This is a genomic window from Fulvivirga marina, from assembly GCF_016775155.1.
Classification (GTDB): domain Bacteria; phylum Bacteroidota; class Bacteroidia; order Cytophagales; family Cyclobacteriaceae; genus Fulvivirga; species Fulvivirga marina.
On the sequence record NZ_JAEUGD010000066.1, the window covers coordinates 1,038,086 to 1,137,201 of the forward strand.

73 protein-coding genes and 1 other RNA gene (1 of these 74 cut by a window edge) are annotated in these 99,116 nt (G+C 39.2%); 37 read left to right on the top strand and 37 right to left on the bottom strand.

Features of this window, described 5'->3' with window-relative positions; genetic code table 11:
* Window positions 1-1,294, bottom strand: the 5' portion of a protein-coding gene (locus tag JMN32_RS24395; RefSeq protein ID WP_202858999.1) for a M13 family metallopeptidase. Its footprint begins 791 nt before the window's first position; the window shows 1,294 of its 2,085 coding nt (coding positions 1-1,294); its start codon is at window positions 1,292-1,294; its stop codon lies off the left edge, out of view.
* A gap of 162 nt (window positions 1,295-1,456) precedes the next feature.
* Between JMN32_RS24395 and JMN32_RS24400 the strand changes: the two genes are divergently transcribed.
* Entirely contained in the window at window positions 1,457-1,915 is a 459-nt protein-coding gene (locus tag JMN32_RS24400; RefSeq protein WP_202859000.1) for a hypothetical protein, read from the top strand.
* Here the strand turns inward: JMN32_RS24400 and JMN32_RS24405 are convergent.
* Window positions 1,905-2,444 (bottom strand): GNAT family N-acetyltransferase, encoded by a 540-nt coding sequence (locus JMN32_RS24405; protein ID WP_202859001.1) that lies wholly within the window; start codon window positions 2,442-2,444, stop codon window positions 1,905-1,907. The genes JMN32_RS24400 and JMN32_RS24405 overlap by 11 nt on opposite strands.
* Before the next feature lie 25 nt (window positions 2,445-2,469).
* On the opposite strand from JMN32_RS24405, the gene JMN32_RS24410 reads away from it, so the two are divergent.
* The 4 genes from JMN32_RS24410 to JMN32_RS24425 all read left to right on the top strand — a co-directional run bounded on the left by JMN32_RS24410 (window position 2,470) and on the right by JMN32_RS24425 (window position 4,627).
* A complete protein-coding gene (locus tag JMN32_RS24410; RefSeq protein ID WP_202859002.1) occupies window positions 2,470-2,703 on the top strand; it encodes a hypothetical protein in 234 nt (77 codons plus the stop codon).
* A gap of 381 nt (window positions 2,704-3,084) precedes the next feature.
* Window positions 3,085-3,183, top strand: an RNA gene (gene ffs, locus JMN32_RS24415) — signal recognition particle sRNA small type.
* A gap of 60 nt (window positions 3,184-3,243) precedes the next feature.
* Entirely contained in the window at window positions 3,244-3,900 is a 657-nt protein-coding gene (gene fsa, locus JMN32_RS24420) for a fructose-6-phosphate aldolase (RefSeq protein ID WP_202859003.1), read from the top strand.
* Window positions 3,901-3,913: 13 nt separating this feature from the next.
* Entirely contained in the window at window positions 3,914-4,627 is a 714-nt protein-coding gene (locus tag JMN32_RS24425; RefSeq protein WP_202859004.1) for a cell division ATP-binding protein FtsE, read from the top strand.
* A 6-nt stretch (window positions 4,628-4,633) separates the two neighbouring features.
* On the opposite strand, the gene JMN32_RS24430 is transcribed toward JMN32_RS24425, so the two are convergent.
* The 8 genes from JMN32_RS24430 to JMN32_RS24465 form a co-directional block, all read right to left on the bottom strand.
* Complete coding sequence (locus JMN32_RS24430) at window positions 4,634-5,179, bottom strand: hypothetical protein (protein WP_202859005.1); 546 nt, start codon at window positions 5,177-5,179, stop codon at window positions 4,634-4,636.
* Window positions 5,172-5,753: an RNA polymerase sigma factor gene (locus JMN32_RS24435; protein ID WP_394369192.1), complete on the bottom strand. Its 582-nt coding sequence runs from the start codon at window positions 5,751-5,753 to the stop codon at window positions 5,172-5,174. Before JMN32_RS24435 ends, JMN32_RS24430 begins: the two co-directional genes overlap by 8 nt.
* Window positions 5,754-5,792: 39 nt before the next feature.
* On the bottom strand, window positions 5,793-6,515 hold the full coding sequence (locus tag JMN32_RS24440; protein ID WP_202859006.1) for a tetratricopeptide repeat protein: 723 nt from the start codon (window positions 6,513-6,515) through the stop codon (window positions 5,793-5,795).
* Window positions 6,516-6,555: 40 nt separating this feature from the next.
* The gene (locus tag JMN32_RS24445) at window positions 6,556-7,968 is read right to left on the bottom strand and encodes a CCA tRNA nucleotidyltransferase (protein ID WP_202859007.1); all 1,413 of its coding nucleotides are present in this window, start codon (window positions 7,966-7,968) and stop codon (window positions 6,556-6,558) included.
* A gap of 84 nt (window positions 7,969-8,052) precedes the next feature.
* A complete protein-coding gene (locus tag JMN32_RS24450) occupies window positions 8,053-9,069 on the bottom strand; it encodes a PorP/SprF family type IX secretion system membrane protein (protein ID WP_202859008.1) in 1,017 nt (338 codons plus the stop codon).
* A gap of 2 nt (window positions 9,070-9,071) precedes the next feature.
* On the bottom strand, window positions 9,072-12,794 hold the full coding sequence (locus tag JMN32_RS24455) for a PKD domain-containing protein (protein ID WP_202859009.1): 3,723 nt from the start codon (window positions 12,792-12,794) through the stop codon (window positions 9,072-9,074).
* A 163-nt stretch (window positions 12,795-12,957) separates the two neighbouring features.
* Window positions 12,958-14,010 (bottom strand): PorP/SprF family type IX secretion system membrane protein, encoded by a 1,053-nt coding sequence (locus JMN32_RS24460; protein WP_202859010.1) that lies wholly within the window; start codon window positions 14,008-14,010, stop codon window positions 12,958-12,960.
* Window positions 14,011-14,030: 20 nt separating this feature from the next.
* On the bottom strand, window positions 14,031-29,678 hold the full coding sequence (locus tag JMN32_RS24465; protein WP_202859011.1) for a PKD-like domain-containing protein: 15,648 nt from the start codon (window positions 29,676-29,678) through the stop codon (window positions 14,031-14,033).
* A 302-nt stretch (window positions 29,679-29,980) separates the two neighbouring features.
* Here JMN32_RS24465 and JMN32_RS24470 point away from each other — a divergent pair, with 302 nt between their 5' ends.
* From JMN32_RS24470 to lepB, 8 genes are all read left to right on the top strand, one after another.
* Complete coding sequence (locus JMN32_RS24470) at window positions 29,981-31,609, top strand: CTP synthase (RefSeq protein ID WP_202859012.1); 1,629 nt, start codon at window positions 29,981-29,983, stop codon at window positions 31,607-31,609.
* 18 nt (window positions 31,610-31,627) lie between these two features.
* Window positions 31,628-33,445: a membrane protein insertase YidC gene (yidC, locus tag JMN32_RS24475; protein ID WP_202859013.1), complete on the top strand. Its 1,818-nt coding sequence runs from the start codon at window positions 31,628-31,630 to the stop codon at window positions 33,443-33,445.
* Between the two features lie 208 nt (window positions 33,446-33,653).
* The gene (locus JMN32_RS24480) at window positions 33,654-34,334 is read left to right on the top strand and encodes a metal-dependent hydrolase (protein WP_202859014.1); all 681 of its coding nucleotides are present in this window, start codon (window positions 33,654-33,656) and stop codon (window positions 34,332-34,334) included.
* Between the two features lie 7 nt (window positions 34,335-34,341).
* Window positions 34,342-35,112, top strand: a complete 771-nt coding sequence (locus JMN32_RS24485) for a ParA family protein (protein WP_202859015.1) — start codon at window positions 34,342-34,344, stop codon at window positions 35,110-35,112.
* Window positions 35,113-35,131: 19 nt separating this feature from the next.
* Window positions 35,132-36,031, top strand: a complete 900-nt coding sequence (locus JMN32_RS24490) for a ParB/RepB/Spo0J family partition protein (RefSeq protein ID WP_202859016.1) — start codon at window positions 35,132-35,134, stop codon at window positions 36,029-36,031.
* On the top strand, window positions 36,032-36,640 hold the full coding sequence (locus JMN32_RS24495) for a DUF5683 domain-containing protein (RefSeq protein ID WP_202859017.1): 609 nt from the start codon (window positions 36,032-36,034) through the stop codon (window positions 36,638-36,640).
* A 1-nt stretch (window position 36,641) separates the two neighbouring features.
* Window positions 36,642-37,358, top strand: coding sequence for a 4-hydroxy-tetrahydrodipicolinate reductase (dapB, locus tag JMN32_RS24500; RefSeq protein ID WP_202859018.1), 717 nt, complete (start codon window positions 36,642-36,644; stop codon window positions 37,356-37,358).
* Window positions 37,359-37,432: 74 nt separating this feature from the next.
* Window positions 37,433-38,581, top strand: coding sequence for a signal peptidase I (lepB, locus tag JMN32_RS24505; RefSeq protein ID WP_202859019.1), 1,149 nt, complete (start codon window positions 37,433-37,435; stop codon window positions 38,579-38,581).
* A gap of 60 nt (window positions 38,582-38,641) precedes the next feature.
* Here lepB and ung read toward each other — a convergent pair whose 3' ends face one another.
* Complete coding sequence (ung, locus tag JMN32_RS24510) at window positions 38,642-39,304, bottom strand: uracil-DNA glycosylase (RefSeq protein ID WP_202859020.1); 663 nt, start codon at window positions 39,302-39,304, stop codon at window positions 38,642-38,644.
* Between the two features lie 188 nt (window positions 39,305-39,492).
* Between ung and apaG the strand changes: the two genes are divergently transcribed.
* The 3 genes from apaG to JMN32_RS24525 all read left to right on the top strand — a co-directional run bounded on the left by apaG (window position 39,493) and on the right by JMN32_RS24525 (window position 42,311).
* Window positions 39,493-39,879: a Co2+/Mg2+ efflux protein ApaG gene (apaG, locus tag JMN32_RS24515; RefSeq protein WP_202859021.1), complete on the top strand. Its 387-nt coding sequence runs from the start codon at window positions 39,493-39,495 to the stop codon at window positions 39,877-39,879.
* A gap of 1 nt (window position 39,880) precedes the next feature.
* Window positions 39,881-40,666 carry an O-methyltransferase gene (locus JMN32_RS24520; protein WP_202859022.1) on the top strand — a complete coding sequence of 262 codons (786 nt, stop codon included), beginning with the start codon at window positions 39,881-39,883 and terminating at the stop codon, window positions 40,664-40,666.
* An 853-nt stretch (window positions 40,667-41,519) separates the two neighbouring features.
* Window positions 41,520-42,311, top strand: coding sequence for an XRE family transcriptional regulator (locus JMN32_RS24525; protein WP_202859023.1), 792 nt, complete (start codon window positions 41,520-41,522; stop codon window positions 42,309-42,311).
* Between the two features lie 52 nt (window positions 42,312-42,363).
* Here JMN32_RS24525 and JMN32_RS24530 read toward each other — a convergent pair whose 3' ends face one another.
* From JMN32_RS24530 to JMN32_RS24560, 7 genes are all read right to left on the bottom strand, one after another.
* Window positions 42,364-42,822: an MgtC/SapB family protein gene (locus tag JMN32_RS24530; protein WP_202859024.1), complete on the bottom strand. Its 459-nt coding sequence runs from the start codon at window positions 42,820-42,822 to the stop codon at window positions 42,364-42,366.
* An 87-nt stretch (window positions 42,823-42,909) separates the two neighbouring features.
* Window positions 42,910-44,277, bottom strand: a complete 1,368-nt coding sequence (locus JMN32_RS24535; RefSeq protein ID WP_202859025.1) for an NAD-dependent succinate-semialdehyde dehydrogenase — start codon at window positions 44,275-44,277, stop codon at window positions 42,910-42,912.
* 38 nt (window positions 44,278-44,315) lie between these two features.
* Window positions 44,316-45,764: a hybrid sensor histidine kinase/response regulator gene (locus tag JMN32_RS24540; RefSeq protein WP_202859026.1), complete on the bottom strand. Its 1,449-nt coding sequence runs from the start codon at window positions 45,762-45,764 to the stop codon at window positions 44,316-44,318.
* A gap of 8 nt (window positions 45,765-45,772) precedes the next feature.
* Entirely contained in the window at window positions 45,773-46,252 is a 480-nt protein-coding gene (locus JMN32_RS24545) for a response regulator (RefSeq protein ID WP_238354606.1), read from the bottom strand.
* The gene (locus JMN32_RS24550; protein ID WP_202859027.1) at window positions 46,245-49,367 is read right to left on the bottom strand and encodes an ATP-binding protein; all 3,123 of its coding nucleotides are present in this window, start codon (window positions 49,365-49,367) and stop codon (window positions 46,245-46,247) included. Before JMN32_RS24550 ends, JMN32_RS24545 begins: the two co-directional genes overlap by 8 nt.
* Window positions 49,368-49,542: 175 nt before the next feature.
* Window positions 49,543-50,931 (bottom strand): sigma-54-dependent transcriptional regulator, encoded by a 1,389-nt coding sequence (locus tag JMN32_RS24555; RefSeq protein WP_202859028.1) that lies wholly within the window; start codon window positions 50,929-50,931, stop codon window positions 49,543-49,545.
* 36 nt (window positions 50,932-50,967) lie between these two features.
* Window positions 50,968-51,339 carry a response regulator gene (locus tag JMN32_RS24560; protein ID WP_202859029.1) on the bottom strand — a complete coding sequence of 124 codons (372 nt, stop codon included), beginning with the start codon at window positions 51,337-51,339 and terminating at the stop codon, window positions 50,968-50,970.
* Between the two features lie 589 nt (window positions 51,340-51,928).
* Between JMN32_RS24560 and JMN32_RS24565 the strand changes: the two genes are divergently transcribed.
* On the top strand, window positions 51,929-52,432 hold the full coding sequence (locus JMN32_RS24565; protein ID WP_202859030.1) for a GIY-YIG nuclease family protein: 504 nt from the start codon (window positions 51,929-51,931) through the stop codon (window positions 52,430-52,432).
* Between the two features lie 318 nt (window positions 52,433-52,750).
* Here the strand turns inward: JMN32_RS24565 and JMN32_RS24570 are convergent, their stop codons facing one another.
* A complete protein-coding gene (locus JMN32_RS24570; protein WP_202859031.1) occupies window positions 52,751-53,614 on the bottom strand; it encodes a universal stress protein in 864 nt (287 codons plus the stop codon).
* A 193-nt stretch (window positions 53,615-53,807) separates the two neighbouring features.
* Window positions 53,808-54,200 carry a response regulator gene (locus JMN32_RS24575; protein WP_202859032.1) on the bottom strand — a complete coding sequence of 131 codons (393 nt, stop codon included), beginning with the start codon at window positions 54,198-54,200 and terminating at the stop codon, window positions 53,808-53,810.
* Window positions 54,201-54,774: 574 nt separating this feature from the next.
* Between JMN32_RS24575 and JMN32_RS24580 the strand changes: the two genes are divergently transcribed.
* On the top strand, window positions 54,775-55,995 hold the full coding sequence (locus tag JMN32_RS24580) for an MFS transporter (protein WP_202859033.1): 1,221 nt from the start codon (window positions 54,775-54,777) through the stop codon (window positions 55,993-55,995).
* Here the strand turns inward: JMN32_RS24580 and JMN32_RS24585 are convergent, their stop codons facing one another.
* Window positions 55,996-56,238 (bottom strand): hypothetical protein, encoded by a 243-nt coding sequence (locus JMN32_RS24585; RefSeq protein ID WP_202859034.1) that lies wholly within the window; start codon window positions 56,236-56,238, stop codon window positions 55,996-55,998.
* A 233-nt stretch (window positions 56,239-56,471) separates the two neighbouring features.
* On the bottom strand, window positions 56,472-57,038 hold the full coding sequence (locus tag JMN32_RS24590; RefSeq protein WP_202859035.1) for a hypothetical protein: 567 nt from the start codon (window positions 57,036-57,038) through the stop codon (window positions 56,472-56,474).
* A gap of 216 nt (window positions 57,039-57,254) precedes the next feature.
* Here JMN32_RS24590 and JMN32_RS24595 point away from each other — a divergent pair, with 216 nt between their 5' ends.
* Both JMN32_RS24595 and JMN32_RS24600 read left to right on the top strand, forming a co-directional pair.
* The gene (locus JMN32_RS24595) at window positions 57,255-57,734 is read left to right on the top strand and encodes an RNA polymerase sigma factor (protein ID WP_202859036.1); all 480 of its coding nucleotides are present in this window, start codon (window positions 57,255-57,257) and stop codon (window positions 57,732-57,734) included.
* Window positions 57,734-58,333 (top strand): SLC5/6 family protein, encoded by a 600-nt coding sequence (locus JMN32_RS24600; RefSeq protein WP_202859037.1) that lies wholly within the window; start codon window positions 57,734-57,736, stop codon window positions 58,331-58,333. The genes JMN32_RS24595 and JMN32_RS24600 overlap by 1 nt, the downstream gene beginning before the upstream one ends.
* On the opposite strand, the gene JMN32_RS24605 is transcribed toward JMN32_RS24600, so the two are convergent.
* From JMN32_RS24605 to JMN32_RS24625, 5 genes are all read right to left on the bottom strand, one after another.
* Window positions 58,327-59,112, bottom strand: a complete 786-nt coding sequence (locus JMN32_RS24605) for a DUF3667 domain-containing protein (protein ID WP_202859038.1) — start codon at window positions 59,110-59,112, stop codon at window positions 58,327-58,329. The genes JMN32_RS24600 and JMN32_RS24605 overlap by 7 nt on opposite strands.
* A gap of 86 nt (window positions 59,113-59,198) precedes the next feature.
* Window positions 59,199-59,957, bottom strand: a complete 759-nt coding sequence (locus tag JMN32_RS24610; RefSeq protein WP_202859039.1) for a LytR/AlgR family response regulator transcription factor — start codon at window positions 59,955-59,957, stop codon at window positions 59,199-59,201.
* 3 nt (window positions 59,958-59,960) lie between these two features.
* Window positions 59,961-60,983, bottom strand: coding sequence for a sensor histidine kinase (locus JMN32_RS24615; protein ID WP_202859040.1), 1,023 nt, complete (start codon window positions 60,981-60,983; stop codon window positions 59,961-59,963).
* Window positions 60,984-61,014: 31 nt separating this feature from the next.
* Entirely contained in the window at window positions 61,015-61,704 is a 690-nt protein-coding gene (locus JMN32_RS24620; RefSeq protein ID WP_202859041.1) for a DUF2306 domain-containing protein, read from the bottom strand.
* Window positions 61,705-61,706: 2 nt separating this feature from the next.
* Complete coding sequence (locus JMN32_RS24625; RefSeq protein WP_238354607.1) at window positions 61,707-62,135, bottom strand: DUF2141 domain-containing protein; 429 nt, start codon at window positions 62,133-62,135, stop codon at window positions 61,707-61,709.
* Between the two features lie 117 nt (window positions 62,136-62,252).
* On the opposite strand from JMN32_RS24625, the gene JMN32_RS24630 reads away from it, so the two are divergent.
* Entirely contained in the window at window positions 62,253-62,771 is a 519-nt protein-coding gene (locus JMN32_RS24630) for a DinB family protein (RefSeq protein ID WP_202859042.1), read from the top strand.
* Window positions 62,772-62,842: 71 nt separating this feature from the next.
* Here the strand turns inward: JMN32_RS24630 and JMN32_RS24635 are convergent, their stop codons facing one another.
* Together JMN32_RS24635 and JMN32_RS24640 are read right to left on the bottom strand one after the other, a co-directional pair.
* The gene (locus JMN32_RS24635) at window positions 62,843-63,481 is read right to left on the bottom strand and encodes a tetratricopeptide repeat protein (RefSeq protein WP_202859043.1); all 639 of its coding nucleotides are present in this window, start codon (window positions 63,479-63,481) and stop codon (window positions 62,843-62,845) included.
* Between the two features lie 50 nt (window positions 63,482-63,531).
* On the bottom strand, window positions 63,532-65,685 hold the full coding sequence (locus tag JMN32_RS24640; RefSeq protein ID WP_202859044.1) for a TonB-dependent receptor: 2,154 nt from the start codon (window positions 65,683-65,685) through the stop codon (window positions 63,532-63,534).
* A 123-nt stretch (window positions 65,686-65,808) separates the two neighbouring features.
* Here JMN32_RS24640 and JMN32_RS24645 point away from each other — a divergent pair, with 123 nt between their 5' ends.
* From JMN32_RS24645 to JMN32_RS24665, 5 genes are all read left to right on the top strand, one after another.
* Window positions 65,809-66,546, top strand: coding sequence for a class I SAM-dependent methyltransferase (locus tag JMN32_RS24645; RefSeq protein ID WP_202859045.1), 738 nt, complete (start codon window positions 65,809-65,811; stop codon window positions 66,544-66,546).
* Between the two features lie 33 nt (window positions 66,547-66,579).
* Window positions 66,580-67,317, top strand: coding sequence for a TerC family protein (locus JMN32_RS24650; protein WP_202859046.1), 738 nt, complete (start codon window positions 66,580-66,582; stop codon window positions 67,315-67,317).
* A 111-nt stretch (window positions 67,318-67,428) separates the two neighbouring features.
* Entirely contained in the window at window positions 67,429-68,718 is a 1,290-nt protein-coding gene (locus JMN32_RS24655) for a sensor histidine kinase (protein WP_202859047.1), read from the top strand.
* Window positions 68,719-69,018: 300 nt separating this feature from the next.
* Window positions 69,019-69,933, top strand: coding sequence for a TraB/GumN family protein (locus JMN32_RS24660; RefSeq protein WP_202859048.1), 915 nt, complete (start codon window positions 69,019-69,021; stop codon window positions 69,931-69,933).
* A gap of 131 nt (window positions 69,934-70,064) precedes the next feature.
* Window positions 70,065-70,565 (top strand): DUF4494 domain-containing protein, encoded by a 501-nt coding sequence (locus tag JMN32_RS24665; RefSeq protein ID WP_202859049.1) that lies wholly within the window; start codon window positions 70,065-70,067, stop codon window positions 70,563-70,565.
* Between the two features lie 77 nt (window positions 70,566-70,642).
* Here the strand turns inward: JMN32_RS24665 and JMN32_RS24670 are convergent, their stop codons facing one another.
* Complete coding sequence (locus JMN32_RS24670) at window positions 70,643-71,518, bottom strand: bestrophin family protein (RefSeq protein WP_202859050.1); 876 nt, start codon at window positions 71,516-71,518, stop codon at window positions 70,643-70,645.
* Between the two features lie 133 nt (window positions 71,519-71,651).
* Here JMN32_RS24670 and JMN32_RS24675 point away from each other — a divergent pair, with 133 nt between their 5' ends.
* From JMN32_RS24675 to JMN32_RS24705, 7 genes are all read left to right on the top strand, one after another.
* The gene (locus JMN32_RS24675) at window positions 71,652-72,506 is read left to right on the top strand and encodes an SPFH domain-containing protein (protein ID WP_202859051.1); all 855 of its coding nucleotides are present in this window, start codon (window positions 71,652-71,654) and stop codon (window positions 72,504-72,506) included.
* A gap of 4 nt (window positions 72,507-72,510) precedes the next feature.
* Entirely contained in the window at window positions 72,511-72,840 is a 330-nt protein-coding gene (locus JMN32_RS24680; protein ID WP_202859052.1) for a hypothetical protein, read from the top strand.
* A gap of 190 nt (window positions 72,841-73,030) precedes the next feature.
* Window positions 73,031-73,201, top strand: coding sequence for an Arc family DNA-binding protein (locus JMN32_RS24685; RefSeq protein WP_202859053.1), 171 nt, complete (start codon window positions 73,031-73,033; stop codon window positions 73,199-73,201).
* A gap of 28 nt (window positions 73,202-73,229) precedes the next feature.
* Window positions 73,230-74,027 carry a hypothetical protein gene (locus JMN32_RS24690; RefSeq protein WP_202859054.1) on the top strand — a complete coding sequence of 266 codons (798 nt, stop codon included), beginning with the start codon at window positions 73,230-73,232 and terminating at the stop codon, window positions 74,025-74,027.
* A gap of 2 nt (window positions 74,028-74,029) precedes the next feature.
* Complete coding sequence (locus JMN32_RS24695; protein ID WP_202859055.1) at window positions 74,030-74,719, top strand: alpha/beta fold hydrolase; 690 nt, start codon at window positions 74,030-74,032, stop codon at window positions 74,717-74,719.
* 122 nt (window positions 74,720-74,841) lie between these two features.
* Window positions 74,842-77,772: a leucine--tRNA ligase gene (locus JMN32_RS24700; protein WP_202859056.1), complete on the top strand. Its 2,931-nt coding sequence runs from the start codon at window positions 74,842-74,844 to the stop codon at window positions 77,770-77,772.
* Between the two features lie 2 nt (window positions 77,773-77,774).
* A complete protein-coding gene (locus JMN32_RS24705; RefSeq protein WP_202859057.1) occupies window positions 77,775-78,527 on the top strand; it encodes an outer membrane beta-barrel protein in 753 nt (250 codons plus the stop codon).
* A 2-nt stretch (window positions 78,528-78,529) separates the two neighbouring features.
* Here JMN32_RS24705 and JMN32_RS24710 read toward each other — a convergent pair whose 3' ends face one another.
* The gene (locus tag JMN32_RS24710) at window positions 78,530-79,423 is read right to left on the bottom strand and encodes a DMT family transporter (protein ID WP_202859058.1); all 894 of its coding nucleotides are present in this window, start codon (window positions 79,421-79,423) and stop codon (window positions 78,530-78,532) included.
* 225 nt (window positions 79,424-79,648) lie between these two features.
* Between JMN32_RS24710 and JMN32_RS24715 the strand changes: the two genes are divergently transcribed.
* Window positions 79,649-82,807 carry a T9SS type A sorting domain-containing protein gene (locus tag JMN32_RS24715; RefSeq protein WP_202859059.1) on the top strand — a complete coding sequence of 1,053 codons (3,159 nt, stop codon included), beginning with the start codon at window positions 79,649-79,651 and terminating at the stop codon, window positions 82,805-82,807.
* A 60-nt stretch (window positions 82,808-82,867) separates the two neighbouring features.
* On the opposite strand, the gene JMN32_RS24720 is transcribed toward JMN32_RS24715, so the two are convergent.
* The 6 genes from JMN32_RS24720 to JMN32_RS24745 form a co-directional block, all read right to left on the bottom strand.
* A complete protein-coding gene (locus tag JMN32_RS24720) occupies window positions 82,868-85,273 on the bottom strand; it encodes an ABC transporter permease (protein ID WP_202859060.1) in 2,406 nt (801 codons plus the stop codon).
* A gap of 71 nt (window positions 85,274-85,344) precedes the next feature.
* Window positions 85,345-87,720, bottom strand: a complete 2,376-nt coding sequence (locus JMN32_RS24725) for an ABC transporter permease (RefSeq protein ID WP_202859061.1) — start codon at window positions 87,718-87,720, stop codon at window positions 85,345-85,347.
* Between the two features lie 391 nt (window positions 87,721-88,111).
* Window positions 88,112-90,058, bottom strand: coding sequence for a lanthionine synthetase LanC family protein (locus JMN32_RS24730; RefSeq protein ID WP_202859062.1), 1,947 nt, complete (start codon window positions 90,056-90,058; stop codon window positions 88,112-88,114).
* Window positions 90,051-91,085 carry a thiopeptide-type bacteriocin biosynthesis protein gene (locus tag JMN32_RS24735; RefSeq protein ID WP_202859063.1) on the bottom strand — a complete coding sequence of 345 codons (1,035 nt, stop codon included), beginning with the start codon at window positions 91,083-91,085 and terminating at the stop codon, window positions 90,051-90,053. Before JMN32_RS24735 ends, JMN32_RS24730 begins: the two co-directional genes overlap by 8 nt.
* A 10-nt stretch (window positions 91,086-91,095) precedes the next feature.
* A complete protein-coding gene (locus JMN32_RS24740) occupies window positions 91,096-94,071 on the bottom strand; it encodes a lantibiotic dehydratase (protein ID WP_202859064.1) in 2,976 nt (991 codons plus the stop codon).
* Between the two features lie 225 nt (window positions 94,072-94,296).
* Window positions 94,297-95,595: an HlyD family efflux transporter periplasmic adaptor subunit gene (locus JMN32_RS24745; RefSeq protein WP_202859065.1), complete on the bottom strand. Its 1,299-nt coding sequence runs from the start codon at window positions 95,593-95,595 to the stop codon at window positions 94,297-94,299.
* A 298-nt stretch (window positions 95,596-95,893) separates the two neighbouring features.
* On the opposite strand from JMN32_RS24745, the gene JMN32_RS24750 reads away from it, so the two are divergent.
* The 3 genes from JMN32_RS24750 to JMN32_RS24760 all read left to right on the top strand — a co-directional run bounded on the left by JMN32_RS24750 (window position 95,894) and on the right by JMN32_RS24760 (window position 99,026).
* The gene (locus tag JMN32_RS24750) at window positions 95,894-96,556 is read left to right on the top strand and encodes a response regulator (protein ID WP_202859066.1); all 663 of its coding nucleotides are present in this window, start codon (window positions 95,894-95,896) and stop codon (window positions 96,554-96,556) included.
* Window positions 96,553-98,547 carry an ATP-binding protein gene (locus JMN32_RS24755; RefSeq protein ID WP_202859067.1) on the top strand — a complete coding sequence of 665 codons (1,995 nt, stop codon included), beginning with the start codon at window positions 96,553-96,555 and terminating at the stop codon, window positions 98,545-98,547. Before JMN32_RS24750 ends, JMN32_RS24755 begins: the two co-directional genes overlap by 4 nt.
* 320 nt (window positions 98,548-98,867) lie before the next feature.
* Window positions 98,868-99,026, top strand: coding sequence for a pinensin family lanthipeptide (locus JMN32_RS24760; RefSeq protein WP_202859068.1), 159 nt, complete (start codon window positions 98,868-98,870; stop codon window positions 99,024-99,026).
* Window positions 99,027-99,116: the final 90 nt, after the last annotated feature.

The window sequence follows — 99,116 nt, forward strand, 5'->3', positions numbered from 1 at the left end:
ATCCTATTTTGACAGTCATTGTCCTCAATTTTTCCAAAGCTTTTTCCTTTGTAGAATCTGACATCCAATCCAGGTTTTTAATTCTATCGGCAAATGCCAGTTTGATATTTTCCACCATCTCCTGAGCCTTTTGCTTGGCTTCAGGTGGGAATACGTCATCTACATACAATTTACCAATAGCTTCTCCCAATGAAGCATTGGTAGATGCCAGTACTCTCTTCCAGCGAGGCTGCATTTCTTCAACACCTCTTAATTCTTTGCTGAAGAACTCAAAATTAGCCTGTACGAATTCATTGCTTAAATAACTTGCATTGGAATCAAGCACTCTCCACCTCAAGTACTCTTTCCACGTAGCTACCGGCACCTCTTGTGTGATCTTTTGAAATTCCTCAACGAATTTGGGTTGCATAACAATCAGGGTATCTATACCCTTAACTCCCATATCGGCAAGATATTCTGTCCAATCTATTGAAGGTGCAAGTTTGGAAAGATCTTCCAATGACATCTTGTTATAAAGTGCAGGTATGTTTCTTCTCTCTACATTAGTCATAGAAGCCTCCGCCATTCTTGTTTCAAGTTCCATAATTCTTTGAGCCTGACCTTCGGCACTTTTCTGATCATCTCCCAAAAGTTTCAGCATCCTAACCAGATGTTGCTCATACTTCTCTCTGATCTCTTTGGATTTAGAATCGGTTTTGGTGTAATAGTCTCTATCAGGAAGTCCCAATCCTCCTTGCCCAACATAAGCAGCCATTACCTTACTATTTTTGAGATCGGGAAATACTGCAAACCCAAAAAAGGCTCCACCCCCGTAAGTCTCTTGCTCAGAAAGATACTTCTGAAGATCTTTTACATTTTCAATTTTCGAAATCTTCTCAAAATAGAACTCAAGTGGCTTAGCTCCTGCTTTCTCTGCCAATAGAGAGTCCATGCCTATGGCATAAAAATCCGTGGCCTTCTTTTGATCTGTACCTTCCCCATATTTATTGCTTTTACCCGCGTTTTCAAGTACGTTCAGCACAGTCTCATTCGTCATTTCACGAAGCTCGTTAAAGCTCCCCCACCTACCCTGGTCACCAGGGATTTCCGTTTGGTCTACCCACTTACCATTTACAAAACGAAAGAAATCATCCGCAGGTCTTACTGTCGAATCAATATAGGTAGTATTGATCCCTATAACTTTATCTGTTTCTTCAACCTTCGACTTATCTTCGGATGTACCACAGGCAACAACCATGGCAGCCATCCCTAAAGCCAAAAGTGTATTTGATAGGTTTAAACTTTTTAAATACATTATTGATAAGGTTTAATGATCCTTTAAATTTCATTTTTTTTGGTAGAGTTCAGAATGATCTTATATCAACGGCCAAAAGCTATGATGAAAAACACCCTAGGGCGATAAAATTTACAAGAACTAAAAAAAGTCACTTTTGTTTTTATTAAAAAGTACAATTCAATGGCAAAGGCAAGTACACATCTTATAGAAGCATTAAGGCAAACTTCTAAAAACCTGGAGAAAAGTCAACAGTACCAATGGGGACATATGGGTAGCTGTAATTGTGGACGTCTGGCTCAGGAAATTACCCAGCTTAGCAAATCAGAGATTCATTCAAGAGCTATGAATAAACATGGAGACTGGAACGAACAACTTAACGATTACTGCCCTACCAGCGGTTTGCTAATGGATGATCTCATCACCCAAATGCTTAACTTCGGCCTGGACACTGATGATCTTAAGCACCTTGAAAAACTATCCGATATAAAAATTCTAAAAAGACTTCCTCTCCATAACCGCCACCTGAAACATAACAGAAAGCAGGATGTGATCATCTATATCGATGAATGGGCAGACATGCTGGAAGAAGAGCTTGCTGAGAAAATAGAACTACCTAAAATAGAACAAATTATGGCTTAAGGTATAGGTAGAAGATGCAATCTTTAATAGCATTATTTTGATTAACAAACCGGAACCAACGCTGTAGCACGCCTTCCTTTTTAAAGCCATTTTTTTCTAGCACTCTATGTGAACCAATATTATCTACATCGCATAATGCCCATATGCGCCATACATTGGTCATTTCATTAAGCAACTTAACGAGTTTCGCAACTGCTTCAGTAGTATACCCTTCACCCTCAAAGTTCTTATTTAAAATATAACCTATTGCCACCTTTCCCTGCTCATTGATTGCACCTAAACCACCAATAAGTTTACCAGTGGTCTTCAGCGTTATACCATAGGCATAGTCTTTACCATGTTTCCAATCATCCTCTTTTATGGATAGAAAACTATAAGTATCCTCAATAGATTGATGTGTGGGCCATGAAACAAACCTGGTACTTTCATGTATACTGGCATATCCATCATAAATGGCAGGAGCATCCTCCCACCTAAGCCTTCGTATAACTAATCTTTCAGTCTCAAAATTTTCCGGTAAATTCAGCATCTTTGCTAAAAATTTTATTCTTGCTATGCAAAATGTTGTTCATCAGTATTTCAAACGTCAGTTTGATGATTTCACTATCATTGTACAAGTAAACCCTGTAAACTTCAATGGTATTGAACTTACAATCCACAAAAATGGAGAAATTGAAAAAAGGAAAATGACGTTTGACCAGGACATTTACGAAGATCTGAATGTAGATGGTTTTATAGAATCCAGTTCTCTTGAATTCAACCTATATTTGAAGGGGCTGGCCAAATAGTTAACTCCATTTCCAAATCAAAGACATTCTTGCCCCATTGCAACATAACAAAACCAACCTCTAAAATCCATCCCCCAGTCTGCATTTTAAACAATGCTATGCATATCACTTAACAAGTAACACTCATTATTTTCAACCAAAAAATATCTACAGTTCCTCTTTTCACCTCATACTGCAATGCAACTCCTGTCTACCTCATGAGTTCGTGGCAATAGTTTAGAACACTTTTTTCCTCTTGCAAAATAGCTATGTAACTAAATAATTTCATGGCGTACTTGAGCTATAGGGCACAGTCTGAAGTATTTTCAATTAAAAAAATAAAAAACTTTAATTTAATACTCGTATACGTTTTACAATTCACCTAAACTTCCTACTTTTGCAGTGGCAAATCAGTACGACCAGCTCCTGCTGAACTCCCCCAGGACCGGAAGGTAGCAAGGGTAGGCGGTTGTAGCGGTGCGATACTTGATTTGCCTTTTTTTATATCAATTTCTGGATATATCTTAGTGTTCGAAACTATATTCCAACAACCACATATTTATGAAATTTTTTATTGATACTGCCAACCTGAGTGAAATACAGGAGGCTTACGACCTTGGGGTACTAGATGGTGTGACTACAAACCCATCACTAATGGCCAAAGAAGGCATTAAAGGTGATGAGAATGTAACTGCACATTACAAAGCTATCTGCGATATCGTTGATAACAACGTAAGTGCAGAGGTTATCGCCACTGAGTTTGATAAAATGATCAAAGAAGGCGAAGAACTGGCCAAGATCGACGACAAAATCGTGGTAAAGATACCTATGATCAAAGATGGCGTTAAGGCTATTAAGTATCTGAGTGAGCAGGGTATCAGAACCAACTGTACACTTGTGTTTTCTGCAGGACAGGCTTTATTGGCAGCAAAAGCTGGTGCTACTTATGTTTCTCCTTTTATCGGAAGGTTAGATGATATAGCATATGATGGCCTGGACCTGATAGAACAAATCGTACAGATTTACGATAATTATGGATACCCTACTGAGGTATTGGCAGCAAGTATCAGACACACCATGCACTTGATACAATGTGCTGAAATTGGAGCTGATGTTGCAACTTGTCCTTTAAATGTTATCACCAGCTTGCTTAAGCATCCATTAACTGATGCAGGTCTTGAGAAATTTCTTGCCGACCACAAAAAAGTAAATAGCTAAAAATATTAAAAAGATGTCTTTCTCCTCTGATCCGGTAGTGCGCGTTAAGGATGCCTCTATTTTTCAAGATGACCGAACTATTCTCAGCGATGTTAATTTCGAAATCGAGAAAGGTGAATTCGTATTTTTGATCGGAAGAACCGGAGGCGGAAAGACATCTCTTTTAAAAACACTTTATGCTGATCTTGATCTCAGGCTAGGCGAAATCATTGTAGCAGGCTACAATATCAAAACAATGAAAAAGAAAGATGTACCAATGCTTCGAAGAAAGCTGGGTATTATTTTTCAGGATTTCCAACTCTTTCCCGATCGCACAGTAGCTGAAAATCTGACATTTGTAATGCAAGCTACAGGTTGGAGAGAAAAATCCAAAATGAAAGCACGACTCACCGAGGTACTTATGAGAGTAGGACTGGGATCAGTCGGATCAAAAATGCCACACCAGCTTTCAGGCGGTGAACAGCAGCGCGTAGTTATTGCCAGAGCACTACTCAATGAGCCAGCCATATTGCTGGCTGACGAACCAACGGGTAACCTTGATCCCGAAGTGTCGCAGGGCATATTTAAACTCTTTCAGGAGATCAATAACAGCGGTACAGCTATACTTATGGCAACTCATGATCATACACTGGTAAAAACTCACCCCGGACGTGTACTTAAATGTGAGAAAGGAAGAGTTCTTGACTCTAAAATTGAAGAGGTTGACCTATCAACAGATCAATATTAGAAAGACCTAAACATTCACCTCTTTTTCAGGCTCTTCTTTTTTGTTTTTGCTAGCATAATCCTCCAGTTCCTGTAGTTCTTTATTCAATATATCTACACGCACCAGTAGGTTGAGAATCAATGCGTCCACCACTTTCTTACTCGGATTACTCTTCAATTCATCCTTCAAAACTTCATACATAGCATCAAGCTTTTGCAGGTCTTGTTCAAAGGCCTCATCAACCATGACATTACTTTCTTCAAAATCGTATATAAGTTCCTTCTTTTCAGAAATCTTCTGTACATAGAAGCTCTCTACAGATAAAAACTCATCATTGACACTCTCCTTATTGAAGGCTGCCGATTTAGGCTCTCCTCCATAATTTAATTGGTAGAACAACACCGATGATGTAATAAAAAACAATATTGAAGCGGCCTTCCAAACCCAATTATACTGACGACTTACGCTTGAGTTAAGCCCCTTATAGACTCCGCTCCATACTTTATCTGTTGGCTCCATATCATCAAACTCATGACGATTTTGACGGATAAACTCATTAAACTGATCACTCATAGATCACCTCCTTCTGTAATATTTCCTTAAGCTTCTTTTTAGACCGGTTGAACTGCGACTTGGACGTAGACTCTGTTATCCCTAATATCTGCGCGATTTCACTATGATCATAACCTTCTATTAAATATAATGAAAAAACCAGTCTATACCCATCGGGAAGTAAGGTCAATGCACGTTTGACTCGATTAACGTCCATCATTCCATTAGTATACTCAACAGGTGGATACTCTTCATCCGCAATGTTATCTTGCACCTCAGCAAACTCTACCTGTTTCTTTTTAATGAAGTTTATGGCTTTGTTTATAACTATACGTTTCAACCAGGCACCAAATGCCGCATCTCCTTTGTACGATTGTAAGTTTCGAAAAGCACTGATAAAGGCCTCCTGCAATACGTCCTCAGCATCATCAAAGTTATTGGTCATCCGGTAACATACGTTAAACATGGCTTTTGAGTACAGCTTATACAGCTGGCTCTGAGCATACCGGTCACCTTGCAGGCATCGTGCTATTACTTCAGCATGAATATTTTGAAATTTCTCTCCCAAGTAAGTACTTCCTTTCCTTATGCATATAGACAAGAAAGGAAGTACGGGGGTTGCATCAACAGAAAATTATTTATCAATATTCTGCAGATTTTCTTTAGCAAACGGGAAGTCGGGAGAAATTGCCAGAGCTTCATTGAAGTACTTTTTGGCCGAGGATTTGTCACCCTCATCCTGAGCAATAAGTCCTTTCAGATTAAGTAAAGCTACTTTTATAGGATACTCTTTTTGTTGTTGATTACCAATATCAAAGACTACATCCATATCTTCTGCTTCTTTTTTACCTAATAAGATATCGATGTTGGTTTTACTCTCATTTAATCGCCCCATTTCATACTGAAGAAAGGCAATCTTATATAGGGTTTGATAATCATCAGTTTGAAGGTACAATGACTCATAGCCATCCAAAGCCTTATCTTTTAAACCTAACCGTTCATACGCAACAGCCATGATTTCCATAGCAGCTGTATGCTTAGGACGCATAGAAAGAACATCCTGAGCTGAGATGGCTGCTGAGGCAAATTGTCCTGATTGCAAGTATAATGCTGATAAAGAATATAGTATTGAGTCATTTTGAGGATTCTCGACATAGAGGTTATATAACGCATTCTTTGCCACACCATAATCATTATAACGAATGGCCATTTGATAAACTCCTGCATAATGTGCTGACAACACCTGCTGTGCTGACATTGGCTTTTGCCCCTCTGTCTTTTGAGTTTCCTGAGCATTCAGGCCAGATACCATTCCTACCAATATCAGTATGAGAGATACACTTCTTAGATTTATCATTTTTATTTTGTTAAATTCCAAATGCCCAAATGTAATTAATTTAGTTGAGTTCAACACCTTTCTTTTGGGCCACCTCAAGCATATAGTTCCAGGCTTCCTGCTTATCATTCCTGATTTTGCCCTCAAGTATAGCTTCTTTAATTTCCTCTTTGATCTCACCAATGACCCTTCCAGGCCGAAGATTAAAGGCTTCAATTATCTCATCCCCGGTAATTGGTGGTTGAAAGTTCCTGACTCGATCTTTCTCCTCAACTTCTCGCATCTTCTTTTCCACTTTTTTAAAATTACTGAGGTATTTTTTTACCTTAACATCATTTTTGGAAGTAACATCTGCTTTACAAAGTTTCATTAAATCCTCAATATCATCACCTGCCTCAAACAATAATCTTCTTATAGCTGTATCAGTAATATTCTCCTTCACAAGGGCAATTGGTCTTAAATGTAAGCGAACAAGCTTTTGAACATAGTCCATCTTGTCATTTAATGGCAACTTAAGTTTCCTGAATATTTTTGGCACCATCCTAGCTCCTTTATCTTCATGCCCATGAAAAGTCCAACCAGCTTTTTTATCAAACCTTTTAGTTGCTGGCTTGGCAATATCGTGCAATATTGCTGCCCACCTCAACCAAAGATATTTAGATCTGTCGGCCGTATTATCAAGTACTTGTAATGTATGGTAAAAATTATCTTTATGACCTTTTCCATCAATAATATCCACACCATGAAGGTCAACCATTTCAGGAAAGATCAGTTTCAACAAGCCCGAATGAAAAAGAAGTTTAAAGCCATAAGAGGGTTTATCTGCCAGAATAATCTTGTTTAGCTCATCAGCTATCCGTTCTTTTGAAACAATTTTAATCCGGTCAGCATTTTTCACAATCCCGTCAAATGTATCCGGTTCAATATCAAAATGGAGCTGAGTAGCAAAGCGAATTGCTCTCATCATCCTCAATGGGTCGTCTGAAAATGTTACGTCCGGATCCAGTGGAGTTCTCAATGTTTTTCTCTTGAGATCTTTGAGTCCATCAAATGAATCTATCAGCTTACCAAAATTATGCTTTGAAAGCCCTATAGCCAGTGCATTAATGGTAAAGTCTCTTCTATTCTGATCATCTTCAAGAGTACCATCTTCTACAATAGGCTTCCTGCTTTCTTTTCTATAAGATTCCCTTCTTGCTCCTACAAATTCCAGCTCCCAGTCTTTGTAACTGATCATGGCCGTACCAAAATTCTTAAATACGTTTACCCGGGCATTACCCAAACGGGAAGCTACTGTTTTTGCTAATGCAATACCGCTTCCCACACAAACAAAGTCAATATCCTTGGAAGGTCGTTTCAACAAAATATCCCGTACAAAACCACCAATAACATAAGTTTCAACTTGCATCTCATCAGCAGCTTCTCCAACAATTTTGAATATAGGATTTTTAAGAATTTGGGCAGTATAGTCCATAGAGCTCCGACTTAAAGTTAAGTCTGCGTAAAGTTTCGATTATAAAAGCACAAATTTAGCATTTATAACCTACCCTGAAAAGGACTATTTAACAAACGTAGGACACGGAATAAACTTATCCTTACGTTTCGTCTTCGACCGTATGGAAAGGCTCATGCTGTACTTCAAGGAAACCTCATGTGCGCCACCTGATATTGCACCTAACTCAGAAATGGTAAAATCATAGCTATATGCAATTTCAAATTGATCAAACTGTAGGCCGAGTATCAGTACTGCAGCATCCTGACTTACATTATCTTTAGTATTTTGCTGTATAGGGATACCTCGGTACCATAGACCTATCATAACAGGCTCATAGAGAAAATGTAACCCTACATCTAGCTGATCAAAACTACCCTGATTTTGATATACAAATGATGGTGCTATACTTGAAATCTTGTCACGTTTAAACACACCATTATAGAGAGGTATCTTCACCCCAGCATGAATAGAGGTCTTGATAGGAATTTCGCTCTCCTCCCCCAGCAAAGACCTGTTTGGTTTATTTAAATGCTGCGCAGAGACCCCGGCCCAAAAGGTCTTGTTATAAACTAGAAAACCTGTACCAAAGTCAAAGTAACCGGTACTGCCTAAGTTACCAAAGGTCGGATCAGTTGTCGGTACCTGACCGTCGTTGCTAAACTCTAATTGATCACCAAACACAAGCTTATTAAAATCGATATTACGCCTCCCATAGCCAAAGTAAAGGCCTGGGGTCATAATCCACTTATTTGAAAGCTGTACCTTGTATGAATATATAAATCCAATAGATGTTGACCTAAGGTTTGCCGAACCTGCCTTATCTACAGTAGCAAGCATACCAACCCCACTGCGTAAGTCATTCAGGTTATAATCGTATGAAAAAGAATAGGTAACAAAACCGTTGGACAGGTTGGGCCACTGGTTTCTGTAATTAGCTATAAACCTATGGTCCGAACCGGTGCCCGCAAAGGCTGGATTCAGGTACATAGGTGCAGCATAATATTGCGAAAAATGCGGGTCCTGACCTACAACCTTAATAGCCAAAAACATCAAAAGGATTACAAGTATTCTTTTCTTCATAATTACCTTATCAAATTCACATCGCCTACTTTGGTTGTTCGCGTACCGTCCTCAAAAGTGAGTTTCAACTTATATACATATACATCCTGCGGGCAGAGCTTTCCTTTGTAATACCCATCCCATCCAATATTCTTATCCTTACTTTGAAACAGTAATTCACCCCATCGGTTAAAAATCAACATCTCAAATTCCACAATTCCCTCAGTAAGAGGTAAAAAGACATCATTAGTCCCTGCTATCCCACCGGTTTCACCCCCAATAGGACCCGTCAAATTAGGTGAGAATGCATTAGGTAAGAGGATTCTACCTCCTATAATTGCCTTCACTATACTTTCCCTCCGAGTAGTATCGATACAGCCGAATTCATTGCTGGCTGTCAAAACAATATCATATGTACCTTCCTCCTCATAGTAATGTACCGGCTCATCTTCTTCTGATGTAGCTCCATCACCAAAGTCCCAATAGAAGCTTGATGCTCCATAGCTATTATTTTTTGTATAAAGAGGACTATCCGGAATGTATACGATATTTGGCCTCACTTCAAACTGTGCATTTGGAGACTCATATACCTCAATAATCAGAGGCTTGGTTTCTGTAATAGTATCCCCAAGTACATTTGTAGCAGACAAGCTCACGGTATAAATCCCCGGCTCATAGTATGTGTATGATGGATTTACAGCACGGGAAGAGCCCTGATTCTCACCAAACTGCCAGTAGTAACTACCAGGCTCGGCATATTGTGTCAGGTTTGTAAAATTGACTGTCAATGGAGCACACCCCGATGCAGGGTCGTACTCAAAATCCACAACAGGAGGAATTGGATCTATAGTTACTGTCACTACCTGCGACTCAGAGCAATCACCATATGAAGCTGTCAAAGTAATGGTATAAGTTCCATAAGTATCGTATTGATATTGACCGATGGTAGGATCCGTAGAAGTATCTCCATTACCAAAGTCCCACAAATAGGTCCAGGGCCCTACGTTAGTTGTATTATTTAAGAACACAGTGGAAGAGGGTAATGTCTGATTTAATGGGGTAGCAGAAAAAGCCACGAATATATCTTCTCGTTTGGGGACAACAAAGTTTTGTACAATTACCTGACTCTCGCAATTTGCAAAGTTAGTGGTTTGCAATCTCACTTCTACATTCAGATCAACTGCTGTTTTATTAAAAACATGTTCGAACCTATCCCCTAATGTATTGGAGGAAAGAATAACCGTTCCATTTTCCAGTATCTCCCAGTCGTAATTAGTCAACCCCTTCTGAGTAGCTTCAAATTCCATACGCATCAGGTCACAATTGACCTCAATTGTATCTATATCAAAATCTGCGACAGGAACCGGATTTACCCTTATGATCCTGGTAGAATCTCCGCTACAGCCACTAGGAAGGGTGGCATTCAATGTAACATAGAAATTTTTAACAGATTCTGTATCGTTAACAAATTCATAATTAAATGCAGGTGTGCCGCCAGTATTTTCCTGATACACCAAGCCATTGTTATCACTTATTTGCCACTGATAGCCTGAAGGATTAAGTGACTGAGTCTCACTATCCACCTCAAAATTGACATCCACAGGAGAACAGTTATCATCAAATGGAGAGTAATTAAGGGATGTAAAACCTGATCTGGGTCCTGGAAGTACTGTTATGACTACTGGGGCGCTCACTGTTTCACACCCATTTACACTGATACTTCTTAACCTAATGTTAAATACTTTGTTTGCGGTAGTAACATTAATAAAACTCTTTGTATAGACATTTGAGAACGACGGATTGACCGGATTCTGAATAGAATCTACCACATACCCAGAACCTGTATCAATTTCCCATATATATTCACTTATTACATCTGGCTGGGAGCCAACTGCGTTATTAGTAAAATTAACTACCAACTCGCTACACCCAGAAACCTGGTCTGGAGTGATATCTGCCAATGGCAATGGATCAACGGTTACACTCTGGACAAAGATATCTGAACAGCTGTTTTGGTCAGTAGTAATCCTAAGTGCTACCTGATACACCCCTGATGTAGCATATGCTCTGGTAAAACTGATCTGATTATCATATGTAGCATCTTTACTAAAAGTGACACCATCATAATCAAAGTCCCACTCCCAGCTCACTATACTTTCCCCATTTATTGGGCTTAATGTTGAAAGATCTTCAAATGAAGTTGCGTTTCCCTGACAAACTCTATCTGCGGAAAAATTGGCCTCAGGACTCTCATATACAATCACCTCAACTTCATCTTCACTGATACATGAAGTCCCTACATCTCTGATAAGTAATTTTACACGATAGGTACCTACATTACTAAATACTTCGTCAAATGGACCTAGTACCGTTGATGAGAAGGCTCCTCCACTCGGCTCTTCTCTCACCAACACATCATTTTCATCATAAAACTCCCACCTCCATTGGGTTGTTGGATTCGGTACACCGATAGAGTTGTCTGTAAAATGAACATCAAAGTTGACAGGTGATACAACTGATTGACAAAACATAGGAGCTATGGGATTCCCTGATAAGTCGGTAACACCAATATTGGCTACTAATGTAGGTGAAATAAATACCAGATCATCATATACCGCCTCGCAATTCCCAGCAGCATTTCCATCCTGTATTATCAGACGAATTAACTTCTGTCCTCCGGTAGTATATGCGTAAATAGGATTTACAGCATTACTTATAAATACCGGTGTACCAGTGCCCGTACTGTTATCATAAAACTCCCAGGTATAATTAAACCCTGCGCCTGCTATGGGTGGTGTAAGATCCTCGAAATATATGTCTTCCTCCACGCAAAAGGTACTTTGCACTGGTCCGGCTGCATTACCCAGATGTGTTTGATAATCAGGTTGTGGAGCATCCACAACAACAATTCTTGCATTGAGCGTTTGCGGAGCATTATCTCCATTTACCAAATCTCCACTTACGGGGTTAAATGCATTGCCATCAGTAATGTCATTATCATATGGGTTACACTGATTCCAGTTTTTCAGGGTTATCTGAAACTCTTTACCAATGTCTGCCGAGGTTGTCACCGGTACATTCACTGGCAAACTCAGATCTCCAGGTGCGTATATAGGATATTTAGGGTTTGTTAATGGTGCGGGATCAAGGTATGGATAGGCAGCAGGAGTTACGCTATTAACATTTATACCGGGAATTCTGTTAGCAGCAGTTCCTGTGCCGTATATCCATTGTATCCATCTGGGTTCCCCATTTTCTCTGGTTAGACGGGGAAAACAATTCCAATCGCTATTATCTATAAACTGAACATCAGCTGCATATCCCTGACAAACTCTAAAAACACCGGGATCTATGGAGAGCACATCATTTGTCCAGACAACTACCTGTGTTTCAATAGGTACAACACTTCCTCTGGGGTTACATCCATTCTCTGCATCTATGATAACATCATAACCACACACTACAGGTGAATTAGGGTAAACATGAGTCAATGAAACTCCTGTAGTATTAGTCTGTACATAGGTTTCTTCCGGTGTACCATCGCCCCAGTCTACATAATACACCGTACCCGGTGTAGCAGATAAATAAAGTGTTTGGATCCCAACATTGAAAGGAGCACACCCTCTACTGCTTGTTAAAAAAGCAAAGCCCGGCTCCATAATCTGCCCACCACATTGGGCAATAGACTTCTGAAATACCAGAATCAATAAAAAAGTAGTAAGAAGAATTAATTTCTTAAAGTTCATCAGCTTCAAACATTTCCCGGTTATTGTTCAAAACCAAGTACAGACATTAGTGTATACGAGCCTGTCGACCAAGGGAACCGGCCAAAACAGAGTAATGTCGACCAATTGCTGAATCGGCCTATAAGATGTAAATACCTAAGATGTAATTATAGTTCCCAAAGCATTAATTCCAGAAACCTTCTTTACTATTAAATGAAGGGCAAGGAATTAATTTACTCTTCTTCTTCACTCCTGGTCTAATTGGCTTAGACACAAATTCATAAATTAAAGACACCTCATGAGACCCTCCAGTAGAAGTACTAAGTTTTGAGATGGTGAAATCATAACTATACCCCACTTGAAAGTTACCAAACATCAGACTCATAATAAACACCAACGCATCCTGCTGTACTACCTGAATGGTTTCGTTTCCTGACCTAAATGATCCCTTGATAGGTATACCTCTATACCAAACGCCCACAGCAATCGGATCTATGTGGTACTGCAACCCTATATCAAATTGCTGAAATGAAGCGCCCTGAATCCGATACACAAAAGACGGAGTAATATACGATACCTTTGAAATTGTCCTAGGGCCATTATACAGTGGGACTTTCATTCCCCCATGTATATTAACTCTGACTGGCAACCGACTCTCCTCATTAAGTATAGATAAATTTGGTCTATTTAAGTGATACGCTGATACACCAAACCAAAGGCTCCTGTTATATAAAACAGCTCCGGAAGAAAAATCAAAATAGTTCTGATTTCCTAATTTGTTAACATCGGGATCTATGGATTGTCCGTCAAACTCCAGCCCATCTCTTAATTGCAACTTGGCCCTGTCAATACCATTATTGCCATAAGAAAAATATAACCCCGGTGAAAACACCCAATTTTTATTGATACGTACCTTATAGGAATATAAAAGACCTGCATATGTAGTTCTCCACCCGGCAGACCCCATTTTATCTGTTGTTGCAAGCAGACCAAAACCACTTTTTAATTCATCTACAAATATTTCATATGAAAATGAATAAGTGGAAAAGGCCTGTGGAAGGTTGGGCCATTGCACCCTATGATTGGCTACAAGTCTTTGCTGGGGTGTAATACCTGTAAACCCTGGATTAAGATATAATGGCGCAGCGTAATATTGCGAAAACTGTGGATCCTGACCATAACTTTGAGTTAGAGCTATAATGGCAAGAAACAGAACAAGTAGTATATTTTTAAACATAATTACCTCAATAATTCAAATTACCTAATCAACGTTAAATCTCCAATTCTCGTAGTTCTATCTCCATTAGATAGCCTCAGTGTTATCTTATAAACATACACTCCTGCTGGTAGTAGATTATCATTTTTATCATAACCATCCCAACCGACGGTCTGATCATTACTTTCAAAGATCAGGTTACCCCAACGGTCGAATATCAGCATCTGAAATTCTTCCACTCCTTGCGTTATCGGAAGGAAAATATCATTATCTACTTCATTGACAATTCTTCCATCTCCTGATGGTCCATCCGGATTAGGTGTAAATGCATTAGGAATACGCGTTGCCCCTCCTTCCTGCACAACAATCTCCTTGGTACCAGTAGTGGCACAAACTACTCCATTACCATGATCCATAGATGCCTCCAAGGTGACCGTAAACACTCCTTCATAAGTATACAAGTGTTCAGGTTCAAAACCATCAGCCGTTGTTCCATCTCCAAAATCCCATAAATACCGATTCGCACCATCGCTATAGTTAAATGTTCTCAAAGGCTGATCTGGCAAATATACTAGGTCAGGCCTTAGATCAAATGAAGCTACAGGCATCTGGTAAACCTCTATACCCGATTGAGTGGCTATTGCCGTCTGTCCCGTTATAGAGTTAGACGTCGTAAGAACAATGTCATAAAGACCTGGTGTAACCAAAACAAAAGTAGGATTAGCCTCCTGAGAAGTTAGGATAGTGTTACCTAACTGATTGATAACCTCCCAGGAATAAGCATCTCCTGTTGAGTTATTTTCTATTACCGCCACCTCTAATGGCATACAACCCGAAACAGGCTCGACTTCAAAGTCTGCTATGATAGGTGGTAATATGATATTAATAATCTCAGTATAACTTAAGTCACAATTCAGGCCTGCCGCTGTAGCATCTGGGTTAGTAATCGTTAAAGTTACTGTTTTAGGACCTGGTGAAGTATATGTCACTGTTGGCGGTGTTAGGCCTGTAAATGTGGCAGGAGATGCATCTGTACCAAATGACCAGTTATAACTGAAATCAGCATCATCCAGCGGGTTAGATGCATTGCTTAGGTCTAGTGTTGCACTACCCCCAACAAATTCCGTTACATTGTTTACGGTAAATAAAGGAGTTACCTCTCTGTAAACTGTCACCGGAATGACTTCTTCAATACTGCAGTTGCCATTCCCTCCCTGATAAACCACCTCATAAACTAAAGGATTTTGTGAAGAAGTGTTAAACAGATCATAGTTAACACCAGCTGAAGTAGCTCTCACATCAATCTCTTCATTGACGCCTTGTCTTCTATAGAACCATTTATGTGTGCTTGCTCCTAAGGTAAAATTACTAAAGGAAACATTCCCTCCACTACAAATTGTAGTAGGTCCATTGGCTATGACATTAGGTCGTATAGTTGAGAAAACAGTTATTGATTCACTATGTATATCAATACAGCTGCCTTGGGCTGGTGGAAGTTGCGCCGTTAGCCTAACGTCCACATTAAAATTAGTTCCTGTAGATTGATTTTCAAATACATGTTCCACTGTTTGTCCTGTAACAGTACCTGTTGCAGTATAGGTACTGTCGGGACTTCCGTCGAACCATGACCAAGTATAGGTTACATCAAGAACCTGATCGTAGGAGAAAGTAACTTTTAACGGAGAGCACCCCGTATCATCCCCTACCACCTGGAATGTTGCATCTACTTCTGAAACCGTTACGGTCACCGACTGAGTACCTGTTTGATTGGCAGGAAGCGCTGAACAACCATTTGCATCTGTAACTGATACAATGGAATAAGTTGTAGTTACCGTCGGGTTAACCTGAAGTACATGAAAATTAGGAATACCTGTCAGCAAAGTATTAGAAGTCCCATCGCTATACTCAACTTCAAAAGGTGGTATACCTGTAAACTGCATAGTAAGGAAAGTCGGATTAGTGTCATTGCACTTTACAATATCCGATGACAGGAATTGCCCTGTAATTCTCGGCCCCACACTTGCAATCACGGTTTGGGGAGTTCCTTCACAACCTGTAGAACCTACAGGTCTTATGGTGTATGTAACTGTACCAGGTGCTATACCATTGTTGTAAATTACTTGATCAATGAAATCTCCATTGGTACCTGAACCTGCAGAATACCCTGAAAGGTCTGCATTAGACGATGTTGCTGTCCAGAAGAAGGTCGTTCCCGCTACATCTCCATCAAGTTCAATAGATAAAGGATTTCCCGGATCTCCTTCGCATACGAATATAAAATTGGAAGCCAGGTTGATATTTGGTGTTGGCGCAATATTGACAGTAACAGTGGAAGATGGTCCTTCACAACCATTAGACTCCGGAGTTACCGTATAAATGAGTGTTTGCGTAGTATTACTGTTATTGAAAAGTACCTGGAATAATAAGTTTCCAAAACCATCACTCTCTCCAGTCACCTGAGGGTTATCAGCTACAGTCCATTTAAACAACGTATTGGATACGCCCTGTGGCTCTGAGAATGATACATTTAATATATCCCCACTACAAAGGTCTACCGTAGCCTGACTTGCCACTACATTAGGCTCCGGATTTACCGTAATAGTTACATCAACTGAAGCTCCCTCGCATGCACCACCGTTACCCAAACTAGCGGATGTTACAGGGGTAAAGGTATATATTACTTGCTGTGGTGAATTACTCGGATTACTTAGGACATCAGTCAAGAAGTCTCCCGAATTAAATGTGTCACCTATAACTGAGGTGCCGGTAACACCTCCATTTGCCACCACGTTATCTAGCCTGAAAAACACACTCCCTGAAGAAGGTGTTGTTGGTGTAGTCAGCTCAATAGAAGTAGCATCTCCTTCACATACAGTTTGAACCGTTGATGAAACATTCATAACTGGACGAGGTTCAACCGTAACTACTACCGTTTCCGAAGCTCCTTTACACCCGGCCCCTTCGTTGGCAGCGGAAGCTACTGGTGTAATTGTATAAGTAACCGTCTGCGGAGTGTTGTCATTGTTTACAAGCGTATGAGCAATGACAAAATTCTCAGGGAGATTATTTAATGCAGGAATAAATCCTGTCACTGCGCCTGACGCTACTGCAGAGTAGTTGAAAGTTACATCTCCTGATGAAGGATTTGTCGGAGAAGTAAGTGTGATAGCTGTTGTTTCTCCACTACAAAGATTTTCATCAGCAGGATCATCTGCTATAATATTGGGTTCCACAGTGAGCACAATGGTTGCTGGTGGAGTTTCTGCTCCTCTACAAGTTGCAGCTGATATCGGCACAACATCATACTCAACAGTCAATGGACCATTTGTATTGTTAGTGAAAATATCGCCAGCAATTTCATTTACGTCTGCTGTCACACCTACAGAGGCATTTGCTGCATTTGCTGTTAAACCTGCCGCAACTCTGACATCCATGATATCATATGTTGCTGCACCAACACTAACTGCCGTTGTCGCCAATACTATTCCAGATGCTTCATCGCTACATACCATAGCATCAAGGTCAACCATTTCAGGTGCCGGATTAACGGTAAAGGTTATATCTTCAGGATCTCCCTCACAATTATCACCAGAAACAGGAATAACACGGTAAACCACCGTTAATGGCGAGCTGGTAACATTTGTGAACATATCCCCAGCCAGTGCATTTGCAGACAGACCATTACCCGTGGTAACCACTACTGGTGTAAGGTTAGGGTTGGCAGTTACACTAATAATATGGTAACTGGTTGCTGATACTGAGCTTACTACTGTGTTCAATGTATAGCCAAAAGCAACATCACTACAAACTGGCGCAGGAGATAAAGAAAGATCCAATACAGGTTCAGGAAGCACTTCGTAATCAATTGTCTCAATTGCGCCTTCACAAGCCAAAGAACCAACACTTATAGGTCTGATCTGGTATGTTACAGTTACTGCAGTTGAAGAGGTATTTGTATATGTATCGTTTCTAATCAAATTCAGATTTCCGCTGGAACCTACAACAGCATTTCCCACACCTGCAGAGAAGCCTGCAACCACCGGAATATTTACTCCCTCCAAACGATAGGTATTAGCTGCAACAGAAAGCCCATTAGTACTCAATGTAATATTAGTAATATCATCACTACACCCCGAGTTATCCAGCCCTGCATTAAGCACTGGTTCTGGGTCAACAGTTACAGCTATATCAAATGGGTCACCTATGCAATCTCCATCAGCAGCCCCGCTTCGAGGTGTAATTCTATAGACTACAGTTAGGGGTGTACTGGTTACGTTGGTAAATACATCATTTTCAATTGCATTGGCTGCAAGCCCTGAACCTACCGTAGGGGTTCCACTCAAAGCTGCATTCTGAGTAATTATTGATACATCGTACGATGCCGCTCCTACCGAAACTCCGTTAGTGTTAAAAACAACACCTGTAATTTCTGAGCTACACACATTTGCCGTTGCCAATGTAGGGTCCATTACCGGTTCAGGATGAACAGTAACAGTGATATCAAAAGGATCACCGATACAATCACCATCAACCGCCGCACTTTTAGGAGTAATTCTGTAAACTACTAAGCCGTCCGACCCACTAACATTTTCATAGGTATCATTAGCAAGGGCATTAGCTGCCAAGTCACTTCCAGTTGTAGGCCCTCCTGTCAAGTTGCCACTTTGACTAACAAGAGCAACATCATACCTATCTGCCGAAATTGATGTACCATTTGTAATCAATGTCATGTTCAAAGGTTCGTCACTGCAGACATCTAAAGTGGCTAATGCCGGATCTACAACAGGTTCAGGACTAATTGTCACTGCTATTGTAAATGGATTACCGATACAATCACCATTTGCCACCGCACTTTTGGGAGTTACGCTATATACTACATCACCGGATGTATTACTTAAATTCTCAAAACTATCATTAAATAGTGCAGCTGCGTTCAAATCCAGCCCAACAGTTGGAGTACCTGTTACATTAACATCCTGGCTAACAAGAACAACGTCATACCTATTTGCCGCTATGCTTGTTGCACTTGTACCCAGATTAAAGCTAAGTAACTCATCACTACATACTGTAATGTTGGCCAGAGCTGGGTCCATAACCGGTTCAGGGTTTACAGTGATTGTTATCGTAAAAGGATCTCCAATACAGTCTCCGTCCGCAACAGAACTTTTTGGAGTTATTTGATAAACAATTGTTCCTGAACTATTTGTAAGATTTTCAAAACTGTCACCTACCAAGGCATTGGCTGCCAGATCAACCCCTACAGTAGCAGTACCGGTAATGTACGCATCCTGACTGATTAAACTTATATCATAGCGATCAGCCGCAATGCTTGTTCCGTTGGTAGCTAAAATAATATTGAGAGTTTCATCACTACAAACTGTGGTAGTTGCCAAAGCGGGATCAATAACAGGCTCAGGATGTACAGTTACCGTAACCACAAAAGGGTCACCTATACAATCTCCGTCGGCTGCTGCACTTATTGGAGTTACCTCATACACAACATCTCCAGTGGTTGAACTTACATTTTCAAAGTTGTCATTGATCAATGCTGAAGATGCCAAGTCCGTTCCTGTTGTTGCGATTCCTGATATATTAGCACCCTGACTAACAAGTACAACGTTATAACGATCGGCTCCAATTGAAGCGCCATTGGTAGTCAATATCATGTTCAAAGGTTCATCACTGCAAACATCTAAAGTGGCTAATGCAGGGTCTACAACAGGCTCTGGGTTCACGGTAACCGTTATATTAAAAGGATCACCCGTACAATCACCATTTACAGCAGAACCCTTTGGTATAATTTCATATACTACGGCTCCAGGTACTGCACTAATGTTTTCGAAACTGTCATTGATTAAGGCATTAGCCGCCAAGTCGACACCTGTAGTCGGTGTACCAGAAACATTAGGGTCCTGACTGATCAAAGCAATGTCGTAACGGTCAGCTCCTAAACCAGTGGCAGTAGTAAATAATGTTAAGCTTAGTATTTCATCACTACAAACCGTCAATGTTGATAGTGAAGGATCTATTACTGGCTCTGGTTGAACAGTCACAGTAATATTGAATGGGTCTCCTGTACAATCTCCATCAGCCGCTGCACTTTTAGGTGTAACCTCATAAACCACATCAAGAGGTGTATTCGTAAGGTTCTCAAAGCTATCAGCAACCAATGCACTAGCTGCCAAATCAACACCAACCGTTGCCGTTCCGGTGAGGTCAGCATCCTGACTTACTAATGTTATATTAAAGCGATCAGCCCCTACTGATGTACCATTAGTAGTTAAGGTAAGGTTCAATGATTCATCACTACATAAAGTCAGCGATGCCAGTGCAGGATCCATTACCGGCTCAGGGTCAACTGTTACAGTAATGATAAAATCATCGCCTGTACAATCACCATTTGCTATAGAACTTTTTGGGGTAACACTGTAAACCACATTACCTGAAGTACTACTCACATTTTCAAAACTGTCATTTATTAATGCATTAGCAAGCAGATCAGAACCAGTAGTTGGCGTACCCGTGAGGTTAGCATCCTGGCTTATCAGCACAACATCATAACGGTCAGCTCCTATGCTTATACCATTAGTGTTCAACGTTAAATTCAATGATTCATCACTACAAACTGTAGTTGTGGACAAAGCAGGATTCATAACCGGTTCGGGGTTAACCGTAACTGTTATATTGAAAGAGTTTCCAACACAATCACCATCAGCAACTGCACTTTTAGGTGTTACACGATAGATAATGTTGCCGGGAAGGTTGCTAACATTTTGATAACTATCATTGATTATTGCATTATCAGAAAGATCAACCCCTGATGTAGGAGTCCCAGTGAGGTTGGCATCTTGACTAATAACAGCTATATCATAACGATCGGCTCCAATACTTGTTCCATTAGTGACCAGTGTTAAGTTAAGGACTTCATCGCTACAGACAGTTAAAGAAGCTAAGGCAGGATCAACAACCGGCTCAGGATTAATAGTTATTGTAATGTCAAATGGATCGCCCGTACAATTGCCATCTGCCGCCGAACTTTTAGGTGTTACCCTGTAAACCACATCCCCACTAATATTGCTGATATTCTCATAACTATCACCAGCCAGGGTATTGGCAGGAAGGTCTGAACCTGTAGTAGCAGTACCTGTTAGGTTTGCATCCTGGCTTACCAAAGATACATCATAACGATCCGCTCCTATTGAAGCTGCCGCTGTTGTCAGCACAACTCCCAGTGGTTCATCACTACAAATTATGGTATTTGCTAAGGCTGGATCCAGCGATGGTTCAGGCTGGATGGTCACCGTTATATCAAATGAATTTCCTATGCAATCACCGTCTACTGCTGAACTCTTAGGTGTTATTCTATAAATAACGGTACCTGCTGCATTGGTTAGATTTTCAAAACTATCATTTACCAAAGCATTAGCAAGCCGATCAGAACCCGTTGACGGCGTTCCGGTAATAAAGGCATCCTGGCTTACAAGGCCAATATCAAAACGATCAGCAGCAACTGAGGTTCCGTTTGAGGCCAATGTCAGGTTCAAAATCTCATCACTACAAACTGTCAAAGAGGCCAATGAAGGATCCATTACTGGTTCAGGGTCAACTGTTACAGTAATTACAAATGGATCGCCGATACAATCTCCATCTGCCACCGAACTTTTTGGAGTAATTCGGTAGGCAACTTCACCACTGGTATTGCTGACATTTTCGAATAGGTCATTCGAAATAGCATTAGCAGCAAGGTCTACCCCTGTAGTGGGTACACCAGTAAGGTTAGCATCCTGACTGATTAAATCAATATCAAAGCGATCTGCTCCTATCGAGGTTCCATTGGTAGTCAGATTAATTCCTAGTAAATCTTCACTGCAAATTGTTAATGTCGCTAGTGAGGGATCCATAACAGGCTCAGGGTTAACGATAACAGTAACATCGAAAGGATCTCCCGCACAATTTCCATCAGCGACAGTACTTTTCGGTGTTATTCGATAGACTACATTACCGCTACTTCCGCTTATATTTTCAAAAGTATCATTTATGAGGGCACTAGCATTTTGATTGACTCCTGATGTAGGTGTACCTGAAACATTGGCATCCTGACTGATCAAGACAATATCATAACGATCAGCTCCAATAGAGGTACCATTGGTGGCTAGTGTAACTCCCAATACATCTCCACTACAGATGGTTTGTATTGCTAAAGCAGGGTCTATTACCGGTTCAGGGTCGACCGTTACTGCTATAGTAAAGGCATCACCAAAACAATCTCCATCTGCTGCCGCACTTTTTGGTATTACCTGGTAAATAACATTCCCACTGCTACCGCTAACATTTTCATAACGATCATTAACCAAAGCATTATCAGCCAGATCTACCCCTACCGTTGGGGTGCCTGTCAGATTAGGGTCCTGGCTGATCAAAGAGATATCATAACGATCAGCTGATACTGAACTCCCATTAGTAGTCAATGTGATATTCAGTAAGTCGTCACTACATACTGTAAAATTAGACAAAGCCGGATCAATAACAGGTTCAGGATGGATCGTTACAGTAATATCAAAGGTTTCTCCTATACAATTGCCATCTGCGACTGCACTCTTCGGTGTAACTCTATAGACAACATCTCCACCGGTAGCACTTACATTTATGAAGTTATCATTTACCAATGCCGTTGGGGTGAGGTCAACACCCGTCGTTGGAGTTCCTGTAACATTAGGCGATTGACTGACTAATATAATATCATAGCGGTCTGCCGCCACGGAACTTCCATTAGTTGCCAAAGTCAAGTTCAGTATCTCATCACTACATACTTCCCAGTTAGCCAACGCCGGGTCAATAACCGGTTCAGGGTCAACTGTAACAGTAATATCAAAAGCATCGCCAGAACAATCTCCACTAGCTACAGCACTCTTAGGTACTATCCTATAAATTACATCTCCACTGGTGTTGCTGGTATTTTCAAAGCTATCATTAACAAGTGAGTTCGCCGCCAAGTCAGTTCCTGACGTAGGTGTACCTATCAGGTTAGCATCCTGGCTTATCAATGTTATATCAAACCTGTCTGCTGCAACTGATGAACCGTTGGTTGCCAGGGTCAAATTCAATGACTCACCACTACATATAACGCTAGAGGCTAAAGCAGGGTCCATAACAGACTCAGGGTCAACCGTTACAGTAATATCAAAAGCATCGCCAGAACAGTCACCATTAACCACCGCACTTTTAGGAACCACACGATAAACAATATTGCCACTGGTATTACTTACATTTTCATAACTATCTCCTGACAATGCATTTGCCGTCAAATCTGTACCAACCGTAGGTGTACCAGTCAGGTTTGCACTTTGGCTTATCAATGTAATGTCGTACCGATCGGCGGTTATAGATGTACCGTTTGTTGCTAACGTAATATTCAAAGTTTCATCACTACACAACCTCAAGGTTGACAGGGTCGGGTCCATTACTGGTTCAGGAGCTACAGTAACAGTGATGTCAAAAGCATCTCCTGAACAGTCACCATTAGCAACAGGGCTTTTAGGTACTACTCTATATATTATAGTTCCATTTGTATTACTTGTATTTTCAAAATTATCATTCAACAGTGCTGTTGCAGATAAATTTGTTCCTGTAGTGGGTAAACCTATTAAGTTGACATCCTGGCTTACTAAGGAAATGTCATACCGGTCAGCCACAATTGAAGTACCATTTGTAGCCAGAGTAAGGTTCAAAATTTCATCACTGCATACAGTAAGCGTAGATAATGCAGGGTCAATTACAGGTTCAGGACGTATTCTGAATACTACATCAAAACCAGATCCGGTACAATTACTTCCTGACATTATTTCAAATGGAGTAATGGAATAAGTAATATCCACATTTGCTGCTCCTGTATTGGTATATGTATCATTTATGGGGTTCCCAGAAGCCACTGTACGGTTTGGACCGGTAGGAACATTACCTGGATCACTGCTTGCTACGGTATAGGTAAATGTACTAGTCAGGGAATTCCCCAGAGCATTAATGTTATCAACCTGAATATCATAATTGAGAGGCACATCACTACAGTACAGTTCAAGATCATTCTGTCCAACAGGCTCAGGGTTAACAGTAATCACAACCACTTGTGTATTACCATCACAATTATCCGGGCTGGTTGGAGTGACCTCATATGTAACAGAGCCTACTGCTCCAGAAGTATTTGTTAATACTTGAGCGATATTACCTGTTCCTGTTTGTCCTACCGAAGCTCCTCCTATGGGGCCAGTTTTAGAAATCACTTCCCATGCAAATGTACTTCCAGGGATATCTGATGTGAAGGTTAAAACACTATTCACACTTCCTCCACTGCATATTTCCTCTGCATTTGAGGAAGTCATTACAGGTCTCGGATTTACAGTGACACCAAATGGATCTGCTGCAGGACTCGTACACCCGGCAGAGCTGGTCTCGGTGACTGTTATATTACCTGAAGCCGTTCCTATATTAACCACAATCTCATCTGTTCCCTGTCCGCTTACAATAGAACCTAAAGTACCAGGCACATTCCATGTATAAGTTGAACCACCTGTTGGCAATGTAATGGAATAGGTAACATTCTGCTGTCCCGTGCACACTTCTGAATCACCCGCTATTATTGGTTTAGCAGGAGCATCATCAACGATTACCATAATAGTATTTGTGTTACCGACACAGCCATCTGCGGTAGTTTCCGTAACTGTAACGGGAAGCCCCGGTGCCAATACTTCGTTAGGGAACCTGAGAAGCACGAAAAAGTCATTGCTACCCCCAACCTGCACAAATTCACCGGCTCCTGTTGGAACACTCCAACTATAGGTTGAACCTGCATTTAAAGCATCATCTACCTGAAATATTTGAATGTTCGAACTTTTACAAATTGTATAAGAAGCAGGTGTTGTATTATCTGGAGTAATTATTGAATTATCAACAGGCCTAGGGTTAATAGTAAATTCAACTGTTGCAATGTCTTGACACAATGTATTATTATCAGTTACTACTGCATAGAAAATATCTCCATTCTGTACATTATCTACATCTTCATCTGCTGGTGAAATAATTTCGAATCCAGTCAGGTCAGATGGAATAGCCACTGCTACTCCCGGATCGGCAAACCACTCAACAGTTCTGTCAGACGCACCATTTGTCACATTGTCATTTAATGTGGTAAGATCTATATCATCTTTGTCACCACTACCTACAGTTTCCTCACAGAAAACCGTCTCAAGGTTTGCTGCACCCTGATCAACTGCATCTGGCAAACTATGCACCGTAAATGTAATGGTACCATCCTGAGTACAGGATGTATTTGCAGAGGTGTTATCATCAGTAACTCTGGTGTAAATTATTGTACCTTGACTTACGTCAACATCAGTAGGGTCTATAATCAAATTAACCGGAGGCGGGTCAGTAAAAAACTGCACGGTCCTACCTGTGGAACCTACAATCCCGGTAATTTGATCGTTATATACTGTTAAATCTACCCCGGTAACTATATTGCTACTCTGCGGTAATTCTTCACATAGTTCCGGTAGTGGGTCATTTGCAACTGGTAAAGGATTACGAATAACGTCTACAATTTGTGATGTGGGGTTACAAATTCCCAAGTCACTGGAAACATTCCATGTAAGTGTTGTTGTACCTACCGACAACCCTGAAACTACAGCATTCTCATCACTAATATCTGAGAAACTTAGGGCATCTGCAGATTGATCTCTGACAACAATGTTGTCAAACCTCAAAAACTCATCATTTGCACTGTTTTGTACCCGAACTATAATTTTCAACATACTACCTCCACCTGAAACAAAACTTCCTGACAAATTAACAAAGGTCCCATCAGGCGCTGAAAAGTTATTGTTAACGCTGGCTATTAGCTGAACTGGATTCGCATCTATTTGGTAATAAACTTCAATATGATCTGTGCCTTCATGAACCCCTGATTCGGCTACATCTATAGAAATATCAATATTGGTTACGGCAGAAATATCAATGTCGTTTGAAACCCAATCTACATCAATTCCATCAAGGTCTCTAGCCTCAAAATAATTATTACGAACCTCAAAATGTGTATCGGCATCAAGAGAAAGTAAATTCGTGTTTCTTGACCAGCCAAACAGATCATTATCCTCTGTTGTTCCGTTGGCAGCAGACTCAAAATCTTCATAAAACAACAAACCGGAATAAGTCCATATGCCACTACCTCCATTATCAGCAGCCACTGCCCCCAGAGTAATCTGATCTGTACAGGTTTCCAATAAAGTTAGATCATCATCTGCATCCGCATCGGCTGATGAAGGAGCCAGATCCTGAGTATGAATGACGGCTACGGAATTTACACTTTGGCAATTGGTAGGAGTTGTATTACTCTCAACAACTGCATAAAATGTCGCCGTTGCAGTAGATGATGGAGTAAACAGCTCACCTTGCCCTCCTGAAACCACCCCAAAAGCCGGATCAGCATCAACTGTTAACGAAGCGTCTTGATACCAGTGAATGACATTTCCTGCTGGTGGGGCATCAACTGAAAGTGTAGCTCCTGTTAAATCGGTAGAACAAGCAATGGCACCAAGCGGATTAGTAGGGGCAGCAGGACGTGGGTTGATGATAACATCATGAGGCCCTGAAGGCAAACCAGTAGCTGTACAAGAAGATGTAACATTGACTATTGAAGTAATCTCGTAAGAATAAGTACCAGGCGTACCTCCCAAATCAACAGTATAATCAGGCTGAATTCTAAATACACCTGAAGCATCAACCGGTTGGTTGGTTAAAACAATTGACGTTCCCCCGTTAATAGTATAAGTGATATCATATTGTTGTGTATTATCATCAGGAGACAAGTCTATAATAATATCAGGTGCATCGGTACCTGCTCCATCATCACAAACTGCGGTTTCTACTGTTACTGATTCAATTGCCGGTGGGGCAATAGCACTAACGGCTATCACTGCAGAACCTGTTATATTAGCTGAAGGTGTGTTAACTGTACAATTAATTGACGTGCCAAGGTCCGTAACTGATGTAACTTCATAGGTATCATCTACTCCATCCACAACTGATGTAGAACCGGGAATAGTATAAGGTGAAGTAATTCCATTAGCAGTAGTAGGCACGCCATCCCTGGTATAAGTTATGTTGTATGGCCCGGTTCCAGTAAGGGTTACAACCGCTGGAGGAGCGGGATTACCGGCACAAACAGACCCCCCTCCTGTCACTGTAGCTGTTGGAAGTGGGTTTATAACCACAGAAATAGGGTCTGACAGTTGACTTTCACAATTGGATGGATCTATTCCAATGGTTTGCACATAATAATCTCCAGATTCATTAACAGCATCCAAAACCAATTGATTGCTACTTCCCTGCTGAACGGGATTAACAAGATCAGGATCTCTAAACCATGCATACTCATCAGCATCACCATCCACATTATCAGATTGTAGAATAACTTGGCTACCGTCAGCACAAATATCGGTACCCGCTCCTACCTCTGTAATTGTTGGTTTTGCTGGAACAGGGTTTACAATGATTGTCGCATCTGCACTGGCTTCGGTAGAACAAACGCCATTTTCGACTATCGCTCTGTAGTCATATGTTCCCTCTGCACCTAAAGTTTCTTGGAAAGTTGTACTTCCAGGGTTTCCAATATCTACAAAACCACCACCGTTTACTTGCCTTTCCCATCTAATAATATCACCCCTATGCCCCGTCAATGTCAATATTCCAGTTGATTCTCCTTCGCAGATTATATCGTCAGAGTTAACCATACCTCCTAATGTGTTATTATAGATTGTTACTGTGAAATTTCGGTAACTGGAATAGCAATCCGGCGCAGCAGAATATTTTCTTCTAACTCTTACCGTTCGAGTTGTAGACGGGGTAAAAGAACCTCCTATATTAAAATCAGCAGTTATGGTTTGTCCAGTTGTAGCATCAAGGTTTACTCCCCCTCCTCCGGTAGTAGACCATTCATATTCAGCAGCCCCACCAAAAGTTGTTGATCCAGCTGGTGAAGGTAAAGAAAAGGTAACATCATTTGTACCATTACATACCACCGAGCTACCGGTAATTGCATCGGGTTGGTTTAAATCTTCTCGAACTGTGATAACTGATTCAACGGGATCGCTCTCACATGAATTTGTAGCTCCAATGACATACGTTGCCCACATGGAATACTCCCCGGGAACATTTGTATTCAGTCCGCCCGGAAAACTTGAAGCCGGGAAAAATGTTGAATTGGTACCATTTGGGTTGGTTACCGGGTTCCCTCCTGTATTAGGGTCATCATCAAACCAATTAACCGCCGTAACAGTGCCAACGGCTCCATTAATACCAAAATTAACACCTCCAAGTCCATCACCTTGACAAATTTCACCATCAACTGGGTTTGGGAGCGGAGGTATATCAATGATCTCAATAAAATCGAATGTAGAAACGGAATTGTTATTTACCTGATCACCAAACAAATCATATTCATTGCATATATTCCAATATTCAATTATGACATGAAACTGTTGGCCAACATTCCTATTCAATTGCCCTGCCACGGTTGTGATTGATGTAATTTGTTCTAACACTCCAGCTGGAAGTTGAACAACTGGTGTAGGAAATGCAACCACTCCATATGAATCTGATGTACCTAGTGCATTAGTTCCAACAGGAATATACCCCTCAACATTGACATTTCCCAAGTTTCCGCCATTCACACCTACTAAAGTTCCATTATCATCAGTAACCTGAACTCCTCCAACATAAATATTGGGAATACGATCCGCATCGGGACGTGAAGGGTCTCCATACCTGACACGAACATGTCTCTGAACAACATTGGGTTGATCAGGATCAGCAATACAATTCAATGTCGAAACATCAGAAAAAGACATATTTACTTCATCATTTAGACAAACCAAATCAGAGTTTGCAACAGTAGGTTCAAGGTCTAAATTTCCACCACCTTCAGAATCTTCGTTATGAGAAGAATAAGTCACAAGCTGCCCCGGATTTGTTACAGGACATACAGATAATCCTATTTGAACTCTCCATACAGATTCATACGAACATACAGGATCATTATCCGGATAAGTAAATGTATTTGTAGAGGCATCTCCAGTAATAAAGAAGTCGGTAGCCGCGCTACCACTTGAGTTCGATTCAAATGGTACTATAAAAGTGTCAGCACCTGCCGCCCCAGCTCCCCAGAAAGCTCTTATACGTAAATTTGAAACATTCCAATTACTAGAGTTTCTTGCTCCTGGAGATACACTAAAAACCATTTTCGTTATAGGGTCTACCGGTGCACACGCAGGCGTTGGTGTAAATACACCGTCCCAAACAAAATCATCACATGAAATAACTTTATTATTCTGCGAAACAATAGTTACCCCATTATACTCAACAGTAATAGTACTTGTTCCCGCTGGAATTACGGAAGCTAACAATAAAGTAGCAACATTTCCAGACACTACAACATTACTCACTGCGATCGCACCCCCATCTACAATATAATCTGCTGGATCATTTGAAAAACCTACGCCACTAAATGTCACTGCTATTTGTGTTTGAGCTGGAGTTTCATGAAGAGCCGAAACTGGAGTTTGCCCAACCCCCTCAAATACCACAAAAAAAAGAAAAATAAATAGGAATAAATTACTGGTAAGTTTATAGGCAACTTTCATTAAATGTGGTTGGTTAGATTCTCCGTAATTACAGCTTAAAATAAGCACATATCCACTAATATTTATATATCGAGGGGGGATATTATGAATACAGCTTATTTAAATAATGAATACAATATTAGTTTTTCTTGTAACCACCTCAAATTAGATTTTTCTAATTTTTGCGAAAAACAAAATCCAGGCATATACTCTCCTTATTTTATTACAATATAAAATTTTATATTTCTGCTACCGGTTTCAGGTTATTCGTGTACCTTTGCACCCCATAAGTTCTAAAGCAAATTATTCTACTAAATCAACTTATGGCTACGGCAAAGTATATTTTTGTTACCGGCGGGGTAACCTCTTCTCTTGGTAAAGGAATCATCTCAGCTTCTTTGGGCAAACTGCTTCAGGCTAGAGGGTTCAAAGTTACCATACAAAAATTTGATCCTTATATAAACATTGATCCGGGTACACTTAACCCATATGAGCATGGCGAATGTTATGTAACTGACGATGGGGCTGAAACGGATCTGGATCTAGGTCACTATGAAAGGTTTCTTAACACTCCAACTTCACAGGCTAATAATGTTACGACAGGGCGGATATATAATAATGTAATCACTAAGGAACGAAAGGGTGAATACCTGGGAAAAACTGTCCAGGTTGTGCCTCACATAACTGACGAAATAAAAAGGAATATTTTCCAGCTTGGTGAAAGTGGGGAATACGATTTTGTAATTACAGAAATTGGTGGTTGTGTTGGTGATATTGAATCCCTTCCTTTTATTGAAGCAGTCAGACAGGTAAAGTGGGATGTAGGTGTAAATAATTTTCTTGTTATTCACCTTACACTTATCCCTTACTTAAGTGCTGCAAAAGAATTAAAAACAAAACCTACACAGCACTCTGTTAAACAACTTTTGGAAGCAGGTATCCAGCCAGATATTCTGGTCTGCAGGTCAGAAAGACACCTTCCCCCGGAAATAAGAAAGAAACTGGCCTTGTTTTGCAACGTGCACATCAACTCCGTTATTGAAGCCCTGGATGCTGATACTATTTATGATGTTCCTATCCTTATGCGTAAGGAAAAACTGGCTGAACGCGTACTGGCCAAACTAAAAATACCAAACAAAAATGAGCCGAACCTTGATCAGTGGAAAGTCTTTTTGGGTAAGTTAAAAAACCCAACTGATGAAGTAAGTATAGGACTGGTAGGTAAATATGTCGAGTTGCCAGATGCATATAAATCAATTGTGGAAGCTTTTACTCATGCCGGTGCAGTTAATGAGTGTAAAGTAAATATAGAGTGGATTTCTTCTGAGACCATTACCAACGAGAATAGTGCATCTGTCTTGGGCAAGTATGATGGTGTACTTGTTGCGCCTGGCTTTGGCGAGCGAGGTGTTGAAGGAAAAATCGAAGCCGTCAAGTTTCTAAGGGAGAGCAAAATTCCTTTTTTTGGTATTTGTCTGGGTATGCAGTGCGCGGTTATTGAATTCGCAAGAAACGTATTGAAGCTCAAAGACGCATCATCTACCGAACTTAACGAAAAAGCCAAACATCCCGTTATAGACCTAATGGAGGAGCAAAAGAAAGTTACTAACAAAGGTGGAACGATGAGACTAGGTGCTTACCCTTGTGATTTAAAAAAAGGAAGTAAAACCAACTCTATCTACGGAAAAACAAAAATAAGCGAACGCCATAGACACAGGTATGAGTTTAACAACAAGTATCTTGAACAAATGGAAAAAGCGGGACTAATGGCCACAGGTATCAACCCTGACACAGGACTGGTTGAAGTAGTTGAACTCAAGGACCACCCATGGTTCATTGGTACGCAATACCACCCTGAGCTTAAAAGTACAGTTTTAAATCCTCATCCTCTATTTGTTAAATTTGTAGAGGCTGCTCAGAATCACAAAAAAGAGAATAACTCAAAGCGTTAATTATTAGTAATCAAGACAATGGATAGAAACCAAGCAACAGGTTTAATTTTAATAGCGGTTATGATATTGCTATATTTTTATTTCTTCTCACCAGAACCTATGCCGGTAGAAGAAAAAACTCCGACAACAGAGTTTGTCGAAGAAGGTAAAAATATAGAATCATCCGACAGTTTAGTAGTAGAAACAGAAACAGCTACAGTAAATGATTCCATCCAGAATTTGCTTAACCAGCAGAAGTATGGTGTTTTTGCCAATGGTGCAACAGGAACTGCAGCGGAAAATGTTCTTGAAAACGATCTGCTCAAAGTCACCCTAACCAATCAGGGTGGTAAGATCAATAATGTTGAGCTTAAAAAATTCACAACCTATACCAATGAGCCGGTTGTATTAATCAATGAAGAAAGGAATAAATTTGCCCTCCTTCTCAATTCATTAGGTAAACAAATAGATCTTAATAAGCTTTATTATTCTGCTACCTCTCAATCTGTTGGAGATACTTCAGTACTCACTTACACGCTGAATATTGGACCGGGACAAAATGTAAAACACATTTATAAATTATCTCAGGGAAGCTACCAGCTGAACTATAAGCTTGAGCTTAATGGACTTGAGCAGTATATATCTCAGGAGAGCGTAAGCTACCAATGGTATGACCATATCAAAACCCAGGAAAAGGATGTGGAAATGAGTCGCAGAAACTCCACCATTAATTACTACACTCTTGGAGAGGATTTTGATGGATTAACAGAAGGTAGTAATAGTACAGAAGAAGAAGTAGTTGAGGAGAGTCTGAAATGGATAGCAATTAAACAACGTTTTTTTGTAGCAGGTATAATTGCTAAACAAAGTTTCGAAAAAGGCAAATTTATAACTTCTATTGATGCGGAAGATCCTTCTACTGTAAAATATGCAAAAGTTAACCTAAGCCTACCTGCTGAGGATATCAAGTCAGGAAAAGCGGCTTATACTTACTACTTCGGACCAAATGACTATCATATCCTGGGAGATGTAGCTGAAGAATTTGAAAGCAACCTACACCTTGGCTGGCCGCCAATGAAATGGATCAACAGGTTTGTAATTATTCCACTGTTTGACCTCCTTGGAGGCTTTATCAGCAATTACGGTTTAATTATCATTATCATGGTACTGATGATCAAGTTGGTGCTTTCCCCTCTTTCGTATAAGTCATACCTGTCTATGGCTAAAATGAAAGTATTGAAGCCAGAGCTTGATGAAATAAAAGAAAAACATGGCGATGATATGACAAAAGCTCAGCAGGAGCAGATGAAACTTTATCAAAAAGTGGGCGTAAGCCCCGTAAGCGGCTGTATACCTATGGTCCTCCAAATGCCAATCCTTTTTGCCATGTTCTACTTCTTCCCTCAGTCTATTGAGTTAAGAGGCAAGAGTTTTTTATGGGCAGAAGATCTATCCACATATGATTCGATTTTGCATTTACCATTCAACATTCCGTTTTATGGAGACCATGTCAGTCTGTTTGTATTGCTAATGACAATGTCAACCATTCTTTATACATGGTCTAACCAACAGGTGAGCACGGTACAGGGTCCCATGAAAACATTCTCTTATCTTATGCCGGTAATATTTATGTTTGTTCTAAATTCTTACCCGGCTGCACTTAGTTTCTACTACTTTGTTTCTAACATTGTAACCTTTGGGCAACAAGCTTTGATTAGAAAATTTGTTGATGAAGAAAAAATCAAAGTTATTCTTGAAGAGAATAGAAAAAAGAATGTGAATAAGAAAAAATCAAAATTTCAGCAAAGACTTGAAGAGGCTATGAAAGCCAGTAATCAGGGAAAAACAAAAAAATAATTTAGCTTAAAAAATAATTCTGAGGCTGTCCTCGAAGTCCAATTGACCTTTAAAACCGCTATGATTAGGGTGTTAAAGGTTATTATAAGACTCAGGAGACAGCCTCTTTCCATTTTCATCAAATAGTGTCTTCACATTAACTTACATAATTCAATTAAACTTATATCTTTGTATCCCTGATTTCTTAATCCAAACCTCACAATTAAATATGGAAGTTACTTACTTTGGACATTCATGTTTTCTAGTTACAACAGCAGGAAAGCAGCTTCTTTTCGATCCTTTTATAACACCCAATGAATTGGCCAAGGATATAAACATCGGTGAGATTAAAGCAGATTACATTATCCTTTCTCACGGACATCAGGATCACATTGCTGACGTAGAAAATATTTATAAAAACAACCAACCGCAGATCATTTCAACTTTTGAAGTTGTATCATGGTTTGCCAATAAAGGCCTGAAAAATGGACACTCAATGAATCATGGAGGTAGCTGGGATTTTGATTTTGGCACCTTGAAAATGGTTAATGCCGTTCATTCCAGCAGTATGCCAGATGGCAGCTACGGAGGAAACCCAGCTGGTTTCGTCATTAAAAGCCAGAATAAAGCATTTTATTATGCCGGTGATACTGCACTTCATTATGATATGAAACTTATTGAGGATGAGTTCAATATAGACTTTGCTTTTTTGCCAATTGGAAGTAATTTTACAATGGGTATAGAAGACGCAAATAAAGCTGCCGACTTTGTAGGAACAAAAAAAGTAATCGGTATGCACTATGATACTTTTCCCCTCATAAAAATAAACCACGGAGAAGCGGTGTCGGCTTTTCAAGATCATGGTAAGGAGTTGGTATTGATGGGTATAGGAGAAACTATTAATTTATAATCAATCGATGAGTAAAGTAATTGCCATTGCAAACCAAAAAGGTGGTGTAGGAAAAACTACATCTGCTATTAATCTTGCCGCCAGTATGGCTGCCTTAGAATATAAAACCCTGGTTATTGATGCTGACCCTCAGGCGAATTCAACATCAGGCTTGGGTTTAAACCCAAAAGAAGTAGAAGTAAGTATATATGAGTGTATGGTAGATGGCATTGATGTTACAGAAGCCATAACAGAAACTGAAATAGAGTACCTCGATATTTTACCCTCACATATCGACCTTGTTGGCGCTGAAGTAGAGATGGTAAATATCGAGCGTAGGGAAGAAAGGATGAATGACGCCCTAAAACAGGTGAAGAAAGTTTATGATTTTATTATCATTGACTGTTCTCCTTCATTGGGTTTAATCACCATTAATGCCCTCACAGCTGCTGATTCTGTTATAATACCTGTTCAATGCGAGTACTTTGCACTTGAGGGACTTGGGAAATTGCTGAATACGATCAAGATTATTCAGACAAGGTTGAACCCCGAATTGGAGATAGAGGGTATTCTTCTAACTATGTATGATGTAAGGCTAAGGTTATCAAATCAGGTTGTGGAAGAAGTAAAAACCCACTTCCAAAAGATAGTTTTTGATACAATAATACCTCGAAATATTAAGTTAAGTGAGTCACCAAGCTTTGGTGTACCCGCTATAGCACACGATGCAGAGAGTAAAGGAGCCCTGAGTTACCTGAACCTTGCAAAAGAAATAATGGAAAAAAACGGAATTTCATGATCAATAATTAGGAGGAAGCATGGCGAAAAAAGATTTGAAGAGAAGAAACGCATTGGGCAGAGGACTTGGCGCTTTATTAGAAGATTCCCCTGCAAAAGGTCAATCTGAGGAGCAAAAAGAATACCCTTCAGCGGGTTCAATGAACTCAATTCCTCTTGATGAAATTGAGGTAAACCCGTTTCAGCCAAGAACACACTTTGACCAAGAGGCCCTGCAAGAGCTATCAGAATCCATTAAGATTCAAGGAATTATCCAGCCCATTACTGTAAGGAAACTATCCAAAAACAAGTATCAGCTTATATCAGGAGAACGAAGGTTTCAGGCCTCAAAGCTAGCAGGACTGGAAATGATACCCGCCTATGTAAGAACTGCTGATGACCAGCAAATGCTGGAAATGGCGTTGATAGAAAATATTCAGAGGGAAAACTTAAACTCCATTGAAATCGCTTTGAGTTACCAAAGGTTACTCACCGAATGTGATCTAAAACAAGAAGAATTAGGCGACAGGGTTGGAAAGAACAGGACTACAGTTAATAACTACCTTCGATTACTAAAACTTCCACCAGACATTCAGGCTGCTCTTAGAGACAAAAAACTGTCTATGGGACATGCTCGGGCTCTAGTCAACATTGAAAATATAGATACTCAACTAGATATTTTCAAAAAAGTAATAGAACATGATCTTTCTGTTCGAAAGGTAGAGGAATTGGTACGCCTGGCCATGGCTCCTCGTAAAGAAGGAAAAGAAGAAAAAGCTGCCCCTGAAGGTGGCAAGGAAATTGCTAACCTACAGACAAAATTGGCTTCCCATTTTGGCACGAGGGTACAGGTAAAGTCAAATGGCAAAAAAGGAGAAATTAAAATACCTTTTATTTCTGTTGAAGATCTCAACAGGATTCTTGAGATCCTGAATGTTTAAATGAAGAGTATTTACCTCATATTTGTAGCTGTTGCATTCAGCTACTCTCTGGCTATAGGGCAGATCACACCTCCGTCGGTAAATCCAGACACGGTAAAAAATACAGAGACAGAGGAAATCATTATAGAAAATAGTGCAAGTGTTGATGTAAAGGAGATTGAAACATATGCAGACCGATTTGTGCCCCGTAAGGCATCACTTTATGCAGCTATCCTTCCTGGTGCAGGTCAGGTCTATAACAAAAAGTACTGGAAGCTGCCTATCGTATATGGAGGGTTTGTAGCACTCGGTTTTACTGTAGACTTCTATAACGATCGATATAAACTACTAAGAAAAGAACTCTTTAAAACACTTAACGAATCTGGTTACTCATCTCCCTATGGAAATGAAAGCCAGTTACGCAACAACCTTGACAGTGAACGGAGAGACCGTGATTTCTACGTGATCATGATAGGTGTATTATATCTGCTTCAAATTGCTGATGCACATATTGATGCTCACTTGAAAGAATTTGACTTGAACCCTAATTTACAAGTATCCCTTGAACCTGCGTTTAGCAACGAATCGTTTGGCTATAATGCTGGTCTTTCCTTAAAACTAAAATTCTAGTATGAATATACTACTACTCGGTTATGGCAAAATGGGCAGAGCCATAGAAGCTATTGCCACAGAACGCGGGCACAACATTGCTGGAAAAATCAATGAGAATAATCTAGATGATATTAAAAAATTCAGTAGTACAAATGCAGATGTTGCCATTGAATTTAGTCAGCCCGATGCCGCCTTTGATAATATCAAATATTGCCTTGAAAACGGAATACCTGTTTTAAGTGGTACCACCGGATGGTTGGATAAACTCCAGGATATTGAAAGCCTTTGTCAACAAGCTAATGGTACATTCTTTTATGCTTCCAATTACAGCATAGGTGTAAACCTATTTTTTAAGCTCAATGAACAGCTTGCCGAGCTAATGAAAAATTTTGGTGAGTATAATGTGGACATTGAAGAAATACACCATACTGAGAAAAAAGATTCTCCAAGTGGTACTGCCATCACTCTGGCCGAAGGCATTCTTAAACATGCCTCTTCTAAAAAACAGTGGATTAACAAGCCTTATGGTAGTAAAGAGGACCTTGTTATCAACTCAATAAGAGAAGATAAAGTCCCTGGTACGCATACTATCAAATATGGTTCGGCCGTAGACGACATAGAAATAAAACATACTGCTCACTCCAGAGAAGGTTTTGCTAAAGGTGCTGTAATGGTAGCAGAGTGGCTAAAAGACAAAAAAGGAGTTCTAAGTATGAACGACTTTCTTAAACTTTAAATAAAAAATACTTTTCGTTGTAAGCTTTGACTTCGAAGTAATACTAATCAACTAGTGTTTCAAACATAAAAAAAATGAACTGGAAATTCTGGAAAAAGAAAAAAGACGAAAAACCTAAGTCGAAAACCAGAGAATGGGTAGATGCCATTGTTTTCGCAGTCATTGCGGCCACCATCATCAGGTGGTTATTAATGGAAGCATTTACTATTCCTACCCCTTCAATGGAAAAATCACTTTTAGTTGGTGATTTCCTATTTGTAAGTAAATTCCATTATGGTACCCGGACACCGGCCACACCTTTACAGGTACCATTGACTCACCAGAAAATATGGGGTACAAATATTCCATCATATGTGGATTGGGTTCAGTTACCACAATACAGGCTTCCAGGCATTTCTGAAGTTAAAAGAAATGACGTAGTGGTATTTAATGTGCCAGGTATAGAAGAAAACAACTTTGAAGAGCCCAACAGGAATAAGTGGATTGATTACCCGGTTGACTTAAAGACCAATTACATTAAAAGGTGTGTAGGTATGCCAGGTGATATCCTGAAAATAGTTGATCGGCAGATTGAAATCAACGGGAAACCTCTGGATAACCCTGAAAAAATGCAATTTTCATATGTTGTTCTGTCTGAAACAAAATTAAGTGAAAGAGTGCTTGAAAATCTAAGCATATCAAAACCGGAGGCTATTGATATTAGAGAAAGTGGGGTTTATCAACTCTTTTATTTAACGGATGAAGAAGTTGCTCGCCTTAAAGAACAATCATTTATTAAGGAGATCAAACCATACAAAACCTATGAAGAAGGAGAATGGGAACCTAGAATTTTCCCTAACGACAAAGAACTCTTCCCTTGGAATGCCGACTGGTATGGACCTCTGGAAATACCCAAAGAAGGACAAACGATAACTATCGATAAAAAGTCTTTGCTCACTTATGGTAAAATCATTACCCTTTACGACCATAATGATGACGCAAAAATTGTAGACAATAAGCTTCTGATAAATGGTAAAGAAGTGAATGAATACACTTTCAATCAGAACTATTACTTCATGATGGGTGACAATCGCCACAACTCTTTGGATTCAAGGTACTGGGGCTTTGTCCCAGAAGATCACATTGTCGGTAAGGGATTCTTTATCTGGCTATCTCTTGACCCTCAAGAAGGTCTGTTTGGTGGAAAAATACGCTGGAGAAGATTTTTCAACCTTATAGAGTAAGAACATTATTAAATATGATTTGGGACAGTGTTGTTCCAAATCATATTTAACTCCCCCCTATCACCAATTTATTTCCGATTTACCAATCTTCTTCAAGTACTCGTTGGTCTTACTAAAGTGCTTATTGCCAAAGAATCCCCGATCCGCAGCAAAGGGGGACGGGTGTGCGGACTTGAGTACATAATGTTTCTTTTCATCGATAACAGCTCCTTTCTTTTGTGCATATGCACCCCACAAAAGAAAAACCAGACCTTCCTTTTCGTTAGAAAGTTTTTGAATAACTGCATCAGTAAATGCCTCCCACCCTTTATTCTGGTGAGAACCAGCCGTATTCGCCCTAACAGTCAATGTAGCATTAAGAAGTAAAACCCCCTGATCAGCCCACTTTTCTAAGTTTCCTGATTCAGGTATTTCTTTGCCAAGGTCACTCTTAATTTCTTTAAAAATATTGAGTAATGACGGAGGCTTTCTAACACCATCTCTCACCGAAAAACAAAGGCCATTGGCCTGCCCAGGCCCATGATATGGGTCTTGCCCTATTATAACCACCTTTACATCGTCAAAATCACAATGCTCAAATGCATTAAATATTTCCTTCCCAGGAGGATAAACCGTATGGCTTTTATATTCACTTTTTACAAAATCTACCAAATTGTGGAAATAAGGCTTAGTAAACTCATTTTCAAGGTATTGTTTCCAGGAAGAAGCTATTTTTACATCCATATTTTTTCAGTAACTTTTATTTGAGATTTAAATTTAAAACTTCTTATATTTCATATCCGTTTTTATAAAGGGAAATGAGGATAAACTTTTAAATAAGTTATAGATATGCACAGTACGGAAGAAAATTCACTTAAAATTTCATACAGCAATAGGCAATCTATTTTTCTCACTACAATAATTAAATGACTATGGTAACTGAAATAACTAAAGGCATCAAGGTAACTGTGGAAACAGAATATCAGCCGGCCTATTCAAGCCCGAGTCAGTATCATTATGTATTTACCTATAAGGTTACCATTGAAAATCAAAGTGAAAACACCATACAATTACTAAGACGACATTGGCACATACATGATGCAGGCTTTATTTCAAGAGAAGTGGAAGGTGAAGGTGTTGTAGGTCAACAGCCAATATTAGAACCGAGCCAATACCATCAATATGTCTCCGGATGCAACCTAAAATCAGGACTCGGCAAAATGCATGGCACCTATCTTATGGAAAGAATCGTTGATGGTCATAGGTTTGAAGTGACTATCCCTGAATTTAACATGGTAGCCCCATTCAAATTAAACTAAATTGTCAAAACTACACCAGCTTGCCAGCTACTTTAGGTATTGGTTAAATGCAGTAGATAAACACTCTTTGCAAGCTCCTTTCATTTATGAGTTGTATACCTCAGTTATCAAACCTAATATTCATAATGATCATTTCAAGGAGATTGAAAGCATACGAGATCAGTATAAAACAAGTGATCAGCGTATTCCTATAATTGACTTTGGTGCAGGCTCCAAAGTCTCCAATAATCATATAAGACAGGTCAAAGATATTGCATCTACAGGCCTTACAAAAAAAAAATACTCTGAAGTATTATACCGGTTATGCAACTTTTCAGAGGCTAAAAATATCCTGGAACTTGGCACTTCATTGGGCGTAAATACTTTGTATTTAGCCATGAGTTCGACTGAAAGCAGGGTTACAACTTTTGAAGGCTCTCCTGCCCTATGCGATGTAGCCAGGGATACATTCAGACAGTTTGGAGCAAACAATATAAATATTATAGAGGGTAATATAGATGACAACCTACAACCGTTTGTAGATAGCTCCTCGCCCATAGATATCGCCTTCATAGATGCCAATCACCGCTACAAGCCAACATTATCCTACTTCAACACCATTCGTCAAAAAGCCCATGACCAGTCATGTTTCATCTTTGATGATATTCACTGGTCTAAAGAAATGGAAAAAGCTTGGCGTGAGATCCGTACACACTACAGTGTAAGTCTAAGCATAGACCTTTATCAAATGGGATTGGTTTTTTTTACTCCTGATTTAAGAAAACAACATTACATGCTGCAGTTTTAAGTTCTTCTCTGGCAGATCAGCCATGGACGAGGATATAGTATTTTTTAAGTTTGATAATGGTTTGCTCAACCAGATTACTAATAATAATTTTCAGTCTTTCACCCCAATATGATGACATTCAATGGTTAATGAAAAACTCCACCGATCTCAGCAAACACACACTCAAAGACTTATCATTAGATCATTTCATTAGCAAAATAAGGCATGTATAAAACACACTGACTGATTCTATCATTAATTAATAAAGCCTTTAAGAAATATCCTACTTCTGTATATCTGTTTGAAGAGAAAGGTATAAGTATATAAAAAGTGGAATAGTAGAGACATGGATAGTGCAATTGTGCCGCTATTATATTTCACAAACTAATCAACCAGTGATATTGTCAAATGTTTTGTGAAATAAGTATTCTTATAAGGGGTTCCCATATCACTCTTCAGAATTATGAGTAGAAAAAATAACTACTTTTAAGTTTTTACTCAGCATTATCTCCATAGGGTCTGAAGACTATCTGTTTTTTAGGCGTATTTAATCCAAAAGTACTATTGATAACAGGTCAGCATTATCTCTTAGCCTGGTAATCAGCTCCTCCCAGTCAGATACGAATCGAAGGATATGTTATCCTAACTTAAAGTGCCCCTCTCAAAAGTCTATCACAAGAATAATCCTCCGCAATAATTATTGAAGTTATTTTTAGCATATGTTTTTATTCAATTAGTATTTGTCTAACTTTTGAAAGCTTAGCGATGATTTACCCACTTTTTAGGCTAAGATACAAGTCCACGTGAATGTATCCAGTACGCTACAATATCACAAGACTAATATCAGGATGTTTTATAAGTTTAATTATAAATAATGAAGAAAGGAACAAAATTTGAACCCAAAAGGATAACTATGTTAAGAGAATTACTACAGTTGTCTCAGGTAAAATTTGCAGAAAAAATAAGAATTTCTCAAGGAGCCCTTTCTCAGATAGAAAGTGGTAAATCTCAAATATCATTGGATACTTTGCGTAATTTAAGTAATGAACTTAATGTAAACTGTAACTGGGTAGTTAATGGTGTTGGTGAAATCTTTTATGACGACACAAAACAACCCGACACGACTGATAAACAAAAAGTTTTCATTGATGTAAAAAAGGCCAATGACCTTTCACTCATCCCTTTGGTGCAAGAGGAAGCCCACGCTGGATATATTGATGGGTTTGAAAGCCCCGAATACATCAAAACGCTAAAAGTTTACCAAATACCAGGGTTTGAAAATGGAAGTTACCGACTATTCGAAATTGATGGGGAGAGTATGATACCCACAATTTACCCGCGAGAGATAGTTATTTGTGAATTTATTGAGGATAAGGAATTGGTAGAAAATGGCACTTTATGTGTAGTAATTACAAAGGATGGGATAGTCGCGAAAAGAATTCACTACTATGAAAACGACAAAAAACTTCTAATCCTTAAAAGTGACAATAGCCATTTTAAAACATATAGTCTAGAGAGTAATAAAATACTAGAGCTATGGAAAATCAAAGGAAAAATTACGTCAGTTTTTATTGAATCGGGATTGGTTGATGCCAAAAGAATGGAAAAGCTTGAAAATGATCTTGAAATGCTAAAAAAAGAAGTAAGAATGCTTTCTGACAGGTAAGCACAAATACAGTGTTTGGCTAAAATGCCTCCAATGAGACCGAATAAAAAAACTACTTATTCGAAAAATACTGAGCAACTTGCCTCACTACGTAATTAATTATAATAACCAAAAAGGTAACCCCTACAGCAAGTACATACTGCTTTAACGCTGTACCAGCACCAATCCCACAACTGAATAATAGAGTAGCCGCAGTTGTAAGTCCTATAACACGCTCTTTATGCTCTGCTTTGATAATAGTGCCTGCACCAATGAAACTCACTCCTACTACTATAGCTTGCAATACCCTAATAGGATCGGCTCTGATAATTTCGGATGGAATATGCTCATTAATAAATTTGATTAATGGCACTACAATAGATACGATCAAGCAAGTGGCCCCTCCAACAATCATGTTAGTTCGCATGCCAGCCGGTTTATGAGCACTCTCCCTTTCAAATCCGACAACAGCGGTTAATACAGTAGCGATTAAAACATCTAATAAAATATACAGATCGTCCCTGAACTCCATAAATTATACATTATAAGTATGAATGGGCCATACATTAACCCTCAATAGCACTCAGTCTTAATAAGAACAAGTTAAGCACCTTATTTATCATTTAATATAGACTGTTTTAATATTGACAAATTCTCTGATACCAAAAATGCCAAGTTCACGACCATAGCCACTCTCCTTAATGCCTCCAAAGGGCAAACGTGGATCAGACTTAACGAAGGAATTAACAAAACAACTACCCGCTTCCAGCTCTTTTGCTGCAATTTGCTCTCCTTTATGCTTATCACGGGTGAAAATTGCAGCTCCTAATCCAAAACTTGTGTCATTAGCTATCCTTATAGCATCTTGCTCGTCTTGTGCTTCAATGATGGCTGCAACCGGGCCAAACAATTCTTCATCGTATGCAGGAGTACCTGACCTTACATCCGTTAATACTGTAGCAGAGTAATAAGCTCCCTGCATATCAGGTACCTCTCCGCCCAAAAGGCACTTTGCACCTAAGTTAATACTTTGCTGAACCTGTTTGTGTAACTCATCTCTAAGGTCCTCTCTTGCCATCGGCCCCAAATCTGTCATATCGTTTGCTGGATCTCCTAACACTTTAGATCTCATCTGCTCAACCATCATTCTTTCGAACTGTGCCTTCAGCTCTTTTACTACAATAAATCGCTTGGCAGCAATACAGCTTTGGCCTGCATTTATTAATCTGCTGGTAACACAAGTTTCTACAGTTGCCTCCAGATCAGCATCTTTTAAAATCACATAAGGATCACTGCCTCCAAGCTCCAGTACAGTCTTCTTTAGCATTTCTCCTGCCCTGGAGGCTACTGCCTTGCCTGCCGGAGTACTTCCCGTTAGCGTAACTGCCCTTATTTTTTCATGTCCGATAATATCATTGACCTTATCTGATCCTATCAACAGGGTAGTAAACAGGTTTTCAGGGAAACCAGCCCTTCTAAATATTTCTTCGATTGCATTGGCACACCCTGGTACATTAGAGGCATGCTTGAGCACTCCGGCATTACCAGCCATCAATGTTGGAGCAGCGAAACGTAGTACCTGCCAGAACGGAAAATTCCAAGGCATTACTGCAAGTACAACTCCAATAGGCTGATATGAAACATAACTTTTAGAAGCATCCGTTTCAACGACCTTAGCTTCAAGAAACTTCTCAGCGTTATTGGCATAATATTCACATACCCAAGCGCACTTTTCTGCTTCTGCTATGCCCGACTTAGTCACCTTACCCATTTCCTCAGTCATAAGCTTTGCCCACTTGTTCTTTTCATCCTTTAATATTCGAGCCGCATTGTGCATGCATTCCGCACGTTCTTTAAAGGTGGTGCTTCTCCATCGCTTCCATGCCTCATTCGTTTTATCTACGGCTTTTAACGCTTCATCGGTTGACATTTCGTTGTAGTTTCTGATCTTCTTGCCTGTTGCCGGATTAATTACTTCACTACTCATTTTTCTTTTATTATTTCTTTAACAAATAGTCTTAAAATCTAAGAAAAGTGCTTTAGAAAACTAATTTTGAAAGCGGTGCCTTCGCCCACCTTACTTTCAACATTAATTCGTGCATGGTGACTGTTAATTATATTTTGAGTTGATGTAAGCCCTAGTCCCATTCCTCCCTTTTTGCCTGTAAAAAATGGATCAAACAGCTTCTTTATTTCCTCTTTCGGAATGCCCTTGCCATTATCTGCGATGCAAACCAGTACAGATTCACTATTAGAGGTTGTCTCCACTCGCAACACCCCCTCCTGCTCTTTCATGGCTTCTATTGCATTAATTATAACATTAAGAAAAGCTGTTTTTAACTGCTCTTTATCTAAAGATACCAAAGGAATATTCTCCTCAAAGTTCTTCATAAGCTTTATACCTCTGAGTTTTCTCCTGTCTTCAGTCATTTCCAGAGCCTCATCCAGCACTTCATTAATGCTTCTTACCTCAGGGTTAAGCTGCTTTGGTTTAGATGATTTAAGCATTTCCGTGATCAACTGCTCAATACGATCAGCATTTCTTCTAATAATATCAAAATACAAGGCTGTATCATCTCCGTCTACCACCTCTTCCCGCAGTTGCTCCAAAGCCAGATTAAGGTTAGTAAGAGGGTTACGAACCTCATGAGCCATACTTCTGGCTATCTGGCCGGTCATAGTTAGTTTCTCCGCCATCAACAGCTCCTCCTCAGCTCGTTTTCTCATAGTCAGATCATGGATTATACCCTGATACCCATAAGTATTCCCCAGGTTATCATTAAGGGCAATACCATTAATCAGACAAATAATATCAGTCCCATCCTTTTTTACCATGTGCACCTCCAAATCTTTGAGATGCCCCTCTTTTGTAAGCCTGTCATGATAATACCTGTACTGCTCGTCACTCTGAAATATATCTTTCATATTCATTTCGAGGAATTCACTTTTGGAGTATCCTAGCAGCCTCATCATGCTATCGTTAACATCAAGAAACAAGCATTTTTTATTGATCATATAGATAGCATCAACAGACCTCTCAAAGAGTGATCTGTACTTTTCTTCTTTTGTATTTAATTCCTTTATAGAATTGCTATGATTAATTGCATACCTAATACTTCGCCCCAGCATCCCGGCATCAATTTCGGTCTTTATCAGGTAATCTGAGGCTCCTAACCTCATCGCCTGATAGTCAATTTCTTTGTCTCCCTTACCTGTTAGCAGTATCAAAGGGGTGTCGCAGCCTCTAAACCGAACACTTCTGATAAAATCAAGGCCATTCTTTTCTCCCAGTCGGTAATCGACAAGACATATGTTATATTGTTGTGTGCAAACAGTATCAAGAGCCCTATTAAAATCAGGCTCCCAGTCCAGGCTAAAGGTGGCACTACCATTTAACTCAGAAAGATAGTCTTTGACAATAACGAAATCATCTTCATCATCATCAATCAAAAACACCTTGATACTTTTTTGCATTACCATAACTAGTTGTTTTTATCTCCTTTAGGCAACTCTACTATTCCAAACCAGTAATCGCCAATGCGTCGGGTTACATCCACAAGCTCCTCAAAGGTTACCGGCTTCGAAATAAAAGAGTTGACCCCCAGATCATAACTCTTGACAATATCTTGTTGGGCTTTAGAGGTGGTAAGTACAACAACCGGTATTCGCTTTAGTTCTGCATCACTTTTAATACGCCTAAGAGCCTCCCTTCCATCCATTTTAGGCATATTCAGATCAAGAAGTATTAATCCAGGTTTTGGTGCATTATCAACATTATATTTGCCTCTTTTATATAAATAGTCTAGAAGCTCTTCCCCATCTTCAACGAAATGTAAATCATTGGCCAACCGGTTTTCAGAAAGAGCCTCCTGCGCCAGCATCCTATCATCAGGGTCATCATCAGCCATAAGAATCGTGATTGTTTTTGCCATATTTTGATTACCTATGATTTGATTATTCATGATTATTGTTATTTATTGGTAATATAATTGTAAAGGTGGCTCCGTCCCCTTTCTTACTACTAGCTTTTATTATGCCTCCATGGTTTTGCACCACTTTCTGGCTTATGGCAAGACCAATACCCGTACCTTTAAATTGATTCCTACCATGTAACCGTTCAAATATATTGAATATACGTTCTGCATATTTAGAGTCAAACCCAATCCCATTATCTTTTATTTTTATTTCAACAAAATACTCCATCGGGTTTGAATTAACATCAAACTGCTCTTTAATTTCAGCTCCTTTTATGCACTTGCCCTTTATTATGATGAGCGGACTCCTGTCATCGGGCGTGAATTTTATAGCGTTGCTAATCAGATTTTGAAACAACTGCCTCAACTGCATATTATCCCCATCAATTACCGGTAGTTGATCAACCATAATTTCGGCATGGTGCTCACGGATTCTAACCTCCAAGTCCCCCAATACTTCGTCTACGACCTCATTGAGTTCAACTTTGGCAAATGACTTGATATTTCGAGCCACCCGTGAATATTTCAGCAAGTCATCAATCAAAGACTGCATCCTTTCAGCTGCTCCCTGCATTCTGGAAACATAGTCCAGACCTCGCTCATCAAGAGTTTCAGCGTATTTTGTCACCAACCGATCACCAAAAGCTCTTATCTTTCTTAAGGGCTCCTGAAGATCATGCGAAGCTACATAGGCAAACTGTTCAAGATTTTCATTAGACTTCTTTAACTCTTGATTCTTGAGCAACAATTCATGCTCAAACTTCTTTTGTCGAGTTATATCCTGAACGGTACCATAAAAACTTTCCACCTTACCTCCTGAATCAATTTTTGGCGTAGCTAAAGCACTATGGGTTCTTACTTCATTATTATTGAGCTGTACCCTGAATTCAACTTGATATCCTGTTCCATGCTTCACAGCTTCACTCAACTCTTTTTCAAAATGCTCCCTGTCCTCATCGTAGAGATATTTAAAAAAGGTATCATAGGTCGGCGTTAAATCCTCAGGGCTTGTGTTATACAGTTCATACATGCCTTTAGACCATTTCATTTTATTCTGGTGAAGGCTCCACTCCCAACTTCCCATCTTGGCCATAGATTCGGCCGCAGCAAGAATGATGTTATTCTTTTCGATTTCATCTTGTGTTCTTTTTCGTATCAATAAGGCCCCCAGCGAGGAAGAAATCTGAGTGATAGCATTTATAATATCCTCAATCTCCTTCATTGGCTTTTTCGAAAAAAAAACTGAAACCAATACTAACTCACTATTAAATATTATTGGAATACCAAAAGCAGAAACGAAACTTAGCTCTGTAGCCTGTCGTTTTCTAATCAGATGCTTATCAGAAACCTGACTGATATCAGCGATATATTCCAATTTGTGGGTTTTCATGACATTAGCAGGAAAGCCTTGCTCTCCAGTTATCACCATTGAACTAGAGTATTCATGGAACTTCTCAAGCTCTGGGTCCCGGGCATAAAAAATGTCTGACATATACAATTTATTTTCTTCCGGTAGCCACACTTCATTGTAGTCGAGGTCGAAGCGTTCTGCAATCTGCTGAAAAACCCGGTTTACAGCCTCTTCAAAAGAGTTAGAATTAGCAATGATCAGACTCAACTTCAGGGTAAAAGATCGCTCAGCTTCAGCCTTTTTTAACTCCGACAAATCTCTCCCTTCCAGTATGATCATTTCTACTTCCCCCATATCATTTTTTATCGGCTTTAATGAAAAGTCTATAGTGAGTAATTCACGCATCCCCCCTGATATTTCCATCTCATACCTTACAAAATCGCCATCAGATGCTCTTTTTACAGCATTTTTCAATAATTGCGTTGAACCTTGAGACTGCTTCCATAGAGGGGCGTTCCAAAGGTATTCATCAATAATAGACTCCTTAGGAGTATCTCCCAGAGCCAATGATGTGTGGTTGGCATCGAGCCAGCGACCAGCATGGTCCAACAAGCCTATAAACTGGAAAGTCTGGTTAAAAATAGCTTCAAATTTTCGCTGGTTTTCTTTAATAAGCTCCGCATCTCTTTTCCTTTCCGTAATATCCGTACTGGTTGTAACACATCCATCTTCCAGTTTAACGGCTGACATATCAAACCAGGTATTATAACCAGCCTTATCATAAAACACCTCCTTTTTTTGAGTCCTTCCGGTATTGACAACCTCTTTATACATCTCAAAAAGTCCGGTATCTTTTACGCCAGGATAAGATTCTAATAAGCTATGGTTATTTCCATTTTGTTTTTTTGCTTCCCCCTTTCTGTTTGAGAGCACAATCTCAAAGTCAAAAATCTCATTTCGTTCATCCCTTAGGGCTTTAAGGAAGGTTATCTCACTGCCGGAGTTATCAAGCACCTTTTGCAGCGATTCCTGAACTAACTCCTTTGTATTGACTTCCTCACTGAGCTGCATCAAATTTCTTTCGAGTTCAATTTCAGTGACCATCCTTTTTTTTAGCGACTTATAGACTTGAGAAAACAGATAAGCCACGGCAATAATTGCAAACACAAGACTCAAAAAAATGAGCAATGGAACAATACCACTGGAATAGTCTTGTTGAGAGGTTCTCTCTCTTAACAGTTTCCACTCATGGTCTTCCATCCTATTGACCAGACTACGCAAAGCAGCCATATTATCACGCCCAGCGTAGAGCAAGCTATCACCAAATTCACTGAAGTCCTCTTGCTTGTCTCTTTTAATAATCTCCTCTATGATAGCATACTGCTTCTCCACCAGCCTACTTAACGAATCAACTTTCGGCCTCTGAACGTCTTCAATAATCAAACTATCTATCATTGCTACTTTAGATAGCGCCATCCACTTACTATTGTAGTACGGTGTCAGGTAAGTAGAATCTTGTGTAAGAAGGTAGCCACGCTGAGCATTCTCACCGTCTTTCACATATGAAATCACCTTCTCTAGTTCCCTTAAACTTATATTAGTATTATTAACCCATCTTGCATTTTCCATAAATACATTCAGGCTTCTGTATGCTACAGAAGACAAAATCAGAAGGATACCGATAATTACCCCAAAAATTATTCTTAAAGACTTTATTGATGCCATTTGTAGTGTCGCGTAAACTTTACCCATGTGTAGAAAAAACTCCACAAAAATAACTATATGTTAAAGTTGTAAAGTTCAGGTTGGCTGTTAAGCATAAACTTAAGTGGAATAAATATGAAGGCGTTATAAAGAAGTTTAATACTGTCATTCTAACTTTATCTATAGCAGTAACACTTAAAACAGCTATTCATACTGATAAATATTACACATTAATATCATAGGCCTTCAATTTATTGTAAAGCGTTTTGCGATCAATATTCAATACTTCTGCAGCTTTAGTTTTATTATACCCAGTCTTTTCGAGCACACTGATGATCGCACTCCGTTCGGCATTTTCAGAAACTGATTTCAAGTTGGTGACATCCGCAACCTGCCCGTCATAGGATGTAAGGGCCGATGACAGGTAATCTGGAGAGATAATCTCGGAAGGAAGGCACTCTAAGCTTACACTTTCTCCCTGACATAACAAGACTGAACGTTTCACAACATTTTGAAGTTCTCGCAGATTGCCATGCCAATAATAGTTTCGCAGCTTTTCTTCCACTTCACTGTCAAACTTCTCCACATTTTTATCAAGCTGACTGTTAGCTAGCTGTAAGAAATGCTCAGCAAATATGAGGATATCCGTTTTCCTCTCTCTTAAGGGTGAAAGCTCAATTTTAAACTCATTCAAGCGATGGTATAGATCCTCCCTGAACTTACCATTTCTAACAACTTCCTTTAGGTCTTCATTGGTAGCTGCTATCACCCTTACATCTATTTCTATATCTCTTACTCCTCCAAGTCGCTTTATTTTCCTTTCTTGCAGTACTCGGAGTAGCTTAATTTGATTTTCATAGGTTAGGTTACCAATCTCATCCAGAAACAGCGTGCCACCATTAGCTAACTCGAAACTACCCTGCTTATCCGCCAATGCTCCTGTAAATGCACCCTTCATGTGACCAAAAAGTTCGCTTCCAGCTAATTCTTTAGGCAAGGCACCACAATCTATGGCTATAAAGGGTTCATTCTTACGTTGACTTTTATTATGAATAGCATTGGCAACAAACTCCTTTCCTGTACCTGTTTCCCCTGTAATGATCACTGACATGTCGGTAGGAGCAATAAGTTCAATATGCTTTTGCACTATCTCTGCCTGACTACTTCTACCTGTCACATATTGCTTTGTCAATGTTTTGGACTTCCCTCTGCTCTTATTGGTGCTTGTCCTTACCACATGTTGTTGCTCCTTTTGTTGCTTTATGGCATCCTTAACCGTGACCAATATTTCATCTGGGTACAAAGGCTTGGTTACATAATCATAGGCTCCATGTTTCAAAGTTTGAACAGCTATTCTCACATCAGAATAACCTGTTATTATAATTACCGCAGTATCTGGGTTAATAATCTTGATTTTTCTCAACAGACTTACTCCGTCTTCATCTGGTAACCTGTAATCACTAATTACCAGATCAAAGGCCTTCTTTCTGAGCAATCTTATCGCCTCTTCTCCGGTGTTTACATACTCTACTTCATAGTTGTTCTTCGTCAGGAATTTATTCAATAGTAGACAAATATCATTGTCATCGTCAATTATTAATATTTTCTCCATCGGTATATATTGTATCTGAATCTATGTTTTTAATATTCAGGAAGAATATGGTATTTCCAGTTCTTCCAGAGCATTTACAATCATTTGTTTGTTAAATGGTTTGGGAATAAAAAAATGTGCACCCTCTGATATGGCTCTTTGCCTTTCAATGCTACCATCATAAGCGCTGATAATTATTACCTTGGAGTTAGGGTTAGCCTTTTTCACTTTAGGTATTAAATGGAAACCCAGACCATCAGGAAGGTTCAGGTCCAGGAATACGATGTCATATTTCCTTTTGCCTATCTTATCAATTCCTTCAGAAACACTGTGGGCATACTCAGCTCCAAATCCCATTTTCCTCAACATACCAGATAGTAATAAACATATCTCCACCTCATCATCTACCACCAGTATCTGTTCCTTCATCTAGTCGCTAATTATTAATTTTAGATGTCCTTATTTTGCCCTCGGGTACGTGGTCACTCATGTTTACTTTTTCAAAAAATAGCTTCAAAAACAAGTAAACTGCACTCTAAAAACCACAAATATTATCAATACAGCCAGCACAACCTTAACTACTATCATGGTTGCCAGCATGATTTACCTTTCTCCTTAAAGAGAAAAATCTATACCAATATCACAAAATGCACCCTTATACCATTTGGGACGCATATATATATTTAATAATACAAAAAAATAATTCAAAAACGGGGAATTATCTCCACACTTAAGAGGATCATTATTCTCAAACATGCCTTTATCAAATCACTCCATATCTCATAAAGTCATTATCCGACTATGGCACAACCTTTTCTATATAACTCTTACAACTTCAAAAATCTGACACGTTATGAGTAACATATCATAAATTATAGCGGCTACCCTGATTTATCAGATAGCTGCTCTTGGTATTTGTTTTCAGTTTTGGAGCTCTCATTCATGTGCTTCTGATTTTTGTGATAACAGTGATACTTTTCAGGGTAATTCGGTGGCCACAGATTATAAACAACTTACTATGATAACTTCAACTACCATGAACAACTTTGAGCATACTTTTGAAGAGTATACCCAAGAGTATCTTCCTAAGAGGTTGGAGGTTTTTAAATCATTGATAGGAAAAGCATTCAAGGTAAAGGACCTCTTTGGCAAAGGGCAAGGAGAAAAGAGTATAATAAAAAAGCTAGGCAGACTTTCGGACTTCAAAGGTGTCTATGCTTTTATTGACGATGGTGAGGTGATCTATGTTGGCACTTCAGAAAAAGTTATTAACCGATTAAGCTATCATGTAAAAGGTTATACAAAATACCAAGCTCATCTGGCATGGGAACTGGCAAAAGAAAACAATCTCTACACCGACAAAAAGAATAAAGTTCCCAACCTCGACAAAACAAAAAGAATGATCATGAATATGAAAGTGCTGTTCATGGAAGTGACCTCTCCTGTCGAACGGCACCTTCTGGAAATATACAGTTGTATGTACTTTGACTGTAAGTTCAATTTCTTTGAAACCCACAGGTAAAGGGTTAGATAGCTTTCTACAACTTGACCAATGTTGACTCCATCCAAAAGAAAACCCAATATACCGCTTATATGGATGCTCACAGGTTTCCTATCTAGTACTGGGGTCAAGACTCCTAAGGTGACCATTGACATAAATTAGATGAATTTACCCAGGTATCCCGGGTTGCAAAACTTATATGGTTAAAATACTAGTCTCCTTCCCCAACTCTTGTTATTCTGACAGCTGGTAGCATCATCCTGCTACAATAGATAAGGCAAATACTATTTTGTCAAAAAACTCATCCTGATGTCAACACCTGAAGTATTTACTCTGATTTTATATATTATGCAGATTTATAGTTACGACGGGTGTTTCTGAGTGCATACTTAAGTGCTCGGACAAACTACTCCTTAATATTCTGAAGAAGCCATCCTCAGCGTGTGTAAATACGGCTAATAAACCGGCGTTTCGCTCGCTTGCAAAATTGATAAGGCCTTTTTCTTTATCATGATACGGCACCACACTAATAGTATAATTTCTTAGATCAAATTTGCTTGCAAATTCGCTGAGTTCTTTTTCCCTTTCAATTTTACTATCCTTACCAGGATCAACAACATTCACAATCTCAATCTCTGCATTTAAGCTCTCAGCTAGATCATTTAGATAGTTGGTGGCCTTAAGAAAGTTGTCCTTCCTATCCCTTTCAGTGCTTAAGCCCAAAACTATTTTTGAAAGATCTCCTTTCTTATAGTTCTCTTTAATTGATATTACCGGACATGTGGCTACCTCAATTACTTGTTCCGTATGGTTGCCCGAAAAAAATTCTTCTGCAGATTCTTCACCACTTGTACCCATTATGATCAGGTCAATATCATTTTCTTTTACAAATTTAGTAACACCTTTTTTCAACACTGAGTCATAAATTTTGTAATGGATTGGGCGTGTTTCTGTACTATACCTGGTGGCAAGTTCAGCCAATTGTTTATAATATCTTTTCACCAAACTGATAGCATAGACATTGTCTTCATTTACATATTTTTTATCTACATCACCAGTAACTGCAAAAGACTCACCCAGTGGATGCTTGGTAAAGTTTACCAGATATATTTCAGCGTTAAAAGTTTCTGGCATATCCATGGCCAGGCGCAGTGCATTTTCAGAAATGTCAGTAAGATCAGAAGGGATAAGTATTTTTCTCATAACTACATGTATGTTTATTGCTCCCTTTTAGAAGAGAAAAAATCGATCCAACAGATCATATAAGAGCAATAACAAGCATTAGACACAAATAAATACTGCTTATCATTTCATAGTTATACCTGAAAAATACATTACGTAGACAATTTTCTACACGGATGAAGAAGAATAGCCTTTTAATACTGTAACAAACCTGTCAGGCGACGAATGCCATCTCCAGAATTTCCTTAGAAATATCGGGTGTAAGAGGCTTAACAAAGTATTTAGCCACTCCAAGTTCAACACATTCCAAACGATCGTAGGAGCTACTCGAAGAGCTCAACACCACCACGGGTAACTGCTTTAACTCATCATCTTTTCCCATTTCTGCCAAAAACTCCTTACCACCCATAAATGGCATAATAAGATCTAGCAAAACAACAGAAGGGCGTTCGTTTTCAGTGTTTTTAAAATATTCAGTAGCTTCCGCCCCGTTTCTAACACGCTTAATATCACATTGCTCGCAAAACTTCGGAAGCATTGTGTTTACTATAAATGCATCAATATCATCATCCTCAACCAACAAGATCAGTGGTTTTTTACTGTCCATATAAAAAGTTTAAAGGCCTCTTTTCATTTGCCTCGTAGACGAACCCACGAGACTATCAATGCCAATGATACCATATCATTCATAAATGACAATGACGTTTATAATATAAAATTATCTCCGTGTATTTTCAAATATTTTTGAGTTTTAACCTGCATTTTCTTGTAGTATTTTTTATATCCTATTCCAGCTGAGAATGCCATCATATTCTAAACTACAGGTAATCAAAGAAGTAACGATAAAGAGGTTAATTTAACAGCATGATGAGATTTTACCAAATTTCAGACGAGCAACCATATATATTCGCGACTTCTGTCAGAAACTATCAAGAAATGATGGCAGTTATAAACTATGATTCCCTCCTGTACGCTATCAGTAAACCTCCTCTTGTTTTTCGCTGATCTCCCAGACAAGCTTTATAGGTTTATAACAACCTAACGACACTTTTAGGCGTAAGCCTTGAAATGGAAATACTTGGCCTTGCTATAAAGAGTACAAATAACATGAATTCAGGAATAATCCAGAATTAATTTCTTTTCATCGTTTAAACATTATTCAATATCTTCACACCATTCCCATGACTAAAGAACGACTCCTCCTTTTTATACTAGCAGCAGCTTTATTTACTCACATCATGGATTTTATGATCATGATGCCATTGGGGCCACAACTTATGCGTCTATTTGACATTTCCCCTCAGCAATTTAGCCTGCTGGTTTCCTCTTATTCTTTCTCAGCTGGTGCCTCTGGATTTTTTGCTGCCTTTTTGATTGACCGTTTTGATCGCAAAACATGCCTTACCTTTATATATATTGGTTTTACACTAGGTACCTTGGCTTGTGCCTTCGCACCCAGCTATGAGGTATTACTTCTAACCAGATGCATTGCCGGAGCCTTCGGAGGGATACTGGGGGCTCTAATATTGTCCATAGTAAGTGATGCCATTCCACTGGAAAGAAGAGCTGCCGGAATTGGTTTTGTAATGGCTGCATTTTCAGTAGCCTCTGTATTAGGGGTGCCTTTCGGACTCTACCTGGCCACCATCTTTAGCTGGCATGCCCCATTTCTGCTGCTGGCTTTGCTAGGTGTTATTATTAACATTCTGATACTTAATTATATACCCTCCATGCGCCAGCACATTGCCACTGAAAGCAATGTTTCCATTTGGCAAAGTGTCGTATCTATCATCAAGGTCATTTTTGGAAGGAGAAACCCACTTATGGGGCTGATCTTTACCTCCATGCTTATGCTGGGCCACTTTACCATCATCCCCTTCATTGCACCCTATATGGTGGGTAATGTAGGTTTTTCTGAGCAACAACTTACCTATATTTATCTGGTAGGAGGTGGTCTAACAATATTTACATCACCCATGGTAGGCAGGCTGGCGGACAAATACGGTCGCCTGAACGTATTTACTATTTTTGGAATATTGGTTATGCTACCTATCCTGATCATTACTCATTTGCAGCCAGTACCTTTATGGGAAGCATTAGTCTTTACCGGGGTATTCTTTATTCTTGCGAATGGAAGAATAGTACCTTCAACTACCATGGTAACATCGGTTATCAAGCCTGAAAACCGAGGGAGCTTTATGTCTATAAGATCATCTGTGCAACAGGTATCCTCAGGGCTAGCAGCTTTGATCGGAGGATTTATCGTTACAGAAACCCCCTCCACGGTTACTCCTGACGCTAAAGCGCTGTTGAATTACGAATATGTAGGGTATTTTGCTCTGGTTTTTAGCGTGGTAGCCATATTAATAGCCAGAACATTACGAGTAGAAAAGGGAGCGTAATTAATCTTCCTCACCTGAGGCTATATGCACAAAACGAGATAGCACAACCAAAGCACCGGATAGCATTGTTGCATTATTTCTAATTTGCTTAACCGTACGTACTTCCTCAGATACAGCACTTTCAACAAGGATAGGTTCGTCGCCATTACCATCTAATAATATTTTCCCCCAACATAAACAGGAAAGAAACATTATTGAAAACATGGTTATCAATAAAAGCTTATCAAGATATTGGTTAGACATGGGGCTTGTGGCTTGGTTGCTTTTAGTTATTTAGACTGTACAAGTGGCAAATTTGTTACACAAAACATCACTTTTTTTAACGAAAAATAAACGTTCAAACATGCAAGTTTTATATATATATATATGAAACTAGTCAAGCAAATAAGGAACAGGAAACGCTCAAGGTAATCGGAATTTGGAGAAACATAAAGTAATAAACCAGGAGTGCCCTAACAAATTAATTTCAAGGAGAATTACTCCCTACCCAATCTTTTTACTTCGGAGGTGTTGATTATTTCCTTCAGAAAACATTTTTTACTAGCATATAAGTTTGTCTGAGGCATTTCAGTATCATCAAATGAATCAGAATATTCACCCAAAGGCTTGAACCCCGCTATAAGTTGATCTAAATCATTCTGAGTAGCAAACCCATATAATGAAGGTGCGTCATTCTTCTCAACACTAGCTAACTCTGCAATTTTTTTCAGATTCAGGTTAACCTGTCTTTTTCCATCTGATGATTTCCACCGCCCTTTGATCTCCTTGGCGAAGTTGTTATCCTCAGAGATAAGCTTTGCTTCAATAGTAGCGATAAATTGATTTTCTTCGTCAAAAATTATAAGGCCAATACCACTTTTATCGGATGCCATTCTGCCACTAAAGGTAAACAGTACCCCTGTACGCTCTATAATATACGACCCTGATACTGTAGGACCGTTGAGTTGTAGGTTAAACTCAACTTTTTCGGTAATTCCCAGATGTCCGCTATAATAAAACATGTGATTGGTAGTCCCTACCTCATCATACTGTGCATTTGCCATATTGACAAATAGTATTTGTGTACTAAGAAGAGAAAACAAGAGTATTTGTTGGAAGCGACTCACGAGCGTATATTTAACATGCAAAAATATGACAAAAAAACTTTCTTCAAAATTCGTACTACAGTGTAACATCCTTAGTCTCGAAATAATTTAGCATTTTTTTGTAAGAAATAGTTCTTTTAAGACACTATTAAATAGAGAATCGTTGTAATTAAAGTGAAACAGGAAGAAAAAGAGTTTTTAGATCAGATAGATCTGCACCAAAATATTGTACATAAGGTATGTAGAATGTACACTAATAATAAAGATGATCACGATGACCTTTTTCAGGAAATTCTTCTGCAATTATGGCAGGCATACCCCAGATTTAAAGGTAACTCAAAACTTACTACTTGGATGTATCGTGTAGCTTTATATACTGCTATATCCAGAAATAAAAAGAAGCAACGCCTCGTAAGTGAAAGCATAGACAGCAAAGCCTATGAATACTATGAAAACCATGACCCTTATCGCTATGAAAACTTACGCATGGCCATTTCCACGCTATCCGAAACAGACAAAGCTTTGGTAATGCTCTATCTCGAAGAAAAACCATATAAGGAAATTGCTGATATCATGGGCCTCACAGAAACTAACGTTGGTGTAAGACTCAACAGAGTAAAGAAAAAACTAAAAGAAATATTGGTTATAAGATAATGGAACTTAACGAACTAAAAAAAACTTGGCAAGAAGCCAAACCTGTTCAATATAGCAGAAAAGAGCTCGATAGCATCTTTGAGATCAAAACAAGAAGATCTCTTAAAAGCATAAACAGGTCGATGCTAACTGATGCGGTTTTTATGGTACTGGTAACAGCAGGTTTTGTATCGATTACTTTTATACTGGGGCTGAAAAGCAGGTATATCATCAGTGGAGAACTGCTGTTTATAGCTATCCTGCTGTGCCTGCATTACCGAATAAAGCACCTGACTTTAAGCAGGATAAACCTCAGTGAAAACAATATTACAGAAGCCATTTTACAGATCATAAAAAAGGTAAAGGGTTATTTGCTCCTTTACAAAGTATTGACTCCGCTCATTGCTGGGGGGTTGTTTATTCTCTATCAGGTTAATACGAATTTTTATAATACTGGCATTTATTCTCTGCCACGGCCAGCTTTCACCATAGGTATAGCTTTGAGTACAGGTATTTTAGTACTTGCTCTAACTCATTTCATTACAACTACCATGTATGGAAAAGAGCTCAAACGCCTTAAACAGATGTATAAAGACTTGGCACATGGCAAGAATTATTGACCCAATATGGATCTGGCCAGTTCGTTATCAACAACCAGCATTAAAATAACAAATGCGGCAATCAAAAATGCAAACAATATAAAGCCAAAAGTAAAACCCAATAGCCCTTTAACAAAGTTCATGACCTTATTGCCGCTATAAAAGCTGGCGCATCCAAATGCATAGAAAAAAATGGATATAGGGAAGACATAGCTATTACCTGATACTCCCCAAAACTTAAAGGCAAAAAGTGCCATAAAGGACAGCAACAGCGGATGGGCATGTGTATAAAAAATCAACACAGATGTTTCCAGTAGGTTGTATCCCTTTTTCCTAAACAAAATATAGGTACTAAGAGTAAAAAAGGGAATCAATGCAAATGACACTATTTTTAAGTTATCCATTAGCATCCGATGCAACCCTTCGGCCTTAGTTCCCTGAGCATTTTGCCCCGTAAATATATCGCTGGTGTTTCTGGTAAATTCAACCATATCCACATTGAGTATGGATACACACAATACATAAATGGTGCTTAATATAAATAAATACCCCACAGGCCCAATGTATTTTACTCGGTTACCATCTATAAATAACTGTACCACATGGCCTGGCCTTATGGTCAAATCTCTCACTGTTTTGGCAAACTTATTATCGAGCCCTAAAACCCGTTGATTTACTTCGGAAAGAATTGTATTCCACTTCAACTTATTAACCTCAACCTTTTGTCCGCATTGACTGCAATATACGGCTTCAACTTTTGCAGAACAGTTGATACAGTGTGATGAAGGCTTTTGTTCCATAGGGATGTAAAAATTCGAAATTAAATATAATTGATTTTTGAATTCATTTCCCCTTTTGAAAAATTAAAATGTTGGCTATAAACCACCTATCTGTCCAACCAACTTTTAAAATCATTTACCCGCTCACGGCTCACGATTACATCCTCATCGGTGCAGTTTTGCAGCACTACCCTCAACCTGCTGTTGGAGTAACTGATTATATCTTCAATAGCTTCTAGTGATATCAGGTATTTCCTGCTAATTCTAAAGAAAATCTCAGGGTCCACCATTCCCTCAATCTGCTCCAGGGAATAGTCCAGCAAGTAATTTTTTGCATCTTCTAAGCAACAGAAAGAAGCTTTATCCCTGCTGAAAAAATATTGAATTTCATCTACAGCGATCGACTTAATATGTTCTCCCACCTTGACCACGAACCTGCTTTTATATTTATTCGTGAGCATAGTCATTGCCTGATTAATCTGAGCCAGGGTATTACTTTGAGATTGATGGTTATTAGCAAGACGATCTAACTTTTTAAATGCATTATCAAGCTCCTCTTCATCGATCGGTTTTAACAAATAATCAATGCTATTAACCTTAAATGCTTTCAAAGCATACTCATCGTAAGCAGTGGTAAATATAACAGGTGCCTGGATGTCTACATGCTCAAAAATCTCAAAGCTTAAGCCATCAGCTAGTTGTATATCCATGAATATAATCTCAGGGTCGTGTGATTGTAGCCACTTGATTGCTTTCTTGACTGAGTCAATCTTAGCCAATACATTGATCTCTCCGTTGTAATTTTTAAGTAGCCTTTCCAGCCGTGCTGCAGCTGGCTTCTCATCTTCAATTATAAATACATCCATAGCTTATTTCAATAATGGCAACCCAACGGTAAACTTATGATCACTATCATCTATTATCACCGGGTGTTCTGTAAAAAAGGAATACCTGGCCTTAATATTCGCAAGTCCCATTTCAGATGACTCACTTTTAATTATGTTTTTCTTTTGAAGATTGTTAACCACGAATAAATAGCCTCCTTCCTGATATATGTCTATTTGCAATGGCTCATCTTCTGAAATGATATTATGCTTAATGGCATTTTCCAGCAACATCTGAATACTCAAAGGAGGAATTCTTACCCCCTTTGGCTCCATTTTCTGTTTAGAAACCTGAAGACTATCACTATACCTTATTTTTTGTAAAAAAAGATACGACTCTGCAAATTTCAATTCCATTTCCAACTCCTCCAAATCTTTATCTCTCGACTCCAATACATACCTATAAACATCAGAAAGCTTTTTTATAAATTTGACTGCCTGATCCTGATCCTCATAAACGAGGTTGGTAAGTGCATTCAGGCTGTTAAAAAGGAAGTGTGGGTTTACTTGATTTTTCAAAGATTCGTACTTCGAACTTATGACCTCCTTTTTCATTCGTTCGCTCTCTACAGCCAATTCTCTCCACGATCTCAAAAAAGAAACACTATACAGTATCAGAGAAATCAACATGGTAAACACTACAGAGTAAGTAAGGATATTTTTGATGTTTCCCATTGATATGTCAAACAAATACTCGAGGGCATAGAAAATACAAACTATAGCAATGCATGTATATATAACATGGCCTAAAATACCAAGCATAAGTCTTTTCACAGGATATTTTACCCAGTAGTAGCGAGTATCTATCAAGTCTGCAACGTATGAGTTCCCTTTCCATAAAGTAACCCATGCAATGGAGTTTATAAAAAAGACCCAGCCCAGATGTTCAGGATTCTTAAAACAATCTGGACAAGACACAAATGCAAAGGGTAAACTGATCAAAATAATAACACCAATCTCTTTTAACTGCTTAACCCAAAAGCTTTTCTTGCTAACAATACCAATCATAGAAGGTGAAATTATCAAAATATTTTAAGACTCAACTTTTGATCGTTACCAAATCTTCGACTTTATGATCCCCGCTGATTTTCTTTTTATATTTATAAATGGTGTAAGTGATAACAGGCACACCGATTATGGAAGGCCATACCCATTGCCAAAGGCCAGGCATAAATGTAAAAACCTGAGAGGAGAATGCCGTAACAGCTGCTATATAACTCCCCAACATGCCTCCAATATGTTCGAACAACCACTTGTTTTTATCTTTATTACTCAAAAAGCTTCGTAGATTCCCCAAAGCAACAATCAAGCCTCCAATTCCAAAACCTATAGCCAGATACGCATAGAACCCTAATTCATTTCCCATAGCCTGCACGATACCCCACCCAATAAATACAAGATTGAAAGCCAGTGCAATGACAAGCGCTATCCAGTCCAACATAGCCGGAGCGGCACCTCGCCCCAGCCTTTTAAGATATAACCAACGGTAACCACTTACTACCCAATAGTAACTGAATACTGCAATCATCAACAAAAATGGAATCCATTTAAAAATAGAGAGCACCAGGGCTGTGACAAAAATTGCAGACATAGTCCAAAAATATACTTTACCCCATATTCTGTGAGTATTTGCACCTTTACTGACCACCATCGCCACCGGAGCAGCAATAAGGGCAATACATCCGGCCAGTATATGGATCAACAACATGCTATTAACGAGATCTTCCATTTTTATAGTTTGATTGTAATTACCTCATCATATTCTACATAAAAAGAAGCATCACTATAAGTAGCCGGCCCAAACATACCCCTTGCATTATTGGAAAAACCATATTTTTCAGTAGGCCCCATCATTCCCATATCAAGTTCACCATTATTGTTTTTATCATGGATCACCGCTATGGCATAAGTACCAACAGACAGACCTTCAATATGAAAGGTATGGTTATCATCTTGCGCAACATCAATATATAGCGTTTTCATTTCATTCTTTAACCAATCGTTTTCTGAGCTATACAACGCCAATTGAAGCTTACCAGCGGATGCAATGCTACCCTCTATTTTAACGGTTAAATTTGCAACCATTTGCTCATCTCCTTGTGCCTTAAGGCTTACCATACTTATAAAAACTATTAGGAATACTAAAGTTAATCTGGTCATGATTATTTCATTTTTTCTTTAAACATGATGTAAAAGTGCAGCTCCTAATGACCTCTTTCAAAAAATAACTACTCGGTTGTAGAATCCGTTAGATGAACTGTAACATAGAATAACCCAATGGAATTTAACCTCAAACAATCCACTGAAATACTTTCAAAAACCCCTGCTATCCTTAGTACGTGGCTCAGCGATCTACCTCCGGACTGGACACACAAAAATGAAGGTGAAGATACCTGGAGTGCCTTTGATATTGTCGGGCATTTGATCCATGGAGAAAGAACGGACTGGATAGCTCGCACCAGACTTATTATAGAAAAGGGGGAAGACAAACCGTTTGAACCATTCGACAGGTTTGCTCAATTTAACAGCAGCAAAGGAAAGTCATTAAAGGACCTGCTGCAGGAATTTGAAAAGCTGCGCAGCGAAAACCTCAGAATACTAAGTACTTTGCCTGTTGCTAAAAACCTAAATAAGAAAGGAAGACACCCTGCTCTGGGGACAGTCACATTGAAGCAGTTGCTGGCTACCTGGGTGGTACACGACCTCAACCATTTACATCAGATGAGCCGGGTAATGGCGTTTCAATATCGTTATGAAGTCGGGGTTTGGAGAGAATACCTTGGAGTGATAAAGTAATGATCAAAAATAAAGGCTTTGCTAAACTTCCAAGGTTAAGCAAAGCCTTTATCATAGGCCCATAGCCGCTTCTACTTACACATTTCCGACGCAGCTATTGCCCCTCCCTTTCCCCAGGCAGGGGCCAAGGGGCTATCCGGCGTGTACACATCAAACTTACTAACTGCTGCCTGTATCTTCGTGCATGCCTCACTCGTATCAGCCCCAAAAAACTTGGCTGTACCAAACTCCATTTGGCCCATAAGATACAATGCCCTAGGGTTATCAGGGTTAATCTCCAGCGCCTTACTGAAAGCCTGCATAGATAGCCCTGAATACTGAGCCCCGCGGGTAGCCGGATCTACAGTTACTCTGATCATATGTACAAACCCCTCAAGGGCAATTATTTCCGATTCCTTAGGAGCAATTGCCTTCCCAGCATTGATCCTCTCAAGCGCAAGGTCAAGATATTTATCCTTCATGGAAACTTCATCAGCGTTTGTGGCCATCATGATGTACCCAAAGCCGGCATAATATAGAGGCCCCCACTTATCTGTTTCTTTCGCCGCTATGCGATCAAACTTGTTAATTACAGTCTGATATTCTTCAATGGTTCTTGATTCATAAAGTTTCTCAATATTCTCTTTCATCACCTCTTCATATTTTGATGGTGCCGCCTGACTCAAATGTGCAGCAAAAAGCATGGTTGCAATCAAAACTATAGTTCTCATAATGCTTGTATTTTTAATTGTTTATAATGTTTAATATGCTACAAATTCACTTACAGTGTGGGTAGCTGATTAACCGATTTATCCTTAGATAACGTTATGAATACCCCTAGGAAAATAAACCTGGGTGCCGCTTGCTTTACAGGTCTTAATATGAATTCACCATTTTCATTGGGTTCGTTACTGCTCTCGAAACCAAATATGTTATCAAACCCAAATACATTGGTAACAGAGCCATGGATAATGACATTGGACTTCAACAAATAGCTGGCATTAAGACTTAAATCATGATAGTCAGCCGTTTTCTCTGAATTAAATAATTCAAGATTAGGATTATTAAAAGGCCGGCCACTAGCGTAACTGTAGGTACCCCCCAGCTGTGTTTTCAAGGCGTTGATAAAATATTTAAATACCGCTGAAAAGTTATGCTCCGAAGCAAAAGTTGGTGCCGCCTGGTAAGGGAAATTATGATAATCCCTTTCTGTATCAAGGTAAGAATAAGACAACCAGTAGTCTACGCCTTTCAAAGTCTTGTTATCTCTCCAAAAAACGTCTATACCTCTGGCATATCCATCGCCATTGTTCGTATAACTATCAGGGTTATAGCTCTGGGAAAACTTAATCAAGTTATCATAGTTTTTGTAGTAAGCCTCAACCCTAAAAGTCCTTCCGTTTTCCTCTCTTTGGTAGTTAATGATATAATGATCTGCTCTCTCATCTTCCAGACTGTTTTTTATTCTTACAAGGTCATTCCTGCCGGTTTGATTAAACTGACCATACGCCACTGACATCTGACTGTTTTCCCCTGTTTTATAAGCAATTGACAATCTAGGCACAACATAGAACATATCCTGCATCCAGTTATATTCACCTCTAATACCTGCTCTGGTTACAAAACGGTTTGAAGTATACAGATCCATCTCTGCAAAGAGGGCTGTTAACCCCAAGTCAATTCCAAGTTCCTCATCGGGTTGCACTATATTTTCATAGGAATAGTCTCTTATGAAATGCTCGCCTCCAAACTGTAATGATAACTCGTCAGAAACATCATCAGCTATCACTGTTTTAAGGTGGATTCCCTCTTCACGCTCCTGATACTTTTCATCGTTAACATGGGTTCTTTCATTACTCTTGGTATAGGAAATACCTGAAAACACGCTCCATTGATCATTAATGATACTTCTTAATGAAGTATTGATATATTGATAATTATTGGTCAGGTCCATTTTATCCTTAGCTGATGTATATATGATCCGGGGCTGGTAAACAACGAAGTCTGACCAGCTAAAATTTGAGTACATCTTAAGCTCATGCATATCGTTGAGTGCTTTTCTCAACATGAAGTTTCCTTCAATAGATTGTGGAGCCCGGTCCCAATCCAAATTTTGATCTACAGCCTTAAAGTAAGGTGTCAGATTAGTGTACTGAAGTTTTCCTGCAAAGGCGCCTTCTTTCATTTCACGAGTATGAGACACATCCGCCCCAACTGTCATTAGTGAAATATCGGTCCTTGTCTCATCAGGTACATCTTTGCTATTAAGAACTAACGCCGAGGAAAGTGCCTGGCCATACTCTGCGGAATACCCCCCCGTACTGAAGCTTGTCCCTCTAAACATGAAAGGGGAAAACCTTCCTCGTCCGGGCGTATTGGGTGCAGATGAAGAGTAAGGATTAAGCACTTCAATACCATCAATAAAAGTTTTAGTTTCATTACCCTCACCTCCTCGTACAAAAAGCCGACCTGTCTCCCCAACTATTTGCGTACCAGGCAAGGTATTTAACGCACCAGAAATATCGGCAGTAGCTCCCGCCGTAGTAACGATATCCAATGACTTAAGCACCTCTCGACTACTTTCTTCCCCGGCTGTAAATAATCCTGCACTAATTACTACAGCATCCAGTCGGTTTACTTTCTCTGTCAGAGTTATATCAAGAACTACAGCTTCTGATGGCAGTTCAATAGGCATTTCATAGGTTTCATAACCTATATATGTAATCCTTAGCGCCAGACTCCCCTGTTCTGAAGTTGAAAAACTGAAAAAACCCTGCACATCCGAAGACGTACCATCATAGCTGTCAACAATAAAAATATTGGCTCCTATAACTGGCTCTCCCCTACTGTCCGTTACCCTCCCAGAAATATTGCTTTGGGCAAGGCCTGTCATTGTTATAATGCATAAACTAAAAATGGTAATAATATCTTTCATGGAGATTGTGTTTATTTTCATAAGGCTAAATTGCTCATAGCCCAGACCTATTAAAAAAAAGTGTTACCGAACCGTAGAATAACCGGGAAGAGTTGATAATTTTAATAGAAGAGCAGACAAGCTATGTCCGTAAAAGATAATTTTTCCAGGCAATCCGATCTATATGCTGCATACCGGCCACATTACCCTCCCATGCTTTATAATTATCTATTTGATAAAATAAAGAATTTTAATTACGCTTGGGACTGTGGTACTGGTAACGGTCAGGTAGCATACCAGCTATCGAAACGTTTTAAAAAGGTATGTGCAACCGACATAAGCAGCAAACAACTCGAAAATGCCGTCAAAGTCCCAAATATTCAGTACATGCTGGCTCCTGCCGAAAGCACCTCCATTCCCTCATCATGTGTTGATCTCATCACAGTAGCCCAGGCGTTGCACTGGTTTGAAGTAGAGTCTTTTTATAAAGAAGTATTGAGAGTAGCCAGCCCCGATGCTACACTGGCTTACTGGGGTTATAATATATTACAAGTGAATGAAAGCATTGATCCTATTATTAGGCATTTCCATAATCATGTCGTAGGTGATTATTGGGACCCTGAGCGAAAGGTATTGCTGAAAGAATATGCAGATATTAATTTTCCATTAATTAACCCTCGGCAAACCTACTTCCATTATGCTATACAATGGAACCTGAGTCACTTAAAAGGCTACCTGGAGTCCTGGTCTGCAGTACAGCATTATATACAGCAAAAGCGGCATAACCCCGTAGAAGCTCTGATAGACCAGATCCAAAGCCAATGGGATGACAATCAAGCTGTAACCTTTCCAATATTTCTTGTATATGGAAGGATCAGTTGACCCGAAAAAGAAATTTCTTATATCTTTGAGGCCATGGAAATCTTTTTACTACCGGAAACGTGGGTTGCTCTGCTTACCTTGACATTTCTTGAGATAGTATTGGGTATAGACAACATCATATTTATTTCTATTGTCTCCAACAAACTTCCACAAAACCAACAGACTAAAGCCAGAAACCTAGGTCTCTCCCTTGCTCTGGTATTTAGAATCGGACTCTTACTGGGTATCACCTGGATTATCACTTTTACAGAGCCCCTATTCACCTTATTTGATCTGGGTTTTAGTGGACGTGATCTCATTCTATTTGCCGGAGGTATCTTTCTGATCATCAAAAGTACTTTGGAGATCCACCAAAAAATGGAAGGTGAAGAGCACTTGGATATCAGCAAAGGTAGTACTACAATGCTTTTGGTAATTTTTCAAATCATATTATTGGATGTCATCTTTTCGTTTGACTCGATATTAACGGCAATAGGTTTAACTGACCAGGTTATTCTTATGATCGTTGCTGTTATAATATCTATCGCTGTGATGATGCTATTCTCAAAAAAAATAAGTGGCTTTATTAGCAAACACCCTACTCTGGAGGTATTGGCATTGTCTTTCCTCATTCTTATAGGTTTTATGCTTGCCATAGAAGCTTTGCATTACCATGTCCCTAAAGGGTACATCTATTTTGCTGTATTCTTCTCTCTTATGGTTGAGTTCCTTAATATGAAAATGAGAAAAAGTAAGAATCCTGTAAAACTCAAAAAAAGATTGAGGGAATAATTGAGAGAATAATAAAATAGCTATTGGTAGTTCTACCTAAAGTATTTTTTTTTTAACTTTTAGGTTACCATAAGCTAAATGGTGATATGAATTTTAATATTGCAAACCTAAATGAGCAAATTTAAAGGGGTCTTAAAGGGTATAAAAGATACCAAAAAAGACATTTTCGATCTTATTGAAAAAATTGAAAAGGCTGCGCCTCATGCAGACGGAAACCAAATACTTGAGATACTCGAGGCATATAAGGAAAAGGTAGCTTCGAACATTATCTCTATCGAAGACCAATCAAAGTCTTTAAAATCTGAATATAATCAAACCCTTGACTTAAAAACCCAAGAGCTAAAGAAGGAGATTAACCTGCTTAAAAAGACTAACGAAACTGTGGTATCCAATAATTATCTGTTGGAGTATAAGAAAAAGGATCTCATGTTACTGGCTGATAACCTTGAAGAAGCCTATGAGGAAATCTCCCAGAAGAATGATGAACTCCGGGAGCAAAAAAAGCAGATAACAGAACAAACAGAAAAGTTAAGAATAGCTCACGAGCAGATCCTAAAGAAAAACAAAGAACTGGAAATGCAGAAAGAGTCAATCATGGATCAGGCAGAATACCTCCATGAAGCGAATAAGACTATTTCAAACATGCATGCCGAAGTTGAAAAACAAAAGGATGAAATTCTTAAAAAAAACAGAGAGCTCATTAACCTCAACAATGAAAAAAATAACCTGATAGGTATTGTAGCACATGATCTCAAAAGCCCTTTAAACCAGATAAAAGGTTTTACAACAATCATAAAACTTACCTCTGAGCTGGATGATGATACGCTGAAGTACCTGGAAAGCATAGAAGTAAGCGCTAACCGCCTTAATGAAATGATTGCTAAAATACTTGATATTGAAGCTATTGAATCCAGAAAACTCAATATTAAGCTTGAGGAGACCAACCTTACGGAGGTTATCAAAGAGTGTGTATCAAGATACAGAATTACTGCCAAAGAAAAAGGCATAGTCATTAATGAGCAAATAGATGACAATGTGCGCGTCAATATTGACATCAGCTTTGTGAACCAGGTTTTTGAAAACTTGCTCTCCAATGCTATTAAATTTTCACCTAGCGACACAGCTATATCTGTAAGCTTAGTTCAGAAAGGTGATAAGGTTACTTTTAATATTTCAGATCAGGGGCCTGGTATAAGTGAGGAAGACCAAAAGAAACTGTTTGGTAAATATCAGAAGCTAACTGCAAAACCTACTGGCAACGAAACCTCCACCGGTCTTGGCCTCTCTATTGTCAAACAATTTGTTGAAGCCATGGGCGGAACCATACGATGTGAGAGCACCCTTGGAGAAGGCACCTCTTTCATTGCTGAATTTGAGGCCATGGTACCTGCCAAGTACTGAAATGAATATGAACTAAAACCAGTTAGAAAAGAACGGCAATGAGAATCTATACTCCAAACTCATGAAAAAACTCAAAAAACTTTACGAAAAATATAAGGAGTACGTCCGAGTGGACCTGATCATGTATGCGGCAATGTTCCTGATGATAATCCTTTACTTTTTATACACTGCTCTTTTTGCAGCCCGCTAGCCTTTTTTCAAATTCATAAATACAGGATCAATAATTAGCTTCATTGATTACTGGTTTTTTACATAATGTAGCTTATATTGTGGGTTGAATTATGATGAAAAAAGTTAAACATGACAGTGTCCAACCTTAAAAAATTCCTAATATCATTAACCCTGATCATAGTCTCCCCCCATATCAGCCATGGACAGATTAATGATAATAATACCCATGCAGTACTTTGGAAAATCTCCGGAAACGGATTGAGCAAACCTTCATACCTATACGGGATTGTAAATTTCCTTCCTAAAAAAGAATATTCAGTTCCCCGAAAGGTTAAAAACGCTATGAAGGACTGTGAAGTATTCGCTACCAAACTAATTTCCGACAACTCATCTCAGAAGAAATTTAACAAAGCAGTAAGGATCCCAAATGATGGATGGATCAATGATTACCTGACGGATGATGAGTTGAACCAGCTCAGATTGCTGCTAATGATGAGGTTTGATGTCCGTGAACATGCCTACCACTTCAACTATAGCCGCCTGCAGCCTATCATATTGGTTACAACAACTACAGCATTAAACCTCGATAAGAATATAATCTTCCCTGAAGAAGAACTTTCGGATATTGCCAGAAAAAATAAAATGACAACCAAGGGACTGGGAACCATACAGGAAGAAATCAATGCCTTTGAAAAGTTCCCTATAAAAGACCAGGTAGAAGCGCTTAAATATACAGTGAATAATTTCGAGCAACACCTGAAGAATTATGATCAACTGGTGAAGTTCTACATAGAAGAAGAAAATCTGGAAAAGGTTAAAGAAGAAACTTTAAAAGCTACCAATGAAAGTAAGCCTTTCCAGCAATATTATTATTCTGAGAGGGTGAAAAACTGGTACCCTGAAATCAAAAAAACCATCCAGAATAACAGCACTTTTTTTGCCTTGGGCGCCCCCTTTCTTTCAGGAAAAGGTGGTCTGATCCAAATGCTTAAACAAGAGGGGTTTGAAGTACAGCCAATAACTATAGCCAAAGAGAAAAAGTAGTGATATACAACGCTCTGCGTCCCAGGCAAATCTCTGATAAAAATTCAGATATATTTCTAGGCCGGTAAATTATCGGTGATATCTTTGCAGTCCTCGAAAAATATCTTGTAAAACAAAAATCAGAAAGAAGAATGAAGACCTGGTACTCATGCAAAGTTAAGCACAACAAAGAAGGGGATGATGGACTATTAAAGCAGGTAACGGAAGCATTTTTGCTAGACGCCGTATCTTACACCGATGCTGAAGCAAGGATCAATGAAGTGACTGCCAGAGATATTTCGGGTGAGTTCAGCGTTACCCATATAGCCAAGACTAATATCGCAGAAGTTATTAACTATGAGGATTCCGACACATGGTTTAAATGTAAAGTATCATACTCCACAGTAGATGGTGATAGCGAAAAAGAAGTAAAGGTCAATACATACCTGCTGGTTTGTGCCTTGCATGTAAAGCAAGCGTTTGAAAGAATTGAAAAGCACTTTGAAGGCATGCTTGTACCTTACGATATTCCTTCAATCACACAAACAAACTTTATAGAGGTTTATCCTTATATAGCTGATGAGATTCCTTCAAACCTGAAGCCGATCTCTGAGGTAGAAATAGAAGAAGAAACAGAAGAAGTAGAAGAGTAGAACTAATTGAAAATAAAAAGAAAAAGGCTATCATTGATTCAGTGATAGCCTTTTTCTTTTAAAGGGTTTTCTAACATCTAGTCTCTAAGCAAAATCTCCCTCACATTATTCTTGATCTTCTCAGCAAGTTCGTCAATAGGCAAGTCATTAGTATCACCACCAAACGGATCCTCAATTTCTTCAGCTATTAACTCTACACTAACCAGAATAAAAAATATCAATAGCACAATGGGTATGGTCCAGTAACCAAACTCCGTTATAAAAGCAAAAGGCAGTGTAACGGTAAAAGTAAATATAAACTTCTTAATGTACATACTATAAGAATATGGTATCGGAGTATTTTTTATCCTTTCACAGCCACCAAGAATATCGGAAAACTCCTTTATCTCTTTATCTATCACGAATAGTTGTTCCCCAGTCAATACCTTCCCTTTATAAAGCTTATTCACACGCTCATAAAGCATTAATGAGATCATATTTGGGATATGCTCCTTTCCTTTAAGTCTCTTGAGAAAATCATCTTCAACAATATCGAGATCATTGAGGTTAACCCCCTTGCGGAGATGCTCTTTCATAGCCACCACAAAATTGGGTATCATCTGGGCAAAGAACCCACGCGAAGCAGCATCATTATCAGGCACAAATGCACTCACTTTCGCAGCCAGATTCCTGGTATTATTTACCAATAGTCCCCATAGTTTTCTCCCCTCCCACCAACGGTCATAAGCTGAGTTGACTCTAAAAACCAGGAACAAACCCAAAACAATACCTAAAAGGGAATGTACAGCCGTAGTACTTACAAAATTTAGCTTAAAATAATCTAGTATAAAATAAGCAATTATAAAGGTATAAATCAGCATAAATATCAAACCAGGCAAAAGCAACCTGAGCACCTGCCTGCTGTAAGAATGAAAGATGAGACCAAACCAAGTCTTGGGGTCATATTTTACCATAGCATATCAAATATTTGGGTTAGCAAATTAAACTCAGTTTTCTATTAAAACCAAAACACGAAACCTGTCGGTGATCTACTGCGTATATGAATTTATAATAGTATATATATGATATCATTTTAATATCAAAATTATGAATCAGGAAAAAGAAACCAGTCCCGTATCAGGTTACATCATGTTAATCATTGTTGCATTACTTTTCTTTTCAAGTTTGTTCATCTTAATTGCTACCAAAAACCCGTTTTTCATTTTAGGCATACTCATAAGCATCATTTTATGCCCAGGCTTCTTCTTTGTAAACCCCAATAGTTCTCGTGTACTTGTACTTTTTGGAGATTACAAAGGAACCGTAAAGAAAAATGGATTCTTTTGGGTAAATCCATTTTTCGTAAAAACTAACATTTCACTAAGGGCCAGAAATTTTGATAGTGAGCGGGTCAAAGTGAATGATAAAGTCGGTAACCCAATACTCATCGGGGTTATTTTGGTATGGCAAGTAAAAAACACCTTCAAAGCCGCCTTTGAAGTGGATAATTACGAGGAGTTTGTGCGTATTCAAAGTGATGCTGCTGTAAGAAAGCTGGCAGGGCAATACCCTTACGACAACTTTGAAGACAATGAAGCAGAGATCACCTTGAGATCAGGGCTAGATGAGGTAAATCATGCCCTGGAAGAGAACCTCAGCCAAAGATTAGATATTGCCGGCATTAAAGTCATAGAGGCCCGCATTGGCTACCTGGCATATGCATCGGAAATTGCCAGTGCCATGTTGAGAAGACAACAAGCCACGGCCATTGTTGCAGCACGACATAAAATTGTAGAAGGAGCGGTAAGCATGGTGGAGATGGCGCTGGACGACCTTTCAAAAAGAGAGGTAATAGATCTCGATGAAGAAAGAAAAGCTGCCATGGTAAGTAACCTGATGGTAGTGTTATGTGCTGATAAGGATGTAACGCCCGTGGTGAATTCAGGCACACTAAACCACTAACATAATGATTTACTATAAGGAGGAACAGCCTTTTGAAACCGTTAAACTGTGGATCATCCTGATGACATTATCGCTTTTAACCGTTATTGTAATATTTTCGTCTCCTTATAGGATACTTCAAGCCAGCCAGACAGGTAGCACACTTCCTGATGAACTGCTGATAGTCATAGCCACCCTGGCATTTTTAATAGTAGCTTTTGCTGATAGGGCTTCTGCTATCTGGCAAACTTCAGGTGGAGATAAAGAGCAGGCATACCCTTTACCGGTTTCCTCTATTTATGTTATTTATGTGGAAGGGAAAAGCCATAAAACGGGAGAATATTCAGGACTATGAAATAAGGAAATACAACTCCAGAAAAGAGTATAAAGGACATGGTTATCGCATAATAGCAAAGCATTGACCGAATCGGGTAATACAGGTTTACAACTGACACTTTATAGCGGAAAAAAGCTACTTTTGGGCACACAAAAACCTGGCAAATTTAAAAAGATCATGGACCAGTTAATGAAAAAGGGAACAGATCATGGCTAAGAAAAAGCCTTTCGTATTACGTATAGACCCTGACCTGCTTGAAGGGGTTGAAAAATGGGCGGCAGATGAATTCCGTAGTACAAACGGACAACTGGAGTGGATTATCCATAATGCACTGAAGAATGCCGGACGTCTCAAGAAAAGTGGTAAAAGTGGTAATTAATTCTATTTTTGTGACAAAAATAAAGCTTATGAAAAAAGGTATTGCGGCTGTCTTATGTCTGCTTTCTTTCTGGTGTTATGGACAAACTGATTATGTTGTAACTACCCATAGGGACACCATCCAGGGCGAAGTACAAATATTGCTACCCTCGGAGAGATATGAAGAGGTAACTATCAAAACCGAAGATGCCACCAGGAGATTCAAAGCTTATCAATTTTTAGAGGTAGGCAAAGATAGCTTGATATATCGCTCTGTTAAATTTGGTGAGATATACAAAATCATGCAGTTAGAAGTAGAAGGTTATCTGAGCCTGCTATCATTCCGTTCTGATGGCAATTACTCTTTCGGGTCAAAGTACCTGCTAAAAAAGACTGGTGACGGTATTGAAGTACCCACTCTACTTTTTAAAAAAATAATGTCCGACTTCCTATCAGACTGTAATGAAGTCGAAAAGAAAATAGAGAATAAAACATACAAGAGAAGTGATATTGATGCAGTTGTTACTCATTACAACAACTGCATTCAAGTTCAAACGCAGGACTTGTATGCTGACACCTCCTCAAAAAAGAAGGTAGAACCTACAGTAATATCAGAAGTTAGTCCTGCTGGCGCCAAACTGGCCGATATAAAGAAAAAGCTACAAACCATCAGATCTGCCGAAGCACCCGAGTTAATGGTACTTTTAAATGATATTGAATCAAAACTTACCAATCATCGAACTGTGCCTCCATATATGATCGCAGCTTTACGAGAGCAGGGTGCTAAACTCAGTGACATCAATACTGACATAACTGAATTAATTGAACTTATCAACCAGCAAGACTGATTATGTCTCAAACCATTCTTATTCTTCACGGAGCCTTAGGCAGTAAAGAACAGCTGCTCCCTGTTACAGAAGCTTTAGGCTCTGCGTTTAATACCAAAAGCATATCTTTTTCAGGACACGGAGGAGTTCCATTCGATGGTACTTTTGATATTAACGGTTTTACAGAAGAGGTGTTGACCTTCATGGCTACCGAAAACCTGGAAAAGGTTGATATTTTTGGTTATAGCATGGGAGGGTATGTGGCCTTGAATCTAGCCCTTAAGCATCCTGAAAAGGTTGGTAAAATATATACCTTAGGCACAAAGCTTGAGTGGTCACAGGACATAGCGCAAAAAGAGATCAAATTGCTGGATGCTGAAAAAATTGAGGAGAAGGCACCTGCCTTTGCCAAAACACTTAATGACCGCCACGCTCCTACTGACTGGAAAGAAGTACTTCAAAAAACATCTCAAATGATGATCTCCCTTGGTGATGGTGCTGCATTAAGTCTAGAAGAGTTCAAAAACATATCACACCAGGTAATTGTAGGCATTGGAGATGAAGATAACATGGTAACTATTGAAGAGTCCGAAAAAGTTGCTAACCTTTTGCCTCAGGGTTCACTACAAATTTTCAAGGGGTTCAAACATCCTATCGAACAGATAGATGTAGCTCTGCTAACGGCCAAAATCACAAGCTTCATGCAGGGGTAGAAATCAGCGACTCTCGCTAGCTGCGATTTATGAGCTTTTCTGACTACCAACTTTTTCATCATCATGTCCCAAATTGATGATAAATCTGTTAATTTTGAGCCTTTAATAAAGGTAGACAAACAATGGCAGAATACAATTTCAACGAGATTGAAAAGAAATGGCAAAAATACTGGGCGGATAATGAAAGCTACAAGGCTGAAATAGACCCTTCCAAACCTAAGTTTTATGCACTGGATATGTTTCCGTACCCTTCAGGGGCCGGTCTGCATGTAGGTCATCCACTGGGATATATTGCCTCCGATATCGTTTCGCGTTTCAAGAAACTCAAGGGCTTCAATGTACTGCACCCTATGGGTTTTGATGCATTCGGGTTGCCTGCAGAGCAATATGCCATCCAGACGGGACAGCACCCCGCCATTACTACCGAACAGAACATTACGAGATATAAAGAGCAGCTTAAGAATATTGGGTTTAGCTTCGACTGGGACAAAGAGGTACAAACTTCGGATCCGAAGTTTTATCAATGGACCCAGTGGATCTTTATGCAGCTTTTCAATAGTTGGTATAACAAAAAGACCGACAAAGCAGAGCCTATCTCAGAGTTGATCGCTTCTTTTGAAAAAGAAGGAAACACCAAAGTTGAAGCTACATGCGATGAAAAAACTCCTCTTTTCAGTGCTCAGGTATGGGCTGAGTATGATGAAAAACAACAGCAGCAAATACTGCTGAACTACAGACTAGCCTATCTGGCAGACACTACGGTAAACTGGTGTCCTGCTTTAGGTACCGTGCTCTCCAATGATGAGGTAAAAGATGGATACTCAGAAAGAGGCGGGCATCCGGTAATCAGGAAAAACATGATGCAGTGGATGATGCGTATCACCGCATATGCCGAAAGGTTATTGCAAGGCCTGGAGACTATCGACTGGCCCGAACCCCTCAAGGAGATGCAACGCAACTGGATAGGAAAATCCATTGGTGCTGAGCTAGACTTCCATGTAGAGGATAAAGGTGTTGACATCCGTGTGTTCACTACCCGTATTGATACAGTTTATGGAGTTACCTATCTCGCCATTGCTCCTGAAAGTGACCTGGTCAATCAATTAGTTACGGAAGATCAGAAGGCTGAAATCACATCATACATAGACGTAGCTAAAAACAGGTCTGAACGTGACAGGATGACTGATGTAAAACATATTACAGGAGCCTTTACAGGGTCTTACGCTACGCATCCATTCAGTGGCGAAAAAATACCTGTCTGGGTAGCTGACTATGTTTTAGCAGGTTATGGAACCGGCGCAGTAATGGCCGTACCTGCAGGAGACCAAAGAGATTATGACTTTGCCAAGCATTTTGATCTTCCCATTATACCCATCAACGAATCAGCAAACATCGAAAAAGCGGCTGACCCTACTAAAGAAGGTAAGGTTATTAACTCCGACTTCCTGAACGGCCTCACTCCTATTGAAGCCATCAAAAAAGGGGTGGAAGAACTTGAAAAAAGAGGTATTGGTAAAGGTAAGATCAACTACAGAATGCGTGATGCCATATTTACACGCCAAAGATATTGGGGCGAACCTCTTCCGGTTTATTATAAAGATGGCTTGCCTTATTTGATGGATGAATCCGAATTACCACTGGTATTGCCAGAAGTGGATAAATATCTACCTACAGAAGATGGTGCACCTCCACTTGGAAGAGCTGAAAAATGGGAAACCAAAGAGGGTCACCCTATAGAATTAAGCACTATGCCAGGCTGGGCAGGTTCAAGCTGGTATTTCTTCCGCTACATGGATGCTCATAACGACAAGGAGTTTGTAAGCAAGGAAGCTCAACAATACTGGGAAAATGTAGACTTATACATTGGTGGATCAGAGCATGCTACCGGCCACTTGTTATATTCCCGCTTCTGGAATAAGTTCCTTTATGACATGGGACTTATCACGGTTAAAGAGCCTTTCAAAAAGCTGATAAACCAGGGAATGATCCAGGGAAGATCTAACTTTGTGTACAGGCTCACACTCACCTATACTATGTCATCAGAGTTGGAATCGGCTGACAACCCTGAGATTTTCTTATCAAAAGGTATAGTCGACCGAGTTAAGAAATCCAACATAACAAAAGCTGAGACTGAAATTATTCACAGGCTTATCACTGAAGGCATCGAAAAACATAACGAAAAGCATGGAACTGACTTTGCTCCCAAAGAAATTAACTTCAATACGATAACCCCTATTCACGTTGACGTAAATATCGTTAACAATGACTTATTGAATATTGATAAGTTTAGAAAATGGAGAGCCCCATATGAGGATGCTATAATTATTACAGAACCTGACCATAATTATATGTGTGGGCACGAGGTTGAAAAAATGTCCAAGTCCAAATACAACGTTGTTAACCCAGATGACATTATAGAAAGATATGGAGCAGATACTTTAAGACTTTATGAGATGTTCCTCGGGCCCTTGGAGCAATTTAAGCCATGGAACACGAATGGTATAGATGGCGTATTTAAGTTTTTAAGAAAGCTTTGGAATCTTTTCCACAACAATAATGATAGCTTCGAAGTATCCGATGCTGAGCCTACAAAAGAGGAATTAAAAGTACTACACAAAACGATCAAAAAAGCACAAGAGGATATCGAACGGTACTCCTTCAATACTTCTGTCAGTGAATTTATGATCTGTGTAAATGAGCTTTCCACTTTGAAGTGTAACAAGAGAGCTATCCTGGAACAATTGATTATAGTGGTAGCACCATACGCTCCACATATAGCTGAGGAGTTATGGCATAAATTAGGCCATGAAACCAGCATTACGGTTGCCGCATACCCTATGTATGATGAAAATTACCTGACCGAAAGCCAACATGAGTATCCGGTTTCCGTTAATGGTAAGATGAGAGCCAAAATGAGTTTCCCTACAGATATGCCACGCGAGGACATTGAGAAGCAGGTATTGGCATCTGAAGCAATTCAGAAATGGCTTGAAGGAAAATCTCCTAAGAAGGTAATCGTTGTGCCTAAGAAAATTGTAAATGTCGTCATTTGATCATGAACAAGAAGTTTACTTTAATTTTTGCTATTGCTGCCTGTGCTTTCAGTGCAGCAATGGCTCAAGACTACCCCTACTACGATAAGAACTGGAAAGATTCTGTTCAGGAAGAAAGCGTACAAAAAAAGGAAAAAGAAATTGAAGTACTTCAACCTGAAAAGCCGCAATCTAGACTAGATGAAGCAGGCACCATCCGCGCAGCAATAAACATAGGTGTGGGGGTTATGGACTCCCCGGAGATCAACAACTATATCAGAGACGACCTTGCCAACCGCAGTATTACACTGTTAAGTGGCAGCCCTGATATGAACTCCGTCTTTATGATCGGTGGTCAGGTAAGCTATGCTGTGCGCCCCCGATTACAAGTCAAAGGTATCTTTGACTTTGCCATTGGAATAAGTTCGACCGAGCTGGTGAATCAATATTCATATCAAAACGATTACATAAACTACACTGCCACTAGGATATCCGCCGGTGCGGGAGCCAATTACTTTTTTGGCCAAAGAAAAGTAAGTCCTTATGTTGGCTTAGCCTTACTGTATCATACATTAGCATTTGAAGGCTTTAAAGGAGGTACAGTTGGTCCCAGAGGTGAAGCCGGAGCAACATTTAATTTTAGCAACAAGTTTAAAATGGAAGCATTCCTTCAGGCTGATGTAGCTGAAACTAAGGCTAAAAACCTGGGGCAAAGCATGACCATTGATTTCAGTACTTTAAACCTCGGGGCACGGTTCCTGTTTAGGCTAAACTAAGCCTATTTCTTTCTGCTTACCAGAATAATACCGCCAATGACAACAATTGCCCCTACTACCTGCAAGTAGGAAAGTCTTTCATCCAAAAAGATATTAGCCAGCACAATCGTTGAGATCGGTCCAAGACTTCCAATGATCGAAAAGTTAGGAGCCCCCAAATGCTTTATAGCATAGGAGATCATATATGATGGTATTACTGTAGATATCATGGCCATTAAAAACCCTAACCAGTAAACCTCTGACGGATATGACAAAAGATTATCATTGGAGGTAACGGCATAGTGTATAACCACACATACACAGGAAATAATCATAGCATATGAAGTGAATACTACAACGCCAAACTTCGGAATAAGGTACCCGCTACCTACAAGATAGGATGCATAGGTAAATGCACTCATAAAAACCAACACCCCTCCTAGCAAAACATTCTCATCTCCGGCCACCCCCAGTTCTTCACTAAAGGTGATAAAAACACCGGCATATGAAAGCAATATAGCCATTATCTGAACCCGAGTAGGCGCCTTTTTAAAGAAAATCCAAGTAATAAGTATTACCAGCGTAGGGTAGACAAAAAGTATGATCCGCTCCAGGCTGGCCTTAACATATTGCAGCCCCAGAAAATCAAATAAACTGGCCAGGTAGTAACCTATGATACCAAAAGCTATCAACCACAGATAGTCTTTACCTTTAATTTGTTCGGGCGAAGAGGGCTTCCTGATCAATGCAATAATGACATAAACCGGAAAGGCGAAAGACATTCTCAGCAAAAGCAGCGATACTGCGGGCACCTCATATACATAGGCCAGCTTCACGATTACAGCCTTAGCCGAAAAGAATATGATCCCCACTACAGCTACAATAACCGCGACTAACTGAGCTTTAGATAACTTCATATGAATTTGACGACTGGAATTCGTGCGAAATTGAGTTTTTAATTACTAAATAGGAAATTAGAAAAAGTAAACTTTATGATAACATCAACGGATTTGTTCAAAATAAAATAAAATCTATTTTTGTTGTTATACAAATAATTGTTTTATCCCAATAACTATCATTTCCAGGACTTACTTTTTCCCCTTAAAAGTATTATCCACTGACTATAATCTTAAGCACTAATTATGAACAAACTTTTACCTACTTTATTTTTTTTATTACTCTTTTTTCAACTTAAAGCACAACAACTTCCCTACAACCCGGCAAAAGAAGGCCTTCATGATAAACCCAACATTTCAAAAACCGGAATACCAGGTAATTCCAGAGAGGCACAGGAGAGCACCTTTGGTACCCCGCCATCAGTAAAATCTGTAAGCACTCCTGGTGGAAGCGGAGGAGCATCTGGCAGGTATATCATCACAGATGCTTCCAACAACGTATACATTATTGGCAAGTACAGCAATGAAGTTAAACTGGATGTCACCACCCTAACCGGAAGTGCTTATAAATCCTATTTTCTAGCCAGGTATAATACAGACGGCAGCCTGACCAGCTCAATTAATTTAATCGATGGGCCTGATGCCGATATAAGTGTGGAAAGTGCAGAACCTTTTCTTACCGGGTTTGTAACAAGTGGAACTTTAGAGGATGGCACCTACGATTTCGGAAATCAATCAGTCACAATTACAGGTATAAAAGCCTTCATAGCCTATTTTAATTTTGACGGTTCTGTTAATTGGGTGAAAACGTTTGACAATGATCTTAGCCGATCGAATCATTCAGTGGCTCCAATAGCTGTAAGGAATGACTCCATTTTTGCCAGCTTCAACCATGCGGAAGTATCCCTCCTCAACAGCTCAGGAAACAACATCAAAACTTACTACTTCACGACCATGGAAGTACTTGACCTTAAAGTTCATGGAGACGCTCTCATCATAGGGGGCCAATTTTTCAATGAAATGAGCATCGATGACATTACTCTGTTGTCAGAAGCAACCTTTGAAACGGCTTTCGTTGGTTCTATTGCCATTGCCGACGGATCAGCCAACTGGGCCTATGAGGCTGGAGAAAACCCAACCTGGCAATCTGCTGTGAATAAAATTGCTATCGCTCAGGACAATTCAATAATTGTTAGCGGTGGCTTCAAAGGTGGTGCCTCGTGGGGAGATTATAGCTATGGCGGTACAGGAAGCTTTATCACTCATATTACAGCACAAGGGGGTATTGACACCACATTTACCCAGTCTGCTGATTATTATTACTTCTCCCGAGGTTTCAATTGCTTAATAACTACAACTGACTCTGTCCTGTTTGCCATGGATAATTCCCTAATGATCAATCAGACGGACAATGGTTTTAACGAACATGTCGACCGACCGCTATTTTCCGAGGAGCATACTGGTGGCATTGAAGCAGGCGTATATAAAAATGGAAAGATTTACCTTACAGGCACCTTGGATAACAACATGTTTTTAATGACCTTAACGGAAGATCCTCTCACGATTGCATCAACCTTCCAAAGTGGAGGAAGTTCAGGTACTTTTCAGGTTAGGTCTCTTGAGCCCGGCAATAGTCAGAGTACACTTATTCTTGGGACATTGTATGGAAAAGCAGATCTGTATGGGGAAACTTTAACAGCCAATGAAGCCCTTGTTTTAGCAAAAAAGGATTACAATAATCAAATAGAATGGGTAAACACCATTCATAATACAAATGGTTCTAAGGGAATAAGCAACGATCTGGCTATAGACAAAAGCAGCAATAGTACCGTAATAACAGGTGAAGCAACGGGTGAGGTTACTATCAACGGAGTAACTTACCCTGAGCTACAAGACAACTTCGTAGGAAAATTCACGGAAACTGGTACAGTTGAATGGGTGATTAACATCCCTATGACAGAAACCCATACAGTATCGGTCGACGGCGAAGGTTCCATATATGTCAGTGGCTCATTTTCAGAGTCGGTAGAACTTGGTGGCACAACCTATACCCCTACCCTGGGAGTAAGTGGTTTCATTGCAAAGTATAATGACAAGGGGCAATTTCAATGGCTCAAACAACTCGATGCCGATGGAGTCTACCTCGTGAGTGCAAATGCCTCCGCACAAACCATTTCATTTTCGGCCGAAATGATTGGTACATCCGTTTCTTTTTCGGGTACCGATTACCCAATAGGCCAGGCACATGGAAAGAATTTACTTGGTAGCCTTTCTCCTGAAGGCATTGTTAATTGGGCATTTACTTATGGTGCAGATGCTGAACCTGATGACGAGTATGATTATATCGCTGACTACTGCTGGGCCACAACTATAGATGTTGATCATAATGGCAACACTTTTGTAAGTGGAATAACCGGAAGAAGTAACATTTTTGGAGACACCTCATTGTACAGCCCATTCAGATACAACCATTTTTCACTTAAGGTAGATACTAATGGCGATGTAAACTGGGCCAGAATAATAAAAACAGGAGAAAGACTTGCCCTTAACTATAATGAAGCAGGGCTGGATAAAAATGGTAATTACTACCTTTATGGAGCTGCTGCAGATTCGGTTGAGTTCAACGACAATGTTAAATTTAAAGCAGCTACTTCAGGCAGCTATGGGGCTTATGTAGCGCAAATTGATGCCGCAGGAGATCTTGCCTGGGTTTACTATTTTGATGCAGGAAGTATGAACACCAGCGGTGTTGCTATACATGGTGAAAACGCCTTTGAAATTGCAGGTAAAGCCTCTCCATATATTGAACTGGATCAGACTTACAATACATATTACGGTTCAAGCTTTATTATTGGTTTTTGTGAACTGGAGCAAGCCCCCGTTGCAACAGGAAATGTGGAGGTACTCAACACAGATACAACAACTTACCAGATAGACTTATCGACAAGCTCACAGGTCAACTGGATATTAGAACCCACGAGTGCAGGCAAGGTCCTTGATTCAGGAAATGAAACGCGCATAGCATGGAGCGACTCCTTCTCTGGCGAAGCTAAACTTTCTGTTAACATTGATAATTTTTGCGGCACATCATCTGCCAGACCTGTTCTTACTATCAATGTTAGCGGCCTGACTTCTGGACTGAATAATAAAGTTATTGAAAGTCTACAGGCATTCCCCAACCCTGTTGATGAACAACTAACCCTGAAGATCAAAAATGATGAACTTAAAAAGTTGGACATTGCCATTTATGACCTGCTTGGTAAAAAACACTTGTTACTGGAAGAAGGTAATAATAATGCCAACATCAACAAAACTTACAACCTGAGTAATCTGGCCAAAGGGACTTACATCCTGCTGATTAAGGATGGGCAAGTTTCAGAGTCTAGGTTGATATTTAAGCAATAACATAAAAAGGCTATCACAATATTCTTGTGATAGCCTTTTTATCTCTTAACTTGAATTTAATTATTCATACCTAAGCGACTTCACTGGATTAACTTTCGCGGCTTTTAAAGATTGGTAACTTACAGTCAGCCAGGCTATCAAAAAGGCCACCATCCCACTGATTAAAAATATCCACATGCTGATCTCTACCCGATTAGCAAAACCATTAAGCCACTGATCCATGGCATAATAAGCTGGATATATAGCCAACACAAAAGCTATAATGACTAGCTTCGCAAACTCTTTGGACATCAGCGAAGTCACACTCCAAACGCTTGCTCCCATTACTTTGCGAATGCCAATTTCCTTGGTACGCTGCTCAGCCATAAAGGCCGCCAAACCAAACAACCCAAGACAGGCTATGAATATAGCAATGATGGTAAAGACCGTAAAAACCATCCCTAACCTTTGCTCTGCTCTAAATAATGCATCATAATCTTCATCGAGGAATGAGTATTGAAGAGGTTCTCCCGGAGCATAGTTTTCCCACCTGCCCGCTATAGTATTGATCACTTCGTTCGGATTTTCTCCTGAAAATCTGGCATATAAAATATTGCCTTCTTTAGTGAGCTGAATTACAAGAGGCCTCACATTCATCTTCAAACTCTCGAAATTAAAGTCCTTAACAACCCCTACCACTCTCATTTCAACAGGCTGATCACCATTGAAGTTTATTATTTTTTCCTCTAATGGATTCTCCCATTCCAACTCTTTCACAGCAGCTTCATTCAGTACCACTGCACCCGAATCGGAAGGAAAATCTCTTGAAAAGAACCTTCCTTCAACCAGTTCAAAGTCAAGGGTTTTTAAGTGATCATAATCACCAAAATAGGTAGCCATAATATGGTCTCGCTCATCACCCACAGCCCTGAAAATAGTAGTGTTATTTACCCCCGGAACCATATTATTAGAATAGCTCGTACCCAAAATACCGGTACCAGCATCCAGATCATTTTTGAAGGCCATTTTATTATTTTCCAGTCTGTCGGTATCTTCAATGATCAGGATATGCTCTTTATCAATACCCAGATTTTTATTCTGCACATATTGCAACTGCTGATATACAACCACAGTACAGATGATAAGCACTATTGAAATCCAAAACTGAAATGTAACCAGGAAACTTCGTATAGAACCACTTTTCATACCTGCTCTTAATCTACCTTTCAACACTTCCGTGATCTTAAAGCCAGTAAGATAAAATGCAGGATAACTCCCCGCCAAAATGCCTACAAACAACACGAGCGCTACTAAAACCCAGGCTATTGAAGGTTCGCCCAGTATGCCAAATGTTAAAGTCTTTCCTGATAACAAATTAAATGATGGTAATAGTACATAAACCACCCCAAGCGCCAGCAAGGCCGCACTAATGGAGTAAATCATGGATTCAGTCAGAAACTGTGCAATGAGTGTACTTCTCAGCGAACCAAGCGTTTTTCTGAGACCTACTTCCTTAGCTCTACCTGCCGACTTCGCTGTGGTCAGGTTCATGAAATTGATACAGGCTAGTATAACTATAAAAATGCCAATGCCGGCTAGTATAAAAACATATGATATATCACCTGGAGGTTCTGCTTCATCCTGCACCTCCGATTGAAGATGAATATCATACATAGGGAAACTATAATAGTCATAGATACCACCTTCAGCCCTGAACTCCTCTAACGATTTTCCCATAAACTCTTGCAGAACCGGAGTTACGTTTCGTTCCGTTATGGGCGCAAGCTTTTCATCCACACTTTTGGAGGTACCTTTTTCATTGAGCACATAGTAAGTGAACAAACTATTACTTAACCAATTGCCTCTATTCATCCAAGGAAAAGAGCTACTTGAAAGTAACGCATTAAATTTTAAATGAGAATCTCCCCTACTATTCTCCATTACCCCCGTAATCTTATACTCAGTTTTATCATTACCGATAGACAGTGATTTATCCAGAGCAGACTCATCTCCAAAATATTTATGAGCCAATGCTTCACTCAAAACCAGGCTATTAGGGTTTTTAAGTGCTGTTTCCGGATTTCCTTCCAGGAGTTTAAAGCTAAAAACGCTAAAGAAATTAGAGTCAGCAGCCATGATACCCTCCTCATTAAAGGCAAGGTCTCCATTACGGAATATCCACTCCCCCATTTCATTTACACGGGTGGCTTCTTCAACTTCAGGAATTTCCGCCACCAGAGCTTTTGCCATCGGAAAGCTGGTACTTGCCGTATAAATTTCCTGTCCCCCCAACTTCCCATGAAGGTTTACTCTGTATATCCGCTCTCCTTTGACATGAAAGTGATCATAGTTCAGCTCATCGTAAATATACATGGTTACGAACAAGCAGGCGGCGACACCTATCGTTAGACCCAATATATTAATAATTGAGAAAAACTTGTGTTTGGTTATGTTGCGCAAAGCAACCTTGATGTAATTTTTGACCATTATGTTATTGTTGTTAATTGAGTACTCGTAAGACGCTATAAACCAGCTAGAAGTTACACCCTGTCTCCTTTTTATTCATCTCTTAATGTATGTGCAGGACTCATAGATGCTGCATTGTACACCTTAAAGCCAACGGTTAAAGCAGAAACAATTGTGATCAGTGCAATGCCCGCCAAAAAGGTTATCATTCCCGCTCCTGTGTAATAAGTCCATATGCTGGCCATCAAGGAATCTACCATGTAATAACTAGTCAGTGACCCCAGAAATGAAGCTATGACTAAAATGATGATGAACTGTTTATTCAATTTTTTTGCGATATTACCAACAGACGCCCCCAACACTTTCCTTACTCCAATTTCCTTCATTCTCTTTATGATGTTCAGAGATACCATGGTGAAGAGTCCTGATGCTGAGAGAAGAGTGGCTATTATTCCCAAGAATATAAACAGCTTCAATATATTATTATTCACAGTGGCCGCCTCCTTCAACTCCTCATCCATATAACGACCATTATAAAGTCTGTTAGGAAACACTTCTCTCCATTTAGACTCCATAAATTCATTAACTGCTACCAACTTATTAGCATCAGCTTTGACAAGTATGCGACTATACTCTTCGGGTTTATTTAGCCTCAACATAACCGGATCCACAGCATCCCAGAGTCCGTTACCATAATAATCTTTAAAAACACCTACTACATATAATTGCACGGTATCTCTCCATATCACTTTTTTACCAATAGCATTATCCCATCCAAAAGCTGTCATCATAGTCTCATTCACAATCACGGATTCACTCCTATCCGTTTCCGAATCTCTTTTAAACTGCCTTCCCTCAAGCAGCGTCATTCCCATGATGTCCATGTAATTTTCGCTCACTTCCATAATATCTACCTCTCGCTCTGCACCTTCAAAGCGAACAGGATCATTGATATAGGTTGACATAATATGGTGCTTTGTACCAGTTATAGCTTCTATATCACTATTTCCTGCCAGGGCATTTTTATAAACTTCATATTCATTTTCTCCATTGATATTGGTATATATAACCCCTTGCCGGTCAAAGCCAAGATCTATCTCCTCCTGATATTTAGCATTTTGAATGAATGCTACCGCTGATATCAAAGCGATCAATGAAATGCTGTATTGGAGGGTTAGCAGCAATTTTGTAAAACCAGTAATACCGCCAAACTTTGTAGTACCTTTCAATATACTAGTTGGTTCAAAACTGCTGATATAAAAGGCTGGATAACTTCCTGCCAGTAGGCCTGTAACGATCAACAATCCAAACATAAAAAGAAAAAAACCTGCATTACCCAGGTAATCCATATTCAGTTCCATGAATTCCCACATCTGGTTATAGGCTGGTACCAGTATCTCTGCCAGTAGAATAGCTACAATACCTGCTAAAAAACATAAGGTAAGATTTTCTGCCATGAACTGCCCAATCAACTGTTTACGACGACTCCCCATCACTTTACGGATACCTATTTCCTTCAACCGACGACTAGACATGGCTATGGCAGTATTGGTAAAGTTAAATATAGCTATGAGTAACACCAGGAATGCCATAACAGCCGGCGCAACGACAGCGGCAGTGGGCAGGCTATTTCTAAACCAATGGTTCCGTACATCTTCCAACTCAGATCGGATAGCTATCCCCTCAAAGGGGTCGAGGTAAAACTCGGACACCATAAAATCTTCTTTAGCTTTGTTTTGGTTGGCTTTATACTTTTGAAGTTCACTTTCTATGAACGGAATTTTAGACTTATCCTCCACCTCAATTAAAAGGGTATTCCAGTACTTCCAGTTACTTTCATCATACTCGTCATAAGCATCGAAAAAACTATCAAAATGAAAAAGCGCATCAAACTGTATACTAGAGTTTAAAGGCATTTTCTCGAATACTCCAGCAACAATAAATTCAAGTGTGCTGCTATCTAGCACCTGCGTTATTTGCTTTCCAAGTGCGTCCTCCTGTCCAAAATACTTAGTCGCCAGTTCGCTGCTAATAAATATCTTCGTTTTATCACCAAAGTCACTCTTAACGCCGGATTTCAACGGAAAATTAAAAAGGTCGAACAACCCCTCATCCGCATAGGCAATATCTGTCCTAAACAGTTCATCTTTGATTCTAATATTACTCCCATAGGGAATATAGCGTATTACCCTGCCCACTCCGGCTATATTGTCACGTATACTTTCTCCCAACGGCATAGGGGCTATACCATTTTTAGTCTTATTGCCTTGAAAGTCTCTGATAAAGTTTACTCTGTAGACATTGCCTGCATTTACATGCTGCTGGTCATAACTTGCGTTGTAATCGTAGTTGATATATGCTACGATACAACATGCCATTGCTATGCCCAGACCGAATACATTAATAATTACATAGGTCTTGCTCTTTAATAGGCTCCTAATCGTGATTTTGAGGTAGTTTTTCAGCATGGTAATTTATTTGAGTTTGTTGACTATTGACCTGTTTGCCTTATTTCCTAAAGACTACCACACATGCCTGAAGGTTGCATAACCATAGCATACTTATTTAACACAGTACTATGTCATACATAATAGTAATACGTAAAGAGTTGTAAAATGTTTTATATCAGCGGACTACTAAACCTTCAGACTGGGTAGTTCTATAAAAAATCAATGTATTTACGCCTGTGTAGTTTAAAAGCTTCTCTACAGACATGAGTAAAAAAGGGAAGGACAATATAATAGGTGAGTAATCACCTATTAGTGCAACTTCTATGATAGTTAGGCAATATCCATGGGATGCCTGCTGTGAGCAAACAGTTCCTTGCAAAGCTGAGCCATCGCTCAGCTTTGCTTTTTCTTATTGATGCACAACCGGAGAATGATCTATAAACAATATTCCCTGATGCAGCGCTTCAGTGATTTGATAAATTGTTACCTCTTTGACCTGATCAATCTCCGACTGCTCGGTAACTTCAAATTCATCAACCATTTCCACTATTACCTGTTCAACTCTATTTGGCTGCTCAAATTTTTTAATCACGGTGTATGCAAAATCGTTTAATGGGAATTCTAATAAAAACTCTGGTGTTGGAATAAATATAGCATACTCTTCACCCTCATTATCTTTGGCAACCTCCTCTGGTAATTCAAGTAACACATGCTCTTCTGGCAACACCAGTTGCGTATGGATAAGCTCAGCCTCAGTCTTTAAGCATACCTGATTTTTCTCTATCTCTACAATTCTTCGTATCCTGTTATACGAATGACTCTCTATGGCACTGTCTAGCTCTTCCTTTTTAAGCTCGTACTCCCACACTTGCTGAATAGCATCATCATCTTTGGCAGAAATCGCATTTTGAATGGCCTGCCTTAGTTTAAGCATAAACGAGCCTCCACCTTTAAGGATATTTAAATCAATATCTTTTTTGACTTTTTCGAATGTTAAGGGATAAAGACCATTGGCTAATCTGACAAAAACTCCCTCATAACCGGAGGCCAACTCTCCGTCAACTTTTCCACTAAATACTTGATTTAAATCTGGCTTCAGTATACTCGCTTTTTCCTGTTTTTCATCTGATAGCATCAAATAGAAGTAACCTATGCCACTATCTCCCATAAACAAACTAATATCATTATCAGTACCGGCAAATGAATACCCTGAAAGGTATTTCCCTTTTTCCGCGACATAATCAAGAGCCCTGTCCCCTGCCTGCCTAGCCATATCAATGTAGGTAGTATCCCCAAGGACTCTAGCTGCCTCCAGGAACAAAATGGCATTACCTCCTATTCCATGACAAAGTATGCATGATGCAACTGACATTTCACCATCAAGAGTTGCTATTCCCGTTTTTTCAACCGCTCTGTCGATATCTCTCTTGTATATATCATCCTTTAGCACCTCATATGCCCGTATTCTGGACAATCCTATCCCAGGCGCTCCATGACACCAGGCCGACATATCTCCAGGCAGCAAAAAGTAATCTTTCTCGCCGTTTAGATATTTATCTCTATTCTCATTCAATGTTTTTTCATCGTAAAACCCTCTTCTGAAATCCGGCCAGTTTTTAAACTCCTCATGAAAAAAGTGGTTTTCATAGGCAAAAGCTCTCTTGGCTATCCAGTAAAAACTTTCATTATCAAAATATTTACCCAGTTCAAGAAAGACGTAGCCAATTCCGGATGCACCATGCGAAAAACCACAAAGACCTTTAATGTTGGTACCTACTCGATCCCAATAAAAACCATGTGGAGTTATATTGGCACGTTCAATTAATCGACGAGTATAACTTTCTATATTCTTAAGTACTCCCTCATCTCCGGTAGCTGCATGCAAGTGTAAAAGACATAATAATGCACCAGAATACCCATTGATCAGATCATCAACCTTGCGACTAGTATGTAAAAAAGCTTCACATCCCTCTGCTATCTTCAGGGCCTTAGCCTTATAACTTTCATCCTTCAGGTAATCGGCAAGAACCAGCATCAGGTATGAAACCCCCATTCTTCCGGTATAGAAAGCATAATATTCAGTGCTGTTGGTAGCACAATAGTTTTCCAGCCACCGCGCCCCTTCAGTTACTGCCTCCAAATACTTATCATCATTTGTTCTTCGGTGGAGTTCCAAAAAGAAGTATACAATACCTGCTGTACCAGAGTACAAGCTTTCTGAAACCACCCATTGAATTTCAAAATCCCCTGTAGAAGTCATAGTTTTCCAGACATATCCCTCATCAGTTTTTTCAACTCTCCGGAGTATTTCATCTCCTATCCGTATCGCTTCCTCCAAATATTTATTTCTATCCATTGTTTACTGAATTTCTTAAAGCCTTAATACTTTCTCTTACCAAATACGCAAGATACCCTTCGTCACGGTTCATAATGCCCATTCTATTGTTGATCATGTGTATGTAACTGTCATAAATAGCCCACAACTCTTGCGTCTCGGCAGGCACTTCCTCATCTCTTTTTGATAAGTAGCGTTGGGGGGCAATAAGTTTTTTATCTTCCTGCAATGCTTGCAGGTCAGACTTTATACTTTTCATGTCCACAAGCCAATTATTCAGCCATTCCTGATCAAAACTTTGCCCCTCTTCAAATGCCTCCCACACAGTCTCAAAAAATGGAATGAGACTTTCTTTATGACCTTTAAAGTTTTTCTCAAAAGCTTTAAGTGTCTCCTCCTTTCTCTTTGCCAGTTCCTCCTTTGATATATCCTTCTCAAAAAAGTAATAGGCTCTGGGCAACCAGTTCTGAAACACATCTGAAAAGAACTTTGACGCTTCCTGCTGATCCATGCCAACACCATGAGCAAAACCCAGATGAAGCTGTATAGCAGCTCCAAGAGCTCTGTTATAATCCCAAGCCTCAAGTCCATCTTCTACAATGGCCAGAGTAGCGTCTGATGAGGCCTGAAATTGTCGTTCAGAAACCTGTAAAGCATGCTCCCCTCCGTAACGTTCTGTTTCGGGTTCATATTCAATGAATTGCACAGAATTATTTGGGTACCATTTATATTCCTCAGAGGCTTCCTTTAACCAATCGGGATCCTGCCTTTCGGAAGGAACATTTTTGAAGTATTTATTAAAATGATCTATAATCAGTGGTTTTACCTTCTTTTCAAGCACATTGGGATTACCTTTAAACCTTAGCCTGATATGTGGGCCCTTCTCCCAATATCTGATAAAAAAGTATTGATCGGCGAGTTTTTCTCCCATTACCTGGTCTATCAAAGGTTTTACTCCTTGAATAAGGAACTCTTCCCAAGGCTCAGCATAGTACAGAAAAGCTGCCAACCATTTTTTATCAGGTGTGGAATTGGTTTTTTGAGACATTATTTTCTTTTTATTTATTATACCATTGAACTACAAACTCCGATACGAACCTGGAGTCATCAACCTTAAGCATCTGTTTTGAGTTAGGAAGCATTTCCACTATTTTCATACTGGCTGGCACCCTATCGATCAGCTTTTCCAGCAAATGGACCAACAACGGATTGGTAAAGTCAATATACTGTGGTTTGTAATCATCTCTAGTCAGTTTTTTCATAGCATCTTCATCCATACCCTCATCTCCCCAGCGGTTAGTATTAACAAACACAAATACTTCATCAGGTATGTTATTATCCTTTCTCCAGATGTTGACATTCTTGAAGTACTGCCAATCGCTGTCGTTCGGGTGTCTCTGAGGCAATAGCGCTTTAGGAACCAGCCATGATTTCCTTTGTAAAACCAACACATCTTTATACATGATCCGAGGCAATACACTTATTTTATACTTTGCAGCTGATTTCTCCTTATCCTCGTCGGGTGTATTAAACTGATTAACAACATTCACTAAAGGCTGGGTAAACAGGTATTCTGCTTTTGTAAACCTTTCAAGGAGCTGGAACAGTTGCGACCTGCCTCCATGCCCCTGAAAACCCAGGTCAAAAACATAAGCTCTTTTGCCTGTAGCCTTATGAACCAGGTTTAGTTCCCCCGCATCAGCATTATACATGACACAAAAGTCGGTGATGGGAATTTGCTTATCCGCAGGCAAAGAATTATGCCCCCCTGGCATCCATACCTCATAAGGCATAAGTGTAGGGTGCAGGTTAGCGTTGAAGTATGATGCATCACAATCTTCAATAAAAATGGAATCACCATCGCACAGCTCAACATTCCTGTTCCTGATTTCCTCCGTTAGTTCATGCTGAAAAATGTGAAGAAAGCGGCTCATCATTTTGCCATAACCAGGGAATGTACTATTAACACTGGCCTTAAGCTTACCCTCTTCATAATAGAACTGTAAAAATGACCCATAAGAATTGGCTTCTCCAGCAGTATCTATGAATCCAACTTTCTCATTAGCATGCTGAACAGGAGTCTGGTCAACAATTATCTCATTCTCATTCCATTGCACCGTCTTGCTAAGCTGTTCCTTCACTGCTGTTCTCCAATTTTGAACCCTCTCCTTCTTCTCTTTCCCTCCTGGTAATTCAAACTCATCAACCGTATCCTTTTCCTGATCTTTATCTACACGCTGTTTAGCATCCTGTTCGCCTTTAACCTTATCGGAACCACCTGCTTCTTTTATTTGCTTTTGCTTTTCACGAGCTTTCTTCTTTCTCTGCTCTTCCCGCTCCTTTTCAGGCTTCTTAAACTCCCTGAAGTAATCTTCATAAAAGGTAAGTAAATCCACCTTTTCTTGCTCACCGTACTTTTTTAGAAAGTATACCTGCATCTTCAACTTTTCATCCTCATTGCCCTTGAAAAACCTCATTTCATTGAGCAACTCATTGAGTTGGGAAATAACCTCATGTATTTCCCCTTTACTCAATAATGCATTGACCTCACGAGTAGTGTCCTCGTAAAATATCTGCTCAGGTTTCATAGAAAAGTAAGTAGAGGTCTCATGTTTAAAGGTTACTTCCTCTTCCTTCCCTTCTTCTTCAACCTCCTTTTCTTTCTTGTCATCTTTTTTTTTCGTCTCCTCTTCCTTTTTCTTTTTTGCCTCTTCTATTAACTCCTTCTCTGTCTTTCTTTCATCTGCAGGCAAACCAGCTTCTTCGTGTATCTTCATAAAGATAGCCCTAAACTCATCATATGCATTTTGTAGTAAATCGTGTCGACCTTTCACATCACTTTCGGCATATTTGTTCCCCAGTTTTCTGATAGCCTTCAGCGTTTCCAATAGTTCATTTATATACTTTACACCTTGTTTCGCCTGACTACCCAAAGCTTCAATAAGTTTTACATCCCAGTCAGGGTCAACACCAGAAACTCCTATATTATATTCCAGAAGGCCGAACTCCACCAATTGCTTAACATAACTCTCAACTTCCTCTGCAGGAGCATCAATATCATTTTGCAGACTTTCAATAAGATCTAAAAACCTGATGCCTTCGGTATACTCTTGAACTACGCCCGCTATATGCTCTACAACAGGGTTATAAGGTATACGCTGGAAGGATTCAATATTATTATTATTAGTAAGATATAAAAAGTGATCACCTCGATTTTGGTAGGTTGGGTTACAACGCAGAGGAAACAAAATATAGGAAGGTCTATAGTTTTTTAGCAGGTCCATTATAAACTTCAACAAATAGTTGTTTAACCTGATATGGCCTGTCACCTGTTGCCCATTCACCGTATTGATCTGTATACCTTGCATACTTTCATCTATTTTACCAATAGACAGATTAGTAAATGTACTGAAGGGTGACGTTTTCGCATACATACGTGTCAGATACTGAAGCAGACTCTGTTCAACCTGGTGTTCCTTCTTTCTGAATTTATCCACTGGTCTTTTTTGGAAAGAATCCAGACGATTTAATAATGTTCGACTAGACAAAATCAACCCCTTCTTAAGAAGATCTGAGTTAACCAGTTTCTTTAAATCCTCTCTACCCATTTTGAGCTCATCCGCGTAGATGGACTCCCCAGCCTGAGCTTTCTCTTTTAGTTCCTTTAGCAATTGAACATAACTTTGAAGATCTTCTTTAAGTAATTGCGGAAGCACCTCAAGAGCCTTATTCAATTTACTATTTTTCAGCTTCCTCTCATTGAATATATCTCTTCTCAGATTCTGAACTATATTCTGAACTTCAGCACTTTTGCTGCTACTTATAAACTCAAATAGACTATCACACAATACTTCCTTTGATTCTTTTTGCTTTTGATGAAGCTCGCATATGGCATTCACTATTTCATCTGATTCAGGAAATTTCAACCGTGCCCATTCTTCAAACGAGTCACCTCCAACCCTGATCAGGGCATATGGAAATAGTTGCATAGTTTTTTTACTATTAGTAGTGTAGGCTGTTAACGTGTTACCCATAAGGTGCAATTTTAGTGTTTTTCACCCTTCAAAATCCTAATGGTATTCAGGGATATTGAACTTTAACAAGAACTGAGGAATATTCTATTTTCCCCATGTATCTATGTCTAAAGTTATGAACTAAGACTTTTATTCTATAGTTTATTTGGGTTTTATATAAAAAAACAAAGCAGGTTAAAATAACCTGCTTTAAAATTTCTATTATTTAAGAGAGGATAAAATTGACTAATTGACCCTGTCGATAATGTTCCTTAATTGATTAAATACCCTCTCTATCAACCTCTTATCTTTAGTTATAATCTCAGCTGTTCCTTGCATTTCCTGCTTAAAATCCAGCTGTTTATTATAAGTACTTTTCAATCCATCAGGCAGACTTATTCTGATACTATACAAATTATCTCTAGGCACAAGCGATATGGACTCTACCTTACCTATAACCATACCATACTCATTTGAAGGGTAATTATTGATCATAATATTCACTTTCTGACCGACCGCTACCTTACCTGACCCCTGTACCGGCATTGCCACGTTTCCTATCACATTTTCCGACTCTGGCACAACAGTCATCACTTCCTCACCTGCCTGAACATACTGATTATCACTCCAGAACTTTGAAAATGCCACTTTTCCTTCAACAGGTGTTAACAACAGGAAGTTTTGCTTCCATGCTATAAGGTCACTTTCCAATTTCTCAAGCGCTTCAACCATGCTCGTGAACATTTGATCCGTTTCCTGCTCCTCTTTCAGTATGAGTTCGTTAATCTGCCCTTGCAACTGTGCAATTTGAATGCTATTCTGAATAATGGATGATTCAATACTCTCCTTATTCCTTTTGTTCTGCAAATGACTAGCCTTAGACCGGTTCATAACTGGTTTGGTACCCGCGCCGCGTTGATATAACAGAGAATCATCATGGTAAATAGTCTCTGATATTTTTATTTCCTCATCCACCAATGCCAGCTGTTCATTTAGGCCTTTGTTTAAGGCTCTATAGTACTTCACTCGTTTACTAAGTGCTTCTCTTTGATTATGGTAAAAAGAAATAGCAATGTATCGTTTTGCATCTTCTACAATTGAACTAAACGAAGAATATGTACTTTGCAGAGCACCTAAATTCAGAGACTCATCCAACTTAATGGCCTCAATATCTATGGGCCTTCTATATATTAATGTCCGTATTTTTTCAAGTTGCCTGTCCAGCTTTAATACATCTTCCGTAGAAGCCGGGTTTTCAATTACACCCAGCAATGCCTCTTCTTTTACATATTGTTTATCCTCAACCTGCAAGCTAATCCGCCCGTTAGACCTGGCTACCAGGTGTACCGGAGGAGTTTGTGTAGTTAGTACGACCTGGGCAGCTACAGTGTCAGGGTATTTTATGAACCAACTCGCTGCTATTAATATGAGTATAATTATGAAAACGAGGGTAATACCCCACCTAATCAGCCAATGTGGTATATGGCTCAGTATTTCTTGTACTTCCTCGCTCCTAAGTTGTATTTGTTCTTCAGTGTTAGGCATAGCTCTTTTATGGGGTACCAAAATACATATTGCTCTCCTAGTGTAAAAATCTATTAGTAAGTTTATGTTCAAAGTATCAGTTTTTAGGGATAAGCTATAGCTTCTTGATTAGCTGATAAAAATCCATACCTGAATACGGCTATTTTCAATTTTACCACATGACAGGTATTTTTAAATTACAACCCTTAAAAACCCGCATTTACACACCTTGTAAGTTTAAGATCTAACTTTCCACGGCCTCCAATTGAAGTATTTGCTATATTAGCCCTATTATTTAGCACATTTCAATCCCTGTACTATGCTTGATTCTACGGCAAAAACCATAGAACTGATGATCGTAGATGATCATAAATTATTCCTTGATGGTATAGTTTCCCTATTGAAAGATTCTCCAAAAATATCAATTGCTGCTTGTGCCAGCGATGGAAATCAAGCACTGGAACTACTCCAGCAGAATGTCAATATCAATGTATTGATCACCGACATAAGTATGCCTAACCTCAATGGAGAAGAGTTATGCAAAGAGGTAAAGAAAAAATACCCCAATGTTCACATTTTAGTGCTTTCAATGCATAGTGATAGCAAAAGCATAAAGAGAATACTTAAAAATGGAGCAACCGGTTATATACTTAAAAATACGGGTAAAGAAGAGCTAATTGAAGCCATAGAACATGTAGCCAATGGGCAGGCATACTTTAGTGAAAGTGTGAAAAACAATATAATGGCCGGAATTACAGGCATGGAAGAAAGTGATGAAAATGTAAACGTAAGGCTTACAAAACGCGAGGTTGAAATATTAAAGTTAATATCTTCTGAATTTACTACCAACCAAATAGCTGACACGCTTTTTATAAGCCTGCACACAGTTGAAAGCCACCGAAAGAATATCATGCGCAAGACAAAGGCCAAAAACATGGCCGGACTTATTAAGTATGCTGTTAAAGCCGGAATAGTAGAATGAATAGACTTAAAATACTCATTCTGAGCGGATTCATACTTTGGAACATGATAGTGAGTGCGCAAAATAAGGCTATTGATAGTCTTAACCATCTAATTGAGAATAAAAAAATAAGCGATTCATTAAGAATTGAAGCTATAGTAGAGTTATCCTCCATACTGCGATATTCCAACTTTGAGGAGGCCATAAAAGTAAACAATAAAGCGTTGGTAGAAAGTCGAAGGGTCAAACTGACCTCAACTGAAGCCTCGGCTTATATCACACGAGCCCTTATTCATGCCCAAACAGGGAACCTGGATTCTGCAAAACAGTTTTGCCAAGATGCTATAGCATTATCGAAACGTATTGCGGACGACCTGCATATGGCTTTGGCCTACAATGTTCTTGGCTCTGTAAATCTCTCACAAGGGAATTATGCCAACTCCTTGCGAGCATATATGGATGGTTTAGAAAGGTTTGAATCAATTTCTCACGAAAGCGGGACAGCTGCAACATTGAACAGAATTGGCAACTTTTACCTGAAAAGAAAACATTATAACAACTCTCGGCATTACTATGAACAGTCTCTTTCTGTTTTTGAAAAATTAAAAAGATATGATCAAGTTACCGGAATCCTGAACAACATAGGTGTTTCATACTATCAGGAGAATAACTTCTCTGAGGCATTAGAGTATTTCTCCAGATCCATTAAAATACTTGATGAAATTAATATGCCTGAAAGACTCGCCATTAGAGAGTTAAATATAGGAAAAACAAATACTCATCTCGAAAAATATCATGAGGCAGATCAATATCTAAAAAAGGCACTGGATCACTCAAACCAATACAATGACAAAAAAGTAAAGTGCCAATCTCTTCTAAACCTAGGCATACTCAAAAGACTACAACATGACAACACCAAGGCTATCGCCTACCTTCAGGAAGGATTAACGTTGGCCAAAAGCATGCATGACCATGATACCGAAATAGAGTTTTATGAAACAATTGCTAAATCATATGCTCGACTTAACAACTATAAACAGGCGTATAACTACTATCAAAAGTTTGACTTATTAAAAGACAGTCTACTTAACCTGGAAAAAGACCGTGAAGTACTCATACTTCAAAACCAATTTGAAGCCAAACAGAATGAGCAAAAGATATCTATACTTCAACACGAAGCTGAAAAGAAGAATATTATCCTTTTAGCGTTGGTTATTGGCTCCATCCTGCTTATGCTTTCAATGGTCCTGGTATTGATAAATTACAACAATAAACAGAGGAGTCTAAGGCTAATACATACTCAAAAAGAAGAAATTAGTCGTCAAAAAATAACAGAATTACTTAAAGATCAGGAGCTCAACTCTATTAAAAACAAACTTGAAGGCCAGGAAAACGAAAGAAAAAGGGTTGCACAGGAACTTCACGATGGTATTGGCGGCACCTTAGCCAGTATAAAGATGAATCTTCTTAGCCTCAAAACTGAAGATACCCCCCTAAATGAAAGGTTAACTGATATTACTTTTAAGTTAGATAATGCTTGCGAAGAGGTACGAATGATTTCTCATAACTTAATACCACCTATATTACATAATTCCGCATTAACAGAAGTAATTAAAAACTTTGTCGACGAGATTGTTGGCAACCGTGAAATAGTAGTTAATTATGAGTTCTACCCAAAAAAACAGATTGAGGCTATTGATAAAAACATTCAGGTTGATATTTACAGGATTATACAGGAATTAGTAACAAATGCAATTAAACATGCTAAAGCCAGTGAAATCAGTATTTACTTAACCATGCATGATGATTACGTCAACCTAATGGTTGAGGATGATGGAACAGGGTTCAGAAACGATGGCAAACAAACTGGTATAGGACTAAAAAACATTCAGTCACGCGTTGCTGCTCTGGATGGAAAAATCACCATAGACACCAGTATTGGCAAAGGGACAAATATTATTATTGACCTTTCATTACCTCATAGCAAGGAAGTTATCTCTCAAATAAGTTAGTACATACCTGAAAACCGTTATTTTTTTGTTTACCTGAAAACAGCCAGATATTCCTCCCTCATAAAGTTGTAAATTTCAGAAACCTAATACATTATTGTGCGTTATGAAAAAAGAAGATTAAGCCTTAATGCATTATAGGTACAAAGTTACATTACCAGTCTGAACAATGCCATATACATTAAAGGTGGTAGAATTTCAAATAATGATCAATTAGACGATTCGGAAGTAGATGACAGCTTTATAGACCCAACGCCCTTGAATAGTATTAGCCGTTTAAAGACCGTAATCTCAGAATTTAACACATATCAACCGTCGTATTTATGAAAAAGCGAAACCTCAAACTGGAATCATTGAAAATTAAAAGTTTTATAACTTCTGAAGAGAGCAAACATATCAAAGGTGCTGGGTCAGAAGTTGAACCTACAACAACTATGCCCTACAGGGTGAGTAGTCTTAAGATTTACTGTAAGAGCATATAAAATTTAAACTCTCAACGTATTACAAAAAAGAGGCCGTCTCAAAAGTCATTTTGGGACGGTTTTCTTTTTCAACAGATTTAGATGTTTTTA

Bases quoted from the DNA above. Each gene is read 5' to 3' on its own strand.
- JMN32_RS24485 (WP_202859015.1), top strand. From the start codon at position 34,342: ATGAGTAAAGTAATTGCCATTGCAAACCAAAAAGGTGGTGTAGGAAAA.
- JMN32_RS24670 (WP_202859050.1), bottom strand. From the start codon at position 71,518: ATGGTAAAATATGACCCCAAGACTTGGTTTGGTCTCATCTTTCATTCT.
- JMN32_RS24440 (WP_202859006.1), bottom strand. From the start codon at position 6,515: ATGATAAATCTAAGAAGTGTATCTCTCATACTGATATTGGTAGGAATG.
- JMN32_RS24530 (WP_202859024.1), bottom strand. From the start codon at position 42,822: ATGGAGTTCAGGGACGATCTGTATATTTTATTAGATGTTTTAATCGCT.
- JMN32_RS24425 (WP_202859004.1), top strand. From the start codon at position 3,914: ATGTCTTTCTCCTCTGATCCGGTAGTGCGCGTTAAGGATGCCTCTATT.
- JMN32_RS24660 (WP_202859048.1), top strand. From the start codon at position 69,019: ATGACAGTGTCCAACCTTAAAAAATTCCTAATATCATTAACCCTGATC.
- JMN32_RS24455 (WP_202859009.1), bottom strand. From the start codon at position 12,794: ATGAACTTTAAGAAATTAATTCTTCTTACTACTTTTTTATTGATTCTG.
- JMN32_RS24750 (WP_202859066.1), top strand. From the start codon at position 95,894: ATGCTTGATTCTACGGCAAAAACCATAGAACTGATGATCGTAGATGAT.
- JMN32_RS24715 (WP_202859059.1), top strand. From the start codon at position 79,649: ATGAACAAACTTTTACCTACTTTATTTTTTTTATTACTCTTTTTTCAA.
- JMN32_RS24685 (WP_202859053.1), top strand. From the start codon at position 73,031: ATGGCTAAGAAAAAGCCTTTCGTATTACGTATAGACCCTGACCTGCTT.
- JMN32_RS24615 (WP_202859040.1), bottom strand. From the start codon at position 60,983: ATGATTGGTATTGTTAGCAAGAAAAGCTTTTGGGTTAAGCAGTTAAAA.
- JMN32_RS24575 (WP_202859032.1), bottom strand. From the start codon at position 54,200: ATGGACAGTAAAAAACCACTGATCTTGTTGGTTGAGGATGATGATATT.
- JMN32_RS24665 (WP_202859049.1), top strand. From the start codon at position 70,065: ATGAAGACCTGGTACTCATGCAAAGTTAAGCACAACAAAGAAGGGGAT.
- JMN32_RS24580 (WP_202859033.1), top strand. From the start codon at position 54,775: ATGACTAAAGAACGACTCCTCCTTTTTATACTAGCAGCAGCTTTATTT.
- JMN32_RS24585 (WP_202859034.1), bottom strand. From the start codon at position 56,238: ATGTCTAACCAATATCTTGATAAGCTTTTATTGATAACCATGTTTTCA.
- JMN32_RS24600 (WP_202859037.1), top strand. From the start codon at position 57,734: ATGGAACTTAACGAACTAAAAAAAACTTGGCAAGAAGCCAAACCTGTT.
- JMN32_RS24725 (WP_202859061.1), bottom strand. From the start codon at position 87,720: ATGCTGAAAAACTACCTCAAAATCACGATTAGGAGCCTATTAAAGAGC.
- JMN32_RS24620 (WP_202859041.1), bottom strand. From the start codon at position 61,704: ATGGAAGATCTCGTTAATAGCATGTTGTTGATCCATATACTGGCCGGA.
- JMN32_RS24740 (WP_202859064.1), bottom strand. From the start codon at position 94,071: ATGGGTAACACGTTAACAGCCTACACTACTAATAGTAAAAAAACTATG.
- JMN32_RS24680 (WP_202859052.1), top strand. From the start codon at position 72,511: ATGATTTACTATAAGGAGGAACAGCCTTTTGAAACCGTTAAACTGTGG.
- yidC (WP_202859013.1), top strand. From the start codon at position 31,628: ATGGATAGAAACCAAGCAACAGGTTTAATTTTAATAGCGGTTATGATA.
- JMN32_RS24445 (WP_202859007.1), bottom strand. From the start codon at position 7,968: ATGGACTATACTGCCCAAATTCTTAAAAATCCTATATTCAAAATTGTT.
- JMN32_RS24590 (WP_202859035.1), bottom strand. From the start codon at position 57,038: ATGGCAAATGCACAGTATGATGAGGTAGGGACTACCAATCACATGTTT.
- JMN32_RS24480 (WP_202859014.1), top strand. From the start codon at position 33,654: ATGGAAGTTACTTACTTTGGACATTCATGTTTTCTAGTTACAACAGCA.
- JMN32_RS24405 (WP_202859001.1), bottom strand. From the start codon at position 2,444: ATGCTGAATTTACCGGAAAATTTTGAGACTGAAAGATTAGTTATACGA.
- JMN32_RS24690 (WP_202859054.1), top strand. From the start codon at position 73,230: ATGAAAAAAGGTATTGCGGCTGTCTTATGTCTGCTTTCTTTCTGGTGT.
- JMN32_RS24545 (WP_238354606.1), bottom strand. From the start codon at position 46,252: ATGAATAATCAAATCATAGGTAATCAAAATATGGCAAAAACAATCACG.
- JMN32_RS24695 (WP_202859055.1), top strand. From the start codon at position 74,030: ATGTCTCAAACCATTCTTATTCTTCACGGAGCCTTAGGCAGTAAAGAA.
- ung (WP_202859020.1), bottom strand. From the start codon at position 39,304: ATGGATGTAAAAATAGCTTCTTCCTGGAAACAATACCTTGAAAATGAG.
- JMN32_RS24635 (WP_202859043.1), bottom strand. From the start codon at position 63,481: ATGAGAACTATAGTTTTGATTGCAACCATGCTTTTTGCTGCACATTTG.
- JMN32_RS24400 (WP_202859000.1), top strand. From the start codon at position 1,457: ATGGCAAAGGCAAGTACACATCTTATAGAAGCATTAAGGCAAACTTCT.
- JMN32_RS24640 (WP_202859044.1), bottom strand. From the start codon at position 65,685: ATGAAAGATATTATTACCATTTTTAGTTTATGCATTATAACAATGACA.
- JMN32_RS24710 (WP_202859058.1), bottom strand. From the start codon at position 79,423: ATGAAGTTATCTAAAGCTCAGTTAGTCGCGGTTATTGTAGCTGTAGTG.
- JMN32_RS24430 (WP_202859005.1), bottom strand. From the start codon at position 5,179: ATGAGTGATCAGTTTAATGAGTTTATCCGTCAAAATCGTCATGAGTTT.
- JMN32_RS24630 (WP_202859042.1), top strand. From the start codon at position 62,253: ATGGAATTTAACCTCAAACAATCCACTGAAATACTTTCAAAAACCCCT.
- JMN32_RS24745 (WP_202859065.1), bottom strand. From the start codon at position 95,595: ATGCCTAACACTGAAGAACAAATACAACTTAGGAGCGAGGAAGTACAA.
- JMN32_RS24735 (WP_202859063.1), bottom strand. From the start codon at position 91,085: ATGTCTCAAAAAACCAATTCCACACCTGATAAAAAATGGTTGGCAGCT.
- JMN32_RS24730 (WP_202859062.1), bottom strand. From the start codon at position 90,058: ATGGATAGAAATAAATATTTGGAGGAAGCGATACGGATAGGAGATGAA.
- JMN32_RS24555 (WP_202859028.1), bottom strand. From the start codon at position 50,931: ATGGAGAAAATATTAATAATTGACGATGACAATGATATTTGTCTACTA.
- JMN32_RS24460 (WP_202859010.1), bottom strand. From the start codon at position 14,010: ATGTTTAAAAATATACTACTTGTTCTGTTTCTTGCCATTATAGCTCTA.
- JMN32_RS24645 (WP_202859045.1), top strand. From the start codon at position 65,809: ATGTCCGTAAAAGATAATTTTTCCAGGCAATCCGATCTATATGCTGCA.
- JMN32_RS24495 (WP_202859017.1), top strand. From the start codon at position 36,032: ATGAAGAGTATTTACCTCATATTTGTAGCTGTTGCATTCAGCTACTCT.
- JMN32_RS24705 (WP_202859057.1), top strand. From the start codon at position 77,775: ATGAACAAGAAGTTTACTTTAATTTTTGCTATTGCTGCCTGTGCTTTC.
- JMN32_RS24540 (WP_202859026.1), bottom strand. From the start codon at position 45,764: ATGCAAAAAAGTATCAAGGTGTTTTTGATTGATGATGATGAAGATGAT.
- JMN32_RS24560 (WP_202859029.1), bottom strand. From the start codon at position 51,339: ATGAAGGAACAGATACTGGTGGTAGATGATGAGGTGGAGATATGTTTA.
- apaG (WP_202859021.1), top strand. From the start codon at position 39,493: ATGGTAACTGAAATAACTAAAGGCATCAAGGTAACTGTGGAAACAGAA.
- JMN32_RS24410 (WP_202859002.1), top strand. From the start codon at position 2,470: ATGCAAAATGTTGTTCATCAGTATTTCAAACGTCAGTTTGATGATTTC.
- JMN32_RS24755 (WP_202859067.1), top strand. From the start codon at position 96,553: ATGAATAGACTTAAAATACTCATTCTGAGCGGATTCATACTTTGGAAC.
- JMN32_RS24535 (WP_202859025.1), bottom strand. From the start codon at position 44,277: ATGAGTAGTGAAGTAATTAATCCGGCAACAGGCAAGAAGATCAGAAAC.
- JMN32_RS24490 (WP_202859016.1), top strand. From the start codon at position 35,132: ATGGCGAAAAAAGATTTGAAGAGAAGAAACGCATTGGGCAGAGGACTT.
- JMN32_RS24610 (WP_202859039.1), bottom strand. From the start codon at position 59,957: ATGGATGTATTTATAATTGAAGATGAGAAGCCAGCTGCAGCACGGCTG.
- JMN32_RS24465 (WP_202859011.1), bottom strand. From the start codon at position 29,678: ATGAAAGTTGCCTATAAACTTACCAGTAATTTATTCCTATTTATTTTT.
- JMN32_RS24720 (WP_202859060.1), bottom strand. From the start codon at position 85,273: ATGGTCAAAAATTACATCAAGGTTGCTTTGCGCAACATAACCAAACAC.
- lepB (WP_202859019.1), top strand. From the start codon at position 37,433: ATGAACTGGAAATTCTGGAAAAAGAAAAAAGACGAAAAACCTAAGTCG.
- dapB (WP_202859018.1), top strand. From the start codon at position 36,642: ATGAATATACTACTACTCGGTTATGGCAAAATGGGCAGAGCCATAGAA.
- JMN32_RS24525 (WP_202859023.1), top strand. From the start codon at position 41,520: ATGAAGAAAGGAACAAAATTTGAACCCAAAAGGATAACTATGTTAAGA.
- JMN32_RS24650 (WP_202859046.1), top strand. From the start codon at position 66,580: ATGGAAATCTTTTTACTACCGGAAACGTGGGTTGCTCTGCTTACCTTG.
- JMN32_RS24570 (WP_202859031.1), bottom strand. From the start codon at position 53,614: ATGAGAAAAATACTTATCCCTTCTGATCTTACTGACATTTCTGAAAAT.
- JMN32_RS24625 (WP_238354607.1), bottom strand. From the start codon at position 62,135: ATGACCAGATTAACTTTAGTATTCCTAATAGTTTTTATAAGTATGGTA.
- JMN32_RS24470 (WP_202859012.1), top strand. From the start codon at position 29,981: ATGGCTACGGCAAAGTATATTTTTGTTACCGGCGGGGTAACCTCTTCT.
- JMN32_RS24550 (WP_202859027.1), bottom strand. From the start codon at position 49,367: ATGGGTAAAGTTTACGCGACACTACAAATGGCATCAATAAAGTCTTTA.
- JMN32_RS24700 (WP_202859056.1), top strand. From the start codon at position 74,842: ATGGCAGAATACAATTTCAACGAGATTGAAAAGAAATGGCAAAAATAC.
- JMN32_RS24760 (WP_202859068.1), top strand. From the start codon at position 98,868: ATGAAAAAGCGAAACCTCAAACTGGAATCATTGAAAATTAAAAGTTTT.
- JMN32_RS24565 (WP_202859030.1), top strand. From the start codon at position 51,929: ATGATAACTTCAACTACCATGAACAACTTTGAGCATACTTTTGAAGAG.
- JMN32_RS24450 (WP_202859008.1), bottom strand. From the start codon at position 9,069: ATGAAGAAAAGAATACTTGTAATCCTTTTGATGTTTTTGGCTATTAAG.
- JMN32_RS24605 (WP_202859038.1), bottom strand. From the start codon at position 59,112: ATGGAACAAAAGCCTTCATCACACTGTATCAACTGTTCTGCAAAAGTT.
- fsa (WP_202859003.1), top strand. From the start codon at position 3,244: ATGAAATTTTTTATTGATACTGCCAACCTGAGTGAAATACAGGAGGCT.
- JMN32_RS24655 (WP_202859047.1), top strand. From the start codon at position 67,429: ATGAGCAAATTTAAAGGGGTCTTAAAGGGTATAAAAGATACCAAAAAA.
- JMN32_RS24675 (WP_202859051.1), top strand. From the start codon at position 71,652: ATGAATCAGGAAAAAGAAACCAGTCCCGTATCAGGTTACATCATGTTA.